Raw genomic sequence first — 86283 nt, forward strand, 5'->3', positions numbered from 1 at the left:
AAATACCGTTGAGGGGTATCACCGTCAGATCCGCAAGGTAACAAAAAACAAGGGCGTGTTCCCATCGGATACAGCCCTTGAGAAACTTGTTTATCTTGCATACCGCAATATACGTAAGAAATGGACCATGCCACTGGCCAATTGGGCTACCATCTCGCAACAACTGGCTATAAAGTTTGGAAACCGGTTTAAATTATTGTAATTTTACGCTCGTCGGGACGGGTGGTCCCGCCCCTTGGCGCAGGCCGTTCCCCGACCGATGAGTTTTCTAGAGATAAATAATGCGTGACACAGTTTATTTTACACTACCTGGCAATCCAGCTTTTCTTGTCTGTATTTTCAACTTCTCTTCTATTTTCTTGTTTGAATGTTCTCTTGTATAACCTCATTTTGGATATACTTTATTCCTAAATCTATTATTTCTGGCAAATCTAAATCTTCTTTCCTTTTAAATTCGATTAGTCCATCTGATAATAACCTTCTTTGTAGAAATTCGTTTTCCCAATCTTCATGTTCTCCTTCTTTAAACAATGCTTTGCAAATGAAGTCCATTGTTAGTCTTTGGTCATCTTCTCCATTATTTCTAATCTTAGTAGAGATACGAGATAATAAACCATATAAGATTTTATCTAATTTTTCATCATGTGTCATAGTTTGGAGGCTTTTCTAAGAATAGGAAAAAGTGTACCTCCTATAATATTGGCTATCGTTGAAGCTTTCTTACCTTCCTTACTATCTTTAAGCAAGAATTGCTGGTATCTGGTAAATGTATTCAGGTTCATACTTTCCCAAGTATCAGGTATGGAGTGCTCATCCAGGAACCTTTTGAACTTGTCGATGTTGAATCTATACTGATTCTTTGAGTTTTCTTTAGTGTCCTTCTCCTCTACAATCTGTTTCATGGTGAAGGTAGCTGGTTTCTCCGTTTTTTCTTCATAGTATCTTTATAAATATATTTTTTGAGTAAAATGATGGCCCTATGCTCTATTTCCTTAGGGTGGTCGCAAAGGTACTGCTTGTATTCGGAAAAATAAAGTTTTAATTTATTGATTTTTTCATTGACGATGGTATTGTTCTCATTGACGCGTGCTACAAAATAAACGTTCGTCGGCTTTTCGGACTTGGGTTTTCTTAGGTTAAAATTGCATCCGATTTCGTTGATGAAAAACTGTGCATTCATAAAGTGGTTCTTTAAATCCGTTCTTTTTTCACGTTCTTTAATTCCGTTCTTTTAAAGCACTAAGTGACGAATCTGATTAACTTATAGCTCTTTGAGAATATATTGGAGCAAAACTTTTCATTCTCGAACAAAAGATTTATTTTTGCACCTTATATTTAGATATACAATAAGGCACCGATGAAAGATAGGCTCATAGGATTTATTAAGACATACTGCTTGTTTGTCTGCATTTTTGTGTTGCAGAAACCACTATTTATGCTGTTTTACAAATCGCTGTATCCGGATGCCTCGTGTGCGGACTGGTTCAGTGTCATTTGGCATGGGTTACCTTTAGACCTATCTCTGGCTGGTTATCTGACAGCTATTCCCGGTTTTCTTTTCATAACCTCTGTATGGACACTTTCTAAATCCCTTCATCGCATCTGGTGCGGCTATTTCCTCTTCATTTCAGTACTTATCTCCATAATTTTTACTGTCGATTTAGGATTATACGAGTATTGGGGGTTCCGTTTGGATGCTACTCCGTTATTCTATTTCTTTTCCTCCCCTAAAGACGCAGTGGCCAGTGTCAGCATTTGGATGGTGCTGGGGGGAATTGTGGCAATGGCTGTTTATGCTGTCGTGCTGTATGCTGTTTTCTACGGCATCTTGCTGCAGAAGAAGCTGTTGCTGCGGATGAAACTGCCTTATCGTCGCCTGAAGGTGTCAGGTATATTGTTGCTGATGACGGGGTTACTGTTTATTCCTATCCGTGGAGGCTTTACAGTTTCTACCATGAATGTGGGGAAAGTCTATTTCAGTGCCGAGCAGCGTCTGAACCATGCAGCTATCAACCCTGCATTCAGTCTGATGGAATCTCTTGCCAAGCAGAAGGACTTCAGCAAGCAGTACCGTTTTATGGAAGCTGCGGAGGCCGACCGGCTTTTTAAAGACATGCTTGAACCCGCAGGTGCCGGTGGTCAAACGGAAGAGACAGATTCTGTGCTGCAACCTGCCGATTCACTGCATACTTTATTCAATGCTCAGCGTCCCGATGTACTCTTTGTGATTCTTGAGAGTTTTTCCTCCAGGTTGATGACAGCTTTGGGAGGTGAGCCGAATATTGCCGTCCATCTGGATAGCTTGAGTAAGGAAGGGGTGCTCTTTACGAACTTCTACGCCAACAGTTTCCGTACGGACCGTGGGCTGGTGGCTATCTTGAGTGGCTATCCTGCCCAGCCCACTACTAGTATTATGAAGTATCCCCGTAAAACGCAGTCCATTCCTGCCATTGCAGGCAGCTTGCGGAAGGCGGGTTATGGTACCAAGTATTATTATGGCGGTGATGCCGACTTTACCAATATGCGTTCCTACCTGATGTCATCAGGCTTTGAAGACATTGTTTCCGACCAGGATTTTCCCGTAACGGAACGTTTAAGTAAGTGGGGGGCGCACGACCATCTCGTATTCAACCGTCTGCTGGAAGACTTGAAAGCCGAAGCTGCCAAAGGAACTGCAGAAGAGAAAACTCCTCATTTCCGTGTCTTGCAGACCTCCAGTAGCCACGAGCCTTTTGAAGTACCTTTCCGTCGTCTGGAGAATGACCGGCTGAACGCCTTTGCCTATACGGATAGTTGTGCAGGCGATTTTGTAAGACAGTTCCGTGAGCTTCCCCAGTGGAAGAATACGGTGATTGTGTTTGTTCCAGACCACTTGGGAGCTTATCCCGAACATATCGACAATTTGTCGGTAGAACGCTACCGGATACCTCTGTTGATGGTGGGCGGTGCTGTCCGAGAGCCGAGGCGCATTGACGTCTATGGCTCGCAACATGATATTGCAGCCACGTTGCTGGCCCAATTGGCGCTGCCCCATGATGAGTTTGTTTTCAGTAAAGATATGCTTAATCCCGCTTCCCCTCATTTCGCGTTCTTTACCGTACCCGATGCTTTCGGTATGGTGACAGCGGACAATCAGGTGATATTCAATTGCCAGGCGGGTACTGTGGTAGTGGATGAGGGCACAACAAAAGGGAAGAACCTGCCGTTGGGCAAAGCCTATTTGCAAAAATTATATGATGATATAGCCAAAAGATAACGTATGACAGCACTTATGGACGCCTTGCAAGGGGCAATAGATGTAGACACAAACATATTTTTTTCCATCAATCGGATGCACAACATGTATTTCGATTATTTTATGAGCGCTTATAGCGGTAAGTGGGTTTGGATTCCCATGTATGCTGCCATCTGGTATGTGATGTTGCGCAATTTTCATTGGAAGGTCACACTGTTTTGCATGATAGGCCTTGCGCTCACCATTACTTTTGCCGACCAGGCATGTGCCACTTGGATACGTCCCTATGTGGAGCGTATGCGTCCTTCTAATCTGAATAATCCCATTTCGGAGATGGTGCATATCGTCAACAATCATCGTGGAGGGCGTTATGGTTTTCCTTCGTGTCATGCCGCCAATACCTTCGGATTGGCGTTTTTCCTGTTCTTTCTATTCCGCAAGCGGTGGCTTACTCTTTTCATTATGGCCTGGGCGTTGCTGACGTGCTATTCGCGCGTATATCTCGGTGTGCATTATCCGGGTGATTTGTTGGCAGGGACTATTGTGGGGCTGATTGGTGCCTGGCTGATTTACCGCTTGTTTGTGAAGGTTAGCGGATATAAGCGTGTCGAGCATGTCACTCATGTCTATGCTCCTATATGGGTAGGGTTGCTGACGATAGCGGGGATGCTGGTTTATGCCGGAATACGGACATTGTTGTAGATGACAGTCTTTAGAACTGATAACCGGCAGTTACCATAACCTCCCGTGGACGGATATTCAACCGTGAAGTATAGCTTTGTGTGGCCGAGTAGGTAGTATAGGCATACTCTTTCTTGTTGAACAGATTGCTGAGGCTGGCTTCCACTCTCCATTTCCTTGTCTTATAAATGAGTGATGCGTCTACAAACAGTGTGTTGAGATGCGTATCGCTGTTTAAATCGTTCCGGTAATGTTCTCCGGAAAGGCAGAGGTCGACGTGTCCGATGCTGAATGTGAGGTGCATACGCTGTACGAAGTCCAGTAGAGGAGCAAGGTGCGTGTCGTTCCCTATTTTACTGCCGCCATAGTTGATTGTGGCATGATATTCGGCTTCGAAAGCTTCGGCGGGCGACCATATCAGTTTGGGTTCCATCTTAAGATAGTCATAACGGTATTTTTGAGGCGGGCCGTTTCCGGCTGTTTCCGTTTGTGGAGTGAGGGCGTCTGTATCTGAAACCCGTGTCAACTGCCAGCCGGTATTGCGGCTCAGTTGTAAGTCAAGTGAGGTTTTCAGATTCCAGTCGAAAAATCCCTTGGAGAGAGTGCTGAGCAGGAACCAACTTTGTGTACTGTTGGAATGTAGGCGAAGGGTGTGGACAATGCGGTTTTCAGAGATACTCTGTTCATTCAAGGTGTTGTAGTGTACATGCCGGTAGGACAAAGTGGCGGTGGCGAAAAATTCCTGCACGGTATTCTTGTATTCTCCATAAAGGTTGTATTGTTGGCGTGTACTGACGGGGAAGAGGCCGTCAGTGTTTTTCCAGGTACGGTAGTCTGTCCGATAGGTAAAAGGGCAGAGGTCTGTGACATCTCCTGCTGAGCGGTGTAAACTGCCGTAGAGGGAAATTTTCCAATGGTAGTCCGGCTGATAGCGCAGATAGAGCGACGGATTGAAAAAGAGAAAAGAGCGCTGTTGCGAGAAGTAGCGCTTATAGCTGAGAGGGAGTGACAGACTTCCCTGCCACTTGCCTTGCTCCAACTGGAAGTAGGGGGAGAGGTAGGGAGAAAAACTGGATGCGCCAAATGTTTCCATCCGGGTGGAATGGTGCTTTACCGATGCCCATTCGCCCTTTATACCGGCGGTGTATTGCCGGGTGAAACCGTTGTGTTTTCTTAGGTGGCTGGCCTTATTGTCGTTGTAAAGGCTGTGCTGGATGAATTTGTCTTTCCCGTCGTGTAGTGACAAGGAGGAGGGTAGATAGGCATACTGTGTGGCAGAATTGAACTTCCATGTGCTTTTCTCTCCATTGCGGATAAGGCTGAAGAAATTCTTTGCCGTAAACTGGGAGGTGCGCATCGTTTGCTGCAACTCGTGGGAGGTGCCGCGGTTCGTTTCACTTTCTGCCAGGAAGCGGTTCGACAGATAGTGGATGGTCTTGTTATCCTCATAGTGCATTTCCATATGGGCGGCATCGTTCTGCAGGCAGTAGTGGTAGGCTTCATCCATGCGTATGGTGTCATCGGGCTGGTAGTAGACTTGCGAGTTGCCCCGTTGCTGGGTAATCCGGTTATGGGTATATCCGGCTTGCAGGCGCAGGGAACGTTCGTCGTTCCATTTATACATGCGGTTGGCGTTCAGTGTATGGGTTTCGTTGAAGAGCAGCCGTTGCTTGTCGAGGGGAGCGCTGATGCCCGGTTGTACCAGAAAGCCGTGCAGGGGAATCTGTTGGGATGTGTTGTTTGTCAGTATATGTTGCTCACGGCTAAGGTCGGTACCGTTGTTGTTGCTCTTGTAGCCGTAGATGCTTTGCTTGCCTTTACCCAGTTGGAGGGCATTGGCGGCGTTTTCCCAAAGAAGCGTTCCTTTGTCCCTCTTCGTTTGTGCCGTTCCGGTCGTTTCTTGTGTTCCATCGCTCCAGCCTGTCCCCAGGGTACCGTTGACAATCCATTGGTTGCGTGCCTGTGGGTCGAGTTTCAGGTTCAGGGCTATTTCATCCGAACTGAGTTTTCCTTTCAATGCCTTGACCGATTGGTAGTTCTCCATAATTTCTGCCGATTTTACGGCTTTGGCACTGAGGTTGTTGTTGATTTGGCTGTAGCGTCCACCCGTCACGTCCATACCCTCCACAAAATAGTGGTCGATGGCTTTACCTTTATATTTCACCTGCCCGTTGTCGTCAATATCCACACCGGGGAGCTTTTTCAGAACATCCTTGATGTGTACGTCCTTGGAAGAGGCAAACTCTGCCAGATTATACCTTACGGTATCTTTCCTGCCATGAATGCGGCCGGGACGTATTTGGACTTCTTTTAGTGCAATGGCTTCGGGATGCAGACGAATATGGAGTGTTCCTGCTGCCGATATGTTGCGTATTTCCCGTCTATAGCCCAGCAGTGATACGCTGACTTGCAGGTTGCCGTTGTATTTCCATGGCAGGGAATATCTCCCCCGGGCATCGGTCAGGGCGTAATCTATCATGGTGCCGTTTCGCAGCACACTAATCATTACGGCTTCCAGCGGTTGTCCGGTTTCTTCGTCCGTTACCAAGCCACTGAGAGACTGTGCATGCGCTGTCATTGCAAACAAGGCAAGGATTGGCAGCAAGAGTTTCTTGAAGTGTATATCCATTGGAGTTCGATGGGATGAATCAGTCAAGTTCCAGCGGATTGTGGGCTATATTCTTCGGCTTCCTGGCTTCATTGCCCTGGTTGTCGCGTATGGTGATACGTACGTTAGGCGTGTTGCCCATAATGAATCCTACCGGGTCGGCATAGTATCTTTCGTGGATTTTGTTGTACGCCTTGCGGTTTACGGGTTCATAATCTTTTCCGTTGAAGAGGATAGGTCGGTAGGAATGGCATTGCTCCATACCGGTGCAGGTAAAGAGATAATGCCCCCTGTTGTCTTCTGCTTTCAGTATCAGTCCGGGCAGTCCGAACAGCTTCCACGGCCCTTCGCTGGAGGAAATCTCCGGACTGTACCAGACAATCCATCTGCGTCCCTTAAACACGCATTCTGCTTTTTGGCAGAGATACGAGAGGATGGTTGCCGTGTCTGTCTGCAGCGTCCACTGTGGGCACTCTTCCGGTTCCTCGCACCGGAGTCTGTTGATGTCTCCGGCAATTTCATCCAGTGTGGTCACTTTGCCTACGGGGTATCTCTTGTAGGTCTGTTCGTTCAGCTTGCTTTTTCCGAACTGTTTGGCGTGTTCAATCATCGTTTCTTGCGAGGCGTTATTGGCAATGTCGGCAGCAAATACCGAGTCGCCCACATACTTTGTGTAACTGTAGAACTTGGAGCATTTCTTGCCGATTTCCAACATCATGGTTTCCTGGAAACGCTCTTCCGACAGTGTGTCCGTACAGCCGTCCACTTCATACTGCACCATGAGTACAGTCTGGTCTATGGTATCTTTTCTGAACGTCTTGCCGGAGCCGATTTTGATGTTAAACTGTGCGCAGGCGGTTGTGGTGGTTATCAACAGCATGGCGGTGAGTAGAATCTGCTTTTTCATACTTTTTCGTTGTTAGGAATTACTGTTTCGAGGACGTGTCATGTGTCCTGTCGTCGCAAATCTATGCGGAATTTGTCTTTCCGGAGTGAGAAAGTTATTACTGAAATGTTACTCAAATGAGAATAGCCGCCTCGCGCGTACCTCTGATTGGAGGAAACCCTTACCTTTGTATAGTATAAAAGAAGAACAGACTCTGAGATGGAAAAACGAATCAGAATAGTATGGGCATTGTCACTGATATCCATGCTGCTACTTGTAGCAGGGCAGGGATATTGGTTGTGGAACCAGTATCAGTATAAGAATGAGGAATATGAAGAAGAGATACACCGCCTTGTCATGGATGCCGTGGCAGTGAACGACTCTATCCGGCGTGAACAGCCGAAGAAAGTGTTCAACAAGCCTAATATATCCTTTTTCAACACCAATGTGGACATGCATACGGATAGGGATTCATTGACCAACAAGCTCAAAGAGCGCTATACGCGTACGTTTGTGGTGGGGGCCATGGCAGATAAATCCGTTCTATCCACGGCAATGAAGGATAGTATTGTCTATAAGGACAAGATTGTGATACATGGCGAAGACAAGCTGCTTTTCAACATGAGCTTCAGCGAGGCGATAGTTGCTTATCAGTTGCAGATAGATGTCCCTTTTACGTTGCAGCGCTTCGATTCGGTGCTGGCGACTAAACTGGACGGCATGTCTTTCACTACCGGACTAGTCACGCCGCGCGACAGCCTCTATCAATGGGTGGAAACCGTAGAACGGCTGGGGAGTGATTTGCATCCGGTCATCCGTCTGGTTTATCCTTACAATCCGCTGAAGCGGGAGTTGGTACAAGTGGATGTGCAGGTGATGCCGCATACTCTTTTGCTCCGTATGGGCTGGCAACTTCTGGGCAGCTTGGTATTGATTCTTCTGCTGTCTGTCTGTCTGCTGTTCCAGATAAAGACCATTTTGAAGCAGCACCGTGTGGACGAGTTGCGGAGAAGCTTTGTCAACACCATGATACACGAGTTGAAACGTCCCGTGCAGGCCTTGAAGATGTGCGTCTCTTTTCTCAATGACAAAACAATGCGTACCGACGAGCAGGCCATGGATGAAGTGGTGCGTGATTCCGTTTCCGAGCTGGACAACCTTTCCGCCTACCTCCGGAAGCTGCGCGACATGACCCGTGCTGACGATGAGCAGACACAACTTTCCCTCAGTACTTTCGATTTGAAACCGGTTGTGGAGAAGTTGATACGCCTGCAGCATGCTCCTGGAGGAAAACAAGTATCTTTCGAGACACATTTCACGGACAACCTGCTGGTTACGGCCGACCCCGTGCACATGGCAAATATCATCAGTAATCTGATGGAAAATGCCGTGAAATATTCGGGAAGCTCCGTCAGTATCCGGGTAGAATGCCGCCTGCATGGCCACGAGCTCACATTGAAAGTTTCCGATGACGGCATTGGTATCCCTGTTTCCGAGCAGGGACGGGTATTCGATAAGTTTTACCGTAGCAGCAACTTGCCTGACCGTTCCTTGCCGGGCATCGGTTTGGGGTTGAGTTATGTCAAGTTGTTGGTTGAGGCTCATAGGGGAACCGTCTTTCTGACCAGTCAGATTGGGAGGGGGACGACGGTGGAAATAACCATTCCACAATAATCTGCACAGATGGATATCGAGAATATAAATAGCAACTCATGAAACCACTGAAAATTCTTTTTGCTGACGATGACCTGAAGTATTCCATGCTTCTGAAACGCTTCCTGGAGAAAGAGGGTTATGAAGTGACCTATGCCGGAAATGGCCTTATCGCCCTCGACCAGTTTCCTCTTGTCAAACCGGACCTTGTCTTGCTTGACATCAATATGCCCGGGCTCAATGGTTTTGAAGTGGCAGAACGAATCCGGGAGGCGGACAAGCATGTCCTCATCTTTTTTCTTTCCGACCGCAGCGACAAGGCTGACCGCCTGCAAGGATTCCAACTGAAGGCGAACGATTACCTTGCCAAACCTTTCTATCCGGAAGAGCTTACGGCGCGTATCCGCGAGCGTTTCACTTCGCAGTTGTCCGGCGTGGCAGAGGATGAGATGTATGCTTTCGGCCATTCCGTATTCAATTACAGTACGAACGAGATTCGTACGGGAAATAGTAAGGTGCTGATTACTTCCCGTCAAGCCGATATTCTTCGCTTGCTGGCGCTGAATGTGAATAAGACTGTCAGTCGCGATACGTTACTGGATGCTGTGTGGGGCACTGCCTCATATGCCAACTCCCTTGCCTTGAATGTACAGATGTCCTATCTGCGGCGGTCGCTAAAAAACGACCCGAGCGTGAGGATTGAGTCGTTGATGAAAAAAGGGTATATGCTTGCCGTTCTCTGAAAACATCTTTATCTTTGGATTGTTATACAAACAAGACATTTCAAAAAAAAGAGAGCTTATGATGAGTTTAGGAGGATGGATGAATAAAATCTTGATAGGTTGGGGGATAGACCCGAAGTTTGCCGATATGTTTGACGAGACGATTATTGCACTGCTGATGGTGGGGCTTTCGATAGGGCTGGACTATTTGTGCCAGGCAATCTTCGTTGGCGGTATGAAGCATTATACCCGACGCTCTCCCCATCAGTGGAATACGTTGCTGATGAAACGCAGGGTGATACACCATTTGATACATATTCTGCCGGGAATCCTCATCTACTACCTGCTGCCCATGGCCTTTGTGCGTGGAAAGGATATGCTTGAGTTCTCACAAAAGGTGTGTGCTGTCTATATCATTGTGGCGGTGCTGCTTACTATCAACGGCTTGTTGCTGGTGATGCTCGATGTTTATAACATGAAGGACAAGCAGAAGAACCGTCCGCTGAAAGGCTTCGTGCAGGTATTGCAAGTGCTGCTGTTTTTTATCGGAGGCATCATAGTGGTTTCAGTGCTGATAGGCAAGTCTCCTATGACCTTGTTTGCCGGTCTGGGCGCATCTGCAGCTGTACTGATGCTGGTATTTAAGGACAGCATTCTGGGGTTTGTGGCCGGCGTGCAGCTCTCTGCCAACGACATGTTGCGGATAGGGGACTGGATAGCGCTGCCGGGTGGCGTTGCCAATGGAGTTGTAGAGGAGATTACGCTGAACACGGTCAAGATACGCAACTGGGACGAAACCATCTCGACCGTACCACCGTATACCCTGGTGAACAACTCTTTTCAGAACTGGCGCGGCATGCAGGAAAGTGGCGGGCGACGGGTAAACAAGAATATCTTTCTGGATATGACTACCCTGAAGTTCTGCACTCCGGAAATGCTGGATAATATCCGCAAGGAAGTCCCCTTGATGGCCGACTATCAGCCAGCAGAAGAAGAGGTGCCAACCAATGCGCAGCTCTACCGTATCTACATCGAACGCTATTTGTGCAGCCTGCCGGTGGTGAACCAGGAGATGGACTTGATTATCAGCCAGAAGGAACCCACGACGTATGGGGTACCCATCCAGGTATATTTCTTCTCTCGCAACAAGGTATGGAAAGAGTACGAGCGCATTCAGTCCGACATCTTCGACCACTTGCTGGTGATGGTACAGAAGTTTGACTTGAAACTGTATCAGTATTCCGACTAATATATCAACCGGAACTCCGCATATACAGGCAAGTGGTCGCTGTATCCTCCTTGATACTTCATCCCGTAGTAGGTGCGGAAGGGTTGCTGCCCTCCGTATTTCTTGTCTCTTGTCAGTAGGAAGGGCAGGCAGAATACGTCTGCCTTCGCTTCCTCTGTATATAGCGGTGCGTGTTCTTGCAGCAACGTACCCGATACGATGATGTGGTCCAGTAGTCCCCATTCTCCTTGATACTTGTAGCTGCCGAAGTGCTTGCGTGTTTTGGCTTTTCCTGCCAGTAGATGGTAAAGTTTTTGTGGACGTAGAGAGTCTTGCAATGTTGACGATGCTGCTGCCTCCAACACCTCCTTTACCGATTTATTCTCCGGATAATCGTTGAAATCCCCTAAAAGGACAATTTGCGGATGTCGGCGTATCGTGTATAGGCTGTCTATGGCATGCTTCACCTTTCGGGCAACCAGTAGCCGGTAAGGTTCAGACTCTCTTGCCCCTCCCGAACGGGATGGGAAGTGAGCTACCAGTACATCAAGCGTATCCCGGTTCAGCAACAATCCGTTGACGTGAAGAATGTCCCGTGTGGGACGGCTATTCTTCCGGGGCTTGTCTACGGGGAGGCTCTGATAGGAAAGCAGTTTGAAAAGATTACGTTGATACAACAGCGCTACGTCGATGCCGCGTTTGTCGGGAGATTGTGTCATCACATACCGGTAGTCTGCTTCGCGCAAGGCAGAGTAGCGGGTAAGGTCGCGCATCACACTGTCATTCTCCACCTCACACAAGGCAACAAGGGCAGGCGGCGTCCATCCTCCGGTGGCGATGATGACGCGGGCTATATTATCCAGTTTCTTTCTGTATTTAGAGTAGTTCCAATGCCGGGTGGCATCCGGCAGGAACTCGTAGTCATTCTTTAGTGTGTCATGTCGGGAGTCGAATAGGTTTTCTACATTGTAGCTTACTATCCGAAACATGAGGGTATCTTTTCCTTCTTGCCCGTACAGACTAATGTACGGGCAGAGAAGGAAGAGTATAACTCCTATCTTATGGATAACGTTCATACAAACTATTTCCGTTCCCCTTTTAGGGAAACGAAGGATATCTATTTCGCTGGTATGTGCTTCAGTATATCCAGCAGATGGTCCCAGAACTTCTGTACAGTAGGAATCAGCATCCGTTCGTCGGGAGAGTGCACACCCTGCAGGGTAGGTCCGAAGGAAATCATGTCCAGTGCCGGGTATTTGTCAAGGAACAGTCCGCATTCCAGACCTGCATGGATAGCTTTTACCTTGGCATCTACACCGAACAAACGTTTGTAGGACTCAACAGCCACTTTCAGGATTTCTGAATGCGGGTTGGGTTTCCAGCCCGGATACCCGTCGCCGAAGGATACGGCTGCTCCACCCATTTCAAATACAGTGCGCACCATATTGGCAATGTCTTGTTTGGAGGAGGCGGTAGAGCTGCGCTGGCTGGTCTCGATGCGGATGATATGACCGGGCTTCATCTTTACGGAGGCCAGATTGGTGGAGGTTTCCACCAGCCCCGGAATGTCTTGGCTCATGGCATACACACCGTGGGGTGCGGCATAGATGGTTTGCAACAATCGCTTGGCGGTATCTTTGTCAATGGCTTTGGGACGGGCTGCTTCCGATTCGAGCACGAATTGGAGGTCCGGGTCAACGACGGCATATTCTGCCTCCACTTCGGCGGCAAAGACATTCAAGTCTGTGCGCAGAGCATGCTTGTCGGCATCGGGTATGGCAATTACCGCGTGTGCTTCGCGGGCAATGGCGTTGCGCAGGTTACCGCCGTCTATTTCGCAAAGGTACATGTCGTACTTCTGGGATGTCTGGCTCAGGAAGCGGTTCAGCAGCTTGTTGGCATTGCCGCGCCCCAGGTGTATGTCGCCGCCGGAGTGTCCGCCTTTCAGCCCCTTTACCTGCACTTTGCAGCAGAAATATCCTGCCGGTACGTCCACTTCCCGGTAGGTGAATTCGGCAACGGAATCTATACCTCCTGCACAGCCGATGAAGAGCTCGCCTTCATCCTCGGAATCGAGGTTCAGCAGAATGTCTCCGTTCATGAAGCCTTCTTTCAATGCAAAAGCACCGGTCAGTCCGGTCTCCTCGTCCACGGTGAATAGGCATTCGATAGGGCCGTGCTCAATGCTGTCGTCGGCAAGGATAGCCAGTTCGGTGGCTACACCGATGCCATTGTCGGCTCCTAAGGTAGTACCTTTGGCTTTCAGCCATTCACCGTCAATTTCGGTTTCGATAGGGTCGGTCAGGAAGTCGTGCTTCACGTCGTTGTTCTTTTCACATACCATGTCGATGTGCGATTGAAGTACGACAGTCTTGCGGTTTTCCATACCCGGAGTAGCGGGTTTCTTTATCAGAACGTTTCCGGCTTCGTCCACCTTCGTTTCCAACTTATGTTTTTCTCCGAATGCTTTTAAGTAAGCAATGATTTTCTCTTCCTTCTTCGAAGGGCGCGGCACTTGGCAGATTTCCTCGAAATAGTGAAATACACCAGCCGGTTTCAAGTCTTTTTTTTCCATAATTATCTGAATTAGCGGCTGCCTTACATGTGTTTATGCAGCCTTCATTATCAATTGTCAAATATCAATTCTCCATTAAATTAACCACTTATTGCTAAATATGGTTAAATTGATTGACTATTTTATTCCCCTTTCTCTTTTTTTAGAGTAAAAAAGGCGAGTTAGTCCAACCAAAGCCCTATATTTGCACCCACAAAAATAGTAAAAACACTATTTTCATGTAACAAAATTAATGGAAATGCTTGATACAATATTGATAACTCTGTTAATAGTTGCTATTTGCATTGTTTTATTGGGTGTAAAGGTCTTTTTTGTGAAAGGCGGCAGGTTCCCTAACGGGCATGTCAGTGGCAATAAGGCAATGCGCGATAGAGGTATCGGCTGTGTGCAGTCGCAGGACAGAGAAGCACAACGCAAGTCCCGTTTTTCCATTGATGAACTGGAAAAAGCCTTAAACGATAGTATGAACTAATTTTAAAAAACAATATTTATCAATTATGAAGAGATTAAACTACCTCATGAACGGTCTGGCAGCTCTCGCACTGATCGTTTTATTTGCTCAATGTGCCGGCAATACTGATAAACAGACGACAAGCGCTCCTGCACAAGCCGGCGGATTATCGGAAATGAAAATTGCTTATGTTGAAATAGATACGCTTTTGGCAAAATACAACTATTGCATAGACTTGAATGAGGCTATGGTGAAGAAGGGCGAGAATGTCCGTCTGACATTGAACCAGAAAGCCAGCGAACTGGAGAAGCAGAAGCAGGAATTCCAGACAAAGTATCAGAACAACGCTTATCTTTCTCAGGAGAGAGCACAGCAGGAATACAACCGCATTGCAAAGTTGGAGCAGGATTTGCAGAACCTGAGCAACAAGCTGCAGTCTGAGCTGATGAGTGAGAATGAAAAGAACAGCCTGCAACTGCGTGATTCTATCAATGCTTTCCTGAAGGAGTACAATAAGACAAAAGGTTACAGCATGATTATCAGCAATACGGGTTTTGACAACCTGCTCTATGCAGACAGTGTCTACAACATCACCCGTGAGATTCTGGATGGTCTGAATGCAAGATACTCTTCTCCGGTGAAGAAATAATATTTATCCTATGATATAAAAAAGGATGTGCTGAAAAGTACATCCTTTTTTTATAGGCCTCTCCCTCGCCCCCTCCCCCGTAGGGAGGGGAGTTTTGAAGTGTTTGTATTTTGTAGGACTATCTCTGTCCCCCTCCCTACGGGGGAGGGGCTAGGGGAGAGGCTTTTAATGCTCCGATTGTACGCTTTACCCGCTCCGCAGTAGTGATGGTGTGTGTGTATTCATCAATATGTACCGTTCCTCCCATAGAGACGGCGGAATTGTGATAGAGCATGGAGCTTTCGATATTTTCCCTGGCGGAGAAATGAAACTCGCGGATACCGGTTTCTCGGGCAATGTGGGCTATGTTGGTTTCATTCACCCCACAGCCTGCCAATAGGATGATTCGGTCTGATGCTTGTTGTTGGAGTTCTTTCAGAAGGGGAATGCCTCGCTCTGCTGTAGGTTGCTGTCCGGAAGTTAGGATGCGGTTGCATCCTAATTCGATAATATCTTCTATCGCTTTTCGTGGATTTCTGCATACATCGAAAGCACGGTGGAAGGTGACGGACATCCCTTGTGAGGCTTCCATAAGCTGCTCCATCAATGGAATGTCTACATCTCCCTCTGCCGTCAAGCAACCGAACACGACTCCGTCAGCGCCTAGACGGCGGGCATTCTCTATGTCTTTCAGCATGATGCGCTGTTCGGTGGAGGAATAAAGAAAATCTCCTCCGCGGGGACGGACAATGATATGCAATTTGGTCTGTTGCAATGCTTCCCGTGCGATGAGGATATCGCCGTATGAGGGGGTTGTCCCTCCCTCGGGGATGCCTGCGCACAATTCTACCCGGTCTGCTCCGCCGGCTTGTGCGGCAATACAACTCTCTACGGAGTTGGCACAAACTTCAAACTGATAATCTTTCATTTTGTAAAGTTATGGTTGTGGTGCAAAAATAAGAAAAGGGTGAATACGAATTCACCCTTTTCTGCATTTATTTTCTTTTCTGATGTTACTTTGCGTAGCTCACCGCACGTGTCTCACGGATAACGGTAATCTTCACCTGACCCGGATAAGTCATTTCGTCCTGAATCTTCTTGGCGATTTCACCGGAAAGGTTCTCCGTCTGCTTGTCGTCAATCTTGTCTGCACCGACAATGACACGCAACTCACGGCCTGCCTGGATGGCATATGTCTTTGTCACTCCCGGATAGGACATGGCCAGTTGCTCAAGGTCGTTCAGGCGCTTGATGTATGCTTCTACAATTTCGCGGCGTGCTCCCGGGCGTGCTCCTGAAATGGCATCGCATACTTGTACGATTGGGGCCAGCAGGCTGGTCATTTCCACTTCGTCGTGGTGGGCACCGATGGCGTTGCAGATGTCTGGCTTTTCCTTGAACTTTTCTGCCAGCTTCATACCATAGAGTGCATGCGGCAATTCCGGTTCCTCATCGGGTACCTTACCTATATCATGCAGCAGTCCGGCACGTTTTGCTTTCTTCGGGTTGAGTCCCAGCTCTGATGCCATCACAGCGCAAAGATTGGCTGTCTCGCGTGCATGCTGCAAAAGGTTCTGGCCGTATGAAGAACGGTATTTCATCTTACCGATAATGCGGATAAGTTCCGGATGCAGACCGTGGATGCCCAGGTCGATAGTAGTACGTTTACCGGTTTCGATGATTTCCTCTTCTACCTGCTTGCGTACTTTGGCAACTACCTCTTCGATGCGTGCCGGGTGGATACGTCCGTCTGTCACCAACTGGTGCAATGCCAGGCGTGCAATCTCACGGCGAACCGGGTCGAAAGCTGACAATACGATAGCTTCCGGAGTATCGTCTACCACAATTTCCACACCGGTGGCAGCTTCCAGGGCGCGGATGTTGCGGCCTTCGCGACCGATGATACGTCCCTTGATTTCATCTGATTCGATGTGGAATACAGTTACCGAGTTTTCAATGGCTGTTTCCGTAGCCACGCGCTGGATGCTCTGTATCACGATGCGCTTGGCCTCTTTGCTTGCCGTCAGCTTGGCGTCGTCCATGATGTCGTTAATGTAGGACTGGGCCTGCGTTTTGGCTTCTTCCTTTAGGGATTCTACCATGCGCTCTTTGGCTTCTTCGGCAGAAAGTCCGGAGATAGCTTCCAGTTTTTCTATTTCCTGGCGCTGCATGTGCTCCAGTTCTTCTTTCTTCTTGTCTACGATGGACAGCTGGGCTTCTAGATTTTCTTTTACGGCTTCTGCTTCCATCTTCTTGCGCTGGATTTCTTCCTGGCGTTGGTTCAGTACCAATTCACGTTGTTTCAGCTTGTTTTCTGCCTGCTGTATCTTTTGGTTACGTTGGGCCACTTCTTTTTCCAAGTCTGCCTTCTTGTTCAGGAATTTTTCCTTTACTTCCAGCAACTTATTCTTCTTAATCACTTCCGCTTCCGCTTCCGCATCTCTCAGGATACCGTCGTATTTGTTTTTCAGCCCGTGCTTGAAGAACAAGTACGAGGCAAACCCTCCGACAATGAAGCAGGCAATGGATAATACTATTGTAACTACTGTCATTTTATTAATTTGTTTTTAGTATATAAATAAAAAAGCACTGCATAAAAGCTTGCTTTGATGAAGGGCAAACTTTTGTACAGTGCGCGAATTTCTCTCTTTTACCGACCCGACGGAGGGATTGCAGCTTATTGTTCCTTGAAATAGGTCTCCAATACCTCTGTCAGTTCCTTTATTTTAGCTGTATAGGGTTCAGTATCATTACGGTCCTTCAACTGAAGGTTTTCTAAAGCGAACTGATAGGCCACCATGGCTATAATTCTCTCTAGAGACACATTCTGATAATGCTCCCGATACGCATTGAGCCTGATATCTACCTGCTTGGCGGCTTCTCTTACCATTTCCTCGTCCTCACGGTTGATTGTGAGAGGGTAGGAGGCTCCTGCCATCTGCAGGTTTATCTTTATCTTATCGTTCATACATCCTCTTCTCTTTATTCATTCAACAAAGCGATGCATTTATCGACTTCACGCACTAATTTGGACAATCGCAGTTTCGTCTCTTTCACGTCACTGCCGTTAAGGCTGATTGTCGTAGCTGTTTTTAGGTTCGTGTAGTTAAGTTCCAGTTCCCGGTATTCAGCTTGTACCTTCCCGTATTCCTCCTCTTTGGCTTCAAGAAGTTGCTTTAGCTCAGCATTTTCGCGTTTTAATTCATCGTGCAGATAGATTAAATGCCGCAGTCTGGCTTCAAAGGTACTTAATAGCTTCTTTTCTTCGTCTGTCATCACTACACCAAAATTGTACACAAAAATACGATTTACTTGGAGATTACAAAAACTTTTCGGAGAAAATGTGTTGTAGAAGTGCCGAAATAACCGAAATGGCCTATGAAAGCCTGGTTTCGGGGGATTGAAAAGGGGCGGACTGTTTATCAAAAGATAGGATATGTAGATAGGTGTGGGACTATTGGTTTTCTGCAAGGATTCTCTTCCTTTCTTTTCAAACGCTTAGTATTTCTGTTGCTAACTATTAATCGTCCGACAGTTGTTGAATTATCGTCCAACAGCTGTCGGACGATAATTCAACAACTGTCGGACGATAATAAAACGGTTATCGAACGATTAATAGTTAGTAAGGCAGGAATTACTTTTTGCTGTTTCCGGAACTACTGCTTGGGAATGATTGGAATAATCTATAGTAAAGGAGGATGCAAAGAAATAAATAAAATAATTTATATAATAGTTTAGTTTATAAAATAAACTTATTATATTTGCAACATCTTAGATTGTCAATCGGGGAATATGTGCTGAAATGAATAAGAATTTAACTGATTAAAGATTATGGAAGATAAGATATTTGATATGGGGAAGCAGAAGCCGGTTGCCGGAGTGGTACGGGATAGTTGGCAGCATCAGCTTTGGTGGATATTTATTGTACTAACGGTGATGTGTTTGTATTGGCTTTCCAATATCGTGTTGTGGGTTCCCTGGAGTCATAGCCCCCGGTTGGGTATGTTGCTGATGCTTACTGTAAACCCTCTTTTCTGGGGGATAGGCATTTATGCTTGCTTGTCTTGTGGGAGTAATGCCGGGAATCTGATGAAGAAGGCGTTGTTTGTATCATTGGTTGCTGTGGGAATATCTTTACTTTCGGATTTTCTGTTTTTTGCAGTATGCATGGAGTCAAAGGATGTATGGCATATCACTACTTTTTATGGTTATGCCTGGTTGGTGATACTGGCTTTGGGTGAGGCTTTCTTTTTGCGTAAAAGCTTGTTGGCCAGATGTTATGTGGTGACGGTGAGAGTACTGCTGGTTTTAGTGGGCATTCTACTGTGTTTATGGATTCTTCAGTATACTCTTGTTTAATTCTGAAAGGAGGGAATATGGAAACCTGGTTTGTGTATATGCTTACGGCCAATTGGCTACTGATGCTTTTCTTGATATTGAATGTATTTGATGTTGAATAATAAATCTATTGGTTATGAATGACAGAGTGTTGAATGAGAAGGAGAGTTTGGAACTCATTGCTCAAATGATACAGAATACGAAGTCCCGGATGACTCGGAATTCCGGAGCTCCTTTTCTGATATGGGGATATACGACCATAATAGTGTCGTTATTGGTTTGGTTTCTGTTGAAGGAAACGGGAAATTATCATTGGCAATGGCTGTGGTTTTTGTTGCCGGCTATTTCCCTGCCTTCTACTTTATGGATTGAGCACAAACAGCCGAAGATGATTAAGACTTATATTGACCGTATTGTAGGATATGTATGGGCGGTATTCGGATTAGGGGGCTTTTTTGTTTCCTGGGTTTCCATCTTCTTCTGGAATATGTCTGTCCTTTTTGTCATATTACTGATGATGGGAATGGGGACGGCACTGACGGGACTGATTATAAAGATGAAGGTAGTGACAGTGTGCGGAGTGGTGGGAGCTTTGGCCTCTGTGGGGTGTATCTATGTACACGGTTTCGACCAAATACTGGTTTTTGCATCGGCTTTTGTTTTTATGATGGTGATACCGGGACATTACTTAAACGGAATGGCAAAGCAGGATAAATAAATATTTATTGATTATGGAAGACAAGAAACTGAACGAGAAAGAGAGTTTGGAACTCATCACTCAGATGATACAGAATACGCGTCGGAATTTGGACACAGGTAGCGGAAACATGTTTTTAGTGTGGGGATATGTGAGTGTATTGGTGACATTGACGGTGTTGGCGGGTGTGTACTTTACAAAGAATCCTCTCTGGATGTGGGGATTTTGGGGAATTCCCGTTATCGGGTATTTACTGACATTTCTTTTGATGCGTAAGCGTCAGAAGATGGTAAAATCTTACATTGACAAGATTTTAGTTCAGGTTTGGAGGATGTTTGGACTGATTTGTATGATATTTGTATTGATGGCTACGGATCTTGAACGGTATGAGGTTATTCTTCCTATGGGGGCTATTGTCATGTCGATGGGAAGTATCATTACGGGTTGCATCATTCGTTATACTACATTTTTTATCTTTCCGGCTATGGGGCTTATGTGGGGTATGAAGAGTTTCTTTGATGCACTGAATTCCGGAACGTCATACGTGTCTTTGGTTTGGTTTGCCGGTGTGGTGGTCTTTGCCATGATTGTTCCGGGGCATATTTTGAACTATAAAGCCCGGAAAGAAGTTCACAACAGAAAGTGAGGTATAAGATGAAGACAATAAATAATGTTTTGGACAGATTTCTGCTCTCCTGGAAATTTATGGTATGGATGATTGTTTTGCTATTCATTTTATTTCCGGTTGCAATAAAAGAAGTTCAATGGGAATCTGTTGGAAATATGGTATTCTATACGTTGGGACATGCTTTTATTGGGGCTTCCTTTGTTGGGAATATCTCTCTATGCATTGTTGAAAAATAAATGGAAGAATAAAATTTGATATGTTTAAAGAACTGAACCCTTTGCTCCACAGTGAACTGCGGCTTGCGGTGATGTCATTGCTCATCAGTGTTGAGGAAGCGGATTTTGTCTATATCCGCCAACAAACGAAAGCTACGGCAGGAAACCTCAGTGTGCAGTTGGATAAGCTCAGCAAGGCGGGTTATGTGGAGATAACAAAAACTTTTAAAGGAAAAATGCCTTGTACACTTTGTAGGATTACTCCGCAGGGAGTGGATGCCTTTGAAGAATATATAGAGGCGTTGAAATCTTATCTGGTGGGAAAATTATGATTTTCCTGAGAATTTGATGGGATTGATGGAAAATGGCAGTGTCTGATTAAAAACAATGAGAAATTATGAAAAGGAGTATTGTTTTATTTGTCCTCTTGTCTGCATTTGTAGTAGGCGTATGTGTGGTCAATGCGGCTTGTGGAGCCTCATTGTCAAGAACTGAATCTGATGATGTACTGGACGGCATTCAGAAAAAAATTGAACTGGCTATGAACAATTGCTTTGTTCAAAATACTGCAGCTCCGCTCGATAGTCTGTTTACAAAGCTGAACAAACTTGAAGATGGGAATGGTATGGTTCCGTATTGGAAGGCTTATATTACCTACTATAAAAGTGTTTTCTATTTGAAACTTGGAAAGAAGGAAGATAGTGGGAAAGTGATAAAGGAAGCCTCCGCTATTTTGAATGATATAGGGAACAAAACTTCTGAAACCTATGCCTTATTAGCGCTTGTGCAGAGTTTTTCCATTCAGTTTGCTTCGGGTATGGAGGCAGGAAGAATATCTGCTGGCATTCGGGAAAATGCTGGGAAGGCTTTGGAACTGGACTCTACCAATGTAAGAGGTTGGTATGTATTGGGCAGTAACGATTATTACACTCCGGCTAGTTTCGGTGGCGGGAAGAAGGTGGAATATTATTTGAAGAAAGCTACTTCATCTCCTGGCAAGAATACAGATGATTCCAGCCTGCCTACCTGGGGAAGAGAATACGCCTATGCTCTCTTGATTCAATACTATATGCAGAACGATAGGACGGATGAGGCCAAAAATTGCTTGCTGATGGCAGAGAAGGAGTATCCGGACAGTTATTTTATCGGCGAATATAAAAGGAAACTGGACGAATAATTTATCATTCTTCTGGAACCACTGTGCATTTAATTGCCTCAAAGGTAGGAATCTTCAAAAAAAGGTTTCTACCTTTGTCTTTTCTTCAAGGAGTAATTTTTTGAATAGGTAGGAACTACAAACAATGAATTGATATGAGAATCTTGGTTACTTATGCCGTACAAGGCGAATTTACTGAATTGAAATTTCCCGGACTGATAGGGGAGGAAGAGGTGCAGGTTGGCTATCTCCGTACCGGTGTGGGAAAGGTGAAATCGGCTTTTTATCTTTCTGAAGCGATAAGCCATGCGCAACCGGACTTGGTGGTCAATGTAGGTACGGCAGGGACTATCCGTCATCGGGTAGGAGATATTTTCGTATGCCGTCATTTTGTGGACCGTGATATGCAGAAGCTGGTGGAGCTTGGTATGGAGTATGAGATTGATTCAATGGATTTGTTGTCCCAAAAAGGATATTGTTTACACTGGCCGGCAGGCGGTGTATGCAATACGGGGGATACTTTCTTGACAGAACTCTCGGATGTGTCCGGTGATGTTGTGGATATGGAAGCCTATGCCCAGGCTTTGGTATGCCGTGCCAAGAATGTTCCTTTCATTTCGGTGAAGTACGTGACGGATATTATCGGACAGAACTCCGTGAAACATTGGGAAGACAAGCTTGCCGATGCTCGGAAGGGGTTGGGAGAATTCTTCGAAAAATTGGGAGGAGTTTGATTAATGTGCTAATATGCCAATGTGCTAATTGGCTGCGCTATGTGTATATTAGACTCTCACACCGCAGGTCATTGGCACATTAGCACATTAACCACATTAGCACATTCATTTATCTCAACGTCTTGAATGACAGTATATGCCAAGTCACCCCCACAGCGACAAGGAACAATACTGTCTTTATTTCTGTTAGTGGAATCAGGAAGAAGATGCAGTAAACCATTGTTCCCCACATCAGCAGTAGGGAGATGATTTTGGCACGTAGTGGGATGGCTTTGTTCTCGCGGAAGCTGCGGATGTAGGGACCGAGGCATTTGTGGTTCAGCAACCATTGGTACAGTCTGGGTGAGCCTCTGAAGTAGAGTGCTGCCGTGAGCAGCAGGAAAGGCGTAGTGGGCAGCAACGGCAGGAAGATGCCGATGATGCCGAGTGTCAAAGAAACTGTTCCCAAAATGATGCAGACGGTTTTCATGCGGCAAATGTAGGAAAAATAATAATATAGATAATATGTATGCGAATAAAGTAAAGAAGGTTGTTGCCGTCCACGACTTGTCGGGAGTCGGACGGGTGTCTCTGACGGTGGTCATTCCCATTCTTTCGTCTATGGGTTTCCAGGTGTGTCCGTTGCCTACAGCCGTATTGTCGAGCCATACCCAGTATCCGGAATTCTCTTTTCTGGACCTGACGGATGAAATGCCGAAGATTATTTCCGAGTGGAAGAAGCTGGAAGTACAGTTTGATGCCTTTTATACCGGCTATCTGGGTTCTCCGAGGCAGATACATATTGTTTCTGACTTTATTGATGACTTCCGCCGACCGGACGGTCTGGTTGTGGTAGACCCGGTGTTGGGCGATAACGGACGGCTTTATGCGAACTTCCACGAGTCCATGATTGATGAAATGAAACATCTCATCACCAAGGCCGATGTCGTTACCCCCAATCTGACGGAGCTGTTCTATCTGCTGGGTATTCCTTATAAGGAGATGAATACGGATGAGGAATTGAAGTCATACCTTCGCCAGCTTTCCGATTGTGGTCCCGAAGTGGTGATTATTACCAGTGTGCCCGTACGGGATGATAAGCATAAGACGTCCGTGTATGCCTATAACCGGAACGGTAACCGCTACTGGAAGGTTACGTGTCCTTACCTGCCGGCCCATTATCCCGGAACGGGGGATACGTTTACCAGTGTCATCACCGGAGCACTGTTGCAAGGCGACAGCTTGCCCATTGCCCTGGACCGTGCCACGCAGTTCATTCTGCAAGGTATCCGTGCTACTTTCGGATACGAGTACGACAACCGTGAAGGTATACAGCTTGAAAAGGTGTTGCATAATCTCGACATGCCGATTCAAATCTGCAGCTATGAATTAATTTAAACCAATCCCATCTATATGAAAAAGAAAATATTCTTGGCAGTGTTTCTCTGTTGCGGCATGTTTGCAGCAATGGCGCAGACTGCTGCCGACTCTCTTGCCATCGTTTCTGCCGATTGGCAGACTGAGCCCCTGCAGAAAGGGATGCTTTATAAAAAGGCAGTATTCAGTTCTTTGTATGGAGTTCCTCAGGAAGTGTCTATTTTTGAAATATCCCCGAAGCGCTACCGTTTCGATGTGCTCGTCCACAATCCCAAGGAGGAGACCAGTATAGCCGCCCGGCATGCAGGTGCGGTGGCGGCCATCAATGGCTCCTATTTTGATATGAAAGCCGGAAATTCCGTCTGCTATCTGCGTAAGGACGGGGTGGTGATAGATACTACCTCTACTGGGGTTCTGGCAACAGTGTCCAATGGAGCTGTACTTATAAAGAAGGGCAGGCTGGAACTGATTCCCTGGAGCAAGCAGGAAGAAAAGGCATGTACTTTGAAAAAAGGCACTGTGCTGGCTTCCGGTCCTTTGATGCTGAAGGACGGGCAAGTGTGCGACTTGTCCGGGACTAACCGGAATTTTGTAGATACCAAGCATCCCCGCAGTGCTGTGGCGCTGACAAGAGAAGGAAAAATCCTGCTTATTGTCGTTGACGGACGTCGGAAGGGAAAAGCGGAAGGCATCAATATACCCGAGCTTGCCCATATGATTCGTGTATTGGGTGGGGAGGATGCGTTGAATCTGGACGGTGGCGGTTCTTCTACGCTGTGGAGTGGGGAGTTGCCGGATAAGGGAATAGCCAATACCCCGAGTGGCAGCGCAGAGCGTAAGGTTGCCAATTCTCTTTGTGTGTACGAATAAGTTAGGGAAGTAAATGGATAAATCTTAAGTTTTTTGTAATTTTGCCGTCGCATCGAGGTGACATTAGATGCGGCAACTTATTATATTAATTAGCGTATTAACAATATGTACACAGTCATCAAACGTATGGAAGTGTCGGCTGCCCATAGCCTGAAACTTTCTTATCGCAGTAAGTGTGAGAATCTGCACGGTCACAACTGGATTATCACTGTCTATTGCCGTTCCAAAGAGCTGAATGCGGACGGAATGGTGGTAGACTTCAGTCACATCAAGCAGGTGGTAAAGGAACAGCTGGATCATCATAATCTTAATGAAGTGCTGTCCTTCAATCCCACAGCCGAGAACATAGCCCGTTGGATATGCGACCAGATACCCACTTGCTTCAAGGTAGAGGTGCAGGAGTCGGAATCAAACATTGCCGTCTATGAGGAAGATTAATGAGATATTCTACAGTTTGCAGGGAGAAGGATACCATACGGGTACCCCGGCTGTCTTTATCCGTTTTTCCGGTTGTAACCTGAAGTGCCCCTTCTGTGATACGCAGCATGAGGACGGCATACTGATGTCCGATGAAGATATCGTAACAGAAGTTAGTAGATACCCTGCCGCTACCGTGATACTGACCGGTGGAGAACCCTCCCTTTGGATTGACCGTGAATTTGTGGATTGTCTGCACCAGGCGGGAAAGTATGTCTGCATTGAAACAAACGGTACCCGTCCGCTGCCGGATAATATAGATTGGGTGACCTGCTCTCCCAAGCAGGGGGTAAAGCTGGAAATTACGCGTATGAATGAAGTGAAGGTGGTGTATGAAGGGCAGGATATTACTGTTTATGAGCAGTTGCCCGCCGGGCATTTCTTTCTTCAGCCTTGCTCTTGCAGCAATACGGCCGAAACGGTGGATTGCGTGATGAAGCATCCTAAGTGGAGACTTAGTTTGCAGACACATAAGCTGATAGATATCCGGTAGGCATTTATAAAACGAATAATGGCTGTAAGCAATGCTTACAGCCATTATTCGTTCATGCACGGGAGGAGAGGCTCGAACTCCCGACACCCGGTTTTGGAGACCGGTGCTCTACCAACTGAGCTACTCCCGTGTTTGCGGCTGCAAAGGTAATGCAAACTTTCAAATATGCAAGTAACAGACGTACTTATTTTATAAAGAAAGTTGCTTACAACATCTGTAAGTCCTGATACATAATGCGATACGCTGCTGCTTTTTTTCCCAGTGCCAGCGGGTAGGCTCTTGAGGAAGAAGGCATCCGGTAGAGGCGCATCGGATGGTTTTCGAAAAGAAACTCCGTGAAGTCGCCTACTTTGGGCTTGTCGATGGAGAACTGCGTGCACAGCGTGTCCGTAGCCTTCTCGCCGGTGGTAACGATAGCCTTGCATTGCGGTATCCGGTGTAGCAGGGCAGGGACGTCCGTGGGTTGCACCACTTCCAGAAACTTATCCGAGGCATTGTCCTGCAGGCGCCGTATGGCAGAGGCTGTGTCGAACAAGGCAATACCCTTTTCCTGCAGGAAACTGATGAGGCGTTCTTTGCAGAAAGCCTTCTTCGTCTTGTCTACAAAATAATCCTTGTCATTGAAGAAAAGGAACCCGGTAATCCTCCACATGTCATTGTTCCAGTTGGGGTAGTAAAACTCCATGGACCACCGCTTTTTCTGCGGAGGAAAGCTTCCCAGCATCAGCAGACGGGCGTTGCCGGGAAGGAAGGGTTCTAAAGGGTGTTGTTCTATTTCCATACTTTCCAATTTCATTGTTCTGCCTGCAAAAGTACGGAATATATCTTGGATATGCTATCCTGCAATGTCCTGATTGCTCATTCTGTCGGTGATTTGGAAGGGGAAATCAGGATATTCGTAGAGGCTGAACCGGGATTCTGTCTTGCCTTCCGTATAGTTCCAGATGGTGGCATATTCTTCGGCGTCTTCTCCCATGGCCTGCAGTTGGCGGAGGTAGGAGGCTATGGACTTGTTCTCTACGATATATATTTGTCCCAGCCGGTCTATTATAGGGCTGTGGCGCCGGGTGCTGTCATGGTCGAAACGCAGGATGCGCTTGCCTTCGGGAGTGATGCCTACCATGTTGAAGGTCATGCTCTTGCCGATGGCGGGCAGGTTGAGCACATTGCGGTCGGTGGCGAGGAAAGGCAGGTGGTGCGTTTTCAGGAAACGCCGGATGCAGGCTGCCGGGTCATGGACGGTTCCAAGCAGTACGGACAGATTATGGGCATCTTCCTTGGTCAGCTTCCCGAAGCGCTTTTCTTCCCGTTGCTCTTGTACGGAACGGCTGTTGGGGGTAAACACGGCATTGTTTTCTTCAAAACCTTTCACGGAGAAGGTGTAGTAGCAAACCACTCCCAACTGATTGAGCACTTGCCGCAGGCGGGTAGTATGCCCCCGGCGGGATGCAGCTACGTTGTATACCAGTTGGTTGTCAATGAGCCAGCCTGCCGCCAGCAGTTTGCGTATTCCTTCGGCAGCTTCCGGAGTGACTTCGAGCGGGGTTTGGAAATGTGTCTGGATAATGAACTGGTGGATGCCGATGGTAGACGCCTTTTCCTTGAATTCCCTTAGAATCTCCACCAGCCCGTCATTGATGCGCATGGGCAGGTAGGCGGGGAGGCGTGAGCCGAGGCGTACACGTTGCAGCTCTGCATACTTTTCTCCTTCGGGCCGTTCCTGATTGGCTTTCCGCTTGCGGACTGCCATGCGGTAGACGGCGTCTAATATGTTGCCCAGCGTCTTGTTTTGGCTCATCAGTGCGTCACCGCCGGTGATGAGAATGTCCCGCAGTTGCGTGTCTTCCTCAAAATAGGCCATCAGCCGGCGCAGCTTCTTTTCCCATGTCTCCTTGGGACGCAGGGTGTCAAACTCAAAATTGAGCCGTTTGCTTTGAAAGTCGTACATACGCTGACAAGATGCGCAGAGTCCTCCGCAGGCGCGTCCCATGGTGTCGGGGATGAGGATGGCCACTTCCGGATAACGGCGGTGGATGTTATGCCCGTCGGGCAGCAGCCAGCCGGCGGCGTTGGGTTTACCTGGTTCTACGATATCCTCCCGTTCCCAGGCACGTATCTGTCCGTAGGTTTCCACCAGTTGGGGTGAATAGAGTATATAGCTGCGCAGGGCCTCGTCGTCGTATCCGCTGCCGGTGCAGTTCAGCAGTGACAGATAATAGGGGGTGGCGAAGAAAGGCATTCCCTTCTTGCGGGCTTTTGAGAGCAGGTACATGGTTTCGGCAGAAAGGGAGTTGCCGAGAAGACGGTTTAGCTCCGTAGGGCTTTTGACGGCCATGGCAAGATGGAAACGGAAGTCATTCCACCATTCGCTGACGAGGTTGAACTTCTCCTCGTAGCTGAGTCCCTCTTCGAAATGGAAGCGGGAAGCCGGGTTCTTGCGGTGCTCAATCTTCTGCACTAGTGCATGCAGGATGCGTTCCTTGTTCTTTGCACGGATATGCTGCACGTCTTCATCCAGTCCGCTGGGCCAGCGTTCGGTCAGGGTTTTGATTTTCTGTGCGGAGGGCAGGGTGGGGGCTGGCTGGTGGAGGCGTTTGAACTGCTGGAACAAGTCGATGAACAGGTCCGTTTCCGTTTCCTCTTCCCATTGTCCTGTGAGGAAGGAATGCAGCATTGATAAAGTTGATATGGGCAGCTGTTCTCCGATGGAGAGCTCGTGTACTTCCTGCCCGTCAAATTCAATCAAGAGTCGAATTTGCTTACCGGCCTCGTTGTCCACTTCTGGATGTCCGGCAATGTACTCCGTCAGGTTGGCCTTGAAGGCTTCCGCATCGTCGCTTTGAACGGCGATGCTGACCAATTCAGGGAGTTCGTGCCGATAAAGTTGTTCCAGTTGTGATAGAGTGAGTGCAAGCATTTTCTTTTGTTTCATAAGCGGTTGTTTTTTTGAAGTTAATATTTATGATGGTTGACGCGGGGTGCGTCCTTGTGTTCCGTGAGGGGAAAATGATTTCATTTGCTAAAAATAACAAAAAAAAGCGGGAAATTTCTTTCCCGCCTTCTTGTTTCTAAAGTTCTTTAGAATTCTTTTTCTTTTATTTCTCTTCGTTGGCTTTCTGTTTCGGTTCCTTTTTGGCCAGCATCACTACGTTGTAAACGTACTCGGTCATCCATTGTTCCGAATATCCCAGACGCTCTTTGTACTGGCGTACTGCCGCTGCCGTCTTGTGTACATCGTCCTTTTTCCATACGGTTTTTGTACAGACGTCGTGTACGGTTTTTTCGGTCATGCTGCGCAGTGCTCCCTTGAAGATGGAAGGCATGCGGAATTTCCACTGCATCAGGTTTCCCATCAGCATCATCAAGTCATTGGAGAAGCCTTGATACATAAAGAGATAACCTTGTACGTCGTTCTGCGTACGGCAGTGCTTCTTGACGGAAGTATCAATTTCCTTGAAGAAGTTTTCACTGATGCCGTAGTCCTGCATCAGCATCTTGCGCGAAGCGGCCTTTTCCGCTTGTCCCAGGCGGCCTCCCTGCGTGGGGATTTTGAACAGACGCTTGAAGTTGGCTACATCCGGCACAAAGCGGATATTGGTGATGCCCAGGTTGGCGGCTATTACAGACTGGAAGTAGACGCGTGTCAGTGACACGAAGTCTTCCACATTCTTCGAAGATACTTCTCCGGTATTCTTGTTGAATAGTTTGGCAAATAAACTCATATCAAATTACGAATTACTGATTACAAATTACAAGACCGCAGGTCATCCGGCGGTTCCGGCTGCAAAAGTACGAAATAAGTTGGTTATCACCAGCACTCTATGTCTTTTTCTACCTCTTTCAGGCGGTTCTTGGTGAAAACGGGGTCTTTGATACCGGCGCTTTTCTGTGCGCGGTAGTCTTCAAGCAGCCTGAAAGCGTATTTTCCGAGCAGGCTGATGGCGATAAGATTGCAGAGCGCCATGAGTCCCATAGTGACGTCGGCAAGGCTCCATGCCAGGTCGAAGGTGGCAACAGCACCGAACATGACCATGCCGCCCACCAGTATACGGTAGATGTTGAGCACCCATTTACGGTGGGTAAGGTAGCGCACATTGGCTTCTCCGTAATAATAATTTCCCAGAATGCTGCTGAATGCGAAGAAGAACAAGGCTACCGCAACGAAGATGGCTCCCGAAGGTCCTATCTCGTTGGTCAGTGCATGCTGGGTAAGCTGTACGCCGTTTGTGGAACCATCCAGTGGAGCACCGCTGAACAGAATGATGAAAGCGGTGCAGGTACATATAATCAGCGTATCGGTAAATACTCCCAGCGTCTGAATCAAGCCTTGCTTCACGGGGTGGCTGACGTGTGCGGTTGCCGCCACATTGGGGGCGGACCCCATACCGGCCTCGTTGCTGAACAGCCCGCGTTTGATGCCCTGCATCAGCGCCATGCCGACACCCCCTCCCAAAGCCTGCTCCCATCCGAAGGCGTGGCCGACAATGAGTGCCAGGACTCCCGGCAGCTCTTTGATGTTCAACAGAACGATGATAAGTGCCAGTGCAATGTATCCCAACGCCATGATGGGGACGATGATGCTGCTGACTTTGGCTATGCGCTGTACGCCTCCAAAGATGATTGTCAGCGTGAGTGCGGTGATGATGCCTCCCACAACGGCATGGTCGAACCCGAAAGCGCCTTCGAAAGCGGCACACAGTGTATTGCTCTGTACCGAGTTGAATGCAAATCCGAAGGTAATGGTGATAAGTACGGCAAACAGTGCCCCCATCCACGGCTGTTTCAGTCCCTTACGCATATAGTAGGCCGGGCCGCCGATAAAGGAGTCTTTGCCCTTTATCTTATACAATTGGGCCAGTGTAGATTCTACAAACGAGCTGGAAGCACCCAGGAGGGCAATCACCCACATCCAGAATACAGCGCCCGGACCGCCTACTGCAATGGCGGTGGCAACCCCTGCAAGATTGCCCGTACCTACACGGCTGGCAATGGAGATGGCAAATGCCTGGAACGATGAGATATGCTTTTCCTTGGCATCGCCTTTCCCGCCCGAGTCGCCCAGCAGACGTACCATTTCCTTTATCATCCGGAACTGTACAAAGCGGGTTCTCAGCGTAAACCATACGGCGCATCCCAACAGCAGGGCAACGAGGATGTAGGTCCAGAGCAGGTCGTTTATCAGATTTATTATTCCCATAATGTATATGTACAGTTATCTATTTGTAGTAAAAAACTCACACAAAAAAGCGCTACCCTCTGTCGTTATCTAAGGTGGTCTCTGTCGTTACTTTAGGCTATCTCTGTCGTTATTCAAGGCTGCCTCTGTCGTTAACTGAGATAGACTCTTTGCAAGTTGATGATAATCAACGTGGTATGAACTCGTGTGCTGCGATTTGTACTATGGACAAATCTGGACAAACCTGACGGAATCTCCTTGCCTATTTCAGCTTGAAGTGAAATTTGTGTCCTTCAAACACCGGTTCCACTATGTCATAACGAACAAACTTTGCCAGCAGATGTTCGGCGGCGCGTCGGGAAAGATGCGCCAGGCGGCAGTAACGGTTCAGTGAAAGGCGGTCGTTTTCTTCCAGCAGATTGAGCAACAGTTGTTCTCGTTCGGTATATTCTATCAGTTCTCCTTTCGGACTTCCGCTTTGCTGCCAGACGCGCAGATGGACGGGAGTAGCCAGGATGTTTTCATCCTTGATGCGGAGATAGGCCAAGTATTTTCCTGTTTCGTCCTTGGCATATACCGGCTTCCGGTCACTTTCCTCGATTTGTACCACCAGCACACTGCGGCCTTCCACCTGATAGGTCTGCATGGTATAGTTCACTTCGGGGCTGCAATAAAGTCCGGCAGCCGCTTCTATCATATATTGTTCTTCGTCCGAACGGACACCGGCAATTTTCCCGTTATCTTTCACTCCGATGAGCAGTTTTCCACCGTCTGTATTGGCAAAGGCTGAAAGGGTTTTGGCTATCTTGCGGGCGTCGGATATTTCGAACTTGAAATCCTGCTGTTGGTGCTCTCCTTCGGCTATGAGAGCGTGTATATATTCGGTGTCAGTAAGCGTTTTCATGCTTGCAAAAGTAGATAAAAAATGCGTAAGAGCCCCTTTTTGCGGCGATTTTACCGAATATTTCAAAAAAAATATCGTTTTTCTGCATTTATTTCAAGAAAGAATGTATTTTTGCCAGACATTATTAACGAAGTAATTTAAAAAGGATTATGAAAGAATTAGTTGAAAAAGTAGCTGCATTGTATGCAGACTTCTCAAAAGATGCAAACGCTCAGTTGGAAAACGGTAACAAGGCAGCAGGAACTCGCGCTCGTAAGGCTTCTTTGGAAATCGAAAAAGCTATGAAGGAATTCCGCAAAGCATCTTTGGAAGCTTCTAAGAAGTAAGAAAAAAAGCATATTTGATGCTGCGAAAGACTGCCACTACTGGCGGTCTTTTTTGTTTTTGAAAAGTATTATTGCTACTTTTGACGCAGGTATTATGGATGAAAACGTTCTCAATAAACTGAAGATACTGGCAGAGTCGGCAAAGTATGACGTCTCTTGCTCCTCCAGTGGTACGGTGCGCTCCGGCAAGGCAGGTATGCTGGGGAACACTGTGGGTGGCTGGGGCATCTGCCATAGTTTTGCCGAGGACGGCCGTTGTATCTCCCTGCTCAAAGTGATGCTTACCAATTATTGCATCTACGACTGCGCCTACTGCATCAACCGCCGCAGCAACGACCTGCCGCGTGCCACGCTGTCGGTGACCGAGCTTGTAGACCTCACCATGGAGTTCTATCGCCGCAACTATATCGAAGGGCTTTTCCTGAGCAGTGGGGTGGTGCGTAATCCCGATTACACGATGGAACGTCTGGTGCGCGTTGCCAAGGACCTCCGCACTATCCATCGTTTCAACGGATATATCCATCTGAAAAGCATTCCCGGTGCCAGCCGCGAACTGGTGAATGAGGCAGGGCTTTATGCCGACCGTCTCAGCGTCAATGTCGAGATACCGAAGGAGGAGAACCTGAAACTGCTTGCCCCGGAGAAAGACCATAAGAGTGTATATGCGCCTATGCGCTACATCCAGCAGGGAGTCCTTGAAAGTTCGGAAGAACGCAAGAAACACCGCTACGCTCCCCGTTTCGCTCCTGCCGGACAAAGCACACAGATGATAGTAGGCGCTACCGCCGAGACGGACAAGGATATTCTGTATCTTTCGTCGGCCCTCTACAAGGGACCTACGATGCGGCGTGTCTACTATTCGGGCTATATTTCCGTCAATACCTACGATAAGCGCCTGCCGGCATTGAAACAGCCCCCTTTGGTGCGCGAAAACCGCCTTTACCAAGCTGACTGGCTGATGCGCTTCTATCAGTTCAAGGTGGAGGAAATAGTGGATGATGCCTACCCGGACCTTGATTTGGAGATTGACCCCAAGCTGTCCTGGGCTTTGCGCCATCCCGAGCAGTTTCCGGTCGATGTGAACAAGGTGGATTATGAGATGTTGCTCCGCGTGCCGGGCATCGGCGTGAAGTCGGCACGGCTGATAGTGGCTTCCCGACGTTTCTCCAAGATAGGTTTCTACCAGTTGAAGAAGATAGGGGTGGTGATGAAGAAGGCGCAGTATTTCATTACCTGCTGCGAGTTGCCGATGCGCACGGTCAATGAGCTGACTCCGCAAGGGGTACGCAGTCTGCTGTTGCCCAAACCGAACAAGAAAAAAGTGGATGAGAGGCAGTTGATGCTTGATTTTGGCGAATGAATATCTTTTTATACGATAAGACTTTTGAGGGATTGCTGACTTCTGTTTTTGAAGCCTATTCCCGCGGCATTTTCCCCGATGCACTGTTGTTGGAGGGAGAGCCTCTACCATTGTTCTACGATGAAATATTTACAGTGATAACCGATGAGGAGAAGTCCGGTCGCGTCTGGCGCGGATTGCAGAAGAAGCTGTCGTCTGCGGCACTTGCCTGCCTCGCCCAATGCTGGCTGGCAGAGGAACCGGAAACTCCCATGCTACTGTTCCGCTATATTCGCAAGGCGATAGATGCTCCTCGCTCCATTGAAACGAACTTTGCCGACCCTGATGTGCTGGAGTTCTCCCGTATGTGGAAGCGGGTGGATTGGGAGCGTATACGCCTGCTTCAGTTTGTCCGCTTCCAGAAGGCTGCGGACGGTACTTTCTTTGCTGCCGTCGAGCCCGAAAAGAATGCCCTTCCTTTGGTGACGGGGCATTTCAAGGACCGTTTTGCCGACCAGCGTTGGCTGATTTATGACATCAGGCGAGCCTATGGGTACTATTACGACTTGAAGGAGGTGCGCCAGGTGACTTTTGGTGAGGACAGTCGCGAAGGACATCTTGTCACCGGCATGCTCGACGAAAGTCTGATGGACGGAGACGAACAGCTTTTCCAGTCTCTCTGGAAAACCTATTTCAAGGCAATCTGCATCAAGGAACGCCTCAATCCCCGGAAGCACAAGCAGGACATGCCCGTGCGCTATTGGAAATATCTGACGGAAAAACAGCAGTGATTCCCTTTATTCGATTTTCTCCACTGTCACTTCGGGAAATTCCTGCATCAGTTGCAGCAAATATCCCTCATCATAGCTTTTCTTGGATTTGATGACCATGGTCACTTGATAGTTGGTGTACTCTCCCTGCACTTGCCGGTCCAGGTTGTAGGACACCACCAGATAGTCTTTGGAGTTGAATCGCCGGGACACTTGCGGCAGTATCTCTTTGCTGGAAGTGGAAAAGGTTATCACGGAACTTTTCATGCCAATGCTTTTGAAAATAAGGCTCAACAGTTCGAGCCCTGCCAGAGTCAGCAGGGTGGCGGCAATGCTGATGGTGTACATTCCTGCACCTACTGCCAATCCGATGCCTGCAGTAGCCCATATTCCTGCGGCTGTTGTCAGTCCCCTGACTATCTGTTTCTGGAAAATGATGGTACCCGCACCGATGAATCCGATACCGCTGACTACTTGTGCGGCAACACGGCTGGGGTCCAGCGTCACACTGCTTTCCTTGATGATTTCCTGAAAACCATATTGGGATACAATCATGATGAGCGCGCTTCCCAATGATACCAGGAAATGGGTGCGGTAGCCTGCTTCTTTGGCACGGTATTCCCGGTCCAGTCCGATAATGGCACCCAATATTCCGGCTACCAGCAACCTGAGCACAAAATCAAAGTTTAACATCATCATCGTATCCTCTCTTTCTTTTTTATTAATTGATGACCCAATTCTTATTGTGGGGCACTGTTTTCTTGGGGTTGTAATGCATTCCGGCTTGTGTCGGTATTTTTAGTATGTATGTACGTCCGCTTTTATTCATCAGCGAGGTATCCCGCAGCCACGGATTGGCATCTTTCAGTTGGGCATAGGTGATGCCTTTATCTTTGGCAAACTGTGCCAGGTTGCCGATGCCCGTTGTGACGGTCACTTCCGTGTAGGGGATGGGCGGATAAAGATGTTCCCGTTTCAACAGAAAGCCGTACTGCTGTGGATTGCTGATGACTGCTTTGGCTGCCAGCAGGCGGAACATGTAGCGCGAAGTCTCTTCTACCAGCCATAAGTCGACAGCCTGGTCCACCATTTGCTTCTGCAGCTGTGTGGAGATGCGTCCTTGCCCGGCATTGTAGGCGGCGGCTACGCACAGCCAGTTCCCGTATTTCTGATAAGCATCTTTCAGGTACTTGCAGGCTGCTTTGGTCTCTTTCTCGATATGGTATCGTTCGTCGATGTTGCTGTTCACCTCCAGTCCGAATTCGCGTCCGGTGGCAGGCATGAACTGCCATAGGCCGGCGGCACCCGCAGGCGATTTGGCAAGCGGGTTCAGGTTGCTTTCTATCACAGCGAGGTACTTGAAGTCATCGGGAAGGCCGTTGGCTTTTAGTATAGGCTCTATGACGGGGAAGTAGCGGTTGGCACGCTTCACCATGAGCATGGTGGTGGAGTGCATGTAGGTGAAGGACATCAGTTCGCGGTCCATACGTTCGCGGTGGTCGTAGCGAAGCAGGTCAATAGCTTGTCCGGCAAAAGTGATCTTGTCCGGTACGCTGGGGGAGGTCACGCAGTAGGGAACTTCGGATTTCACGGAATCGCGTTCGGGATTCAGCGTACTGCTGCCTGCGAGGAAGGGGAGGCTGGAACCTGCGCACAGTGCAATGGCAGCGGTAAGCACGATATATTTTGAATTTTTCTTCATGTCTGTATGTATATTTCTGTTTGGAGACGTGAAGATACGAAATCAATTCGTTATAGGCAACCTTTCCCATAGCCATCGTGGAATCATACGCCAAAAAAATACCAGTACCCGGTAGCGTCCGTCAATGACAACTACCCGTCTCTTTTCTCTTAAAGCCTTGATTATGTGCTGTGCTACACGGTCTGCTTTCATCAGCATCGGGTATTTCCCGCTTTTCAATAAATCGGTGGCAACAAATCCCGGACGGATGTCGGTGAAGTGTATATCAAGATGCTGCATCCGGGCAAGTTGTGCCAGCGCTTCGATGTAGGTATTCTGGAAGCGTTTGGTGGCAGAGTAGGCCGGTGCAACGCCCAGTCCTTTAGTGCCTGCAATGGAACTGATGACAGCAATATGTCCAGAGCCTTTTTCCTTGAAATAGTTGAAGGCGGCAGTCACCATGCGGGTAAATCCCTCTACATTGGTACGTGCCGTGTTCAGTTCGATGTCCGGTTGTAAGTCCCGGTTTTGATGTCCCACGCCGGAACTGAGGAAAAACAGGTCCATGCCTCCCAGCTTTTTTATCAGGTTATGGAGGTGTAGAGTCGCTGTCTCTTCCGTAACGTCCAGCTGTTCCGTGACTATCCGGTCGGGTGCGGTGGCTTGCAGGGCATGCAATGCTTCCTCTCTTCTGCCGGCAATGCCTATATGCCAGCCTTGTTGTACAAGTATCCTGGCTACTTCTTGTCCGATGCCTGAAGTGGCACCGATGATGATGGCTTTCTGCATGATGATAGGGGATTATCCGATGACGGTTGCTACAATTCTTCTTCCTCCGCCCCGGTTGCGGAACTCGCAGAGATAGATGCCTTGCCAGATACCTATGTTCAGACGCCCATTGGTGATGGGGATGGTGAGGCTGGTTCCGCTGAGGGTTGCCTTGGCATGGGCGGGCATATCGTCATCGCCTTCGCATGTATGTTGGTAATAAGGTTCCCGTTCTTTTACGAGGCGGTTGAAGATGGCTTCCATATCTGTCTGTACGTCAGGGTCTGCATTCTCGTTGATGGTGAGGCCTGCGCTTGTATGCTTGATGAACAGATGCAGGATTCCGGCAGACGGAAGCGGTGGAAGGTTGCGTATAATCTCCTCTGTCACCAGGTGAAAGCCACGCCGGCGAGGGGTTAGGGTAAATTCTTTCTGTGCGGTCATAAATCATTGTTTTTCGTTTGTTGTCAGGATGGTTTTGTCCGGCAGGGCAGTTCCACGGTGAATGTGCTTCCCACTCCCATTGTCGAATCTACGGTAATCACTCCATTCATTTTCTCAACGATGGATTTGCAGATGGAGAGTCCTAATCCGGCACCTTGGGCAAAAGAGTCCACCTTTTCGAACCGTTCGAATATCATTTCCAGTTTGTCGGGGGGAATACCGCATCCAGTATCGGAAACACTGATTCTTATGCCGTCTGTGTCCGTTTCGTAGTACACTTCGATATGTCCCTGCACGGTGTTTTTCAGTGCATTCGATATGAAGTTGTTCAGTATCTGTTTGATGCGCATCGGGTCGTGCTCTATCTGGCCGGGGGCTGCCGGATACCTGGCAAAGAGTTTCACTCCTGCCGGAACGTTCCGTTCGTACTCGGTAATACTTTCCTCGATGAGTTCTGCCGGATTGAACCATTCGGAATGGAGCTCTATGTGTCCGGCCTCTATCTTGGAAAGGTCCAGAACGTCGTTGATTAGTTTGAGCAACAGTTGGTTGTTGTGGTTTATCAAAGAGATGTACTGTTCCCTTTCCTGCTCGTTTTCCACGTAGTGCAGCAGGCTGGAGAAACCGATAATCGCATTTAGCGGCGTGCGGATTTCATGGCTCATATTGGCAAGGAAAGCGGATTTCAGCCGGTCTGCCTCTTCGGCCTTTTCCTTGGCTTGTATCAGCATTGCCTCCGTCTGCTTTAATTGGGTGATGTCGTAATTGATGCAGATAATCTCTATGATGTTCTGTTCAGGCATGTAGCGTTCTACAATGATGTTGACGTGGGTCCACATGAAAGAACCGTCTTCTTTAAGAACACGTACTTCCCGGCTGAGCTTGTGTGCCAGTCCTCTCTTTACGTTCTGTAGGAAGTCAAGCATGATAGTACGGTCGTCTGGGTGGAGATGATTGTAGGTTCCGATGATTTCGGACAATGGTGTTTCTGTTTTCTCACCCAAGTTCTTGTACCAGCTGCGTTGGGCATAGCCTTGCTCATTAAGAAGGTCATAATTGGCATATCCCACTTTGGCATAGTCACCTATAAGCTCAAAGTGGCTCTCGAACTCTTGTATTTTGTTGTAAGCGACGGTCGTTTCCGTTTTGTCTGCGTTGATTAGCAGATAGTTGGTCAGGTTGTGATTATCGTCGTAAAGGCTTGTGACTTTGGTTACAAGGTCTATGGTGCCCGTCTTCTTCTGTGTCTTGTAGTAATTGCCTATTTTAGAGAAGTCATACCGGAAAGTGAAGTCTGCATTTTCATGTTTTCTTAACTTGCTTTTCATCTCTTCCGGGAAAATCGGATTCTCGAAAATATTAATTCCAAGTAGATCTTCTTTCTGTTTGAGATGGAACATTTCCTGCTCTTTGTCATTCATATCTATCAATATTCCCTCTCGGTTATAGAGCTCAATTCCTACCGGAAGATATTTATAAATATTATGGAGGAGACGGTTACGCTCTTGTAAGGCTTGGGATGCCGATGACATGTCGGGACCGTCTTGTGTTTCGGCAATGCCGTAGACTTTGACATTACCGTTTTCATCGGTTCTCTGCAGGCATATCTTGCTTCTTATCCACGTTGGACCCTCTACTGTGTTGAGCAGATATACAGTCTCTTGTGTCTGCCGGATATTGTCGAAGGAATGTGTGGTAGTATGCCGTTGTTCCTCTTTCAGGATACGTTTGTTGAAATCTTTAAAGCTGATGGTTCCATCCTCATCCAGTCCCAGCAACCGGGAGATATATTCGGAGCAAATGTAGCTTTCGGTCTTTAAATCAGCTTCCCACCATCCCATATTGGCATTGGTCATCATTGCTGACAGTAAGTCATAATCAAATTTAGAATTCATACCGGAATCTTTGATAGTGATGTTTTTGTTCTGTCACAACAATTAAGATATTGACAAAGATACATTATTTCCAAATTAATCTGTGATGAACGGAAATAAAAATAAGGGTTATATGTGTTTTTGGGAAATGGGAAAAAGGTACCCGAGTTTTTGTACTTGCCGGAATAAGACGTATATTTGTTGCAATTTTTACATTCTAACAAGAAAATGCCATGAAGCGTATTGGACTCTTTGTAATAGTTTTTTTCTGCATATCACTCTTACTCCATGCAAGCGGCCCGCGTGTCTTGTTTATCGGAGATTCTATCACGGACGGTAACTGGGGAAATGCCTGCGGGATGCCCAAACCGACTGCGGAACGAAGCCTTTGGGATATGAACCATATTTACGGTAGCGGCTATATGTATTTGTGTGCAAGTCATTATCAAGGAGATTTCCCGGAAAAGGAATATGCTTTTTTTAACCGTGGCATCAGTGGAAACACTCTCCGGGATTTGGAGAAACGCTGGGAAGAGGATGTCATTGGAATGAAACCGGATGTGCTTTCCGTCTTGGTGGGGACAAACGATGTACATTACTATCTGCAGGGTGACAAAAAAGAGCCTTTTGATTTTGAAGGATGGGAGAAATGTTACCGTTCCTTGCTTGACCGTTCTTTGCAGGCCAATCCGGAATTGAAGATAGTGCTGGGCACTCCTTTTGTTGTCAATGTCGGCAATATGCGTAAGAGTGAGGACTTTGCAGAACGTGATAGTCTGGTGCGTCGCTGTGCCGCCATCGTAGAGAGGATAGCGAAGGACTATCAGACGGTATTTCTTCCTTATAATGCGATGTTCGATGAAATTCTTGGCACTGCTCCGGCTTCTCAGGACACCTATTGGATTTGGGACGGTATCCATCCTACTCCTGCAGGGCATAAACGAATGGCGGATATGTGGATAAAGCGCGTGAATTTATAATTTATCAATAAAATAGAGAGTAATGGAAAAAGTGATTATCAACTCGTACGAGGATTTTGAAAAGCTGGTAGGCCAGCAAATCGGTGTTTCGGAATATGTAGAGCTCCCTCAGGAGCGTATCAATCTGTTTGCTGATGCGACATTGGACCATCAGTGGATACACGTCGATACGGAACGCGCCAAAGTGGAAAGTCCTTTTAAGAGCACTATTGCACATGGGTATCTCACCTTGTCCATGTTGCCATATCTGTGGAACCAGATTATTGAAGTGAACAACCTGAAGATGATGATTAATTATGGTATGGACAAGATGAAGTTCGGTCAGGCGGTATTGTCCGGACAGAGCATCCGACTGGTTGCCCATTTGCAATCTCTGTCGAATCTGCGCGGTGTGGCAAAGGCGGAAATAAAGTTTGCCATCGAAATACAAGGTGAAAAGAAGAAGGCACTGGAAGGGGTGACTATATTTTTGTATTATTTCAATTGATTATGCGTAAGATGGTATGCCCCCAATGCAAGGTGGGGGCATTTTTTGTGATGAACGGACAAGGTGAGCGCCTGCCGGTCTACATCTCTGACAAAGGTGAGATTGTACCTAAGGACGGCACCTCCTCGTTGGAGGGATACGACCAGGATACGGTTTATTGTTTGTGCTGTTCCTGGCGCGGGACTCCGAAACGTTTGGTGAAATACTGATGGACATACTCCTGCCACAAATGGCGGAGTGCCGCCACGGGATGGTACAACAGCATCCGTGGTCCGGCATACCGCATGACTTCACGCATCCGTTCTTTCATTTCGGGCTTGTAGCAGTGAATGCTGCATTGCCTGCAGGTGGATTTATTCTCACCGAAAGGACAGCGTGAAAGACGAATGCGGGCATATCCCAGCAATTCCTCGCATCGGGGACACAATTGCTTGTTACCTTCCTTTTTCCGGCAGTAGAGGCGGACCATCCGTTCTACTGTCTGTTTTTCCTGCTCGATACGGGATGGCATGTTTATTGTTTGGACTGCCAGCGTTTCAAGGTCGGGAAGAATTCTTTCATACCGGCAATGGCTTCCTCTTTAGTGAAATTCATTCCGGAATCCTTGTTGAATTCGTCGGTGAACTGTGCACAATGTTCTATCATTTCGTCCATAGTGCAGTCTTGTGCAAAATTGCCGTGCTGGTAGCAATAGGTGCAATATTCCTCGTTGAGGCTACCGTCGGCATTGGTTCCGAGTACTTCTGCAGATGACAAGGGCATTCCGCAGCTTTGGCAAAGTTTAGCTTCCATAATGTGTGGAGTTAAGTGATATGCAAATATAGAATATTATTTTGGTTGAAGCGTCCTTTTCAGATAAATCATGTCTTTCAGTTGCTTGCCTCCTTCAAATATGGGGTGGTCGTAATTATCGATAAAGAAATCGGGTACCCGGTGTGAGTATGCAAATCCGCAGCTTTCATAGAAGGGGATGGTTAGCGGACTGTCTCCAGTGCCGACAAGCATAGTATGGCACCGGTCTTTATAATGTTCAAGAACGAATGCTATCAGTTGTCTTCCATATCCCTGGCGCTGGTATTCCGGATAGACAGCTATGCTCTTTATTTCGTAGATTCCTTTATCCTCGCAGGTGATTACACAAGACGCTTTGACTGTATCATTATCGGATAGGATGAACATCTCTCCCCGTTCCAGATAACGGTCAATCATGGACTCTTGTTCGTCGGCAAGCAGCAGCAGGTCAAGATATTGCTTTTTGTTGCCGGATATGGGATGTATTCTTATCATATTTCTGAATTTCTGGTGTGAAGTTAGTCATTTTCTATTGAATTACAATGGATATCTCTTTTTAACTGTTGAATGGTTGAGAGTTGCCGGTGAACAAAATCTGCCATACGCCGTTCTTCTCATAACATGATAATCTGATGAAGTTATGAGTAAGTTGAAATTCTCTTTTCTGGTTTTGATGCTGATGGTATCAGTCTCGGCTTCTGCCGATTGGGCACCTGCTGATGTACAGGCTGCACTGAAGAAAATGTATCCTACGGCAGATGATGTTGCCTGGTCGCATGATGAGTCTTATTATGTGGCAGATTTCCTGATGAACGGTTTTGATACGAAAGTCTGGTTTGACGGGCAGGCGCAATGGGTAATGCAACAGACGGACTGGGAGACAATGGACGAAGTGCCCCCTGCCGTTTACAATGCTTTTGCCGCCAGTGAATATTCCGGAGGGATGGTGCAGAATGTCACTTGGGTACAGTTTCCCAAATGGCAGTCCATCGTGGCGGTAGAGGTAGGGATGGCAAATCTCCAGACGAAATATCAGATATTGTTTACCCCGACGGGCGAAATCATCCGTGCCCGTAATGTCACCTATACATACAATCCGCTCGGCGCAGCCACTTTCTTGTAACGTCTGTTCGCATACCTGCTGAATTTATCATATCTTTGCCTTCCCAAACCAGACTTTTATGGACAAAGACACTTTTCAGCAGGAGGTTTATAATGTAGTGGCCGCAATCCCTCCGGGGCGGGTGGTGACGTACGGACAGATAGCCTATCTTGTCGGAAGACCTCAATGTTCGCGCATGGTGGGACATGCTATGCACGATGTGCCCGACGGCATGTGTCTGCCCTGCCATCGGGTAGTGAACAGCCAGGGCAGGCTGGCACCGTGCTGGGCGGAACAGCGGGCTTTGCTGGAGGCAGAGGGCGTGACGTTCAGAAAGAATGGGTGTGTGGACATGAAAAAATGCCAGTGGGAATTCATGAAAGAGCAAATACAATAAGATTATGAAATTTATAGGTGCACATGTATCGGCCAGTGGGGGAGTGGAAGCGGCTCCCGTCAATGCCAGTGAGATAGGGGCAAATGCTTTTGCCTTGTTTACCAAGAACCAGCGTCAGTGGGTGGCAAGGCCGCTGACGGAGGAGAGTATCAGGGTGTTTAAGGAAAATTGTGGGAAGCTTGGCTTCGATTCCCGCTATATCCTGCCTCACGACAGTTATCTGATAAATTTAGGGCATCCCGAAGAAGAAGGGTTACAGAAAAGCCGTGCCGCTTTTCTGGATGAGATGCAGCGCTGCGAACAATTAGGGCTGAAGTTACTGAATTTTCATCCGGGCAGCCATCTGAATAAGATTTCCGTGGAAGAGTGTCTGGACAAGGTCGCTGAATCCATTAATCTTATATTGGGCAAGACGCACGATGTGGTGGCTGTCATAGAGAACACAGCCGGGCAGGGTAGCAATGTGGGAAATGAGTTCTGGCAGCTGGGACATATCATTGACCGGGTGGATGACAAGTCTCGCGTTGGAGTTTGCCTTGATACCTGCCACACGTATACAGCAGGCTATGATATAGTGAATGAGTATGACAAGGTGTTTGAGGAGTTTGACACAGCGGTAGGTTTCGGCTATCTGCGTGGTATACACCTGAATGACTCCAAGAAAGCACTCGGCTCCAGAGTAGACCGTCACGACAGCATCGGCAAGGGGCTGATAGGTATGGATTTCTTCCGGCGCTTTATGCAAGATGTGCGTTTTGACGGTATACCTATTATTTTGGAGACGCCCGATGAATCGCTTTGGGCAGAGGAGATAAAACTGTTGAGAAGCTTTGTCTCCTCTGATTGAGAGACTATGCCCTGAATACACATTCTATACGGTTACCGTCCGGGTCGAGGACGACACTTTCAAAATATCCGTCGCCGGAGGTACGGGGCTCTCCTGCGATGGTATATCCCGCTGTACGTAGCCGTTCTGTCTGTCGGAGGACAGCTTCCTGGCTGTCGAAGGCAAAGGCAAAGTGGGTCAGTCCCAGTCTGTTTTCCTCAATAGGGGTATTCTGTATGTCCGTACGGCTCATCAGTTCCAAATCCGTTCCTTCATCGAAGTGAAGGAAATAAGATTCGAATCCTTTTTTGGGGTTGATGTACTTTTCATTGCTGCTCCCGTTGAAGTAACGTGTGTAGAACTCTTTCATCTCTTCCAGTTGGAAGGTCCAGATGGCGATGTGATGTATCTTCATAAGTTTGCTAAATTATAATCTGTGTTCAATCTGAGTAATCTGTGGTGGGGTTGGTAATTGCAGGTGCAGAATAGGGAAAGGCTTTCCCGTCGGGTCGGTTTCGTCCCGGCCGGCCACTTGGAATCCCATATGTTGGTAAAATCGGCAAGCTTGTCCGTTCTGCTCGTTTACATCCACTTTGTGGATGTGTTTTTGGTGGACGGCGTACTCCATGAGCCGTTTTCCGTATCCCTTACCTTGTTGGTCGGGACGGACAAACAACATCTCGATGAGTTCATCGCTCAGTCCCATAAAGGCGGCAATTTCTTCTTTTTCGTTGCGGATGATGTAAAGCTCTACGGCAAGAAAGTACTGCTCTCTTATCAGTGGTTTGTAAAACTGTATATCCTTTTCTGCCAGGAAGTGGTGTGTGCTGCGGACAGAGGCTTCCCAGACGGTCAACAGTTCGTCATAATCTTGTGGGGTAGGTCGGAGTATCATCATTTATTGCATTACTTTGCTGGTTATTAATCAGTAGGCAGTCAGAATTCAGCTTCTTTGGTAATCCTTACGGTTTCTCCCGTTATAGGGTGGGTAAATTCTAAGTATTCGGCATGCAGATAAAGCCGGTCTGCTTTCTCCCCGTAAAGTTCATCACCGATGATGGGGCAGTGCAAGCCAAGCGGGTGTGCTGCATGTATACGTAGCTGATGGGTTCTTCCCGTGCGCGGATAGAAAGCGATACGGGTCCGTTTCCCGTCCAGACGTTCCAGAACTTGATAATCGGTGATGGCGGGCTTTCCGTGTTCGGTGTGTACCATTTGCCGTGGGCGGTCAAGTGGATTCAGGCAAAGCGGGAGGTCGACCGTACCTTTGTCCTTTGGGACAATACCCTCGAGCAATGCGACATAACGTTTCCTGACCAGGCGGTTCTTGAACTGGGCCTGCAGGTTCTGGTGTACACGCTTGGTCTTGGCAATGAGCATTAAACCGGAAGTGGCCATGTCGAGACGATGCACCGTCAGGGGACCGTCAGCTTCGGGATATTGCTCACGCATCAGGCTATAGACGGAGACTGCATCTTCCTTGCCGGGAACAGACAGCATTCCTGCCGGTTTGTTGATGACCGAAAGCCATGGGTCCTCATAAACAATCTCCAAATTTTGGGAGGGTACCTGCATTCTTTTCAACATGGGGTTTTCCTCTACTTGTAGACCTTGCAGCATGTGTTGCAGTATAGGTTCGCACTTTCCTTTGCAAGCCGGATAATAGTGGCCGTGATGGCGTATCTCTGTCTTGGGGGAATCACCCCACCAGAACTCGGCCATGGCAATAGGTTTCCATCCGTGCAGATAAGCTTGTTGCAGCAGTTTGGGGGCCGCACATTCACCTGCGCCGGCAGGAGGTGTCTTGTGCACGGTCTGCCCGAATATCTCACAGAGATTCTTGACTTCTCCCCGGTAATTCAGCATCCCGAACTGTTCGAATAGCTTTTGCTGCAATGCTGCAGAGCGGGTTTTACGTTCAGACTTCAATGCTGAAATCCGTCTTTCCCAGTCTTCTGTCTGCGTTTGCAGTGTGGTAATCCTTGCTTTCCATGAACGTTCCAGGCGTTTATATTCTGCCTTTTGGAACTGGCTTTCCCGTATCAGTTCGGCTTCTTCCTGCGCATTGAGTTCTTTTTCTTTTCTGCGCTGTTCTCTGGCTGTTTTGGCTTCTTTCAACTGTGCTTTGGCTGTTGCCAGTATGTTTTCTGCTGACTGAATGGTCCGGGCAAGCTCTGCTGATAAGGCGGCATATGCTTTGTCATTTTCCAGTTGCCGGATGTTGCGGTTGATGGAAGAGATGTTCTCTTCTTCTATCTTGAAAAAGCCTTGTGGCTGTAGCAAGTTATATACGGGAGGAACAAAAAAGGGATGTAGGTTCTTTCCGGCCAATATGCCTGAGAATGCAGCTAAATATCCGGTTTCTCCATGCTCGGTTTGTACAATCAGTACCCCGAACATTTTGCCTTGGCGCAGTTCGTCCTTCCATGCAGTTTGTCGGGTAAGATAGCTTTGTACTTCTTTGGCTGCCAATATACATAATGGGTGCGGAGTATAGCAGAAAGGATAGGTGAACCTTTCCGGAAGCGGAATGTCGGTTATGGAAGTAGTAAAACGGTGCAACATCATGTTGCAAAGATACTATATTTCTCTCATAACAGACCGTTTGTACTGCAAATCTTTATTTCGTTGTATATAGGTTGTATCGCTTATGAAGAAAAAAACATCTTTGGGAAAGTTTTACTTATTCTCCGTTTATACAAATATGTATATATGTGTGAATTAACTTTGTTTTTGATAAATTGGCAACTCTGTTATCCTTAAAAAATGACTATTAATCTGTCTCGGATATTTTCTTCTTCCATAGACTTCTTTTTGTGTACTTTAGATGTTATGCCGTCGTATGAATACGGATGAAGAGCTTTTGCCTTAGTGATACTTGTAAAATAAATTAAGTTATTGCCTTTTTTGTTTTATTGGGGAATGGTTGTTTTTTAAACTTCCTGGATATATAAAAGAAACTTATTTCTCTTTAAAAAGTTGTATATTAGCGCCTTAAAGTTTTTCAAAAGATTATATGGGCAAAAACAAAGAGAAATTAAACATATTCTTGCTTCATTTTTTAGAACGGTTGAATAGCAATGAACCCAATGAAAGGAAAGTTATTGAATCGTTGACCGATTTCTGCAACTACTATGACTTTACCAAAGGGTTTATCTATCAGACTGACGGATTCCGTTATTTCTTATTGAAAGAAACGATTGGAAATGAAGGTGGGACTATGAAACCCCGTTTCGATATGGGAGAGTTGAAAAAGGAGCATGTCGATGCCATGAAAGCTCGGGATAAACCTTTCTATGGAAACAGAAATGCGGATGCTTCATGGGATGATATTGACATTCTTGATTTCTACGGTGAGGATTCTTTGTTAATCAGGCATTTTGAAGATACTGAGGGTAAAATCATCGGATTCATAGGTTTTGCAGGCAGGGAGGAAGAGACCTATCTCACGGAAGAGGAGTTGCAAATCATTCATCTCTTGCTGGGCTCGTTCTCTAAGGAAATTGCGGTCAGGGAATATAAGGAAAGGGAAGTGAGGGCCAGCAATACATTAGGCAGTATCATGAATAAACACATAGCGAAAAAGTAAATTTGGGCAAAGCGTAGCGAATTAGCTGATAGAGCGTTCGTTACGCTTTGTTTTTCTATGAGGCAGAGCCAACGAAATGCAACCTCAAAGCCAAACGGTGCAGAAGTTCAGTTACCACCTCGTTACTCCCATAACGGGTGCAAATTTCTTGCTAAAAGGTTCTTTTTCTGCGTTTTGCGTTGATTTACATAGCTGTCGGTAACTCACTAAGAACTAATTTTGTAACCAAAAAAAGGAGTGAGTTATGCGAAGTACATTCAAGGTATTATTTTACGTGAAGAAAGGCAGCGAGAAGCCGAACGGCAACCTGCCTCTGATGTGCCGTATCACGGTGGACGGCGAGATTAAACAGTTCAGTTGCAAGATGGACGTTCCCCCACGCTTGTGGGACGTGAAGAACAACCGTGCTTCGGGCAAGAGCGTCGAAGCGCAGAGAATCAACCTTGCGGTAGATAAAATCCGTGTGGAGGTAAACCGCCGCTATCAAGAGTTGATGCAGACGGACGGTTATGTTACCGCCGCCAAACTCAAAGACGCCTATCTCGGTATCGGCATCAAGCAGGAAACCTTGCTGAAGCTGTTCGAGCAGCACAACGCCGAGTTTGAGAAGAAAGTCGGGCACAGCAGGGCGCAAGGTACGTTTACCCGTTATCGGACGGTCTGCAACCATATTCGGGAGTTTTTGCCCCATACCTACAAGCGTGAGGATATTCCGTTAAAGGAACTCAACCTCACGTTCATCAACGATTTCGAGTATTTTTTGCGCACGGAGAAGAAATGCCGCACCAATACCGTGTGGGGCTACATGATTGTGTTGAAACACATCGTTTCCATTGCGAGGAACGACGGGCGTTTGCCGTTCAATCCCTTTGCCGGATATATCAACTCTCCCGAAAGCGTGGATAGGGGCTACCTCACCCAAACGGAAATACAGACGCTCATGAACGCACCCATGAAGAATGCCACCCATGAACTTGTACGGGACTTGTTCGTCTTTTCGGTGTTCACGGGTTTGGCGTATTCGGACGTGAAGAACCTCACCGCCGACCGCCTGCAAACATTCTTCGACGGCAACCTTTGGATAATCACCCGAAGAAAGAAGACCAACACCGAATCGAACATCCGCCTTTTGGACGTTCCCAAGCGTATCATCGAGAAGTACAAGGGGCTGGCAAGGGACGGTCATGTTTTCCCCGTTCCGAGCAACGGAAGTTGCAACAAAATACTCAAAGAGATAGGCATACAATGCGGTTTCAAGGTGCGCTTGACCTATCATTGCTTACGCCACACGAACGCCACGACCGTGCTTCTGTCGCACGGCGTACCCATCGAAACCGTAAGCCGCCTTTTGGGACACACTAACATAAAGACTACCCAAATTTACGCCAAAATCACCGCCCAAAAGATAAGCCAAGACATGGAAACCTTGTCGCACAAGTTGGAGGACATGGAGAAGAATATCTGCCGAGCCATCTAATTAAAAACAGAATACCGATGAAAGAAGAAAGGAATATTATCACGATGGACGGGCAGGGCAATATCTTCCAGCCGAGCGATATAGGCGCAACCGCCATGACCGAGTGGGAAATCTGCGAACTGTTCGGGGTTATCGCCCCGACGGTTCGGGCAGGGATAAAGGCACTCTGCAAAAGCGGAGTTTTGAATATATATGACATAAAGCGCATTATCCGCATATCGGACAGATACAGCGCGGAGGTTTACAACCTCGAAACGATAGCCGCCCTCGCTTTCCGTATCGAATCGTTCGGGGCGGCGAAAGTCCGCAAGGCATTATTAGAGAGGATTATACACGGGAGAAAAGAGAAAACGACGGTATTCGTGTTGGTTGTTTCGGACGGCAAGCCCAACAGCCGTTGGCAAGCATGATGATATATCAACATACCAACATGCAAACGTACCAGCATACCAACATGCAAATCTATCACTATGGTGATATATATTGCAGGTTCTATTCCTCTTTTCAGAGGAAAGCGGAGCAATCATTTCCGTTTACAAAGGCAAAGCAAGCACGGGGCTTTATGTCGGCTAAAAGGTCAGGCGGCTGCGCCGTTTCCCGATAAATCTTCCTCTCGCTTCGCTGCGAGCGTATTTATCGGGAAAACCTTGTATCCGACGGCCCCGTGCAAAAGAGCCTTTGAAAACGGAAACGACCGCCCCGCCACCCACCGACCGAAAGGGAAAAAATAAGGTGGGGTTACGGGCAAGCAGGCGGCAGGGACAGCCATAGCCGAAAGGCAGACGGGCAGACGGACGGCACGCCGCAGGGTATTTACGAAGAAAATACCGTAGCTTATTAGGGAATTTTCCGAGCCGCAATACTACGTATCGCTGAAAATTCCCCAATAAGGCAAGGGGCAAGCCCCTCTGCACACCCCATCGGGGACGGCATTTGCCGCCCCCGAAGATACAAAAAATCATTGTTTCACAAGCCAAAAAAGAAAGGAAAAATATATGGGTTTCGTAGTTTTACACATGGAAAAGGCGCACGGCAGCGACAGCGGAACGACCGCACATATCGAGCGTTTCATCATACCGAAGAACGCCGACCCCACACGCACGTACTTAAACCGCAGGCTCATCGACTACCCCGACGTGGTGAAAGACCGTTCGGCGGCTATACAGCAGAGATTAGAAGAAGCGGGGCTGACACGCAAAATCGGAAGCAACCAAGTACGGGCAATCCGCATCAACGTGTCGGGAACGCACGAGGACATGAAGCGGATAGAGGAAGAGGGGCGTTTGGACGAGTGGTGCGCCGACAATCTGAAATACTTCGCCGACACGTTCGGAAAGGAGAACATCGTGGCGGCTCACCTGCACAGGGACGAGGAAACGCCGCACATACACGTTACGCTCGTTCCCATCGTCAAGGGAGAGCGAAAGCGCAGGAAAAGGGAGGAACAGACGAAGAAGCGATACCGCAAGAAGCCGACCGACACCGTGAGGCTGTGCGCAGACGATATTATGACACGGCTGAAATTGAAGTCCTACCAAGATACCTATGCCGAAGCGATGGCAAAATATGGGCTGCAAAGGGGCATAGACGGCTCGAAGGCTCGCCACAAGTCCACGCAGCAGTATTATCGGGATATACAGAAACTCGCCGACAACCTCAAAGCGGAAGTGGTGGATTTGCAACAGCAGAAAGAAACGGCACGGGAGGAATTAAGGCAAGCGAAAAAAGAGATACAGACCGAGAAGCTGAAAGGGGCGGCAACCACCGCAGCCGCCAACATCGCCGAGAGCGTCGGTTCTCTTTTCGGCAGTAACAAGGTCAAGACACTGGAAAGGGAGAACACCGCCCTGCATAGGGAGGTAGCCGACCACGAGGAAACCATCGAAGCCCTGCAAGACAGAATACAGACCATGCAGGCAGACCACAGCCGACAGATGGCGGAAGTAGAACGGAAGCACCGCAGGGAGATAGCGGACAAGGAAACGAAGCACAAGCAGGAAATATCGTTTCTGAAAACGGTAATCGCAAAGGCGGCGGCATGGTTTCCCTATTTCCGTGAAATGCTCCGTATCGAAAACCTGTGCCGCCTTGTGGGATTCGATGAAAGGCAGACCGCAACGCTCGTCAAGGGAAAGCCGTTGGAGTATGCAGGGGAACTCTATTCGGAAGAACACGGACGGAAATTCACGACCGAAAAGGCGGGGTTTCAAGTCGTGAAAGACCCCACGGACGGGACGAGACTGGTTCTTGCCATTGACCGAAAGCCCATTGCCGAGTGGTTCAAGGAACAGTTCGACAAGCTAAGGCAGAATATTCGCCGACCTATACAACCGCAAAGGAAAAGCAGAGGAATGAAGATATAACCGTTTATCTTGCTGGAAAACAATAAAAAAGTGCCGTTCATGATGTCTTATGAATGGCACTTTTCGCTATATTTGCACCTAAAAGTATATCGGGAGCTATGCCGGATACGTGACGAGCAAAAAACTTTCGGAAAAATACACGTGAATACGGAACTATAAATCAAAATAATATGAGAATAAAAAAAATATTGCCTTTTATACTATTGGTATTCTTATTTATTTCATGTGAAAAAGAAGACTTTGAAATAGAAACCAATAATCAAAGAACAGTTTTTATGTATCTCCCATGGTCAACAAATCTGACAAGTTATTTTTATAATAACATTTCTGATATGGAAGAAGCTATACAAGAAAAAGGATTAGAGAATGAAAGAATTATAGTGTTTTTATCTACAAGCCCTTCTGAATCGGAGATGTTTGAAATAACTTTAAATAACGGTTCGTGTAAAAGGACTATCTTAAAAGAATATGTAAATCCTTCTTTTACCACAGAAGCTGGTTTGACAGAGATTCTCGGAGATATGAAAACATTTGCTCCTGTTGAAAGTTATTCAATGATTATCGGTTGTCACGGCACGGGCTGGCTTCCTGTTGTACAAAGCCGTAGCAAAGCGAAGGAAGATTTTGTTTATCATTGGGATTTTGAGAATGTTCCTATGACACGTTTTTTTGGCGGATTAACAGCAGAATACCAAACAAACATAAGCACTCTTGCTCAAAGCTTATCTAATAACGGATTGTCAATGGAGTATATTCTATTTGATGATTGCTATATGTCATCGTTGGAAGTTGCCTATGAGTTACGCCATGTAACCAACTATATGATTGCCTGTCCAACAGAAGTGATGGTCTTTGGTATGCCATATTCCACAATAGGCAAATATCTCTTATCAGAAAAACCAGATTACAAAGCTATATGTGAGTCATTTTATCAGTTTTATTCTAACTATCAATATCCTTATGGAACGTTGGCTGTAACAGACTGCTCTTACTTGGATGAGTTGGCAGAACTAATGAAATATATTCACTCTAATTATTCTTTTGATAGTACACAAGCTATAAATATTCAGCGTATGGATGGCTACTCCCCTGTGATATTCTATGATTTCGGAGATTATGTACAGACTTTATGTGGTACAGACACAGAAATATATAATAATTTTAAAACACTATTGGAGAAAGTTATCCCTTACAAAACTCATACCAAAGAATTCTACACGGCATCAAGAGGTCCTATTACAGTTGAAAGATATTCAGGAATAACAACCTCTGAACCAAGTACAAATAGCAAGATGGTAGATTACCCAAAAACATCATGGTGCATTGACACACATTAAATTATCACTCTGAACCAAGTTGTGATATAGTCCAAAATCTCCAACGAAGTAACTATCCGTGGGGGGCTTGACCCTTGCACATATAAAAAGCAAAAAGAAAGCGTTATCGGAGTATTACACAAAAAACAGCTGGCTATTACATAATGAAACAACATACTTGACTGATTGGTACGCTTCTCCTACCATGCGGACAAATCCCGGTAACAAAATGACAAAGCGGACAATGTTCTTAACATACCAACTTGTAAATGGGATGAATGATTTTCGTTTTTCGCAAGTTGATTTTATAAAATTGCTGCCAACAGTTCGTACTTTCGGAAAAAGATGTTATATTTGCAAATGAAAGAGTTATTTGACAGCATAGCAACGCAAAACGCTGAAATTCGCACAGTTGCCAAATCGTTACCTCTATTTCTCAAATAATTCGCTAATAGTTTATTTCTCAATCGGTTAAGTCAAACCGATAAAAATCTAAAATAATATGGGCGTTGATATTTACGTCAACTCTTTCGATTCCCACGATATGTTGTATGCCAATAGGTCTATGGTGGAACCATATGGCGGTATCGAGCATTTCTGGGGGAAAAAATGCTGGGAGGCCCTCTACTCGGACAAGACGGGGGAGTGTGAGTTCTGCCCAAAGAGGCATTTGATAGATGAAAACGGACACCCCACCAAAGTCTATTCGTGGGATTATCAACGGCCATTTGACAAGTGTTGGTTTCGCGTGTTCAGTGCAGCCTTTGCTTGGGTGGACGGGCAGATGGCGCATGTCATTACCAGTGTGGATATCGACCATCAGAAAAAGATAGAGGAGGAATTGCGGGTCGCCAAGGATAAGGCAGAACATCTGGACCGCTTGAAGTCTGCTTTCCTGGCCAATATGAGTCATGAAATCCGTACTCCGCTCAATTCCATTGTCGGTTTTGCAAGCATCATTGCCGAACTGGACGCTAGGGAAGAACGCCAGGAATACCTTGCCATCATGCAGGAGAATACGGAACTGCTCTTGCAACTGATATCCGACATTCTGGATTTAGCAAAGATAGAAGCGGGAACACTTGATTATAATATGGGGTATGTGGATGTCAGTGACTTCTGTAAGGACGTGATGCGCAACTATGATATGAAGGAAGACAAGGCTGTACCGGTTCTGTTGGCTCCCGACTTGCCCGATTACCGTATCTATACCGACAAGAAACGTCTGATGCAGGTGGTCACCAATTTTATAAACAACGCTTTGAAGTTCACCAGTGAAGGGCAGATCCTTTTGGAATATCATCCGGTGGAAGGTACCGATCAGATAGAGTTTTCTGTGACGGACACCGGTATGGGTATTGCTCCGGATGCCGTGGCTACTGTGTTCGACCGCTTTGTAAGGCTTAATACCTTTGCGAAGGGCACGGGTTTAGGCTTGTCCATCTGTAAAAGTATCATTGAGCATCTTGGCGGGACTATCGGTGCTGAGTCGGAATTGGGAGTCGGCAGCCGTTTTTGGTTCAGGCATCCGTGTGCCGAATGATTTTATTTGCCTATATTTGTGCGAACTTCAATATTTATGGATAAAAAACTCTGTACCGATGAAAAACAAGACATGGACGTGCCTGGTTGTTGTGTCAGCAGCATTGCTGATGGCGGGTTGCGGCAGCAGGACAAAGAAACAAACAAATGAAGATGTAAGTATGGATAGTGTCGGTGTAACATGCAGTGGCGTAAAGACCTTGCAACTGGAGGGAGTGCAGGCCACTTGGATTCAGGATAATGCTGGTGAGCATTTGATGCCGAGAACGATTTTCCCGGATGCAAGCGATGAATTGATGGAAAGTTTGTCGCTTCAAGGCGGTATTCCTTCTTCCATGAGCACCTTCCTGGTAGATACGAATGGTATCCGTATCCTTTTTGATACGGGAATGGGAGCTCCCGGCAGTCGTCTGTTGCCCGGATTACAATCTTTGGGTATCTCTCCGGCAGATATTGGATATCTGTATCTTACCCATTTCCATGGCGACCATATCGGTGGAATGATGAAGGGAGACAGTGTAGTCTTCCCGAATGCCGAAGTGTACGCATCAAAAGTGGAATATGATGCCTGGATGGCAATGCCTGCCGAAAGGAAGGCGCAGGTCGTAAAGACGATGGATGCCTATAAGGAACGGCTGCATCTGTTTGAGTTTGGCGATACCTTGCCGGGCAATGTGGTTGCCATGGAGGCAGTCGGTCATACTCCCGGTCATACGGTTTTCCAGAGTGGCAAGTTACTGGTGATTGGTGACCTCATCCATGGTGCGGCCCTTCAGTTGGAGCATCCGGAATACTGCGCTTCCTATGATATGGATAAGGAAGCTGCCGTGAAAGCACGCAAGTATTTCCTCCAATATGCCAAGGACAACCAATTGACGATGGCAGGTATGCATCTTCCTGCTCCGGCCTTCAAATAGAATAGGAGAGTGTCAAAAGTATATGAGTACTTTCATTATGCTATATTTAGGCGCGGATAGTTCTGAGCCCCTCGTTATTCCTTTTTACTTTTAGAAGCGGCAGTCTTGTTCGATGTATGTCATATATTCGTCGTAACTGATGTGCCTGCCTCCCATTGTTTTGAGGTGAGGGGTTTCGAACTGGCAATCTATCATGACGCCTCCATGTTCCCTGAAGAATTGGGCCAGATGGATGAGGGCCAGCTTCGAGGCGCTGGGAACGAGTGAGAACATGCTCTCTCCAAAGAAACAACGTCCCAGGGTCACTCCGTACAGCCCACCTACCAATTGCTCTTCTTCCCATACTTCCACGCTGGCGGCGAATCCTTGTTCGTGCAGGTGCGTATAGGCTTCCATCATCTTCGTTCCGAGCCAGGCGCCTTCTTGTTCTATCCGCAATTCTCCGCAGGTTTGTATGATGTCTTGGAAAGCTTCGTTGAAGGTGATTTCGTACTTTCCTTTGTTGATGAGCGTACGCATGGAGTGGGAGATATGGATTTCGTCCGGAAAGATGACGAAACGGTCCATCGGGCACCACCATTGTATCAGTTCTTCCCGAAATGCGTACCAGGGGAAGATGCCGTTGGAGTACGCCAGGATGAGGCGGTCAATGGATAGGTCACCGCCCACAGCGAGCAACCCGTCGGGGTCGCCGTAGTGAGGGTCGGGGAAAGCAAGTTTATCCGTCAGTTGAAAGACCATATCGTTATTCGGTTGCGGGTTGTAGTTTCAATGCTCCGTTTTCCACTTGCACGCGGACTTTTCCTCCTGCCTTCAATGTACCGAACAGAATTTCGCGCATCAGCAAGGGTTTCAAGTGGGCGGCTATCACGCGGTCCATCTCCCGGGCGCCGTATTCGGGAATAAAACCCCGTTGGAGCAGCCATTCGTGTGCTTCCTGGCTCAATACCATTTCCACCTGGCGGGAAGACAGCTTGCTGCCTAGTTCTCCGAGTTTCTTGTCGAGGATAAGTGATGCCATCGGGCGGTCCATGTCATGGAAGACCACCGTGGCAGAGAGGCGGTTGATGAATTCGGGCTTAAAGGTTTTCTTGACTTGTTTCAGCATGGCTTCTCCGGCGGTGACCTGACTGTTGAAGCCGATGGACGCTTGGCGGGCATATTGTGCTCCGGCATTGGAGGTCATGATGAGGACCACGTGTCGGCAGTCGGCTTTCCGTCCTTTGTTGTCAGTCAGTACGGCATAATCCATTACTTGCAGCAGGATGTTGAATACGTCGGGATGGGCTTTTTCTATCTCATCGAGCAGTAGCACGCAGTTTGGGGTCTTGCGTATGGCGTCGGTCAGCAGGCCGCCGTCCTCGTAACCCACGTAGCCGGCAGGCGAGCCAATCAGTTTGGCTACGGTATGCTTTTCGGTATATTCGCTCATGTCAAAACGTTGCAGGGCGATGCCCAGCTCGGCGGCGAGCACTTTGGCAACTTCGGTCTTTCCTACTCCGGTGGGGCCTACAAAGAGCAGGCTTGCCAGCGGTTTGTTTTCGTCCAGCAGTCCGGCTTTGGACATTTGCACAGCTTCCACCACCTGACGGACGGCTTCTTCCTGCCCGTAGATGCGGGAGCTGATGCGTTCGTGCAGGCTTTCCAAGGCGGTGGTGTCGTCCTCTTTCATGGCGAGGGCATTGACTTTGCAGGTACGTGCCAGTATGTCGGTTATCAGTGCCTTGTCCACGGTCTGTTCCTCGGAGTCTGTGGGGTATATTTCCCGGTAAGCTCCTGCTTCGTCCACCAGGTCGATGGCTTTGTCGGGCAGGAAACGGTCGCTGATGTAGCGGGCGCTTGCCTTTACGGCATAGGGGATGACGTCGGGCTCGTAGGTGACGCCGTGGTAGGTTTCGTATTTCTCTTTCAGGCCTTCTACGATATGTATGGCTTCTTCAATGTTCGGTTCCAGTATGTCTATCTGCTGGAAGCGGCGTACCAGTCCCTTGCTGCGTGCGAAGTAGCGGTTGTACTCGTCGTAGGTGGTAGAGCCGATGAAACGTATTGCCCCGGTTTCCAGATAGGGTTTCAGCATGTTGGAGGCATCCATAGAGCCTTCGCCCGTGCGTCCGGCGCCTATCAGGTTGTGTATCTCGTCGATGTAGACGATGGCGTTTCCCTCACGACCGATGCCTTCCATGATACTTTTCAGCCGCTTCTCGAAATCGCCGCGATATTGTGTGCCTGCCAGTAGACTGCCCAAGTCCAGCTCATAGATGCGGAAGCCGGCAAGCCGTTCGGGGACGTTGCCCGCTTCGATACGGGCGGCAAGCCCATAGGCAAGGGCTGTTTTGCCTACACCGGGTTCGCCCACATGCAACGGGTTGTTCTTTTCTTTGCGGCAGAGCACTTGTATGGTTCGCTCCAACTCCATCTCCCTGCCGATAAGCGGGTTGTGGTCTGCCAGATGGTCGTTGAGGCAGGTCACGTAGTTACGCCACGGTTCTGTTTTCTCTTGTTCATCGGGAGATGGCGTACCGCCTGCTTCTTCTGCCAGCTCCGCTTCTTCGTAGTGGGTGATGAGCAGGCTGAGGAATTCGGGCAGGTCGCCGCCGACTGCTTCCTTCAGGAAATGGCATGCCCAGGAATCTTCCAGTTGCAGCAAGCCTTGTATCAGATGAGGAACATCCAGCTCTTCGGCGCTGGAATACTCTGTCACCGTATAGGCATGTTGCAGGAGTGAGCTGAGCTGGACGGAAAGTCCCAACTCGTATTCCACATTGTCGGGGACAGTGTCCACTTCTTCCGTCAGATAGTTTTCCAGCGAGATGCTGAGCTCCACATAATTGTAGAAGGTATCTTGCAGGGTGTTGATAAAGGGTTCCTGTTCCAGAATGGCGCTCAGCAGATGTTCGGGCATGATGAACTCGTGCCGGTAAGACTCGGCTTTTCTTTGTGCGGAAGCGAATGCTTGGTTTACGAATATCGTATTTTTTATATCCATATTGTTTCTTTCTTATTCTTCTTCCTCCGGGGTGACGGTGAGCCGGAGGGGGAAACCTTCATTGCGTGCCATGCGGGTGGCTTTCTGTACTTTGGAGTGGGCGATGTCGTATGAGTAGATGTCCACTACCGCGGAGTTGCTCTTGTGCACCTGCAGCATCAGTGTTTCCGCTTCTGCCGATGATTTGTAAAAGACGGTGGTGAGTACTTTTACCACAAACTCCATGGTGGTGAAGTCATCATTGTAGATGGTGACTTTGAAGCGTCGGGGTTCCCGTAGTTCTATGCGTTCTTTTTCTTTGAAAGAAGATTGCTGTTGTTCCATTTCTTTGAAAAACTACTGTTAAGACATTGTTCTACCGTTGTGTGGGCAACGAAAACTCCTGCCACTCATATTCGTCTCCGTACTCGTCGGCTATGGCTATGCGTATGGTGACGTTACCCGTCTTTATCCGTTCTCCGGCACTGATGTTGGCGGTGTATTTCACACCGTTGCGCGGAGTTATTTGCTCTATCATGACCGACGGCGATATGTAAATACGCTTCATGCCCGTGGTTTCCACCACCACCGGCACTACGTTGTAGGCTGTTTTGTTTCCTTCGTTCATGATTTCAAAAATCACTTTACAGTTTTCGCCCGAATTGATGACGTGGTTGCGGCTGTCGTCAATGAAACGTATATTCCGTATCCTCAAGTGGTCGATGGCCGATGCTTGCGGCTGTCTTCCGGATTGCGGGGGATAGGGCTGTGTCCTTTCTATCCGGTAGCTGTACTCCTCCTGCTTTTTGGGGGCTGTGGCTGCATTGGCAATGGCAGCTCCCGCAATGGTTCCTATGATGGTGCCGATGGCGGAACCCCGGTATCCTCCCCGCCAGCCTCCGTTGCTGTCTCCTATCAAGCCGCCGATGGCACCGCCTACATTACTTCCGATGGCAGCTCCTGCGAGCACTGCGTTAGGGTCGCCTACAGCCATCTGGCTTGTGCCGCATCCGCTGAGGATGATGGTTGCTGCCAGGATTCCTATAAAAGACTTTTTCATGTTCATATCCTATAATTATTATATTGGGCAGATTGTTTTATAAAAGGGCTATTCCCAGTAAATCATCTTTTTGGTCATGCCTCCGTCAATGGTGATGTTTTCGCCATTGATGAAGTCGTTTTCGTCTTGACATAGGAATACGCACATACGGGCAATATCTTCCGGTTTACCAACCCGTCCGGAGGGATGTTGCGAATGGTCTTCTGCCCGTAATTGTTCATAATCGTGTGTCTGAATCCAGCCCGGAGAGATGGAGTTGACCGTGATGTGCCACTCTGCAAGCGATAAAGCCAACGCATGCGTCAATGAATAGATACCTCCTTTGGAAGCTGCATATCCTTCACTGCCTGGTTCACTCATCAGATAGCGGGTAGAACAGAGATTAATGATTCTTCCGTAGGTATTCGTGCTGTTTTGACTTTTGCGGTGTACTGCCAACGCATGTGAAGTAATGAACACCGGACGTAAATTCACAGACAATATTTTATCGAAAGTCTCCACACTCGTTTCTGTGATGGGAGAGAATTCACTGATGCCGGCATTGTTTATAATGATGTCAATATCCCCCCATTCCTTGAAAATATTTTGCAGGCAAAGTTCCAATGCTTCTTTGCTGTTTAGGTCGACGGGGTGGAATTGTGCTCCGGTGGCTTGGGCGGTTTGTTGTCCTTCCAGTTCATTCTTGTCACAAAAGGCTACTTGGTAATTAAGCTTGCAGAAGGCTTCTACAATGGCTTTGCCAATACCTCCTGCACCTCCGGTAACGAACACTTTCTTTCCGCCTTTTTTGAGGGGAAGTGTCGGCTTATGTAGCGTTTGTGCCTTACCGGATTTTTTCGCTTTCTCCCAAGCTGCTTTGCGTGCCCGGTATTGCTCGTACTGATTTTCAAGATAATTATCGGCCATATATGTTTCCGGTTTTATTGTTTAACTGTCTTTTCTCCGAATAAGTTCACTTCCTTGCATTGGGAGATGATATAGAGATGATGCCCCCAAGGGATGGAGAAAAATTTCTCTTCACCTAATTTGGAAACAACTTGTTGCCAAATTGTATGTGGCTCATTATAAAATAGATACCACTGCTTTATACTGCGTATGTTTCTATATGAGAACCCTTTCATATCAGGAAATTCTGCCATCAGCTCACGACTCAACTCTTCGAGAAATCCGCTTCCCCAAGTCATTTCTTTCTGCCGTTCTATAATTTCTGCCCCCAGTTGCCAGTAAAGGTGAAGCAGTTCGCTGTTCACGCGTACAGCCGCTTTAATCTGTGCACTACGAATGTCTTGTTTTAGGTGGTTTACCCAATCCTTGAACGGTTGATTTATAGATAGTGCTGTTTTCATATTTTTATTTTCTTCATCGTCATATTCGATGTTTCTATTTCACAAAGTTAAGAAAAAGAATTTATTTCAACTGTAATCCTTTCCGTCTTTTCTACCTCCCCACTTTTACCACACAATATACCATCTCCCCCTCTCTTTCCTTTACCTCATCCCGTGTTGCTGCAATATCCTTCCGAACACGTTCACCCGTTTTGCAGAGAATAGGTATCGCACTATGTCGCTGTATTTCCTCCTATATTTTCGCAGGCGATAATTATTCCCCTTGTAGGGCTTCAAAAGGGAATCCGTCTGTTTCCCTAAGGAGAACGGTTTGTTTCAATATGGAGAACAGTTTGTTTCATTAGTAGGAAACAGTTTGTTCCGTTAAAGAAAACAGTTTGTTCCGTTAAAGAAAACAGTTTGTTTTATTGAGTGCGAACAGTTTGTTTCATAGTATGTGAACACTTTGTTTCTTACTGTTGTAACAAAGTGTTCACCGTTGTGAACTAAAGTGTTATCTATATTTTCAGTGATAAAATGACATGAAAAGGGGGCTGAAGATTACCTTTCTACCATTTGTATTCCTCGCTGTAAGAGTCGAAAGCCGGTTCTCCCGGAATGTTGTATTGGTGGAAAGTTCTGCGGATATAGTTCTGGTCTTCGGGGGAAAGGTAAGATTCTTCCCGGTAGAAGCGGTAGTATTTTCCGCGGCCGAAATGGGCTATCAACTGGCTTTTCAGAGGTTGGAGATTCTTGTAGGGAACTTCATCGAGCAAGTGACTGATTCCCCATGCAACATGTATCTTTTGTGTCGATTGGAAATAGGCGCATTGGCTGCTATCCTCTGGAATACACAGTGGATTGATGATGCGGATGGACGGGTACTCGGGGGTATCGCGAAGGGCGGCTAAGCGATGCAGGCAGTTGTCGGCTTTCGGGCATTGGTTGTTGAAACAGCGTGAGTAGTTGGCAGGTGCTAAAGGTTTCTCGGAAGAATGTTTCATGTTTATATATACTTTGATGAAGCGACAAAGATAGCACTAACTTTTTGATATAGCCTTCTGTTCTCTTGTTTGAAATGCCCCCTCATTGAAAAAACAGCAGCCGGAACCACTGAATTCAGTAATTCCGGCTGTACCGTTCTTTCTTATAAGTATGGATGGACTATTTCACCTGGATGATGTCATAATTCAAGTCACTCACAGCTTCCTGCAGGCTGTCGTTGACAAGGCGCAGGGTTGTGTCGTTCACTACTACGAAGTACACCGGAGTGTCCCCGTCGTTCGGGGTCAGCTTGATGGCTGTTTTCTTCTTGTTGTCGACGTCTTTCTGGATAACTTCTTTCTTTCCTTTGGAAGTAAAGCTCTTGTTCTTTCCGGGGCCTTCGGCATCCAGATAAGTTGTTACCAGCGTGTAGCCGCTTTCTCCGTCGGGACCTACACTGTCTACGCTCAATACATACTGGATGCCCGGACCGTCGGCGGCGGGAAGGATTCCTTCGTATACGGCTACGGCAGACGAGTCATTGCCGGTAACAGCCATTACACTTTCGTCCATGGCGACGGCGTCATTGTTCTGAGTTCCTTTTGATTGGCAGGATACCAATGCAGCGGCAAGGGCTGCAATCATCATTACTTTTTTCATTGCTTTAATGGTTTAAGTTAATTATAAAGACGCAATAGCGTTTGTTATTCATCTTCTTCTTTCTTGATGACGAGCAGCTTGTCCACCCGTCCGCGGTCCATATCCACCACTTCGAAGTCCAGGTTTTTGTAGCTGAACAAGTCTCCGGCTTTCGGCACCCGTCCTATCAAGAACATGGCAAGACCGCTCAAGGTGGTGAAGTCTTCTTCTTTCAGGTCATCATAGTTCATAATGCCCATCGCCTCCATAAAGTCATCCAGATTCATGGAAGCTTCCACCAGCATGGAACCGTCTTGACGAACAACGATTTCCTCTTCTTCCGTTTCATTCTCTTCGAGGATGTCTCCGAAGATACTTTCCGTCAAATCGTGCAGGGTGATGATACCTTCTGTATTTCCATACTCGTCTACAACAACTCCGAACTTGTTTTTGTTCTTCTTAAACAGCTCTAAAACTTTCTTTGCATACAAACTTTCCGGAATAAACAAAGCAGGGCGTGCAATACTACGTAAGTTGAAGGGTTGTTCGCCGCCCATCATCAAGATGATGTCCTTTACGGAAACCACACCGATAATCTCGTCCTTTCCCCGCTCCACCAGGAGATATTTGCTGAAGTGTTCTTCGTGGATGATACGCAGCACCTCTTCCGGTGTGTCTGTGGGATGGAGCACAACGATGTCGCGGCGATAGGTCATCAGGTCATTCGCTCTTTTGTCCGAGAAGCGGAACACGTCACGCAGCATTTCCGTTTCGTCTTTGTCGATGACGCCTTGTTCCGAGCTTTGGTGCAGAATCATCTTCAGTTCGTCTTGTGTCATTTGGCGTTCCTCGCCACTGTTCAGTCCGATGAGTTTGTTCATCAGTTTGGTGGAAGCGCTCAACAGGCATACAAACGGATAGGAAATCTTGGTCAGCACAATCATGAAGGGGCTGAGCATGGTGGCCCATCGTTCCGGGTTGTTCAAGGCGATGGACTTGGGCACCAGTTCGCCTATGATGAGCGACAGATAGGTGATGATGGCTACTACGGTAATCATGGCGAGAGTCTTGGCATAGGCGGCTACTCCCGGAATGAGGGCGAACAGCGGTTCTACGTCATCAGCGATGGTGGCACCACCATAGGCACCGGATACGATACCGATAAGAGTAATACCGATTTGGATGGTGGAGAGGAATTTTTCGGGTTCTTCCAGTTGTTTCAATACTCCTTTGGCTCTTTTGTTCCCTTTTCCGACAAGAGTTTCAAGGCGTGCTTTACTTGAGGAGACTAAAGCGATTTCATACATGGCAAAAATGCCGTTCAGAATAAGTAAAAGTAGAATGATAATAAACTCCATAGTGGATTTTGAATAGTTTGTGAGGCAAAGATAATGATTTTTCAGTATTTATTGTTAATATTGCCATCCGTTAGAAAAAATAAACAATAAATAGATGAAAAAAAGAATTATTGCCTTGGGGCTTTTGTGGTGTCTGTCTGCCGTAATGTTGCAGGCGGCACGTGTAGACACGGTGTTGGTGAGAAGTGCAGCCATGAATAAGGATGTAAAAGTTGTGTATGTATTGCCTGATAAGGCTATCGGCAAGCAGGCTTGTCCGGTGGTTTATCTGTTGCACGGTTATGGCGGCAATGCGCGGAGCTGGGTGCAACTGAAGCCGGAATTGCCGCAGATGGCAGATGAGAAAGGGATCATATTTGTATGTCCGGACGGCAAGAACAGTTGGTATTGGGACAGTCCGGAGAATCCTGCCTACCGTTATGAGACTTTTGTCACCTCGGAATTGGTGAAGTATACAGACGGGAACTATGCTACCATTCCCGATAGAAAGGCGCGTGCCATCAGTGGATTGAGTATGGGCGGCCACGGTGCTTTGTGGAGTGCTATCCGTCATAAGGATGTGTTCGGTGCGGCGGGCAGTATGAGTGGAGGAGTGGATATACGGCCGTTCCCCCAGAATTGGGAAATGAACAAGCAGTTGGGAGAGTTTGCTGCCAACAAGGCATCTTGGGATGCGCATACGGTGGTCAACCAGCTGGATAAGATTGTAAATGGAGACTTGGCGCTAATCATCGACTGCGGTGAGGCCGATTTCTTTCTTGAAGTGAACAAGGACTTGCACAACCGGCTGCTGGCAAGGAAGATAGACCATGACTTCATCACCCGTCCCGGTGGACATACCGGAACGTATTGGAACAACTCCATAGACTATCACGTCCTTTTCTTCGACAAGTTCTTTAAGAAGTAAGTAGTTTATTATTCGATGGTATAGTTCACGGTGCGTGTGTAGTCCTGCTCGTAGCCGTTCCTTATATGCCTGACGACTGCATGGCAGGAAGTGACGATACCCCGGTTATCTAACGTATAAGTATAGGTGGTGGTCTCTTCACTTTCTCCGTTGCTGTCCGGGATGAGTTGGGTAATCAGATAGTTTGCAGGTTCTCCCAATATCTTCCCGTATATGGCAACCGCATGCATGGAAAGCGGATACATGTCCGTAATGAATAGGCTTGGTATTTCGGAGATATTTGCAATTTCATTGCCTGATGGTGTGGTAGCCGTACTGTTGTGCTCAAAAGTGTCAACCTTTTGCTGTATGCGCAATGCCCGGAAGTTGCTGTAGTCTATTGTAATGAATGAGTATTCTTTTCCGTCGTCCAGCTTTTCTGTGATGTTTTCCAGATAGTATTTGTCTTCGGTGTTGATGAGGTAGGAGAAGGTGTAAGTACGGGTATTTCCTGCCATATCCTGACTGGTACAAGTGGTGGCATAACCTTTGTCATTCAGCGTGTAGGTTGATACTGTACCTGCTTCGTCGGTTATCACGGCTTGATGGTCCTTGTATTCGACAGTAGTGGTATTCTCTATCTCGAAGAGTTCGTCTCCTGCTGTAAAGCTCTGTTTGCCGGTGTAGCTGGTCAGCCTGCCTGCACTGTTGTAAAGGTAGGTGTGGGTGGCAGTAACCGGTTGCGCATCGCTCTCTATCACTTCTTTGAGTTCGATTTTGGAGAAAGGAGTGGTGGGGTAGGTTGACGGCTCCGGTTCTGGCGTATCATTGCCATTGTTATCATCGCTGCAAGCTGCCAGTCCGCCGAGCAACAGCAGGCTGAACATGATTCCCGAAAATCGGGTGATGATTGTAACTCTTCTGTTTAGTTTCATCCTATTGGTCTTTTTATTTGATGCGTACGGCATGGCTTGCCCGACGTTCAATGGAGTTTGCGAGAGTGGTCACTCTTAAAGAACGGGTATCTTCTTGTGCGGGCGGTTGTATGCTTCCGTCGATGGCGCCGAGTGCAGTGCTCAATAAGGCTTCGTTGGTATCTCCAAAGGGCAGGAAACGTGACATGTCGCTCATCTCATTCACTACATATCCCGAGTAGGCCGGTTGGAATCCGGATTCATAATCAGATTTCCCTTCCGAATTGTATATCTTGCAGACGATGGGATTCATCGTTATCATCAGTTCGGGGCTGGAGAAATTCCTGGAACCTACATTCTTGCCTACGGTAGTACCGCCGATGATGACAACATCCATATACGGGGCGAGGCAGTTAATCACCATTTCGGAGGCGGAGGCAGTCTGGCTGCTGGTAAGTACGTAGAGAGTATTCAGGTTTAGGTTTGCTCCGTTTCCGATGAGTCCGGAGTTCAGGGTGAACGGTACTATCTGCGGATTGAAGCGGTTGTTGAATTCCAGGTACCCCAACTCTTGTCCCAAGGCGGAGGAAGGTGCAAGCATGGTACACAGCAATTCTGCGCAACTCAGTAATCCACCGTTGTTGTAGCGCAAGTCAAGGATGAATTCGTTGACTTGCTGTGATGCGAAATATTGGAATGCGCTGCGCAGGTCGTTGTCATATTCATTACTGTTGTCCGTGGGGCCGGAACTGAAGTGGTTGTAGACCAGATAACCTATTTTCTTGCTGCCTGATGTATATACATTCTTATAGTGCACCGGGTTGTCGTTGACGGGACGCGCCGATGCTATCTGTCTGGGTTTGTCGTAAGCAACGATGGCATTTTTCTCCACGTCGTAATAACCTACTGTAAGTTCCATGGCACTACTTCCATACAGTTTCTTATAATTCTGTTCAGTAATAAAGTTCCCGTCCATCTTCATAATCCAGTCACCCCGTTTCAGCCCGATTTCCGAGGCCGGGCTTCCGTCGGCAACGTAAAGAATCTGTGCAACAATGGCATTCTCTTCTCCTTCTACTTCTATCTGGTTGGTAGTGAACTGGAATCCGTAGCTGTAATCCGTATAGGGGATGCTGCGGGTAGTGGTGACGCTGACCAGACTGTCGATGGTGGAGAATTTGTCTTCTTCGGATTTGAGCGAGGCAAAGAAAGTGAAAGGGGCTTGAAAATAGTTCAGGTCGTTGGTATGGGGGATAGCGTCTACCCAATAGTACCACACACGCATGGTATCGTCAATCCAGCGGTCTGTCTGGGTCTGTCCGGCATACTCTTTCCAGCGGTCCACCCCGCAGGAAGTCAGATAAATGGGAAGAATCAGGGTTCCCAATATGAGTATCAGTATATTTCTTGCTTTCATGGGGGCAAAGATAGTGCAAATTGAGTGCAGAACTTTCATGCTTGCATGAAAAAGTTTTGCCGAAATGCAGTCTATCTTATCTAAAGATAGAAAATAGCTTGCTTATCTACCACAATTGTGGTATAAAATTCCCTAATCTGTGTCATTGTCTGCCCCGGCTTATCGCTCTATCTTTGCAACATCCGAATGAGAAACGGTTTATTCACCTAAAATACAAACGACAATGGAAACAAAGAAATTGCACTTTGAGACTCTACAACTTCACGTTGGACAAGAACAACCCGACCCGGCAACTGATGCCCGCGCCGTACCTATCTATCAGACAACTTCGTATGTATTTCGTAATTCGGCCCATGCGGCAGCCCGCTTTGGCTTGCAGGACCCGGGGAATATTTACGGGCGGTTGACGAATTCCACCCAGGATGTGTTCGAGAAACGTGTGGCGGCTCTGGAAGGCGGTGTTGCCGGATTGGCCGTAGCCTCGGGTGCGGCAGCCATCACTTATGCCTTTGAGAATATCACCCGTGCAGGCGACCATATCGTGGCAGCTAAGACCATCTACGGCGGAACGTATAATCTGCTGGCCCACACATTGCCTGCCTACGGGGTTACCACTACTTTTGTGGACCCGGGCAATCTGGACAATTTCGAGAAAGCGATTCAGGAGAATACCAAGGCAGTATTCATTGAAACGCTGGGAAATCCGAATTGCAACATCATTGACATTGATGCCGTTGCTGAAATAGCACACCGTCACCGGATTCCTCTGATTATAGATAACACCTTCGGTACTCCTTACTTGATTCGTCCCATAGAGCATGGGGCAGATATTGTAGTCCATTCGGCAACGAAGTTCATCGGAGGGCATGGTACGTCCTTGGGTGGTGTTATTGTAGATAGCGGCAAGTTCGACTGGGTGGCCTCGGGGAAGTTTCCCCAACTGACGGAACCGGACCCGAGTTATCATGGAGTACGTTTCGTCGACGCTGCCGGTCCTGCTGCCTATGCCATCCGTATCCGTGCCGTATTGTTGCGTGATACCGGTGCCACAATCAGTCCTTTCAATGCTTTCATTCTGTTGCAAGGATTGGAGACGTTGTCGCTTCGCGTGGAACGTCATGTGGAGAATGCCTTGAAAGTGGTTGAATTCTTGAAGAAGCATCCCAAAGTGGTTGCCGTGAACCACCCGTCCCTGCCCGAGCATCCTGACCACGCGCTTTACGGGAAATACTTTCCGAATGGAGGCGGTTCTATCTTTACGTTTGAGGTGCGGGGCGGTGTGAAGGAAGCGCAGACGTTTATTGACAGTTTACAGATATTCTCGTTGCTTGCCAATGTGGCTGATGTGAAATCCCTGGTTATCCATCCTGCCACCACTACCCATTCCCAATTGAGTGCACGGGAATTGGAAGAACAAGGCATCAAACCGGGCACGGTCCGCCTCTCCATCGGGACAGAACATATCGATGATTTGCTGGACGACTTGTCCCAGGCATTTGACAGAATTTAAAAGAATAACAGTATACGATAGAATGAATATTGCTGTATTATTGTCGGGAGGTGTAGACAGCTCCGTGGTGGTACATCTCCTTTGCGAACAAGGTTACCGTCCTTCTCTATTTTATATCAAAATAGGGAGGGACGATGCCGATTATATGGACTGCTCTGCGGAAGAGGATATGGAGATGGCTTCTGCCATTGCCCGGCGTTATGGATTATCGTTGGAAGTAGTGGACCTGCACCGGGAGTATTGGGACCAGGTGGCGGCTTATGCCATTGATAAAATAAGACGTGGCTTGACTCCCAATCCGGATGTGATGTGCAACAAGCTGATAAAGTTCGGGTGCTTTGAGCAACGTGTGGGGAAGGATTTCGATGTCACGGCAACCGGGCACTACGCCACTACGGTGTTGAGGGATGGAAAGACATGGCTCGGTACCGCTGCCGATTCCGTGAAAGACCAGACCGACTTTCTGGCACAGATAGATTATCTGCAAGTTTCCAAACTGATGTTTCCATTGGGCAGACTGATGAAGAATGAGGTTCGTGACATAGCCCTGCGTGCCGGATTGCCCAGCGCCAGACGTCGTGACAGTCAGGGCATCTGCTTTCTGGGAAAGATTGATTATAATGATTTTGTGCGCCGTTTCCTTGGCGAAAGGGAAGGGGATATTGTGGAGTTGGAAACGGGTAGAAAGTTGGGCAAGCATCGGGGCTATTGGTTTCATACCATCGGCCAGCGTAAAGGATTGGGGTTGGGTGGAGGACCGTGGTTTGTTGTCCGCAAGGATGTGGAGGAGAATGTGATTTACGTGTCCCGCGGATGTGATACGGCATTGCAATACGGCTATGAATTCCGTATGTACGATTTTCATTTCATTACGGATAATCCCTGGAAGGGAGCGCAGGAAGAGGTGGAGGTGACTTTCAAGATACGCCATACGCCGGAGTTTGTCAAAGGCAGGTTGCAAAAGGAGGCGGAGGGTTACCGCATTGTTTCGGAAGAAAAGCTGCAAGGCATTGCTCCGGGCCAGTTCGGAGTGGTGTATGATGCTGATGCCCGGCTGTGTGTCGGGAGCGGGGAGATTTATATATAATATTCCACCAAGTCTACGATGCCTGCCTTCATGGCATATTTGGTGGCTTCGTGCGCATTGTTTACACCCAGTTTCCGGAAGATATTCTTCCGGTGGCTGTTTACCGTATGGAAGCTGAGGTTTCGTTCGGCGGCTATTTCTTTGGTTGTTTTCCCCAGGGCTATCTCTTTTAGGATGCTCCGTTCGGCAGTAGTCAGTAAATCATCTTTGATGGTAGGATGAGTGGGGGAGGAGGAACCGTTGCCTGCGAGCAGCAGGTTACTGACGTGATTACAGATGAATCGCTCCTTGCGTGAGGCGCATTGTAGTGCGGTCAGTATCTCTTCTTTGGAATTATCCTTCAGCGCTACGCCGAATGCCATGCTGCTGAACAATACCTGGCGCAGGAACGGTAGGCTCAATTCGTCGGAAAAGAGTAGCCAATCGGCTTCCTTGAAGCGTTCGTGAAGTACCATTAGCTCTTCGGCTCCCGAAAAATCAAAAAGGGTATAGTCCAGAATGACAACGGCGGTGGGATGCAGGCGTAGTTGCTGTATCAGTTCTGCCTTGTTGTCGGCTTCCAGCAGCAGGGAGGTGTCTTTCTGTCTGCCCAATAGGAACATCATGCCTGCTTTGGTGATATCTTGATTGTCTGCAATGATAAATTCTCTCATGACATTGGTATATAAAAAACTCCGCTACAAATGTACACTTTTTAGTGTGATTTGTGGCGGAGTGGGAATATATATATTTATATAAGGGTTTTACCAGGAACGTCCCTTGAATATGTTGGATTGTTCCAGCGGAACCAGGTTCCCGCTCAAAGTCATGGTGTTGGAGTTGAAGTTCGGGCTGATGGTTACGGTTGCGTTGTTCCCGCCATCGGTCAGCGTAAGGAATATCTGGGCGGAAATGCCGATACCCTGGATGCTGAAGTTACAATTCACGTTGCCCCGTTTGTCGGTAGTCATTTGGATGTCCGATACGGTTCCGTCTACTGTTACACCGCCAATGCCGTTAGGACCTGGGTATACGGTGTTGAAGGCTACCTGCACGGTGCCACGTCCTTGGTTGACCAATACGAAGTTGGTGTTGGAGTTTACAAATGCGGTCTGTCCGTTGCGGAACATCACTTGGTCTGCCTCCATTACGAACTGGTGAGCTTTCAAGGCCGCCATTGCGTCATCGTACGAAATGGCATCCTGTGCTTGTTCTTCAGCTTTCAGGCGTGCACGTTCTGCGTCTCTTTGGGCTTTACGGTCTGCGCGCTTTTCAGCTCTACTCTCTTGTGCATACATGGTCGTTGTTGCCATGCTTACCAATACTACTGCTGCTAATGCAATAAACTTTTTCATAATCGAATCTTTTTTTGTTTAGGTTTAAATAAATTGTTCGTTATAAGTTTATTGCAAGAACAATGCCTATCCAGGATTGTTCACCGGTTTTTTAATTATTTTATATCCGATAGCAGCAATAAAGATACTCATTACCGGACTGATAAGGTTGAAGAAGCAATAGGGAAGGTAGGTCAGTGTGGGTACACTCAAAATGGTGGCTTGCGTCATGCCGCAGGTGTTCCATGGGATAAGCGGGGAGGTGACGGTAACGGCATCTTCCGTGGTACGGCTAAGTAGCCGGCTTTCGTAGCCTTTCTTTGCGTAAACGTTGCTGAACATGTTTCCGGTGAGGATAATGCTGATGTACTGGTCTGCCGTGGCAAGGTTCAGGAACAATCCGGAACATACGGTGGATGCTACCATGCTGGCTGTATTCTTCATGAAGCGGACGAATAGGGAAGTGATGCTTCCTAGCATGCCGCTTGCCGTCATGGCTCCACCGAAACACATGGCGCAGATGATGAGCCAGATGGTATTCATCATTCCTGCCATACCTCGTGTGGCAATCAGTTCTGTCAACATGTCACTGTCAGTTTGTAGACTGGTACTGCCATAGAATGTCATCATTATCCCTTTGAACATATTCCCACCTTCCGCTATCTCATTCAGTAGTCCCGGTTGGAAGATGAAGGCGAATATCCCTGCCAGCAGAGTGGAGAGAAAGAGTGTGATGACGGAAGGTACTCTCCGGGCAATCAGTATTCCCGTAATCACGGGAACAGCCAGTAACCAGGGAGTAATGTTGAATTTGGCGTCCAATGCTGCCGTAAATTCCGCGATCTGTTGTGTATTGTTCGTTTCGTGTGTGAGTCCCATTACTGTAAAGATGACAAGGGTGATGAGGAGAGAGGGGACGGTGGTGATCATCATATAGCGGATATGGCTGAATAACGGTGTTTCCGTTACGGATGAGGCAAGGACCGTGGTATCCGATAACGGTGAAATTTTGTCTCCGAAATAGGCTCCCGAAATGATGGCACCGGCTATCCATCCCTCTTCAAAACCTTGTGCCTTACCTATGCCCAAAAGGGCGATACCGATGGTGGCGATAGTGGTCCATGAACTTCCCGTCATTACTGATACCAATGCACAAATAATGCAGGTAGAAGCAAGGAAAAAATTCGGATGGATAATCTGCATACCATAATATATAAGGGTAGGTACCACCCCACTTATCATCCATGTGCCGCTCAAAGCACCGATAATCAATAGAATAATGATAGCTGTGGCAACACCTGAAATGTTGTTGGTGATGGCAAGTTCATAATCTTTCCAAGGGATGCGGTAGAAAGTCATGCCGATAAAGACACACATACCAGTGGTGGCAAGCAGGGAAATCTGGCTTCCTCCACTCAAGGCGTCACTTCCGAAAGTATGGATGGTGGCGAACAGCATTCCTACGAGAAAAGCGATGGGAAATAGAGAAACGAGTGGAGAGGGTATTTTCTTTGCTGAATTCATAGGGTTGTTTTTGACTATGCTTGGTTGACGAATCTATTATCAATCTGTCGTTTATAGTTTGATGCGACAAAGGTATAACAATTCTGTTCAATATCTTCCTTATCCTTTGCATGACAAATAAAAATTATCAAATCTTTGCGTTTGCTTGGAAAAATGATAGTATCCTTGTTATTTCTTGCTGTAAAGGGTGATGGACAACGATATTATTGTTAAAATAACGCCGGTGCCGACCACGCCACTCCATCCCCAAGTCTGCCAACTGCTTCCTGCAAGGAAGGTACCCAAAGAGCCGCCGATGAAGTAAGTGGTCATGAAAATCGTATTTACCCGATTGGAGGCAGACGGGTAGATGTCGAAAATACTGGTCTGGTTGCTGAGTTGGATACATTGCATGCCTATGTCTATAAGAATGACACCGGTAATGATACCTGCATAGTTGTTTCCGCAGAAAAAGAGCGAGGCCCATGCAAGCAGAATCATTCCGCAACCGATAAAGTTGAAATTGCGTATGCCTACCTTTTTTACATATTTTCCTACAAAAGATGCGGTTAAGGCTCCGGCAATGCCGCAGAGCCCTAGTATGCCGATGACATCGCTGGATGCATGGAACGGGGCTTCTCCCATTTTGAATGCAAGGCAGGACCACATGGCAAGGAATGAGCCAAAGGCCAGTCCTGCACGTATCGAGTAGATTCGTAGAGAGGGGTATTCTCTTACTAATGAGAAAAGAGACTTCATCAGCCCGGAATATTTGCCTTGGAAAGTCGGTTGTATGTCCGGTAGTACCTTTAATACAACGATAGCGCATAGTAACATCATTCCAGCGGCGATGAAGTACATTTCACGCCAGCCAAGCACTTCACCCACAAATCCGCTGACAACACGTGATGCAAGTATTCCAGTCAGTAATCCTGAGATGACGACACCTACATTCCGTCCCTTGTTTTCGGGGCGTGAGAATTGCGAGGCAATCGGTACAAATATTTGGGGTATCATGGAGCAGATGCCGGTAATGAGTGATGCTGCCCAGATGATGTAGATGTTCGGTGCCATGGCAATGGCTAGAAGGGAAAATATGAGTAGGAAGAAATTCGTTAGGATGATATTCTTGCGTCGATAGAGGTCTCCTAATGGGACGATGAACAATAATCCCAGCGCATATCCGATTTGTGTAATCATGGCAATGAGGTTCGTTTTGAATTCAGAAACTTCCAATTCATGCCGCATGATATTAAGCAGGGGTTGATTGTAATACAAGTTGGCTACGGACACGCCAGCTACGATAGCAAGTGTCCAGAGTATATGTGCCGGTAATCCTCCGTTTTCTTTCAGTTCTTGTTTCATGCTGCAAAGATAATGTCTTTCTGTTTCATGCGCAAGATATGTGAGTATGATAAGAATATGTGTGAAGTGGTATCATCTTTTTAGCCTTTCCGTTTGTTATACTATTATTTTGTTTGAGAATAATTGATTGGAGCTATCTTGGATAAGCGGAATGTTGTATTGATATTTAAAGATACGTTGGGCATGGGAAATGAATGGTTTAGAGAGTTGCTGGGTATGAAATACAGGTGGACGAAATGCAGGCTCTTCTAGCAAACGAGGGTTGGTAAGGTGAATTCGATGACTCAAGGAACCTACCGTTCCCCCATTAGACCGCCTCCTGATGACATACTTGGGATTATCCTGCTATTGACTGAAAACTCGGGTATATATTAGTATGAATCATTATTACTTAAACTTATAATAGTATGAAACATTTATCGATAATAATAATAGTAGTGTCATTATGCGTTTTCCTGCTATCCATCGGCGTATATCATAAGGTTCCCTGGTCTGTTCTGCCAATAGTGGCTAGTGGAATCTGTATATTATGTTGGCTTTTGTTCCATTTACTCTGTATCAGTGAAGAAAGAGATTTACTGAAAGAGGGAAATCAGTATTTCATTGATACCTTTCAAAACATACGTAATCCCATTTCTTTGATTAAGACACCGTTAGGGGCAGTTTACGAAGGAGACTGTCCGGAAGACATAAAGAAGGAACTGGCTGTTGCACTTCATCATATAGGCGGGCTGGAGCAGCACTTGATAGCGTTGATGGAGTTGAAACGACTATTTGGCAATTCTGGTAGCCTGGTAGTTGCAGAATATGAAATCGGCGCATTTATGAGGAAGAAAGTGTCTTTTTTACAGTCTCATGTGGCCGGGTTACAGATGAAGCTGGATTTGGTTCCGGATTTTGACTATGCAAGCGCTTGGTTTGATCCGGGAAAGATATCTCCGGTTATCGACCGGTTTGTATTGAGTGCCATCGAGTGTTCTCTGCCGGAAACGCATCTCTCGATGCAGGTTTCGTTGAAGGGAGATTACTGGGCAATCAGGATTAAGGATACAGGCAACAAGCGATTTCTGAAATGTTGCAGATGGTACTCGTCGCGGCTTCCTATTCTGCGACCTCTGCATGGCAAGCAGTATGGCATGGGCGGTGTGTTTTTTGACAAGTTGATGAATATATGTGACGGGAAAATACTGACTTTGGAAAAGGAGGCTCTGCTTCGATTTCCCATAAGATGTTCGTGTGCGGTTTCGGGGGGGATACATCCTTAAATATTCCGGACGCTTTTCAGGTGAATGAGTCGGAAATAGCTTTCCATGGTTTCTCGAAGAAAAAAAATATGGATAGACCTTTAGTGATACTTGCGGATAATGACAAGGGATTCAAGGATTATCTTGAGAAACGTTTATCGGAATGTTTTGTAGTGAGGAGCTTTGATGACGGTCAGGAAGCATTGGAGGTAATATGTGAAGAGTATCCGGATTTGGTGATTTGTGATATCATGTTGAAAGGTATGAGCGGTGAGGAACTTTCTTCTAAACTGAAGACGTCGAGGGACACCTCCTTTATTCCGGTGATATTGATGGGGGCGCACATTGATGTGAAACGGCGGGAAAAGCGTTGTTCTTCTCAGGCTGATCTCTTTGTATGTAAGCCCTTTAATCTGGAGGACCTTAAAGTGGAAATATCCATATTGATAAATAATAGCCGTTTTCTTCGGAAGACATTTCTTCAGAAAGTTTTTGGAGAAGATTTTTTAACGAAACCTATGGAGCGGGCTCAGCAGGATGCCAATCTGGCATTTTTGAATGAAGTGAAGCTTTACATTATGGAGAATATGGATAAAGAGGATTTGACAGTAGATGATATTGCCTCCAGGATGTGCATGAGCCGGACAACCTTTTATAATAAGTGGAAGTTGTTGACGGGAGAAGCACCCAAATATTTGATTTCGAGAATCAGGATGGAGAAGGCACGGGAACTTTTGGAAAGCGGAAAATTTTCTGTGACTATGGTTGCTGAAATGGTGGGTATGCGAAATATGAAAAACTTCAGAGGCAGGTATAAGGAGTATTTTGGAAAAACACCGAAGGAGTTTATGAAAAAAGTATGATATTTATCTGAAGAAAACTTTCATAGAAAGGCTGTCACATATTAGATAATGGACAGCCTTTGTTTTGAAATGGGAGATAGGAGAACTGAACATCCTAAGCTATCTATAAAGGAAAATCTCTCATCGTTTTCGTTTTGGGGATAACTGGGTATATATGATTAGCTTTACTTGCCGATGCAACATGTAGAACTATTTAATTATGAGAATCTTACGCTTAAAACGGTAGAAAACCTTTTTTCACCTTCTAGGCGGTAGAAAAATCCGCCATTTTTGCCGTTTTAACGTTCGTTCTCGCGAGTCATGGAAAAAACGAGTTCTCCATCCAGAAGTTCACCTCTTTTTCTAAGTGCAAAGGTACAATTTTTATTGCGTATTATCGCCAACTGTTGTCAACTAAATGAAACCAAACAGATGTTTTCTTGTGAAAAATATGTTATAATCCGCCAAATCGCAATATTTTTCATAGATTTGGCGCGTTATATAAAGTTTTTGTCTTATTTTTGCGTAAACAAAACTCATTAGTTATGATAATCGGTAGAAAAGAAGAGCAGAAAATATTGCTTTCAGCGGCAGAATCTGAGTATTCAGAATTAATAGCTGTCTATGGTCGTAGACGCGTAGGTAAGACCTATCTCATACGTGAGACTTTTGGTTATAAGTTTACATTCCAGCATACGGGTTTGGCAAAAGGTAAGACCAAGGACCAGTTGTTTAGTTTTGCTATTTCACTTCGTGATGCTGGTTATGATGACTGTCCGATACCGCAATCTTGGTTAGAGGCGTTCAGTTTGCTTTCACACTATTTGAAGAATTCTACTGATGAAAAGAAGATTGTCTTCCTCGATGAACTTCCTTGGATGGATACCCCACGTTCAAATTTTCTATCTGCTTTTGAGCATTTTTGGAATGGTTGGGCATCTGCTCGAAAGGATATAGTTTTAATTATTTGTGGTTCCGCAACTTCATGGATTATCAATAAGGTTATTAATGACCACGGAGGTCTTCATAATCGTGTAACGCAGCGCATAGCCCTTCAACCTTTTACTTTGAGGGAGTGCGAAATGTTTGTTCAAAACAAGGGTCTCGAAATGAGTCGTTACCAGATTGCAGAGTGTTATATGGTATTGGGTGGTATACCATTCTATTGGAGTCTTCTTGAAAAAGGATTGAGCTTAGCCCAAAATATCGATAAAATGTTCTTTGCCAAGAATGGCAAATTGACCAATGAGTTTAATCAACTTTATGCATCGTTGTTTAAGTCACCTGAACTATATATAGATGTCGTTACAGCTCTTGGCCGGAAGAAGACAGGAATGACCCGCGAAGAAATATTAGAGATAACCGATAAGCAAAGTGGTGGAGCTTTGAGTAAGGTGCTTGATGAGTTGGAATACTGCGGATTTATTCGCAAATACAATGGTTATGGAAAAAAGTCTAAACAAACCATTTACCAACTTATTGATAACTATACACTATTTTACTTTAAGTTCGTCCAGCAAAATGAGAATAATGACGAACATTTTTGGTCCGCATCGACCGATTCTGCCATGCATCGTGCTTGGAGCGGATTGGCTTTTGAACGACTCTGTTTGGCACATGTACAACAAATCAAAGTAGGATTGGGTATTGCTGGAGTATTGAGTAATGTATATTCTTGGCGAAAAGAAGCTGATGAAAATAGTGATGGCGCACAGATTGACTTGTTGATAGATCGCAATGATCAAGTAATTAATGTTTGTGAAATGAAATATTCCTTGTCAGAGTTCTCTATTGATGCGGAGTATGAACGTAATCTACGCAACAAGAAATCTGCCTTCATTGACTCAACTAATACACGAAAGGCAGTTCATCTTACTATGGTAACAACTTACGGCGTTCGTCAGAACTCTCATTCTGGAATTATACAAAGCGAAGTTACACTAGAGGATCTATTTGCATAGTTTGAGTGTATGTAAGTATTACCACTAGGAATCAAGAATCGCACCTCTTCTTAGTATAGAGGAGCGATTCTTTTTTTGCGTATTATCCCAACAGTTGTCAACTAAATGTATTGAGATAGTATATTCTCTCCTCGAAAAGAGAAAAGGTGGTCTAATTACAAGTTGATATTGCTGGTAAAAAGAAAAATTATGGCAAAGCCATTTCTTCTTTTCCCTTCTTTTGACTTTACTTTATTATTCGTATATATGAGTACGACATTAAAGTAAAGTTGTTTTTTTTCTTTTCATGGCAAGTGCATAATGGTTATATATTATAGCTGTTTAGTGCGTAATCTTGTGAATAGGTACGAAATATACGTGAGAATATCGCCGATTATGTCAACTAATTGCAGGATGAATTCACTATTGGTAGTACTAAAATAGTTATATGATATCGTTGACCTTCAATCGTGAATCACGATGGCAACTTGTATTCTTTTCCAACATGTCGTTTAATTTTATCTACATCTATGACTCCTCGTTTTACGGGGTCATCCTATTCTACATGTTCCAATGTTGAATCCATGATCATTGAGGAGTCCATCAAAGTCAACATGATAAGCAATTATATCAAGTAGATTTATGGCTCCTCCAAGTGATGCTAATTTCTAGCACTAATTTGTCGTTATCTTCTCCGTATAGACGAATAGCTTGAGGGGTATTATTTAATCTAATGTCTTGTTGTAGGGGGCACTGTTTTAGTGCATCCCCCATTTGAATGTATGACTAAAGTAAATCTGATTTTTGGAAGAGAGAATTATGGCAATGAAATCTTACTTTGTGTAAAGTTAGTCGTGTAGTTAGAACCACTCCCCTGAATCAAGGTACAGGTTTTATAGTTCTTGGCTACAGATTGTTTCTGTAGATACATTTAATCGATTACTCGGTGTTTTACCGAGTCTTTAGATTCTGCATGATGATAGAGGCAACCGTATTCGGGTTCTAACTTCTGCAGAAGGTGGTTAGCTCTGTACCTCCAGGGGTGACCGTTTCAGTTACCCCTTTGCATAACCAAGTTCACTTTTTTCATCGATAAACATCTCATTATGCTTGTGAAAAGAAAATCTAATGATTCATGGTATGGAGCCCTGTTTTAGGGCGTCGTGTTTCATACATCATCTATTTCTACATGTCTTTGTAATGCAGCTTAACTATTGTAATACACCGAGGGGTGTCGCGTTTTGCTACATCCATATTTATAGATATTTTCACATTTTTGCACATCTATTGTGTTGCACCTAAGGGTACTGCGTTTCACCGCATCCTCATTATCAACATGTCTTTCCACTGCCTTATGAGTTTGCTTATACCCCAATGTAATTTCTACTTGTGATAGGGTGTTACATTTTAGAACATCCCTCTCTTCGTTAATAAAGGTGACAGGTTGGCTTCCTCGTTGAAGGGTGTCCCTAATGAACATACCACCTTTATTGTCAGCAATCATCTCATTTTGCTGGTAAAAAGAAAAATTATGGCGTAGCCATTTCTTCTTTTCCCTTCTTTTAACTTTACTTTATTATTCGTATATATGAGTACGACATTAAAGTAAAGCTGTTATTTCTTTTGGTGGCAATCATTATGGAAAATGTGAAATTCTACCCATATTTAGGGGCGGATTATGTGAAATACATGCTTAAAAGGTCTAAAAATGGCTTTTTGAGCATATTTTTTGACAGAAACATTCCGTTATAAGAAAAAAATGAGTAGATTTGCGTTATAAATATCAGTGTAATAAAGATAAAGCTGATTATATGCATATAAATATCATTCTAATGATAGATAGAATATGAAAGATTTATTTGAATACTCCACTCCAGAACTGGTACGTATGTTGGGTACTCGTTTTAAAGAATATCGTATGCGGTGCAATCTGACACAAAAAGAGGTGTCGGAACTATCAGGTGTTGGCCTTACAACGATACACAAGTTTGAGAATGGTACGGCAGGCAATCTTTCATTGTCGACTTTTCTTCTCTTATTGAAGGTAGTAGGTCAGATAAATTCTTTAGACGATCTTTTACCTGAATTACCTGAATCGCCTTATCTTATGCGCAAGGACGAGAAAAAAGCACAACGAATCAGACACACTAAATAAGCTATACAGATATGATAAAGTCATTGAAAATAATACTTTGGAATGAGGAAATAGGTCGTTTGGCCTGGGATGAACACAGGCGCCTCTCTTATTTCATATATAATCCTGATTTTATCAAAAAGGGATTAAACATATCTCCTTTGGTTGCACCTATTGATGGAACCAGAGGATTGTTGCCTGTTTGGGGTGAGGATGCTAAGATTTATCAGAAACTTCCAGCATTTGTTGCAGATTCATTGCCAGATGCTTGGGGTAACCAGTTGTTTGATTTATGGCGTCAACAACAAAAATTATCTAACTCGGAGATAAATCCGTTGGATAAGCTTTCGTTTATCGGTCGAAGAGGAATGGGTGCATTAGAATTCATTCCAGAAGCAAACAGAGAACGCAGAGTAGGTAAGATAGACGTTAAGTCATTAGCAGATTTGGCTGAACGTATTTTCATCGAAAGAGAGAATGCCCGTATCATGCCGGAGGAATCTATTACTATGCAATCATTGTTGACTGTAGGTACTTCTGCAGGTGGACGTCAGCCAAAAGCGATTATTGCCATAAATAGAGAAACGGGAGAAATACGAAGCGGCCAAATAGCAGGATTGGAAGGTTACGACTATTACCTTCTTAAATTCGGCAACTCAGAATATTGTTCTGCTGAATTGGAAATGACTTATTATAAGTTAGCTACTTTGGCCGGAATCAATATGATGCCCTCCGAATTATATCCCGTGGATGGAAACAATCATTTTTTGACTAAGCGGTTTGATCGTGATGGCGAGAAGAAGATACATACACAAACCTTGGCTGCTATATATCCCGATGCTGAGAGTTACGAGCAATTGATTACTGTTTGTCGTAAACTTCGTCTTCCTGAAGCTGATTGTCAGGAGATATTCCGAAGAATGGTCTTCAATATATTGTCGAATAATACTGACGACCATAACAAGAACTTCTCATTCGTTATGAATGAAGATGGTTCTTGGCGTCTTGCTCCAGCCTATGATATTACTTACATCATAGATAGAGGTGGTTATTTGCCGAACAGGGATCATTGTATGTATATACGAGCCAAACTGCATGACATCACTCGTTCTGATGTTATTGAATTTGCTCGTGATAATGGCATTCGTCGTCCCGATGCTATCATAAGGGATATTGTTTCTGCATTGAAACAATTCCGTGCAATAGCTACCGATAATGGAGTTTCCGAATCATGGATAGGTCGAGTTGAATCAACCATCGTGGAACACTTGAAAGCATGGGGCGAATGGGAGTACGAAACTGCTGATGTTGCAATAGACATCAATGGGCATACCGTTAGCAATATGCATGTTGAGCAGACCTATAAAGGAAATTATCATTTACTGGCAAATATAGATGGTGCGGAACGAAAGTTTGTTATCAGCAAAAACAAGGAAGAATTTGCATCTATTGAACAAAACGGATTGGCAAACCTAACAACTGACCAACTAAAAGCAATGATCGCAAAGTATTTCAATCTATGAAAATAGAAGAAGCCATACTTTATTGCCTCACAAGTCAGAACCGAGGAATGCGAACGGAACAGATTGCGGAGTTGATTAACCGCCAACGCTTGCATATCCGCAAGGATGGGCAACCTGTTACGTCCAAACAAGTTTATGCCGTTATCTGTCGCTATCCCGATATGTTTGTCAAGGCAGAAGGACGGATAATGTTGATGATTTGAAAGCATTTGAGAATATTATGAATAAGGTTTATACTTTATCTTTTCCAGAAGCCCGAAATGCTGTTGTCTCAGGGGATATCCATGGAGACTTCAATCTCTTGGTGTATAAACTTTGTGTGCAGTATCAAATGAAGGACACCGTGCTAATAGTGGCTGGTGATTGTGGGTTTGGATTTGAAAAGAAGGAGTATTACGAGCAAATAGCAAGGCGTAATGTTAAAAGAATGAACGAGGCCAATAATTGGATTGTATTCGTGCGTGGCAATCATGACAATCCTCTTTATTTTGATGGCAAGCAATTCAAACACAAACGCTTTATTGCTATTCCCGACTATTCTATTCTTTTGGCCTGCAAACATACAATACTTTGCGTTGGTGGTGGAATCTCAATTGACCGACGTTATCGTATGGAGGAATGGAAGAATTATTGCGTAAAGCATAGAATACACTCCAATACAGAAGATAAATTTAGTAAGAACTTTTATTGGTCCGATGAAGCTCCGGTTTATAATGATGAAATGCTCACTCTGGTAAACCAGAAGTTTGCCATTGATACAGTAGTTACACATACTGCTCCAGACTTCTGCGAGCTGATAAACAAAAACGGATTGCATTCTTTTGCTGCTCCGGATGAAAACTTATTGAAAGACGTAGAGGATGAACGAACGACAATGACAAAGCTATATGATCGCCTTGTTTATGATGCTCACCCTCTTACGCATTGGTATTATGGCCATTTTCATCAGTCATGGCACTCTTCTATTGAAGGAGTGTTGTTCAAAATGCTTGATATAATGGAATTTACCCCGATTAATTATTAGAGATTATGCTAGCATATACATACATAGAAAAAGGAAAGTTCGCTTTGGTGGAGAAACCGAAGCCTACACTTATTGAACCTACCGATGCCATTGTTCGGGTGACGATGGGCAGTATCTGTACCAGTGACCTGCATATCAAGCATGGAAGCGTGCCTCGTGCTGTTCCGGGTATAACCGTGGGCCACGAAATGGTGGGAGTGGTGGAAGAAATCGGCTCTGAGGTTACTAATGTAAAGCCAGGTGATAGAGTAACCGTAAACGTGGAGACCTTCTGTGGAGAGTGTTTCTTCTGCCAAAAAGGCTATGTGAACAATTGTACCGACCCGAATGGTGGTTGGGCATTGGGATGCCGAATTGATGGCGGACAGACCGAATATGTTCGAGTTCCGCTTGCCAATCAAGGACTCAACCGTATTCCCGATAGCGTGACCGATGAACAGGCTTTGCTGGTGGGCGATGTCTTGGCCACAGGCTTTTGGGCAGCTCGCATATCGGAGATTACCGAAGAGGATACCGTACTGATCATAGGAGCAGGACCTACGGGAATCTGTACCCTTCTTTGCGTGATGCTTCATAAGCCCAAGCGCATCATTGTATGCGAGAAGTCTGAGGAAAGACGTCGTTTTGTGCAAGCGCATTACCCTGAAGTGCTGCTCACCACTCCCGAAGAGTGCAGGGAGTTGGTATTGAAGCATAGCGAACACGGAGGATCTGATAGAGTGCTCGAAGTCGCAGGAGCCGATGATACCTTCCGCTTGGCGTGGGAGTGTGCCCGTCCGAATGCTGTCGTTACTGTAGTGGCTCTTTACGACCAGTCGCAGGTGCTTCCTCTGCCCGATATGTATGGCAAGAACCTTACCTTCAAGACCGGTGGGGTCGATGGATGCGATTGCGAGGAGGTGCTTCGCCTTATTGAGCAAGGAAAGATTGACACCACTCCACTCATCACGCATCGTTTTCCGTTGAGTGAGATTGAGGAAGCCTACCGCATCTTTGAGAATAAATTGGATAGAGTAATCAAGATAGCGATAGTAAATAGATGACAACCAATGAGGGAATCAATAATACGAAAGCCGTTGCCTACAGAGATTGAAGCCATTATCAAGATATGGCTGGATGGCAACATGCAAGCCCATCCTTTCATTCAACCTGATTATTGGTTGAACCACACCGATTATATGCGCCAAGTATTACCTTTGTCTGAAGTTTATGTCTGCGAAGTGAAAGGCGAAATTGCCGGCTTTATCGGTCTTGATGGAGATTATATAGCAGGCCTTTTTGTTAGCAAACAGTATCAATCGCTAGGCGTAGGCACAACTCTTATCGAGTTCATCAAACAACAGCATTTCACCTTGACGCTTGCTGTGTACAAGAAGAACGAAAAAGTAATGCAATTTTATCGCAAGCAGAACTTTGTTGTAATTGAAGAACGGATTGACTCGAATACCAACGAAGCAGAGTTGTTGATGAGTTGGAATAGAGCCTGCCCAATTTTATAGAATCTATGATTGCGCCACACATAGATAATTCCATCCCAAAAGAAAGACTCGCCTATGTACTCGAAGCATGGAAATGCCTGCACGATTGCGAAGCGTGTGGCAAGTGCCGTATCCTGAAAGGTCGGGATGCCGAAATCCTCTATGCTGACTACATTGAAGGCAAGCGGAGTTATATGGATATAACTTTGGAGATTCGGAATCGTTCTATGAGGTAGCAATTACCGAATTATTTGCAATATTCCGGTATTCCATTTGCCAAAAGAAAATTGTGCGGGCATAGGCCAGAACTTTTTTATATACTTTGTATATAACCCATTACCAGGCTTTTTGTGACGTAAAAATAGTGCAAATAAGCTTTGAAACATTGATGAAAAAAGCATTACCTTTGCAGTCCATTTAGGTATAATTGTAAAAAGTTAAAGATGCAGCAAAATAGAATGAACATATTAGCAACCACGTTAGATCGAGGCACAAAATGCTTTGAGTGTATGCTGTATACCACTATTTCATGCATTGAACCAACAGCCTCTATAGGGAATACTATCCAACTGAAATATACGCGAACCAGGATATTATAGATGCAGATATCCTAGTTACGAAGAATAGACAAGAATCGTTGGAAAGTCCCTGCCAAGCTTTTCAACGATTCTTTGTTTATGCCCATTGGTGACGTCTTCCTCTCCGTCATTTCCGTCCAATGGAAATCAGCAAATCAATTATTAACCACGCAGTGATGCGTACAAAAGAAGAACAGATTATGAATTACAAATTTGACGGAGCAAAGGTGTATTTTACATCAGATACTCATTTTAATCATGCAAACATCATCGGTTTTTGCAGTCGTCCGTTCAAGAATGTGAATGAAATGAACGAAACCCTCATAACGAACTGGAATCGTGTAGTAGGAGCGGACGATATTGTCTTTCATCTAGGTGACTTTTGTTTAGGTGGCTCTGCTGAATGGACAAATGTACTGAACAGATTGAATGGGAAAATCTATCTTATTGTCGGGAACCATGACATGAAGAATCTCAGGCAAAGCTATTACGATAGATTTGAAGAGATTGTAATGCAGAAGCACATAGAGATTGGTAAGCAGAAGATTTATCTGAACCATTGTCCATTCTTGTGCTATGGTGGAGCTTATAAAGATACTTGGCAACTGTTTGGACACGTTCACACCAGCAAGAATAATACGGGTAAAGATGCATCCCGATTGAATATGCTATTCCCTACACAATACGATGTAGGCGTTGACAATAACAACTTTACACCTGTTTCTTTTGACCAGGTAAAGGCAATAATACAGAAGCAGGTACAACAATTTTGTAAGAATAATAGATAGGAGGTGAAGTCATGAGTGAATACACAACCATTTATTTGAGAAATAAGGCGACCCCTTTGTTGGAGTACAAAGAACATCCATCGTGGAATGAAATTAAAGACCTTTCTGATGACGAAATAAATAAAATTGAAGAAGAAAGAAAAGAACATAATAGAAATGTAGAGAGGTCGATGGGATGCGAGTTGTTTTACCTTACAACCACTCCAAGCAGAGAGCTGACAGTTCTTCCTTGGAATCCTTCTCCTAAAGTATTGACAAAAGAATTACTTGGTGAGGTTATAAACTTTTACAAAGAAGAAATAGATAGGTGCAAAACGGCTCTAAAAGAACAGAAGGAAGATATCGTTAGGTTGGAAGCTCGTATAGTAAAAGCAAATGTGGAGTTGTATGATAAAATCAACGAAGATATATACGAATGTAACCAAAGCATCAGTTTTTGGACGGAAGAACTTAATCACTATAAGTATTTGTTCGATAAGTTCAATTTTGCGAAGGATATCATAGATAACGATTCTAACGCGGAAAATTATGAATTGATTTACACAAAAAGCTAAAATTAAAGAGATTATGAAGATACAATACGCATCTGACATACATTTGGAATTGTCAGATAATTCAAGATTTATAAAGAGTATGCCGTTTGAGGTAGTTGGAGATATTCTAGTCTTTGCCGGTGATACCGGCTATCTACGGGATAGAACATTGCCGAACTTGAAGTTTTGGAAGTGGGCATCTGCAAACTATCGTGAGGTGTTGTTAGTGCCAGGTAACCATGAGTTCTATGGCAATGGTGATGTATTGGCTTATGGTGACAGTTGGAGCAGGGAGATTTTGCCCAATGTACACTACTATCAGAATAAGGTAGTACGCATTGACGATACAGACTTCATCCTTTCAACCTTGTGGTCACATATATCACCACGGGATGAATATTTTGTCAGTCGTGGCATGAACGACTTCAGACAGATTCTGTATGGAGGGCGCAGATTCACCACTGATGATTTCAATGTAGAACATGAGAAATGTTTGGCATTTATCAAGCAGAGTGTGTCCGAGAGTGATGCCAAGCACATAGTTGTGGTTACACACCACCTCCCTACATTAGAAGTTGTAGCATCCCAGCATAAAGGAAGCCTGTTGAACAGCGCCTTTGCAACCGAACTAGGTGATTTTATTGCCGACAGCCGAATAGATGTTTGGATATATGGCCATTCACATGCCAACATTGATACTGTTATCGGGAACACTCGTATTGTCAGCAATCAGATGGGATATGTGTACTATGGTGAGCATCTGCAAGATTTCAAGGGCGATAAGTTTATTGAATTATGATTCTATGTACTTATATAATTATGTAAGTATATAACTAAATGGGAGTAGTGTTGTAAGCACTGCTCCTTTATTTTTCAGTGTGAATGAGGATGTAAATTAAACTGTGTCAGCAAGGAATAAAGTATTAACTTTGCTAACACAGTTTTTTTTATGAAAGAAGAATTTGATTTCGAGAGTATCAAGAACAAGGCCATTGAACAGCTGAAAGCCGGCAAGCCTTTGTTGGGTAAGGACGGCGCCTTTGCCCCACTATTGGAAAGTATATTGAATGCAGCCCTGGAAGGAGAGATGGATGCACATTTGACAGAAGAAGAACGCCAGATGGGTAACCGTCGTAACGGAAAGATGCAAAAGCAGGTTCAGACTCCCTTGG

Annotated in this window: 92 protein-coding genes, 1 tRNA gene and 4 pseudogenes; 52 read left to right on the forward strand and 45 right to left on the reverse strand. The window is 46.2% G+C overall.

Annotated features, from left to right (window positions below):
• Positions 1 to 202: pseudogene (locus CSD97_RS13760) on the forward strand (IS256 family transposase); the annotation flags it as partial.
• Between the two features lie 149 nt (positions 203 to 351).
• Here CSD97_RS13760 and CSD97_RS13765 read toward each other — a convergent pair.
• From CSD97_RS13765 to CSD97_RS19110, 3 genes are read right to left on the reverse strand one after another with little or no spacing between them, the layout of a single operon-like run.
• Positions 352 to 651 carry a hypothetical protein gene (locus CSD97_RS13765; RefSeq protein ID WP_098032578.1) on the reverse strand — a complete coding sequence of 100 codons (300 nt, stop codon included), beginning with the start codon at positions 649 to 651 and terminating at the stop codon, positions 352 to 354.
• Complete coding sequence (locus CSD97_RS19105) at positions 648 to 902, reverse strand: hypothetical protein (RefSeq protein ID WP_244284036.1); 255 nt, start codon at positions 900 to 902, stop codon at positions 648 to 650. The genes CSD97_RS13765 and CSD97_RS19105 overlap by 4 nt, the downstream gene beginning before the upstream one ends.
• Complete coding sequence (locus CSD97_RS19110) at positions 899 to 1180, reverse strand: hypothetical protein (protein WP_244284037.1); 282 nt, start codon at positions 1178 to 1180, stop codon at positions 899 to 901. The genes CSD97_RS19105 and CSD97_RS19110 overlap by 4 nt, the downstream gene beginning before the upstream one ends.
• Positions 1181 to 1357: 177 nt before the next feature.
• Here CSD97_RS19110 and CSD97_RS13775 point away from each other — a divergent pair, with 177 nt between their 5' ends.
• The gene (locus tag CSD97_RS13775) at positions 1358 to 3256 is read left to right on the forward strand and encodes an alkaline phosphatase family protein (RefSeq protein WP_098032579.1); all 1899 of its coding nucleotides are present in this window, start codon (positions 1358 to 1360) and stop codon (positions 3254 to 3256) included.
• 3 nt (positions 3257 to 3259) lie between these two features.
• On the forward strand, positions 3260 to 3937 hold the full coding sequence (locus tag CSD97_RS13780; protein ID WP_098032580.1) for a phosphatase PAP2 family protein: 678 nt from the start codon (positions 3260 to 3262) through the stop codon (positions 3935 to 3937).
• A 10-nt stretch (positions 3938 to 3947) separates the two neighbouring features.
• Here the strand turns inward: CSD97_RS13780 and CSD97_RS13785 are convergent, their stop codons facing one another.
• Entirely contained in the window at positions 3948 to 6545 is a 2598-nt protein-coding gene (locus CSD97_RS13785) for a carboxypeptidase-like regulatory domain-containing protein (protein ID WP_098032581.1), read from the reverse strand.
• A 19-nt stretch (positions 6546 to 6564) separates the two neighbouring features.
• A complete protein-coding gene (locus CSD97_RS13790) occupies positions 6565 to 7431 on the reverse strand; it encodes a GLPGLI family protein (RefSeq protein ID WP_008663855.1) in 867 nt (288 codons plus the stop codon).
• 198 nt (positions 7432 to 7629) lie between these two features.
• On the opposite strand from CSD97_RS13790, the gene CSD97_RS13795 reads away from it, so the two are divergent.
• The 3 genes from CSD97_RS13795 to CSD97_RS13805 are packed head-to-tail and all read left to right on the forward strand — an operon-like array spanning position 7630 to position 11034.
• On the forward strand, positions 7630 to 9084 hold the full coding sequence (locus CSD97_RS13795) for a HAMP domain-containing sensor histidine kinase (RefSeq protein WP_098032582.1): 1455 nt from the start codon (positions 7630 to 7632) through the stop codon (positions 9082 to 9084).
• A 38-nt stretch (positions 9085 to 9122) separates the two neighbouring features.
• Positions 9123 to 9806, forward strand: a complete 684-nt coding sequence (locus CSD97_RS13800; RefSeq protein WP_098032583.1) for a response regulator transcription factor — start codon at positions 9123 to 9125, stop codon at positions 9804 to 9806.
• 58 nt (positions 9807 to 9864) lie between these two features.
• Positions 9865 to 11034, forward strand: coding sequence for a mechanosensitive ion channel domain-containing protein (locus tag CSD97_RS13805; protein ID WP_005835808.1), 1170 nt, complete (start codon positions 9865 to 9867; stop codon positions 11032 to 11034).
• On the opposite strand, the gene CSD97_RS13810 is transcribed toward CSD97_RS13805, so the two are convergent.
• Positions 11031 to 12089 carry an endonuclease/exonuclease/phosphatase family protein gene (locus tag CSD97_RS13810; RefSeq protein WP_005835810.1) on the reverse strand — a complete coding sequence of 353 codons (1059 nt, stop codon included), beginning with the start codon at positions 12087 to 12089 and terminating at the stop codon, positions 11031 to 11033. The two genes, CSD97_RS13805 and CSD97_RS13810, sit on opposite strands and share 4 nt — an antisense overlap.
• Before the next feature lie 41 nt (positions 12090 to 12130).
• Positions 12131 to 13588: an aminoacyl-histidine dipeptidase gene (locus CSD97_RS13815; protein WP_005835812.1), complete on the reverse strand. Its 1458-nt coding sequence runs from the start codon at positions 13586 to 13588 to the stop codon at positions 12131 to 12133.
• A 238-nt stretch (positions 13589 to 13826) separates the two neighbouring features.
• Here CSD97_RS13815 and CSD97_RS13820 point away from each other — a divergent pair, with 238 nt between their 5' ends.
• Both CSD97_RS13820 and CSD97_RS13825 read left to right on the forward strand, forming a co-directional pair.
• Positions 13827 to 14060, forward strand: a complete 234-nt coding sequence (locus tag CSD97_RS13820) for a hypothetical protein (RefSeq protein ID WP_005835814.1) — start codon at positions 13827 to 13829, stop codon at positions 14058 to 14060.
• 25 nt (positions 14061 to 14085) lie between these two features.
• Positions 14086 to 14688, forward strand: a complete 603-nt coding sequence (locus tag CSD97_RS13825; RefSeq protein WP_005835815.1) for an OmpH family outer membrane protein — start codon at positions 14086 to 14088, stop codon at positions 14686 to 14688.
• A gap of 136 nt (positions 14689 to 14824) precedes the next feature.
• On the opposite strand, the gene CSD97_RS13830 is transcribed toward CSD97_RS13825, so the two are convergent.
• The 4 genes from CSD97_RS13830 to CSD97_RS13845 form a co-directional block, all read right to left on the reverse strand.
• Positions 14825 to 15595, reverse strand: a complete 771-nt coding sequence (locus tag CSD97_RS13830; RefSeq protein ID WP_005826404.1) for a copper homeostasis protein CutC — start codon at positions 15593 to 15595, stop codon at positions 14825 to 14827.
• 85 nt (positions 15596 to 15680) lie between these two features.
• Positions 15681 to 17219 (reverse strand): ribonuclease Y, encoded by a 1539-nt coding sequence (gene rny, locus CSD97_RS13835; protein ID WP_005835816.1) that lies wholly within the window; start codon positions 17217 to 17219, stop codon positions 15681 to 15683.
• A 125-nt stretch (positions 17220 to 17344) separates the two neighbouring features.
• The gene (locus tag CSD97_RS13840) at positions 17345 to 17635 is read right to left on the reverse strand and encodes a cell division protein ZapA (RefSeq protein WP_005826408.1); all 291 of its coding nucleotides are present in this window, start codon (positions 17633 to 17635) and stop codon (positions 17345 to 17347) included.
• Positions 17636 to 17649: 14 nt separating this feature from the next.
• Positions 17650 to 17943, reverse strand: coding sequence for a hypothetical protein (locus tag CSD97_RS13845; RefSeq protein ID WP_008663836.1), 294 nt, complete (start codon positions 17941 to 17943; stop codon positions 17650 to 17652).
• A 555-nt stretch (positions 17944 to 18498) separates the two neighbouring features.
• Here CSD97_RS13845 and CSD97_RS13855 point away from each other — a divergent pair.
• The 7 genes from CSD97_RS13855 to CSD97_RS13885 all read left to right on the forward strand — a co-directional run bounded on the left by CSD97_RS13855 (position 18499) and on the right by CSD97_RS13885 (position 22435).
• A complete protein-coding gene (locus tag CSD97_RS13855; protein ID WP_005835820.1) occupies positions 18499 to 19026 on the forward strand; it encodes a hypothetical protein in 528 nt (175 codons plus the stop codon).
• 115 nt (positions 19027 to 19141) lie between these two features.
• Positions 19142 to 19723: a hypothetical protein gene (locus CSD97_RS13860; RefSeq protein WP_005835823.1), complete on the forward strand. Its 582-nt coding sequence runs from the start codon at positions 19142 to 19144 to the stop codon at positions 19721 to 19723.
• 13 nt (positions 19724 to 19736) lie between these two features.
• A complete protein-coding gene (locus tag CSD97_RS13865) occupies positions 19737 to 20348 on the forward strand; it encodes a hypothetical protein (RefSeq protein ID WP_005835825.1) in 612 nt (203 codons plus the stop codon).
• 8 nt (positions 20349 to 20356) lie between these two features.
• Positions 20357 to 20566 (forward strand): hypothetical protein, encoded by a 210-nt coding sequence (locus CSD97_RS13870; protein WP_034523121.1) that lies wholly within the window; start codon positions 20357 to 20359, stop codon positions 20564 to 20566.
• Positions 20567 to 20586: 20 nt separating this feature from the next.
• On the forward strand, positions 20587 to 20877 hold the full coding sequence (locus tag CSD97_RS13875; protein WP_005835827.1) for a transcriptional regulator: 291 nt from the start codon (positions 20587 to 20589) through the stop codon (positions 20875 to 20877).
• A 65-nt stretch (positions 20878 to 20942) separates the two neighbouring features.
• On the forward strand, positions 20943 to 21722 hold the full coding sequence (locus CSD97_RS13880) for a hypothetical protein (protein WP_005835829.1): 780 nt from the start codon (positions 20943 to 20945) through the stop codon (positions 21720 to 21722).
• Positions 21723 to 21856: 134 nt separating this feature from the next.
• The gene (locus tag CSD97_RS13885; protein WP_005835831.1) at positions 21857 to 22435 is read left to right on the forward strand and encodes an MTA/SAH nucleosidase; all 579 of its coding nucleotides are present in this window, start codon (positions 21857 to 21859) and stop codon (positions 22433 to 22435) included.
• Between the two features lie 109 nt (positions 22436 to 22544).
• On the opposite strand, the gene CSD97_RS13890 is transcribed toward CSD97_RS13885, so the two are convergent.
• A complete protein-coding gene (locus CSD97_RS13890; protein WP_005835834.1) occupies positions 22545 to 22904 on the reverse strand; it encodes a YbaN family protein in 360 nt (119 codons plus the stop codon).
• 35 nt (positions 22905 to 22939) lie between these two features.
• On the opposite strand from CSD97_RS13890, the gene CSD97_RS13895 reads away from it, so the two are divergent.
• The 4 genes from CSD97_RS13895 to CSD97_RS13910 all read left to right on the forward strand — a co-directional run bounded on the left by CSD97_RS13895 (position 22940) and on the right by CSD97_RS13910 (position 25631).
• Positions 22940 to 23812, forward strand: a complete 873-nt coding sequence (locus tag CSD97_RS13895; RefSeq protein ID WP_005826422.1) for a pyridoxamine kinase — start codon at positions 22940 to 22942, stop codon at positions 23810 to 23812.
• A gap of 15 nt (positions 23813 to 23827) precedes the next feature.
• Positions 23828 to 24661 (forward strand): phosphodiester glycosidase family protein, encoded by an 834-nt coding sequence (locus CSD97_RS13900; protein WP_008663824.1) that lies wholly within the window; start codon positions 23828 to 23830, stop codon positions 24659 to 24661.
• A gap of 105 nt (positions 24662 to 24766) precedes the next feature.
• Positions 24767 to 25099 (forward strand): 6-carboxytetrahydropterin synthase QueD, encoded by a 333-nt coding sequence (gene queD / locus CSD97_RS13905; RefSeq protein WP_005826426.1) that lies wholly within the window; start codon positions 24767 to 24769, stop codon positions 25097 to 25099.
• Positions 25086 to 25631, forward strand: coding sequence for a radical SAM protein (locus CSD97_RS13910; protein WP_005835838.1), 546 nt, complete (start codon positions 25086 to 25088; stop codon positions 25629 to 25631). The genes queD and CSD97_RS13910 overlap by 14 nt, the downstream gene beginning before the upstream one ends.
• A gap of 57 nt (positions 25632 to 25688) precedes the next feature.
• Here the strand turns inward: CSD97_RS13910 and CSD97_RS13915 are convergent.
• The 6 genes from CSD97_RS13915 to CSD97_RS13940 form a co-directional block, all read right to left on the reverse strand.
• Positions 25689 to 25761: transfer RNA gene (locus tag CSD97_RS13915), tRNA-Trp, on the reverse strand.
• Between the two features lie 75 nt (positions 25762 to 25836).
• Positions 25837 to 26412 carry a uracil-DNA glycosylase family protein gene (locus CSD97_RS13920; RefSeq protein WP_005835840.1) on the reverse strand — a complete coding sequence of 192 codons (576 nt, stop codon included), beginning with the start codon at positions 26410 to 26412 and terminating at the stop codon, positions 25837 to 25839.
• Between the two features lie 54 nt (positions 26413 to 26466).
• On the reverse strand, positions 26467 to 28563 hold the full coding sequence (locus tag CSD97_RS13925; protein WP_005835841.1) for a hypothetical protein: 2097 nt from the start codon (positions 28561 to 28563) through the stop codon (positions 26467 to 26469).
• Positions 28564 to 28726: 163 nt separating this feature from the next.
• Positions 28727 to 29353 carry a hypothetical protein gene (locus tag CSD97_RS13930; RefSeq protein ID WP_005826441.1) on the reverse strand — a complete coding sequence of 209 codons (627 nt, stop codon included), beginning with the start codon at positions 29351 to 29353 and terminating at the stop codon, positions 28727 to 28729.
• An 86-nt stretch (positions 29354 to 29439) separates the two neighbouring features.
• Positions 29440 to 30828 carry an alanine/glycine:cation symporter family protein gene (locus CSD97_RS13935; protein WP_005835842.1) on the reverse strand — a complete coding sequence of 463 codons (1389 nt, stop codon included), beginning with the start codon at positions 30826 to 30828 and terminating at the stop codon, positions 29440 to 29442.
• A 241-nt stretch (positions 30829 to 31069) separates the two neighbouring features.
• On the reverse strand, positions 31070 to 31711 hold the full coding sequence (locus CSD97_RS13940; protein WP_005826445.1) for an ATP-binding protein: 642 nt from the start codon (positions 31709 to 31711) through the stop codon (positions 31070 to 31072).
• Positions 31712 to 31860: 149 nt separating this feature from the next.
• Between CSD97_RS13940 and CSD97_RS13945 the strand changes: the two genes are divergently transcribed.
• From CSD97_RS13945 to CSD97_RS13955, 3 genes are all read left to right on the forward strand, one after another.
• On the forward strand, positions 31861 to 32037 hold the full coding sequence (locus CSD97_RS13945; protein ID WP_005826447.1) for a histone H1: 177 nt from the start codon (positions 31861 to 31863) through the stop codon (positions 32035 to 32037).
• A 94-nt stretch (positions 32038 to 32131) separates the two neighbouring features.
• Entirely contained in the window at positions 32132 to 33397 is a 1266-nt protein-coding gene (locus tag CSD97_RS13950; RefSeq protein ID WP_005835844.1) for a putative DNA modification/repair radical SAM protein, read from the forward strand.
• Positions 33394 to 34167: a TIGR03915 family putative DNA repair protein gene (locus CSD97_RS13955; RefSeq protein ID WP_098032585.1), complete on the forward strand. Its 774-nt coding sequence runs from the start codon at positions 33394 to 33396 to the stop codon at positions 34165 to 34167. The genes CSD97_RS13950 and CSD97_RS13955 overlap by 4 nt, the downstream gene beginning before the upstream one ends.
• Before the next feature lie 6 nt (positions 34168 to 34173).
• Here CSD97_RS13955 and CSD97_RS13960 read toward each other — a convergent pair whose 3' ends face one another.
• The 5 genes from CSD97_RS13960 to CSD97_RS13980 are packed head-to-tail and all read right to left on the reverse strand — an operon-like array spanning position 34174 to position 38934.
• Entirely contained in the window at positions 34174 to 34842 is a 669-nt protein-coding gene (locus CSD97_RS13960) for an MgtC/SapB family protein (RefSeq protein ID WP_009036622.1), read from the reverse strand.
• Positions 34843 to 34867: 25 nt separating this feature from the next.
• Positions 34868 to 35848, reverse strand: a complete 981-nt coding sequence (locus tag CSD97_RS13965) for a lytic transglycosylase domain-containing protein (protein ID WP_005826452.1) — start codon at positions 35846 to 35848, stop codon at positions 34868 to 34870.
• Between the two features lie 42 nt (positions 35849 to 35890).
• A complete protein-coding gene (locus tag CSD97_RS13970) occupies positions 35891 to 36616 on the reverse strand; it encodes an SDR family NAD(P)-dependent oxidoreductase (RefSeq protein ID WP_098032586.1) in 726 nt (241 codons plus the stop codon).
• Positions 36617 to 36628: 12 nt separating this feature from the next.
• On the reverse strand, positions 36629 to 37039 hold the full coding sequence (locus CSD97_RS13975; RefSeq protein ID WP_005826454.1) for a secondary thiamine-phosphate synthase enzyme YjbQ: 411 nt from the start codon (positions 37037 to 37039) through the stop codon (positions 36629 to 36631).
• 23 nt (positions 37040 to 37062) lie between these two features.
• Positions 37063 to 38934, reverse strand: coding sequence for a PAS domain-containing sensor histidine kinase (locus tag CSD97_RS13980; RefSeq protein ID WP_098032587.1), 1872 nt, complete (start codon positions 38932 to 38934; stop codon positions 37063 to 37065).
• Positions 38935 to 39146: 212 nt separating this feature from the next.
• Here CSD97_RS13980 and CSD97_RS13990 point away from each other — a divergent pair, with 212 nt between their 5' ends.
• The 3 genes from CSD97_RS13990 to CSD97_RS14000 are packed head-to-tail and all read left to right on the forward strand — an operon-like array spanning position 39147 to position 40589.
• Positions 39147 to 39893: an SGNH/GDSL hydrolase family protein gene (locus CSD97_RS13990; protein WP_098032588.1), complete on the forward strand. Its 747-nt coding sequence runs from the start codon at positions 39147 to 39149 to the stop codon at positions 39891 to 39893.
• 22 nt (positions 39894 to 39915) lie between these two features.
• Entirely contained in the window at positions 39916 to 40380 is a 465-nt protein-coding gene (locus tag CSD97_RS13995; protein WP_098032589.1) for a MaoC family dehydratase, read from the forward strand.
• Positions 40381 to 40382: 2 nt separating this feature from the next.
• A complete protein-coding gene (locus CSD97_RS14000; RefSeq protein ID WP_005835857.1) occupies positions 40383 to 40589 on the forward strand; it encodes a hypothetical protein in 207 nt (68 codons plus the stop codon).
• On the opposite strand, the gene CSD97_RS14005 is transcribed toward CSD97_RS14000, so the two are convergent.
• The 3 genes from CSD97_RS14005 to CSD97_RS14015 are packed head-to-tail and all read right to left on the reverse strand — an operon-like array spanning position 40535 to position 41667.
• The gene (locus CSD97_RS14005; protein WP_008663812.1) at positions 40535 to 40891 is read right to left on the reverse strand and encodes a nitrous oxide-stimulated promoter family protein; all 357 of its coding nucleotides are present in this window, start codon (positions 40889 to 40891) and stop codon (positions 40535 to 40537) included. The genes CSD97_RS14000 and CSD97_RS14005 overlap by 55 nt on opposite strands.
• Before the next feature lie 2 nt (positions 40892 to 40893).
• The gene (locus tag CSD97_RS14010) at positions 40894 to 41172 is read right to left on the reverse strand and encodes a zinc ribbon domain-containing protein (protein WP_005835861.1); all 279 of its coding nucleotides are present in this window, start codon (positions 41170 to 41172) and stop codon (positions 40894 to 40896) included.
• Between the two features lie 36 nt (positions 41173 to 41208).
• Entirely contained in the window at positions 41209 to 41667 is a 459-nt protein-coding gene (locus CSD97_RS14015; protein WP_005835863.1) for a GNAT family N-acetyltransferase, read from the reverse strand.
• Positions 41668 to 41812: 145 nt separating this feature from the next.
• On the opposite strand from CSD97_RS14015, the gene CSD97_RS14025 reads away from it, so the two are divergent.
• From CSD97_RS14025 to nfo, 3 genes are read left to right on the forward strand one after another with little or no spacing between them, the layout of a single operon-like run.
• Entirely contained in the window at positions 41813 to 42295 is a 483-nt protein-coding gene (locus CSD97_RS14025; protein WP_005835865.1) for a PepSY-like domain-containing protein, read from the forward strand.
• A gap of 58 nt (positions 42296 to 42353) precedes the next feature.
• A complete protein-coding gene (locus CSD97_RS14030; protein ID WP_005826471.1) occupies positions 42354 to 42671 on the forward strand; it encodes an MGMT family protein in 318 nt (105 codons plus the stop codon).
• A gap of 4 nt (positions 42672 to 42675) precedes the next feature.
• Positions 42676 to 43518 (forward strand): deoxyribonuclease IV, encoded by an 843-nt coding sequence (gene nfo, locus CSD97_RS14035; protein WP_005835868.1) that lies wholly within the window; start codon positions 42676 to 42678, stop codon positions 43516 to 43518.
• 4 nt (positions 43519 to 43522) lie between these two features.
• On the opposite strand, the gene CSD97_RS14040 is transcribed toward nfo, so the two are convergent.
• Genes CSD97_RS14040 through CSD97_RS14050 form a run of 3 tightly spaced genes read right to left on the reverse strand, consistent with a single transcriptional unit; the run spans position 43523 to position 46062 of the window.
• Positions 43523 to 43912: a VOC family protein gene (locus tag CSD97_RS14040; RefSeq protein ID WP_005826473.1), complete on the reverse strand. Its 390-nt coding sequence runs from the start codon at positions 43910 to 43912 to the stop codon at positions 43523 to 43525.
• A 12-nt stretch (positions 43913 to 43924) separates the two neighbouring features.
• Positions 43925 to 44395: a GNAT family N-acetyltransferase gene (locus tag CSD97_RS14045; protein ID WP_008663809.1), complete on the reverse strand. Its 471-nt coding sequence runs from the start codon at positions 44393 to 44395 to the stop codon at positions 43925 to 43927.
• A gap of 38 nt (positions 44396 to 44433) precedes the next feature.
• Entirely contained in the window at positions 44434 to 46062 is a 1629-nt protein-coding gene (locus tag CSD97_RS14050; RefSeq protein WP_165853819.1) for a pseudouridine synthase, read from the reverse strand.
• Positions 46063 to 46513: 451 nt separating this feature from the next.
• Here CSD97_RS14050 and CSD97_RS14060 point away from each other — a divergent pair.
• The 3 genes and pseudogenes from CSD97_RS14060 to CSD97_RS14070 form a co-directional block, all read left to right on the forward strand.
• Positions 46514 to 47065, forward strand: a pseudogene (locus CSD97_RS14060) (sensor histidine kinase); the annotation flags it as partial.
• Positions 47066 to 47330: 265 nt separating this feature from the next.
• Complete coding sequence (locus tag CSD97_RS14065; RefSeq protein WP_098032590.1) at positions 47331 to 48563, forward strand: site-specific integrase; 1233 nt, start codon at positions 47331 to 47333, stop codon at positions 48561 to 48563.
• Between the two features lie 17 nt (positions 48564 to 48580).
• Entirely contained in the window at positions 48581 to 48973 is a 393-nt protein-coding gene (locus CSD97_RS14070) for a hypothetical protein (protein WP_098032591.1), read from the forward strand.
• Between the two features lie 159 nt (positions 48974 to 49132).
• Here CSD97_RS14070 and CSD97_RS18850 read toward each other — a convergent pair whose 3' ends face one another.
• Positions 49133 to 49525 carry a hypothetical protein gene (locus tag CSD97_RS18850; RefSeq protein ID WP_159461933.1) on the reverse strand — a complete coding sequence of 131 codons (393 nt, stop codon included), beginning with the start codon at positions 49523 to 49525 and terminating at the stop codon, positions 49133 to 49135.
• A gap of 33 nt (positions 49526 to 49558) precedes the next feature.
• On the opposite strand from CSD97_RS18850, the gene mobV reads away from it, so the two are divergent.
• The 4 genes and pseudogenes from mobV (at position 49559) to CSD97_RS14100 (ending at position 54701) form a co-directional block, all read left to right on the forward strand.
• A complete protein-coding gene (gene mobV, locus CSD97_RS14080; RefSeq protein WP_098032592.1) occupies positions 49559 to 50926 on the forward strand; it encodes a MobV family relaxase in 1368 nt (455 codons plus the stop codon).
• 170 nt (positions 50927 to 51096) lie between these two features.
• Positions 51097 to 52263: a clostripain-related cysteine peptidase gene (locus tag CSD97_RS14085; RefSeq protein ID WP_098032593.1), complete on the forward strand. Its 1167-nt coding sequence runs from the start codon at positions 51097 to 51099 to the stop codon at positions 52261 to 52263.
• 475 nt (positions 52264 to 52738) lie between these two features.
• Positions 52739 to 53785: pseudogene (locus tag CSD97_RS14095) on the forward strand (HAMP domain-containing sensor histidine kinase); the annotation flags it as partial.
• A gap of 58 nt (positions 53786 to 53843) precedes the next feature.
• Complete coding sequence (locus CSD97_RS14100) at positions 53844 to 54701, forward strand: MBL fold metallo-hydrolase (RefSeq protein WP_005826480.1); 858 nt, start codon at positions 53844 to 53846, stop codon at positions 54699 to 54701.
• 90 nt (positions 54702 to 54791) lie between these two features.
• On the opposite strand, the gene aat is transcribed toward CSD97_RS14100, so the two are convergent.
• The 9 genes from aat to CSD97_RS14150 all read right to left on the reverse strand — a co-directional run bounded on the left by aat (position 54792) and on the right by CSD97_RS14150 (position 63032).
• Positions 54792 to 55442: a leucyl/phenylalanyl-tRNA--protein transferase gene (aat, locus tag CSD97_RS14105; RefSeq protein WP_005826481.1), complete on the reverse strand. Its 651-nt coding sequence runs from the start codon at positions 55440 to 55442 to the stop codon at positions 54792 to 54794.
• Positions 55443 to 55446: 4 nt separating this feature from the next.
• The gene (locus CSD97_RS14110; RefSeq protein WP_098032594.1) at positions 55447 to 57687 is read right to left on the reverse strand and encodes an AAA family ATPase; all 2241 of its coding nucleotides are present in this window, start codon (positions 57685 to 57687) and stop codon (positions 55447 to 55449) included.
• 12 nt (positions 57688 to 57699) lie between these two features.
• Positions 57700 to 58011 (reverse strand): ATP-dependent Clp protease adaptor ClpS, encoded by a 312-nt coding sequence (locus tag CSD97_RS14115; protein ID WP_098032595.1) that lies wholly within the window; start codon positions 58009 to 58011, stop codon positions 57700 to 57702.
• 31 nt (positions 58012 to 58042) lie between these two features.
• Positions 58043 to 58732 carry a glycine zipper family protein gene (locus CSD97_RS14120; protein ID WP_098032596.1) on the reverse strand — a complete coding sequence of 230 codons (690 nt, stop codon included), beginning with the start codon at positions 58730 to 58732 and terminating at the stop codon, positions 58043 to 58045.
• Between the two features lie 42 nt (positions 58733 to 58774).
• Entirely contained in the window at positions 58775 to 59632 is an 858-nt protein-coding gene (locus tag CSD97_RS14125) for an SDR family oxidoreductase (protein ID WP_035449476.1), read from the reverse strand.
• Between the two features lie 14 nt (positions 59633 to 59646).
• A complete protein-coding gene (locus tag CSD97_RS14130; protein ID WP_229084493.1) occupies positions 59647 to 60072 on the reverse strand; it encodes a DUF1016 N-terminal domain-containing protein in 426 nt (141 codons plus the stop codon).
• Positions 60073 to 60620: 548 nt separating this feature from the next.
• Complete coding sequence (locus CSD97_RS14140) at positions 60621 to 61055, reverse strand: DUF6078 family protein (RefSeq protein WP_008663796.1); 435 nt, start codon at positions 61053 to 61055, stop codon at positions 60621 to 60623.
• Between the two features lie 160 nt (positions 61056 to 61215).
• Positions 61216 to 61695, reverse strand: coding sequence for a copper resistance protein NlpE N-terminal domain-containing protein (locus tag CSD97_RS14145; RefSeq protein ID WP_005826499.1), 480 nt, complete (start codon positions 61693 to 61695; stop codon positions 61216 to 61218).
• A gap of 44 nt (positions 61696 to 61739) precedes the next feature.
• The gene (locus tag CSD97_RS14150; protein ID WP_005826501.1) at positions 61740 to 63032 is read right to left on the reverse strand and encodes a hemolysin family protein; all 1293 of its coding nucleotides are present in this window, start codon (positions 63030 to 63032) and stop codon (positions 61740 to 61742) included.
• 94 nt (positions 63033 to 63126) lie between these two features.
• On the opposite strand from CSD97_RS14150, the gene CSD97_RS14155 reads away from it, so the two are divergent.
• Entirely contained in the window at positions 63127 to 63939 is an 813-nt protein-coding gene (locus tag CSD97_RS14155) for an alpha/beta hydrolase family protein (RefSeq protein ID WP_005826503.1), read from the forward strand.
• An 8-nt stretch (positions 63940 to 63947) separates the two neighbouring features.
• On the opposite strand, the gene CSD97_RS14160 is transcribed toward CSD97_RS14155, so the two are convergent.
• Both CSD97_RS14160 and CSD97_RS14165 read right to left on the reverse strand, forming a co-directional pair.
• Entirely contained in the window at positions 63948 to 64853 is a 906-nt protein-coding gene (locus CSD97_RS14160; RefSeq protein WP_005835902.1) for a DUF4595 domain-containing protein, read from the reverse strand.
• A gap of 13 nt (positions 64854 to 64866) precedes the next feature.
• Positions 64867 to 66288, reverse strand: coding sequence for a S41 family peptidase (locus tag CSD97_RS14165; RefSeq protein WP_005835903.1), 1422 nt, complete (start codon positions 66286 to 66288; stop codon positions 64867 to 64869).
• 184 nt (positions 66289 to 66472) lie between these two features.
• On the opposite strand from CSD97_RS14165, the gene CSD97_RS14170 reads away from it, so the two are divergent.
• On the forward strand, positions 66473 to 67759 hold the full coding sequence (locus tag CSD97_RS14170; RefSeq protein WP_005835904.1) for an O-acetylhomoserine aminocarboxypropyltransferase/cysteine synthase family protein: 1287 nt from the start codon (positions 66473 to 66475) through the stop codon (positions 67757 to 67759).
• Positions 67760 to 67781: 22 nt separating this feature from the next.
• Complete coding sequence (mnmA, locus tag CSD97_RS14175) at positions 67782 to 68846, forward strand: tRNA 2-thiouridine(34) synthase MnmA (protein WP_005826509.1); 1065 nt, start codon at positions 67782 to 67784, stop codon at positions 68844 to 68846.
• Here the strand turns inward: mnmA and CSD97_RS14180 are convergent.
• The 4 genes from CSD97_RS14180 to CSD97_RS14195 form a co-directional block, all read right to left on the reverse strand.
• Positions 68837 to 69499, reverse strand: coding sequence for a response regulator transcription factor (locus CSD97_RS14180; protein WP_005826511.1), 663 nt, complete (start codon positions 69497 to 69499; stop codon positions 68837 to 68839). The two genes, mnmA and CSD97_RS14180, sit on opposite strands and share 10 nt — an antisense overlap.
• Positions 69500 to 69589: 90 nt before the next feature.
• Positions 69590 to 70180, reverse strand: a complete 591-nt coding sequence (locus tag CSD97_RS14185) for a DUF4251 domain-containing protein (protein WP_005826513.1) — start codon at positions 70178 to 70180, stop codon at positions 69590 to 69592.
• 66 nt (positions 70181 to 70246) lie between these two features.
• Positions 70247 to 71683, reverse strand: coding sequence for a Na+/H+ antiporter NhaC (gene nhaC / locus CSD97_RS14190; RefSeq protein WP_005835906.1), 1437 nt, complete (start codon positions 71681 to 71683; stop codon positions 70247 to 70249).
• Between the two features lie 168 nt (positions 71684 to 71851).
• Positions 71852 to 73027, reverse strand: coding sequence for an MFS transporter (locus tag CSD97_RS14195; RefSeq protein ID WP_005826523.1), 1176 nt, complete (start codon positions 73025 to 73027; stop codon positions 71852 to 71854).
• A gap of 407 nt (positions 73028 to 73434) precedes the next feature.
• Between CSD97_RS14195 and CSD97_RS19115 the strand changes: the two genes are divergently transcribed.
• The 14 genes and pseudogenes from CSD97_RS19115 to CSD97_RS14265 all read left to right on the forward strand — a co-directional run.
• A complete protein-coding gene (locus CSD97_RS19115) occupies positions 73435 to 74292 on the forward strand; it encodes a hypothetical protein (protein ID WP_244284038.1) in 858 nt (285 codons plus the stop codon).
• A gap of 68 nt (positions 74293 to 74360) precedes the next feature.
• A complete protein-coding gene (locus CSD97_RS19120; protein ID WP_244284039.1) occupies positions 74361 to 75134 on the forward strand; it encodes a response regulator in 774 nt (257 codons plus the stop codon).
• Between the two features lie 524 nt (positions 75135 to 75658).
• Complete coding sequence (locus tag CSD97_RS14205) at positions 75659 to 77074, forward strand: ATP-binding protein (protein ID WP_098032598.1); 1416 nt, start codon at positions 75659 to 75661, stop codon at positions 77072 to 77074.
• A gap of 1825 nt (positions 77075 to 78899) precedes the next feature.
• Positions 78900 to 79208: a helix-turn-helix transcriptional regulator gene (locus tag CSD97_RS14215; protein WP_098032600.1), complete on the forward strand. Its 309-nt coding sequence runs from the start codon at positions 78900 to 78902 to the stop codon at positions 79206 to 79208.
• Between the two features lie 11 nt (positions 79209 to 79219).
• Entirely contained in the window at positions 79220 to 80710 is a 1491-nt protein-coding gene (locus CSD97_RS14220) for a type II toxin-antitoxin system HipA family toxin (RefSeq protein ID WP_098032601.1), read from the forward strand.
• Positions 80707 to 80913, forward strand: coding sequence for a hypothetical protein (locus CSD97_RS14225; protein WP_098032602.1), 207 nt, complete (start codon positions 80707 to 80709; stop codon positions 80911 to 80913). The genes CSD97_RS14220 and CSD97_RS14225 overlap by 4 nt, the downstream gene beginning before the upstream one ends.
• A 17-nt stretch (positions 80914 to 80930) precedes the next feature.
• Positions 80931 to 81734 (forward strand): metallophosphoesterase family protein, encoded by an 804-nt coding sequence (locus CSD97_RS14230; protein ID WP_098032609.1) that lies wholly within the window; start codon positions 80931 to 80933, stop codon positions 81732 to 81734.
• Between the two features lie 5 nt (positions 81735 to 81739).
• Positions 81740 to 82777 (forward strand): alcohol dehydrogenase, encoded by a 1038-nt coding sequence (locus CSD97_RS14235; protein ID WP_098032603.1) that lies wholly within the window; start codon positions 81740 to 81742, stop codon positions 82775 to 82777.
• Positions 82778 to 82783: 6 nt separating this feature from the next.
• Complete coding sequence (locus CSD97_RS14240; protein WP_098032604.1) at positions 82784 to 83233, forward strand: GNAT family N-acetyltransferase; 450 nt, start codon at positions 82784 to 82786, stop codon at positions 83231 to 83233.
• A gap of 5 nt (positions 83234 to 83238) precedes the next feature.
• Positions 83239 to 83448, forward strand: coding sequence for a hypothetical protein (locus tag CSD97_RS14245; protein WP_098032605.1), 210 nt, complete (start codon positions 83239 to 83241; stop codon positions 83446 to 83448).
• A 542-nt stretch (positions 83449 to 83990) separates the two neighbouring features.
• Positions 83991 to 84578, forward strand: coding sequence for a metallophosphoesterase (locus CSD97_RS14250; RefSeq protein WP_098032606.1), 588 nt, complete (start codon positions 83991 to 83993; stop codon positions 84576 to 84578).
• A gap of 11 nt (positions 84579 to 84589) precedes the next feature.
• The gene (locus CSD97_RS14255) at positions 84590 to 85132 is read left to right on the forward strand and encodes a hypothetical protein (RefSeq protein WP_098032607.1); all 543 of its coding nucleotides are present in this window, start codon (positions 84590 to 84592) and stop codon (positions 85130 to 85132) included.
• Between the two features lie 13 nt (positions 85133 to 85145).
• Positions 85146 to 85910, forward strand: coding sequence for a metallophosphoesterase (locus CSD97_RS14260; RefSeq protein WP_098032608.1), 765 nt, complete (start codon positions 85146 to 85148; stop codon positions 85908 to 85910).
• A 150-nt stretch (positions 85911 to 86060) separates the two neighbouring features.
• A pseudogene (locus CSD97_RS14265) lies at positions 86061 to 86283 on the forward strand (IS256 family transposase); the annotation flags it as partial.

It is taken from the genome of Bacteroides sp. AR29, from assembly GCF_900217715.1.
GTDB classification, from domain to species: Bacteria; Bacteroidota; Bacteroidia; order Bacteroidales; family Bacteroidaceae; genus Bacteroides; species Bacteroides uniformis.

Excerpts from the sequence above, each read along its gene's own strand:
- CSD97_RS13765 (WP_098032578.1), bottom strand. The coding sequence starts at position 651 with ATGACACATGATGAAAAATTAGATAAAATCTTATATGGTTTATTATCT.
- CSD97_RS19105 (WP_244284036.1), bottom strand. The coding sequence starts at position 902 with ATGAAACAGATTGTAGAGGAGAAGGACACTAAAGAAAACTCAAAGAAT.
- CSD97_RS19110 (WP_244284037.1), bottom strand. The coding sequence starts at position 1,180 with ATGAATGCACAGTTTTTCATCAACGAAATCGGATGCAATTTTAACCTA.
- CSD97_RS13775 (WP_098032579.1), top strand. The coding sequence starts at position 1,358 with ATGAAAGATAGGCTCATAGGATTTATTAAGACATACTGCTTGTTTGTC.
- CSD97_RS13780 (WP_098032580.1), top strand. The coding sequence starts at position 3,260 with ATGACAGCACTTATGGACGCCTTGCAAGGGGCAATAGATGTAGACACA.
- CSD97_RS13785 (WP_098032581.1), bottom strand. The coding sequence starts at position 6,545 with ATGGATATACACTTCAAGAAACTCTTGCTGCCAATCCTTGCCTTGTTT.
- CSD97_RS13790 (WP_008663855.1), bottom strand. The coding sequence starts at position 7,431 with ATGAAAAAGCAGATTCTACTCACCGCCATGCTGTTGATAACCACCACA.
- CSD97_RS13795 (WP_098032582.1), top strand. The coding sequence starts at position 7,630 with ATGGAAAAACGAATCAGAATAGTATGGGCATTGTCACTGATATCCATG.
- CSD97_RS13800 (WP_098032583.1), top strand. The coding sequence starts at position 9,123 with ATGAAACCACTGAAAATTCTTTTTGCTGACGATGACCTGAAGTATTCC.
- CSD97_RS13805 (WP_005835808.1), top strand. The coding sequence starts at position 9,865 with ATGATGAGTTTAGGAGGATGGATGAATAAAATCTTGATAGGTTGGGGG.
- CSD97_RS13810 (WP_005835810.1), bottom strand. The coding sequence starts at position 12,089 with ATGAACGTTATCCATAAGATAGGAGTTATACTCTTCCTTCTCTGCCCG.
- CSD97_RS13815 (WP_005835812.1), bottom strand. The coding sequence starts at position 13,588 with ATGGAAAAAAAAGACTTGAAACCGGCTGGTGTATTTCACTATTTCGAG.
- CSD97_RS13820 (WP_005835814.1), top strand. The coding sequence starts at position 13,827 with ATGCTTGATACAATATTGATAACTCTGTTAATAGTTGCTATTTGCATT.
- CSD97_RS13825 (WP_005835815.1), top strand. The coding sequence starts at position 14,086 with ATGAAGAGATTAAACTACCTCATGAACGGTCTGGCAGCTCTCGCACTG.
- CSD97_RS13830 (WP_005826404.1), bottom strand. The coding sequence starts at position 15,595 with ATGAAAGATTATCAGTTTGAAGTTTGTGCCAACTCCGTAGAGAGTTGT.
- rny (WP_005835816.1), bottom strand. The coding sequence starts at position 17,219 with ATGACAGTAGTTACAATAGTATTATCCATTGCCTGCTTCATTGTCGGA.
- CSD97_RS13840 (WP_005826408.1), bottom strand. The coding sequence starts at position 17,635 with ATGAACGATAAGATAAAGATAAACCTGCAGATGGCAGGAGCCTCCTAC.
- CSD97_RS13845 (WP_008663836.1), bottom strand. The coding sequence starts at position 17,943 with ATGACAGACGAAGAAAAGAAGCTATTAAGTACCTTTGAAGCCAGACTG.
- CSD97_RS13855 (WP_005835820.1), top strand. The coding sequence starts at position 18,499 with ATGGAAGATAAGATATTTGATATGGGGAAGCAGAAGCCGGTTGCCGGA.
- CSD97_RS13860 (WP_005835823.1), top strand. The coding sequence starts at position 19,142 with ATGAATGACAGAGTGTTGAATGAGAAGGAGAGTTTGGAACTCATTGCT.
- CSD97_RS13865 (WP_005835825.1), top strand. The coding sequence starts at position 19,737 with ATGGAAGACAAGAAACTGAACGAGAAAGAGAGTTTGGAACTCATCACT.
- CSD97_RS13870 (WP_034523121.1), top strand. The coding sequence starts at position 20,357 with ATGAAGACAATAAATAATGTTTTGGACAGATTTCTGCTCTCCTGGAAA.
- CSD97_RS13875 (WP_005835827.1), top strand. The coding sequence starts at position 20,587 with ATGTTTAAAGAACTGAACCCTTTGCTCCACAGTGAACTGCGGCTTGCG.
- CSD97_RS13880 (WP_005835829.1), top strand. The coding sequence starts at position 20,943 with ATGAAAAGGAGTATTGTTTTATTTGTCCTCTTGTCTGCATTTGTAGTA.
- CSD97_RS13885 (WP_005835831.1), top strand. The coding sequence starts at position 21,857 with ATGAGAATCTTGGTTACTTATGCCGTACAAGGCGAATTTACTGAATTG.
- CSD97_RS13890 (WP_005835834.1), bottom strand. The coding sequence starts at position 22,904 with ATGAAAACCGTCTGCATCATTTTGGGAACAGTTTCTTTGACACTCGGC.
- CSD97_RS13895 (WP_005826422.1), top strand. The coding sequence starts at position 22,940 with ATGTATGCGAATAAAGTAAAGAAGGTTGTTGCCGTCCACGACTTGTCG.
- CSD97_RS13900 (WP_008663824.1), top strand. The coding sequence starts at position 23,828 with ATGAAAAAGAAAATATTCTTGGCAGTGTTTCTCTGTTGCGGCATGTTT.
- queD (WP_005826426.1), top strand. The coding sequence starts at position 24,767 with ATGTACACAGTCATCAAACGTATGGAAGTGTCGGCTGCCCATAGCCTG.
- CSD97_RS13910 (WP_005835838.1), top strand. The coding sequence starts at position 25,086 with ATGAGGAAGATTAATGAGATATTCTACAGTTTGCAGGGAGAAGGATAC.
- CSD97_RS13920 (WP_005835840.1), bottom strand. The coding sequence starts at position 26,412 with ATGGAAATAGAACAACACCCTTTAGAACCCTTCCTTCCCGGCAACGCC.
- CSD97_RS13925 (WP_005835841.1), bottom strand. The coding sequence starts at position 28,563 with ATGAAACAAAAGAAAATGCTTGCACTCACTCTATCACAACTGGAACAA.
- CSD97_RS13930 (WP_005826441.1), bottom strand. The coding sequence starts at position 29,353 with ATGAGTTTATTTGCCAAACTATTCAACAAGAATACCGGAGAAGTATCT.
- CSD97_RS13935 (WP_005835842.1), bottom strand. The coding sequence starts at position 30,828 with ATGGGAATAATAAATCTGATAAACGACCTGCTCTGGACCTACATCCTC.
- CSD97_RS13940 (WP_005826445.1), bottom strand. The coding sequence starts at position 31,711 with ATGAAAACGCTTACTGACACCGAATATATACACGCTCTCATAGCCGAA.
- CSD97_RS13945 (WP_005826447.1), top strand. The coding sequence starts at position 31,861 with ATGAAAGAATTAGTTGAAAAAGTAGCTGCATTGTATGCAGACTTCTCA.
- CSD97_RS13950 (WP_005835844.1), top strand. The coding sequence starts at position 32,132 with ATGGATGAAAACGTTCTCAATAAACTGAAGATACTGGCAGAGTCGGCA.
- CSD97_RS13955 (WP_098032585.1), top strand. The coding sequence starts at position 33,394 with ATGAATATCTTTTTATACGATAAGACTTTTGAGGGATTGCTGACTTCT.
- CSD97_RS13960 (WP_009036622.1), bottom strand. The coding sequence starts at position 34,842 with ATGATGTTAAACTTTGATTTTGTGCTCAGGTTGCTGGTAGCCGGAATA.
- CSD97_RS13965 (WP_005826452.1), bottom strand. The coding sequence starts at position 35,848 with ATGAAGAAAAATTCAAAATATATCGTGCTTACCGCTGCCATTGCACTG.
- CSD97_RS13970 (WP_098032586.1), bottom strand. The coding sequence starts at position 36,616 with ATGCAGAAAGCCATCATCATCGGTGCCACTTCAGGCATCGGACAAGAA.
- CSD97_RS13975 (WP_005826454.1), bottom strand. The coding sequence starts at position 37,039 with ATGACCGCACAGAAAGAATTTACCCTAACCCCTCGCCGGCGTGGCTTT.
- CSD97_RS13980 (WP_098032587.1), bottom strand. The coding sequence starts at position 38,934 with ATGAATTCTAAATTTGATTATGACTTACTGTCAGCAATGATGACCAAT.
- CSD97_RS13990 (WP_098032588.1), top strand. The coding sequence starts at position 39,147 with ATGAAGCGTATTGGACTCTTTGTAATAGTTTTTTTCTGCATATCACTC.
- CSD97_RS13995 (WP_098032589.1), top strand. The coding sequence starts at position 39,916 with ATGGAAAAAGTGATTATCAACTCGTACGAGGATTTTGAAAAGCTGGTA.
- CSD97_RS14000 (WP_005835857.1), top strand. The coding sequence starts at position 40,383 with ATGCGTAAGATGGTATGCCCCCAATGCAAGGTGGGGGCATTTTTTGTG.
- CSD97_RS14005 (WP_008663812.1), bottom strand. The coding sequence starts at position 40,891 with ATGCCATCCCGTATCGAGCAGGAAAAACAGACAGTAGAACGGATGGTC.
- CSD97_RS14010 (WP_005835861.1), bottom strand. The coding sequence starts at position 41,172 with ATGGAAGCTAAACTTTGCCAAAGCTGCGGAATGCCCTTGTCATCTGCA.
- CSD97_RS14015 (WP_005835863.1), bottom strand. The coding sequence starts at position 41,667 with ATGATAAGAATACATCCCATATCCGGCAACAAAAAGCAATATCTTGAC.
- CSD97_RS14025 (WP_005835865.1), top strand. The coding sequence starts at position 41,813 with ATGAGTAAGTTGAAATTCTCTTTTCTGGTTTTGATGCTGATGGTATCA.
- CSD97_RS14030 (WP_005826471.1), top strand. The coding sequence starts at position 42,354 with ATGGACAAAGACACTTTTCAGCAGGAGGTTTATAATGTAGTGGCCGCA.
- nfo (WP_005835868.1), top strand. The coding sequence starts at position 42,676 with ATGAAATTTATAGGTGCACATGTATCGGCCAGTGGGGGAGTGGAAGCG.
- CSD97_RS14040 (WP_005826473.1), bottom strand. The coding sequence starts at position 43,912 with ATGAAGATACATCACATCGCCATCTGGACCTTCCAACTGGAAGAGATG.
- CSD97_RS14045 (WP_008663809.1), bottom strand. The coding sequence starts at position 44,395 with ATGATGATACTCCGACCTACCCCACAAGATTATGACGAACTGTTGACC.
- CSD97_RS14050 (WP_165853819.1), bottom strand. The coding sequence starts at position 46,062 with ATGTTGCACCGTTTTACTACTTCCATAACCGACATTCCGCTTCCGGAA.
- CSD97_RS14065 (WP_098032590.1), top strand. The coding sequence starts at position 47,331 with ATGCGAAGTACATTCAAGGTATTATTTTACGTGAAGAAAGGCAGCGAG.
- CSD97_RS14070 (WP_098032591.1), top strand. The coding sequence starts at position 48,581 with ATGAAAGAAGAAAGGAATATTATCACGATGGACGGGCAGGGCAATATC.
- CSD97_RS18850 (WP_159461933.1), bottom strand. The coding sequence starts at position 49,525 with ATGATTTTTTGTATCTTCGGGGGCGGCAAATGCCGTCCCCGATGGGGT.
- mobV (WP_098032592.1), top strand. The coding sequence starts at position 49,559 with ATGGGTTTCGTAGTTTTACACATGGAAAAGGCGCACGGCAGCGACAGC.
- CSD97_RS14085 (WP_098032593.1), top strand. The coding sequence starts at position 51,097 with ATGAGAATAAAAAAAATATTGCCTTTTATACTATTGGTATTCTTATTT.
- CSD97_RS14100 (WP_005826480.1), top strand. The coding sequence starts at position 53,844 with ATGAAAAACAAGACATGGACGTGCCTGGTTGTTGTGTCAGCAGCATTG.
- aat (WP_005826481.1), bottom strand. The coding sequence starts at position 55,442 with ATGGTCTTTCAACTGACGGATAAACTTGCTTTCCCCGACCCTCACTAC.
- CSD97_RS14110 (WP_098032594.1), bottom strand. The coding sequence starts at position 57,687 with ATGGATATAAAAAATACGATATTCGTAAACCAAGCATTCGCTTCCGCA.
- CSD97_RS14115 (WP_098032595.1), bottom strand. The coding sequence starts at position 58,011 with ATGGAACAACAGCAATCTTCTTTCAAAGAAAAAGAACGCATAGAACTA.
- CSD97_RS14120 (WP_098032596.1), bottom strand. The coding sequence starts at position 58,732 with ATGAACATGAAAAAGTCTTTTATAGGAATCCTGGCAGCAACCATCATC.
- CSD97_RS14125 (WP_035449476.1), bottom strand. The coding sequence starts at position 59,632 with ATGGCCGATAATTATCTTGAAAATCAGTACGAGCAATACCGGGCACGC.
- CSD97_RS14130 (WP_229084493.1), bottom strand. The coding sequence starts at position 60,072 with ATGAAAACAGCACTATCTATAAATCAACCGTTCAAGGATTGGGTAAAC.
- CSD97_RS14140 (WP_008663796.1), bottom strand. The coding sequence starts at position 61,055 with ATGAAACATTCTTCCGAGAAACCTTTAGCACCTGCCAACTACTCACGC.
- CSD97_RS14145 (WP_005826499.1), bottom strand. The coding sequence starts at position 61,695 with ATGAAAAAAGTAATGATGATTGCAGCCCTTGCCGCTGCATTGGTATCC.
- CSD97_RS14150 (WP_005826501.1), bottom strand. The coding sequence starts at position 63,032 with ATGGAGTTTATTATCATTCTACTTTTACTTATTCTGAACGGCATTTTT.
- CSD97_RS14155 (WP_005826503.1), top strand. The coding sequence starts at position 63,127 with ATGAAAAAAAGAATTATTGCCTTGGGGCTTTTGTGGTGTCTGTCTGCC.
- CSD97_RS14160 (WP_005835902.1), bottom strand. The coding sequence starts at position 64,853 with ATGAAACTAAACAGAAGAGTTACAATCATCACCCGATTTTCGGGAATC.
- CSD97_RS14165 (WP_005835903.1), bottom strand. The coding sequence starts at position 66,288 with ATGAAAGTTCTGCACTCAATTTGCACTATCTTTGCCCCCATGAAAGCA.
- CSD97_RS14170 (WP_005835904.1), top strand. The coding sequence starts at position 66,473 with ATGGAAACAAAGAAATTGCACTTTGAGACTCTACAACTTCACGTTGGA.
- mnmA (WP_005826509.1), top strand. The coding sequence starts at position 67,782 with ATGAATATTGCTGTATTATTGTCGGGAGGTGTAGACAGCTCCGTGGTG.
- CSD97_RS14180 (WP_005826511.1), bottom strand. The coding sequence starts at position 69,499 with ATGAGAGAATTTATCATTGCAGACAATCAAGATATCACCAAAGCAGGC.
- CSD97_RS14185 (WP_005826513.1), bottom strand. The coding sequence starts at position 70,180 with ATGAAAAAGTTTATTGCATTAGCAGCAGTAGTATTGGTAAGCATGGCA.
- nhaC (WP_005835906.1), bottom strand. The coding sequence starts at position 71,683 with ATGAATTCAGCAAAGAAAATACCCTCTCCACTCGTTTCTCTATTTCCC.
- CSD97_RS14195 (WP_005826523.1), bottom strand. The coding sequence starts at position 73,027 with ATGAAACAAGAACTGAAAGAAAACGGAGGATTACCGGCACATATACTC.
- CSD97_RS19115 (WP_244284038.1), top strand. The coding sequence starts at position 73,435 with ATGAAACATTTATCGATAATAATAATAGTAGTGTCATTATGCGTTTTC.
- CSD97_RS19120 (WP_244284039.1), top strand. The coding sequence starts at position 74,361 with ATGGATAGACCTTTAGTGATACTTGCGGATAATGACAAGGGATTCAAG.
- CSD97_RS14205 (WP_098032598.1), top strand. The coding sequence starts at position 75,659 with ATGATAATCGGTAGAAAAGAAGAGCAGAAAATATTGCTTTCAGCGGCA.
- CSD97_RS14215 (WP_098032600.1), top strand. The coding sequence starts at position 78,900 with ATGAAAGATTTATTTGAATACTCCACTCCAGAACTGGTACGTATGTTG.
- CSD97_RS14220 (WP_098032601.1), top strand. The coding sequence starts at position 79,220 with ATGATAAAGTCATTGAAAATAATACTTTGGAATGAGGAAATAGGTCGT.
- CSD97_RS14225 (WP_098032602.1), top strand. The coding sequence starts at position 80,707 with ATGAAAATAGAAGAAGCCATACTTTATTGCCTCACAAGTCAGAACCGA.
- CSD97_RS14230 (WP_098032609.1), top strand. The coding sequence starts at position 80,931 with ATGAATAAGGTTTATACTTTATCTTTTCCAGAAGCCCGAAATGCTGTT.
- CSD97_RS14235 (WP_098032603.1), top strand. The coding sequence starts at position 81,740 with ATGCTAGCATATACATACATAGAAAAAGGAAAGTTCGCTTTGGTGGAG.
- CSD97_RS14240 (WP_098032604.1), top strand. The coding sequence starts at position 82,784 with ATGAGGGAATCAATAATACGAAAGCCGTTGCCTACAGAGATTGAAGCC.
- CSD97_RS14245 (WP_098032605.1), top strand. The coding sequence starts at position 83,239 with ATGATTGCGCCACACATAGATAATTCCATCCCAAAAGAAAGACTCGCC.
- CSD97_RS14250 (WP_098032606.1), top strand. The coding sequence starts at position 83,991 with ATGAATTACAAATTTGACGGAGCAAAGGTGTATTTTACATCAGATACT.
- CSD97_RS14255 (WP_098032607.1), top strand. The coding sequence starts at position 84,590 with ATGAGTGAATACACAACCATTTATTTGAGAAATAAGGCGACCCCTTTG.
- CSD97_RS14260 (WP_098032608.1), top strand. The coding sequence starts at position 85,146 with ATGAAGATACAATACGCATCTGACATACATTTGGAATTGTCAGATAAT.